This window comes from Desulfovibrio sp. ZJ746 (assembly GCF_011039155.1).
Taxonomy (GTDB): Bacteria; Desulfobacterota; Desulfovibrionia; order Desulfovibrionales; family Desulfovibrionaceae; genus Desulfovibrio.
Map to the genome: position 1 here is coordinate 275,636 of NZ_JAAKEK010000002.1, position 108,179 is coordinate 383,814.

The 108,179-nt window shown below is 64.7% G+C and carries 83 protein-coding genes, 2 tRNA genes and 1 pseudogene (1 of these 86 cut by a window edge); 46 read left to right on the forward strand and 40 right to left on the reverse strand.

What is annotated here, in order from left to right; genetic code table 11:
- The 7 genes from G7Y54_RS05605 to G7Y54_RS05635 form a co-directional block, all read right to left on the reverse strand.
- On the reverse strand, positions 1–269 hold the start of the coding sequence (locus tag G7Y54_RS05605; RefSeq protein ID WP_165078301.1) for an urease accessory protein UreD. It extends 679 nt beyond the left edge of the window; the window shows 269 of its 948 coding nt (coding positions 1–269); its start codon is at positions 267–269; its stop codon lies beyond the left edge, outside the window.
- A 5-nt stretch (positions 270–274) separates the two neighbouring features.
- The gene (gene ureG, locus G7Y54_RS05610) at positions 275–901 is read right to left on the reverse strand and encodes an urease accessory protein UreG (RefSeq protein ID WP_165078302.1); all 627 of its coding nucleotides are present in this window, start codon (positions 899–901) and stop codon (positions 275–277) included.
- A 30-nt stretch (positions 902–931) separates the two neighbouring features.
- Complete coding sequence (locus G7Y54_RS05615) at positions 932–1,744, reverse strand: urease accessory UreF family protein (protein ID WP_206214904.1); 813 nt, start codon at positions 1,742–1,744, stop codon at positions 932–934.
- Positions 1,668–2,300, reverse strand: a complete 633-nt coding sequence (locus G7Y54_RS05620) for an urease accessory protein UreE (protein WP_165078303.1) — start codon at positions 2,298–2,300, stop codon at positions 1,668–1,670. Before G7Y54_RS05620 ends, G7Y54_RS05615 begins: the two co-directional genes overlap by 77 nt.
- 97 nt (positions 2,301–2,397) lie before the next feature.
- Positions 2,398–4,116: an urease subunit alpha gene (locus G7Y54_RS05625; protein ID WP_165078304.1), complete on the reverse strand. Its 1,719-nt coding sequence runs from the start codon at positions 4,114–4,116 to the stop codon at positions 2,398–2,400.
- 3 nt (positions 4,117–4,119) lie between these two features.
- Positions 4,120–4,566, reverse strand: a complete 447-nt coding sequence (locus tag G7Y54_RS05630; RefSeq protein ID WP_346773630.1) for an urease subunit beta — start codon at positions 4,564–4,566, stop codon at positions 4,120–4,122.
- 122 nt (positions 4,567–4,688) lie between these two features.
- Positions 4,689–4,991, reverse strand: a complete 303-nt coding sequence (locus G7Y54_RS05635; RefSeq protein ID WP_165078305.1) for an urease subunit gamma — start codon at positions 4,989–4,991, stop codon at positions 4,689–4,691.
- 643 nt (positions 4,992–5,634) lie between these two features.
- Here G7Y54_RS05635 and G7Y54_RS05640 point away from each other — a divergent pair.
- The 10 genes from G7Y54_RS05640 (at position 5,635) to G7Y54_RS05685 (ending at position 17,975) form a co-directional block, all read left to right on the forward strand.
- Positions 5,635–7,050, forward strand: a complete 1,416-nt coding sequence (locus G7Y54_RS05640) for an amino acid permease (protein ID WP_165078306.1) — start codon at positions 5,635–5,637, stop codon at positions 7,048–7,050.
- 282 nt (positions 7,051–7,332) lie between these two features.
- A complete protein-coding gene (locus G7Y54_RS05645; RefSeq protein WP_165078307.1) occupies positions 7,333–7,926 on the forward strand; it encodes a pyruvoyl-dependent arginine decarboxylase in 594 nt (197 codons plus the stop codon).
- A gap of 189 nt (positions 7,927–8,115) precedes the next feature.
- Positions 8,116–9,570 (forward strand): amino acid permease, encoded by a 1,455-nt coding sequence (locus G7Y54_RS05650; RefSeq protein WP_165078308.1) that lies wholly within the window; start codon positions 8,116–8,118, stop codon positions 9,568–9,570.
- Between the two features lie 84 nt (positions 9,571–9,654).
- Positions 9,655–11,238, forward strand: a complete 1,584-nt coding sequence (locus G7Y54_RS05655) for an outer membrane homotrimeric porin (RefSeq protein WP_165078309.1) — start codon at positions 9,655–9,657, stop codon at positions 11,236–11,238.
- Between the two features lie 107 nt (positions 11,239–11,345).
- Positions 11,346–12,677 (forward strand): MATE family efflux transporter, encoded by a 1,332-nt coding sequence (locus tag G7Y54_RS05660; protein ID WP_165078310.1) that lies wholly within the window; start codon positions 11,346–11,348, stop codon positions 12,675–12,677.
- Between the two features lie 299 nt (positions 12,678–12,976).
- Positions 12,977–14,209: a dicarboxylate/amino acid:cation symporter gene (locus G7Y54_RS05665; RefSeq protein ID WP_165078311.1), complete on the forward strand. Its 1,233-nt coding sequence runs from the start codon at positions 12,977–12,979 to the stop codon at positions 14,207–14,209.
- Between the two features lie 14 nt (positions 14,210–14,223).
- Positions 14,224–14,934, forward strand: coding sequence for an amino acid racemase (locus tag G7Y54_RS05670; protein WP_165078312.1), 711 nt, complete (start codon positions 14,224–14,226; stop codon positions 14,932–14,934).
- A gap of 349 nt (positions 14,935–15,283) precedes the next feature.
- Complete coding sequence (locus G7Y54_RS05675; RefSeq protein WP_165078313.1) at positions 15,284–16,297, forward strand: D-cysteine desulfhydrase; 1,014 nt, start codon at positions 15,284–15,286, stop codon at positions 16,295–16,297.
- A gap of 52 nt (positions 16,298–16,349) precedes the next feature.
- Positions 16,350–17,009, forward strand: a complete 660-nt coding sequence (locus G7Y54_RS05680; protein ID WP_165078314.1) for a GntR family transcriptional regulator — start codon at positions 16,350–16,352, stop codon at positions 17,007–17,009.
- Positions 17,010–17,027: 18 nt separating this feature from the next.
- A complete protein-coding gene (locus G7Y54_RS05685) occupies positions 17,028–17,975 on the forward strand; it encodes a DMT family transporter (RefSeq protein ID WP_165078315.1) in 948 nt (315 codons plus the stop codon).
- Here the strand turns inward: G7Y54_RS05685 and G7Y54_RS05690 are convergent.
- From G7Y54_RS05690 to G7Y54_RS05715, 6 genes are all read right to left on the reverse strand, one after another.
- Positions 17,972–18,727: an SDR family oxidoreductase gene (locus G7Y54_RS05690; RefSeq protein WP_165078316.1), complete on the reverse strand. Its 756-nt coding sequence runs from the start codon at positions 18,725–18,727 to the stop codon at positions 17,972–17,974. The two genes, G7Y54_RS05685 and G7Y54_RS05690, sit on opposite strands and share 4 nt — an antisense overlap.
- 544 nt (positions 18,728–19,271) lie before the next feature.
- Positions 19,272–20,102 carry a sugar phosphate isomerase/epimerase family protein gene (locus G7Y54_RS05695; RefSeq protein ID WP_165078317.1) on the reverse strand — a complete coding sequence of 277 codons (831 nt, stop codon included), beginning with the start codon at positions 20,100–20,102 and terminating at the stop codon, positions 19,272–19,274.
- Between the two features lie 3 nt (positions 20,103–20,105).
- Positions 20,106–20,909: a DNA-3-methyladenine glycosylase 2 family protein gene (locus G7Y54_RS05700; RefSeq protein WP_165078318.1), complete on the reverse strand. Its 804-nt coding sequence runs from the start codon at positions 20,907–20,909 to the stop codon at positions 20,106–20,108.
- The gene (locus G7Y54_RS05705; protein ID WP_165078319.1) at positions 20,906–21,970 is read right to left on the reverse strand and encodes a DHH family phosphoesterase; all 1,065 of its coding nucleotides are present in this window, start codon (positions 21,968–21,970) and stop codon (positions 20,906–20,908) included. The genes G7Y54_RS05700 and G7Y54_RS05705 overlap by 4 nt, the downstream gene beginning before the upstream one ends.
- On the reverse strand, positions 21,967–22,728 hold the full coding sequence (cbiR, locus tag G7Y54_RS05710; RefSeq protein ID WP_206214906.1) for a cobamide remodeling phosphodiesterase CbiR: 762 nt from the start codon (positions 22,726–22,728) through the stop codon (positions 21,967–21,969). Before cbiR ends, G7Y54_RS05705 begins: the two co-directional genes overlap by 4 nt.
- Positions 22,729–22,742: 14 nt before the next feature.
- The gene (locus G7Y54_RS05715; RefSeq protein WP_165078320.1) at positions 22,743–25,685 is read right to left on the reverse strand and encodes an insulinase family protein; all 2,943 of its coding nucleotides are present in this window, start codon (positions 25,683–25,685) and stop codon (positions 22,743–22,745) included.
- Positions 25,686–25,887: 202 nt separating this feature from the next.
- On the opposite strand from G7Y54_RS05715, the gene aroC reads away from it, so the two are divergent.
- From aroC to G7Y54_RS05750, 7 genes are all read left to right on the forward strand, one after another.
- On the forward strand, positions 25,888–27,003 hold the full coding sequence (gene aroC, locus G7Y54_RS05720) for a chorismate synthase (protein WP_165078321.1): 1,116 nt from the start codon (positions 25,888–25,890) through the stop codon (positions 27,001–27,003).
- 28 nt (positions 27,004–27,031) lie between these two features.
- Positions 27,032–29,344, forward strand: a complete 2,313-nt coding sequence (locus G7Y54_RS05725) for an ATP-dependent RecD-like DNA helicase (protein ID WP_165078392.1) — start codon at positions 27,032–27,034, stop codon at positions 29,342–29,344.
- Between the two features lie 76 nt (positions 29,345–29,420).
- Positions 29,421–29,496: transfer RNA gene (locus G7Y54_RS05730), tRNA-Val, on the forward strand.
- Between the two features lie 162 nt (positions 29,497–29,658).
- Positions 29,659–30,867 (forward strand): integrase arm-type DNA-binding domain-containing protein, encoded by a 1,209-nt coding sequence (locus tag G7Y54_RS05735; RefSeq protein WP_165078322.1) that lies wholly within the window; start codon positions 29,659–29,661, stop codon positions 30,865–30,867.
- Positions 30,868–31,709: 842 nt separating this feature from the next.
- Positions 31,710–32,147, forward strand: a complete 438-nt coding sequence (locus G7Y54_RS05740; protein WP_165078323.1) for a very short patch repair endonuclease — start codon at positions 31,710–31,712, stop codon at positions 32,145–32,147.
- Positions 32,144–33,349, forward strand: coding sequence for a DNA cytosine methyltransferase (locus G7Y54_RS05745; RefSeq protein ID WP_165078324.1), 1,206 nt, complete (start codon positions 32,144–32,146; stop codon positions 33,347–33,349). The genes G7Y54_RS05740 and G7Y54_RS05745 overlap by 4 nt, the downstream gene beginning before the upstream one ends.
- Positions 33,349–33,954 carry an Eco29kI family restriction endonuclease gene (locus G7Y54_RS05750; RefSeq protein ID WP_165078325.1) on the forward strand — a complete coding sequence of 202 codons (606 nt, stop codon included), beginning with the start codon at positions 33,349–33,351 and terminating at the stop codon, positions 33,952–33,954. The genes G7Y54_RS05745 and G7Y54_RS05750 overlap by 1 nt, the downstream gene beginning before the upstream one ends.
- An 829-nt stretch (positions 33,955–34,783) precedes the next feature.
- On the opposite strand, the gene G7Y54_RS05755 is transcribed toward G7Y54_RS05750, so the two are convergent.
- Positions 34,784–35,125 carry a competence protein CoiA family protein gene (locus G7Y54_RS05755; RefSeq protein ID WP_165078326.1) on the reverse strand — a complete coding sequence of 114 codons (342 nt, stop codon included), beginning with the start codon at positions 35,123–35,125 and terminating at the stop codon, positions 34,784–34,786.
- A gap of 794 nt (positions 35,126–35,919) precedes the next feature.
- Between G7Y54_RS05755 and G7Y54_RS05760 the strand changes: the two genes are divergently transcribed.
- From G7Y54_RS05760 to G7Y54_RS05775, 4 genes are all read left to right on the forward strand, one after another.
- Positions 35,920–38,418, forward strand: coding sequence for a pyruvate formate lyase family protein (locus G7Y54_RS05760; protein ID WP_165078327.1), 2,499 nt, complete (start codon positions 35,920–35,922; stop codon positions 38,416–38,418).
- Positions 38,419–38,480: 62 nt separating this feature from the next.
- Complete coding sequence (locus G7Y54_RS05765) at positions 38,481–39,308, forward strand: amidohydrolase family protein (protein ID WP_165078328.1); 828 nt, start codon at positions 38,481–38,483, stop codon at positions 39,306–39,308.
- A gap of 7 nt (positions 39,309–39,315) precedes the next feature.
- The gene (locus G7Y54_RS05770) at positions 39,316–40,704 is read left to right on the forward strand and encodes an MATE family efflux transporter (protein WP_165080194.1); all 1,389 of its coding nucleotides are present in this window, start codon (positions 39,316–39,318) and stop codon (positions 40,702–40,704) included.
- The gene (locus tag G7Y54_RS05775; protein ID WP_165078330.1) at positions 40,701–41,642 is read left to right on the forward strand and encodes a glycyl-radical enzyme activating protein; all 942 of its coding nucleotides are present in this window, start codon (positions 40,701–40,703) and stop codon (positions 41,640–41,642) included. Before G7Y54_RS05770 ends, G7Y54_RS05775 begins: the two co-directional genes overlap by 4 nt.
- A 21-nt stretch (positions 41,643–41,663) precedes the next feature.
- Here the strand turns inward: G7Y54_RS05775 and G7Y54_RS05780 are convergent, their stop codons facing one another.
- Complete coding sequence (locus G7Y54_RS05780) at positions 41,664–43,619, reverse strand: sigma 54-interacting transcriptional regulator (protein WP_165078331.1); 1,956 nt, start codon at positions 43,617–43,619, stop codon at positions 41,664–41,666.
- Between the two features lie 502 nt (positions 43,620–44,121).
- On the opposite strand from G7Y54_RS05780, the gene G7Y54_RS05785 reads away from it, so the two are divergent.
- The 4 genes from G7Y54_RS05785 (at position 44,122) to G7Y54_RS05800 (ending at position 49,894) form a co-directional block, all read left to right on the forward strand.
- Complete coding sequence (locus G7Y54_RS05785; protein WP_165078332.1) at positions 44,122–45,114, forward strand: TRAP transporter substrate-binding protein; 993 nt, start codon at positions 44,122–44,124, stop codon at positions 45,112–45,114.
- A gap of 75 nt (positions 45,115–45,189) precedes the next feature.
- Complete coding sequence (locus G7Y54_RS05790; RefSeq protein WP_165078333.1) at positions 45,190–47,031, forward strand: TRAP transporter large permease subunit; 1,842 nt, start codon at positions 45,190–45,192, stop codon at positions 47,029–47,031.
- Positions 47,032–47,118: 87 nt separating this feature from the next.
- Positions 47,119–48,273 (forward strand): iron-containing alcohol dehydrogenase, encoded by a 1,155-nt coding sequence (locus G7Y54_RS05795; protein WP_165078334.1) that lies wholly within the window; start codon positions 47,119–47,121, stop codon positions 48,271–48,273.
- Positions 48,274–48,355: 82 nt separating this feature from the next.
- Complete coding sequence (locus G7Y54_RS05800; RefSeq protein ID WP_165078335.1) at positions 48,356–49,894, forward strand: outer membrane homotrimeric porin; 1,539 nt, start codon at positions 48,356–48,358, stop codon at positions 49,892–49,894.
- Positions 49,895–50,004: 110 nt separating this feature from the next.
- Here the strand turns inward: G7Y54_RS05800 and G7Y54_RS05805 are convergent, their stop codons facing one another.
- From G7Y54_RS05805 to G7Y54_RS05845, 9 genes are all read right to left on the reverse strand, one after another.
- Entirely contained in the window at positions 50,005–51,075 is a 1,071-nt protein-coding gene (locus tag G7Y54_RS05805) for a tellurite resistance/C4-dicarboxylate transporter family protein (protein ID WP_165078336.1), read from the reverse strand.
- Positions 51,062–51,727: a respiratory nitrate reductase subunit gamma gene (gene narI / locus G7Y54_RS05810; RefSeq protein ID WP_165078337.1), complete on the reverse strand. Its 666-nt coding sequence runs from the start codon at positions 51,725–51,727 to the stop codon at positions 51,062–51,064. The genes G7Y54_RS05805 and narI overlap by 14 nt, the downstream gene beginning before the upstream one ends.
- A gap of 24 nt (positions 51,728–51,751) precedes the next feature.
- A complete protein-coding gene (gene narJ, locus G7Y54_RS05815; RefSeq protein ID WP_165078338.1) occupies positions 51,752–52,381 on the reverse strand; it encodes a nitrate reductase molybdenum cofactor assembly chaperone in 630 nt (209 codons plus the stop codon).
- Positions 52,378–53,892, reverse strand: coding sequence for a nitrate reductase subunit beta (gene narH / locus G7Y54_RS05820; protein WP_165078339.1), 1,515 nt, complete (start codon positions 53,890–53,892; stop codon positions 52,378–52,380). The genes narJ and narH overlap by 4 nt, the downstream gene beginning before the upstream one ends.
- Positions 53,882–57,583 carry a nitrate reductase subunit alpha gene (locus G7Y54_RS05825; protein WP_165078340.1) on the reverse strand — a complete coding sequence of 1,234 codons (3,702 nt, stop codon included), beginning with the start codon at positions 57,581–57,583 and terminating at the stop codon, positions 53,882–53,884. Before G7Y54_RS05825 ends, narH begins: the two co-directional genes overlap by 11 nt.
- A gap of 52 nt (positions 57,584–57,635) precedes the next feature.
- On the reverse strand, positions 57,636–58,526 hold the full coding sequence (locus tag G7Y54_RS05830) for a polysulfide reductase NrfD (protein ID WP_165078341.1): 891 nt from the start codon (positions 58,524–58,526) through the stop codon (positions 57,636–57,638).
- A complete protein-coding gene (locus tag G7Y54_RS05835; protein WP_165078342.1) occupies positions 58,523–59,464 on the reverse strand; it encodes a 4Fe-4S dicluster domain-containing protein in 942 nt (313 codons plus the stop codon). Before G7Y54_RS05835 ends, G7Y54_RS05830 begins: the two co-directional genes overlap by 4 nt.
- A gap of 3 nt (positions 59,465–59,467) precedes the next feature.
- Entirely contained in the window at positions 59,468–62,653 is a 3,186-nt protein-coding gene (gene fdnG, locus G7Y54_RS05840) for a formate dehydrogenase-N subunit alpha (RefSeq protein WP_165078343.1), read from the reverse strand.
- Between the two features lie 111 nt (positions 62,654–62,764).
- Positions 62,765–64,429 (reverse strand): FmdE family protein, encoded by a 1,665-nt coding sequence (locus G7Y54_RS05845; protein ID WP_165078344.1) that lies wholly within the window; start codon positions 64,427–64,429, stop codon positions 62,765–62,767.
- 159 nt (positions 64,430–64,588) lie between these two features.
- Between G7Y54_RS05845 and G7Y54_RS05850 the strand changes: the two genes are divergently transcribed.
- The gene (locus G7Y54_RS05850) at positions 64,589–65,377 is read left to right on the forward strand and encodes a MogA/MoaB family molybdenum cofactor biosynthesis protein (RefSeq protein WP_165078345.1); all 789 of its coding nucleotides are present in this window, start codon (positions 64,589–64,591) and stop codon (positions 65,375–65,377) included.
- A 6-nt stretch (positions 65,378–65,383) separates the two neighbouring features.
- Here the strand turns inward: G7Y54_RS05850 and moaC are convergent, their stop codons facing one another.
- On the reverse strand, positions 65,384–65,911 hold the full coding sequence (gene moaC / locus G7Y54_RS05855; protein ID WP_165078346.1) for a cyclic pyranopterin monophosphate synthase MoaC: 528 nt from the start codon (positions 65,909–65,911) through the stop codon (positions 65,384–65,386).
- Positions 65,912–66,054: 143 nt separating this feature from the next.
- Between moaC and G7Y54_RS05860 the strand changes: the two genes are divergently transcribed.
- Both G7Y54_RS05860 and G7Y54_RS05865 read left to right on the forward strand, forming a co-directional pair.
- Positions 66,055–66,435 (forward strand): molybdenum cofactor biosynthesis protein MoaE, encoded by a 381-nt coding sequence (locus tag G7Y54_RS05860; RefSeq protein ID WP_165078347.1) that lies wholly within the window; start codon positions 66,055–66,057, stop codon positions 66,433–66,435.
- A gap of 221 nt (positions 66,436–66,656) precedes the next feature.
- A complete protein-coding gene (locus G7Y54_RS05865; protein ID WP_206214907.1) occupies positions 66,657–69,014 on the forward strand; it encodes a cbb3-type cytochrome c oxidase subunit I in 2,358 nt (785 codons plus the stop codon).
- A 157-nt stretch (positions 69,015–69,171) separates the two neighbouring features.
- Here G7Y54_RS05865 and moaA read toward each other — a convergent pair whose 3' ends face one another.
- From moaA to G7Y54_RS05880, 3 genes are all read right to left on the reverse strand, one after another.
- Positions 69,172–70,167, reverse strand: a complete 996-nt coding sequence (gene moaA, locus G7Y54_RS05870; RefSeq protein ID WP_165078348.1) for a GTP 3',8-cyclase MoaA — start codon at positions 70,165–70,167, stop codon at positions 69,172–69,174.
- Between the two features lie 99 nt (positions 70,168–70,266).
- Entirely contained in the window at positions 70,267–70,881 is a 615-nt protein-coding gene (locus G7Y54_RS05875; protein WP_165078349.1) for a molybdenum cofactor guanylyltransferase, read from the reverse strand.
- 20 nt (positions 70,882–70,901) lie between these two features.
- Complete coding sequence (locus G7Y54_RS05880; protein ID WP_165078350.1) at positions 70,902–71,972, reverse strand: TOBE domain-containing protein; 1,071 nt, start codon at positions 71,970–71,972, stop codon at positions 70,902–70,904.
- A gap of 136 nt (positions 71,973–72,108) precedes the next feature.
- Between G7Y54_RS05880 and modA the strand changes: the two genes are divergently transcribed.
- The 4 genes from modA to G7Y54_RS05900 all read left to right on the forward strand — a co-directional run bounded on the left by modA (position 72,109) and on the right by G7Y54_RS05900 (position 75,160).
- Entirely contained in the window at positions 72,109–72,867 is a 759-nt protein-coding gene (gene modA / locus G7Y54_RS05885) for a molybdate ABC transporter substrate-binding protein (protein WP_165078351.1), read from the forward strand.
- Positions 72,868–72,875: 8 nt separating this feature from the next.
- Positions 72,876–73,553, forward strand: coding sequence for a molybdate ABC transporter permease subunit (gene modB, locus G7Y54_RS05890; RefSeq protein WP_165078352.1), 678 nt, complete (start codon positions 72,876–72,878; stop codon positions 73,551–73,553).
- Positions 73,553–74,284, forward strand: coding sequence for an ATP-binding cassette domain-containing protein (locus tag G7Y54_RS05895; protein ID WP_165078353.1), 732 nt, complete (start codon positions 73,553–73,555; stop codon positions 74,282–74,284). Before modB ends, G7Y54_RS05895 begins: the two co-directional genes overlap by 1 nt.
- A 72-nt stretch (positions 74,285–74,356) precedes the next feature.
- Positions 74,357–75,160 carry a ZIP family metal transporter gene (locus G7Y54_RS05900; RefSeq protein ID WP_165078354.1) on the forward strand — a complete coding sequence of 268 codons (804 nt, stop codon included), beginning with the start codon at positions 74,357–74,359 and terminating at the stop codon, positions 75,158–75,160.
- 13 nt (positions 75,161–75,173) lie between these two features.
- Here the strand turns inward: G7Y54_RS05900 and msrA are convergent, their stop codons facing one another.
- The 7 genes from msrA to rfaD all read right to left on the reverse strand — a co-directional run bounded on the left by msrA (position 75,174) and on the right by rfaD (position 85,209).
- Positions 75,174–76,205: a peptide-methionine (S)-S-oxide reductase MsrA gene (gene msrA / locus G7Y54_RS05905; protein ID WP_241159386.1), complete on the reverse strand. Its 1,032-nt coding sequence runs from the start codon at positions 76,203–76,205 to the stop codon at positions 75,174–75,176.
- 73 nt (positions 76,206–76,278) lie between these two features.
- On the reverse strand, positions 76,279–76,743 hold the full coding sequence (locus tag G7Y54_RS05910; protein WP_206214908.1) for a cupin domain-containing protein: 465 nt from the start codon (positions 76,741–76,743) through the stop codon (positions 76,279–76,281).
- A 56-nt stretch (positions 76,744–76,799) separates the two neighbouring features.
- A complete protein-coding gene (locus tag G7Y54_RS05915) occupies positions 76,800–79,964 on the reverse strand; it encodes an autotransporter outer membrane beta-barrel domain-containing protein (RefSeq protein ID WP_165078355.1) in 3,165 nt (1,054 codons plus the stop codon).
- A gap of 691 nt (positions 79,965–80,655) precedes the next feature.
- Positions 80,656–80,731 (reverse strand) — tRNA-Ala (locus G7Y54_RS05920).
- Positions 80,732–80,850: 119 nt separating this feature from the next.
- Positions 80,851–81,489 carry a hypothetical protein gene (locus tag G7Y54_RS05925; RefSeq protein ID WP_241159387.1) on the reverse strand — a complete coding sequence of 213 codons (639 nt, stop codon included), beginning with the start codon at positions 81,487–81,489 and terminating at the stop codon, positions 80,851–80,853.
- 171 nt (positions 81,490–81,660) lie between these two features.
- Positions 81,661–83,775, reverse strand: a complete 2,115-nt coding sequence (locus G7Y54_RS05930) for a methyl-accepting chemotaxis protein (RefSeq protein WP_241159388.1) — start codon at positions 83,773–83,775, stop codon at positions 81,661–81,663.
- A 462-nt stretch (positions 83,776–84,237) separates the two neighbouring features.
- A complete protein-coding gene (rfaD, locus tag G7Y54_RS05935) occupies positions 84,238–85,209 on the reverse strand; it encodes an ADP-glyceromanno-heptose 6-epimerase (protein ID WP_165078356.1) in 972 nt (323 codons plus the stop codon).
- A gap of 230 nt (positions 85,210–85,439) precedes the next feature.
- On the opposite strand from rfaD, the gene G7Y54_RS05940 reads away from it, so the two are divergent.
- From G7Y54_RS05940 to G7Y54_RS05950, 3 genes are all read left to right on the forward strand, one after another.
- Positions 85,440–85,946 carry an EF-hand domain-containing protein gene (locus G7Y54_RS05940; protein ID WP_241159389.1) on the forward strand — a complete coding sequence of 169 codons (507 nt, stop codon included), beginning with the start codon at positions 85,440–85,442 and terminating at the stop codon, positions 85,944–85,946.
- A 76-nt stretch (positions 85,947–86,022) separates the two neighbouring features.
- The gene (locus G7Y54_RS05945) at positions 86,023–87,918 is read left to right on the forward strand and encodes a YgiQ family radical SAM protein (protein ID WP_165078398.1); all 1,896 of its coding nucleotides are present in this window, start codon (positions 86,023–86,025) and stop codon (positions 87,916–87,918) included.
- Entirely contained in the window at positions 87,905–88,174 is a 270-nt protein-coding gene (locus G7Y54_RS05950; RefSeq protein WP_165078357.1) for a SlyX family protein, read from the forward strand. Before G7Y54_RS05945 ends, G7Y54_RS05950 begins: the two co-directional genes overlap by 14 nt.
- A 72-nt stretch (positions 88,175–88,246) precedes the next feature.
- Here G7Y54_RS05950 and G7Y54_RS05955 read toward each other — a convergent pair whose 3' ends face one another.
- From G7Y54_RS05955 to G7Y54_RS05965, 3 genes are all read right to left on the reverse strand, one after another.
- On the reverse strand, positions 88,247–88,963 hold the full coding sequence (locus G7Y54_RS05955) for a hypothetical protein (RefSeq protein WP_165078358.1): 717 nt from the start codon (positions 88,961–88,963) through the stop codon (positions 88,247–88,249).
- Positions 88,964–89,013: 50 nt separating this feature from the next.
- On the reverse strand, positions 89,014–89,940 hold the full coding sequence (locus G7Y54_RS05960; protein WP_165078359.1) for a radical SAM protein: 927 nt from the start codon (positions 89,938–89,940) through the stop codon (positions 89,014–89,016).
- Between the two features lie 500 nt (positions 89,941–90,440).
- Positions 90,441–91,997, reverse strand: coding sequence for an outer membrane homotrimeric porin (locus G7Y54_RS05965; protein ID WP_165078360.1), 1,557 nt, complete (start codon positions 91,995–91,997; stop codon positions 90,441–90,443).
- Positions 91,998–92,408: 411 nt separating this feature from the next.
- Between G7Y54_RS05965 and frc the strand changes: the two genes are divergently transcribed.
- From frc to G7Y54_RS05980, 3 genes are all read left to right on the forward strand, one after another.
- The gene (gene frc, locus G7Y54_RS05970; RefSeq protein ID WP_165078361.1) at positions 92,409–93,707 is read left to right on the forward strand and encodes a formyl-CoA transferase; all 1,299 of its coding nucleotides are present in this window, start codon (positions 92,409–92,411) and stop codon (positions 93,705–93,707) included.
- A 156-nt stretch (positions 93,708–93,863) separates the two neighbouring features.
- Positions 93,864–95,597 (forward strand): oxalyl-CoA decarboxylase, encoded by a 1,734-nt coding sequence (gene oxc, locus G7Y54_RS05975; RefSeq protein ID WP_165078362.1) that lies wholly within the window; start codon positions 93,864–93,866, stop codon positions 95,595–95,597.
- A gap of 65 nt (positions 95,598–95,662) precedes the next feature.
- Complete coding sequence (locus G7Y54_RS05980; protein ID WP_165078363.1) at positions 95,663–96,640, forward strand: AEC family transporter; 978 nt, start codon at positions 95,663–95,665, stop codon at positions 96,638–96,640.
- 182 nt (positions 96,641–96,822) lie between these two features.
- Here the strand turns inward: G7Y54_RS05980 and G7Y54_RS05985 are convergent, their stop codons facing one another.
- The gene (locus G7Y54_RS05985; RefSeq protein WP_165078364.1) at positions 96,823–98,331 is read right to left on the reverse strand and encodes a glucosyltransferase domain-containing protein; all 1,509 of its coding nucleotides are present in this window, start codon (positions 98,329–98,331) and stop codon (positions 96,823–96,825) included.
- A 483-nt stretch (positions 98,332–98,814) separates the two neighbouring features.
- On the opposite strand from G7Y54_RS05985, the gene rpsB reads away from it, so the two are divergent.
- The gene (gene rpsB / locus G7Y54_RS05990) at positions 98,815–99,642 is read left to right on the forward strand and encodes a 30S ribosomal protein S2 (RefSeq protein ID WP_165078365.1); all 828 of its coding nucleotides are present in this window, start codon (positions 98,815–98,817) and stop codon (positions 99,640–99,642) included.
- A 95-nt stretch (positions 99,643–99,737) separates the two neighbouring features.
- Positions 99,738–100,595, forward strand: coding sequence for a translation elongation factor Ts (gene tsf / locus G7Y54_RS05995; RefSeq protein WP_165078366.1), 858 nt, complete (start codon positions 99,738–99,740; stop codon positions 100,593–100,595).
- A 96-nt stretch (positions 100,596–100,691) separates the two neighbouring features.
- Here tsf and G7Y54_RS06000 read toward each other — a convergent pair whose 3' ends face one another.
- The gene (locus G7Y54_RS06000) at positions 100,692–102,305 is read right to left on the reverse strand and encodes an outer membrane homotrimeric porin (RefSeq protein WP_241159390.1); all 1,614 of its coding nucleotides are present in this window, start codon (positions 102,303–102,305) and stop codon (positions 100,692–100,694) included.
- 387 nt (positions 102,306–102,692) lie between these two features.
- Between G7Y54_RS06000 and G7Y54_RS06005 the strand changes: the two genes are divergently transcribed.
- From G7Y54_RS06005 to G7Y54_RS06025, 6 genes and pseudogenes are all read left to right on the forward strand, one after another.
- Positions 102,693–103,652 carry an ADP-ribosylglycohydrolase family protein gene (locus tag G7Y54_RS06005; RefSeq protein WP_206214909.1) on the forward strand — a complete coding sequence of 320 codons (960 nt, stop codon included), beginning with the start codon at positions 102,693–102,695 and terminating at the stop codon, positions 103,650–103,652.
- Between the two features lie 334 nt (positions 103,653–103,986).
- A pseudogene (locus G7Y54_RS12600) lies at positions 103,987–104,106 on the forward strand (IS3 family transposase); the annotation flags it as partial.
- A gap of 233 nt (positions 104,107–104,339) precedes the next feature.
- Complete coding sequence (locus G7Y54_RS06010) at positions 104,340–105,092, forward strand: SDR family oxidoreductase (RefSeq protein WP_165078367.1); 753 nt, start codon at positions 104,340–104,342, stop codon at positions 105,090–105,092.
- Between the two features lie 29 nt (positions 105,093–105,121).
- Positions 105,122–105,922, forward strand: coding sequence for an aldo/keto reductase (locus G7Y54_RS06015; RefSeq protein WP_165078368.1), 801 nt, complete (start codon positions 105,122–105,124; stop codon positions 105,920–105,922).
- 39 nt (positions 105,923–105,961) lie between these two features.
- The gene (locus G7Y54_RS06020) at positions 105,962–107,146 is read left to right on the forward strand and encodes an iron-containing alcohol dehydrogenase (protein ID WP_165078369.1); all 1,185 of its coding nucleotides are present in this window, start codon (positions 105,962–105,964) and stop codon (positions 107,144–107,146) included.
- Between the two features lie 178 nt (positions 107,147–107,324).
- Entirely contained in the window at positions 107,325–107,972 is a 648-nt protein-coding gene (locus tag G7Y54_RS06025) for an SDR family NAD(P)-dependent oxidoreductase (protein ID WP_165078370.1), read from the forward strand.
- The last annotated feature ends 207 nt before the right edge of the window (positions 107,973–108,179 follow it).

A 108,179-nucleotide genomic window follows, 5' to 3' on the forward strand; every position in this document is an offset into this window, starting at 1 on the left:
GGCCCGCCCGAGGAGAGGATGTAGACGCAGGGCATCTCCGGGAGCTCTTCGTCGAAATACAACTCCCGCTGCACGATGAGCGGCGCCCGGCGGTCGAGCTCGCGCAGGATGGACCTGCCCTCGCTGTTTTTCTCAAAGCCCAGGTTGAGATAGCCGTGCTTGCCCGGGCAGCCCACATACATGGCCGTAGGCTGCTCGGTGAAGCCCGAAAGCTCCGGCATGGCGTCGAAGTCGACCTTGGGGGCGTCGGAATAGTGCAGTTGCGCCATGGGGCTCAGTTCCCCCCAACCTTGTCGAAGAGCGCCATCTTGAAGATGAGCGAGACGAGCTCGTCGATGCCCTCGCCGGTGAGCGAATTGGTGAACACAAAGGGCTTGCCCGGCCGCATGAGCTTGCTGTCGTGGTCCATGACATCCAGCGAGGCGCCGACGTAGGGCGCGAGATCCGTCTTGTTGATCACGAGGATGTCGCTCTGCGAGATGCCGGGGCCGTCCTTGCGCGGGATCTTGTCGCCCGCGGCCACGTCGATGACGTAGATGAAAAAGTCCACCAAGGCCGGGCTGAAGGTGAGGGTGAGGTTGTCCCCGCCGGACTCGATGAGCACCACGTCCGCATCCGGGAACTTGGCCTCCATCTCCTCCACGGCGGCGATGTTCATGGAGGGGTCCTCGCGCACGGCCGTGTGCGGGCAGGCGCCGGTCTCCACGCCGATGATGCGGTCTTCCATGAGGATGCCCTTGAGCGTCTTGCGCACGTGCTTGGCGTCCTCGGTGGTGACGATGTCGTTGGTGATGATGAGCACGTTCATGCCGCGCTCCATGAGGCGGGGGGTGATGGCCTCGATGAGCGCGGTCTTGCCGCTGCCCACCGGGCCGCCGACGCCGATCCTGCAGGTAGACATAGGGCCTCGCTAGCGTTTGTGCCGTCAGGCTCAGTTCATGAACATGCGCATGCTGCCCTTTTCGTGCAGGGAGGCAAGGATGTCCATCTCGGGAACAAAGGCGTTCATGTTCTCAAAGCCCATTGCGCGGGCTTTTTCATACATGGCTTCCACCTCGCCGCCGAGTTCCGAAAGAATTTTCTGCGTGTCGTAGTGCGAAACGCGCACAAGGCGCAGCGCCGCGGAGAGCACCATGTTGATGACGCCGTACTGGTGCGACACATAGAGCTCCTTTTCGCCCAGGCCGTCCAGCGCGAAGGCGATGCCCTGCGCCACCGGGAAGGTGCCGGGTGTCACGCCCGCCTCGATGTCGGCCAGCCAGCGCCCGAAGAGGCTCCCCTCGCCGTGGCGCCGGAGCCCGAGCTCCGCGAATTTCTTGCCCATGCGGCAGAGCATGAGCCTCGCCTCGTCGTTCATCTTGAAGAGCAAGAGCTGGCGGTCGGCCGCGCGGACGGCCTCATACTCCCCCTTGCGGGCGGCGCGGAAGGCGAGCAAGGCCGCCACGCCGTCGCTGAACGCGGCCTGCGTGGCCACCGAGCGCGCATAGTCCCGCAATGTCGAGGCGTCATGCACGAGGCCGAGGTGCGCCGCGGTCTCAAGGCCGTTGGAAAAGGAGAAAGTCCCCACCGGGAAGGCGGAGTCCGTCATCTGGATGAGCCGGAACAGGCCGGCCATGGAAGGCGCCCCGGCGGAAGGCGCGCCGGCTTCGGCGGGCACGGCTGGGGCCTCAGTGCTCATGGTGGTGCCCGTGGTGGTGGTCATGCCCATGTTCGTGGTGATGGTCATGCGGGTGGGCATGGTCATGCCCGTGCGCGTGTTCGTGGCTGCCGTGCGAGGCCCCGCCGAAGAGCCGGCGGATCTCGTGCGGCGCCATGTAGGGGATGACCTCCCGGCCGGGCTGAAATTCGTAGCTCACGCCCTCGAGGTGGTGGGTGTCCATGACCGAGAGCATGACCTTCTTGTCCACGGTCAGCGGCACATAGATTTTCGTGCCCTTGACCACGGCCGGCCAGTGCTGGTTGCCGATGGCGTGGCCGAGCTCGAGGCTGCGGCGGATGATGGTCTCGGGGCTTTCGCTGACGAGCGAGGAAAGGTCGAGCACGAGCACGGGGTTGAGGTCGAGCTTCAGCGCCGCCACATGGCCCTTGTCGGCGTCGTAAAACACGATGTCGCCGTCCACCACCTGCGACTGCCGCTTGAGCGCGATGGGATATTCGGTGCCCCGCTCGCTCACGGCGAGAAAGCGCGATTTCTGAGCCGTCCACTGGTCCAGCGGGATATATTCGATGTCGAGCCCGGATAGGCGCTCTTTCCACTCGGGGTCGTGCAGGTTGCCGAGGATGCTGGTGCAGATTTCCATGGGGTGTCGGGGTTCTACGGTTAAAGGGGGGCGGCAGGGCCGCCCCCCGTGGAGAATGCCGGGAGGCGCCCCTGCGGGCGCCTCCGCGGGATCTGGCCTAACTGAACCAGTAGAGCTGCGCAAGGGGCAGTTCCTTGGCCGGCGGCACATAGGCGAGGGTGCCGTTCACATAGACCTTGAAGGTCTCGGGATCGACCTCGATCTTCGGCATGGCGGTGTTGCGCACCATGTCCTGCTTGGTGACCTGGCGGGTCTTGCGCACCGGGTAGATGATATTGTCAATGCCAAAGCGGGCCACAGTGCCGGAATCCACGGCCGCCTGCGAGGTGAAGCGCACGCAGGTGCGGGGCAGGGCCTTGCCGAAGCTGCCGTACATGGGCCGCATGATCTTGGGCTGCGGCGTGGTCAGGGAGGCGTTGGGGTCGCCCATGTTGGCCCAGTTGATGAGGCCGCCCTTGATGACGAGCTTGGGCTTGGTGCCGAAGAAGGCCGGCTCCCAGAGCACGAGGTCGGCCATCTTGCCCACTTCGATGGAGCCCAGAATCTCGCTGATGCCGTAGGTGATGGCCGGGTTGATGGTCATCTGGGCGAGATAGCGCAGCACGCGGAAGTTGTCGTTGCTGTCGCTGTCTTCGGGGAGCTTGCCGCGCACCTGCTTCATGTAGGAGGCCATCTGGAAGGTGCGCATGAAGGATTCGCCCACGCGGCCCATGGCCTGCGAGTCCGACGACACCATGGAGATGATGCCGAGGTCATGGAAGACGTTTTCGGCGGACTGGGTCTCCGGGCGCACGCGGCTTTCGGCGAAGGCCACGTCCGAGGGGATGCCCGGGTTCAGGTTGTGGCAGACCATGATCATGTCAAAGAGCTCGGCCTGCGAATTGATGCCGAAGGGCAGGGTCGGGTTGGTGGAGGACGGAAGCACGTTGGCCAGGGAGGCCACTTTCAGGAGGTCGGGGGCATGGCCGCCGCCCGCGCCCTCGGTGTGGTAGCTGTGGATGGTCCTGCCGTCGATGGCGGCGATGGTGTCTTCCACATAGCCGTTTTCATTGAGCGTGTCCGCATGCAGGGCCACCTGCACGTCCATCTGGTCGGCCACTTCCATGCACTTGCGCAGGGCCGCGCAGGTGGTGCCCCAGTCCTCGTGGATCTTGAGGCCGCAGCAGCCGGCCACGATCTGCTCTTCCAGGGTCTCCTTGACGCTGGAATTGCCCTTGCCGAGGAAGCCGATATTGATCGGGATGCCCTCGCAGGCCTCGAACATTTTTTGCACGTTCCACACGCCGGAGGTGATGGTGGTGCCGTTGGAGCCGTCCGTGGGGCCCACACCGCCGCCGATGAGGGTGGTGATGCCGTTGGAGAGGCAGTTGTAGGCCTGCTGCGGGGCCACCATGTGCACATGGCCGTCGATGCCGGCGGCCGTCAAGATGCAGTGCTCGCCCGAGATGGCGTCCGTGGAGGGCCCGGTGCAGAGGTTGGGGGAGACGCCGTCCATGATGTTGGGGTTGCCGGCCTTGCCGATGCCCGCGATCTTGCCGTCCTTCACGCCCACGTCGGCCTTGATGACGCCGAGCACCGGGTCGAGGACGGTGACGTTGGTGATGACGAGGTCAAGGGAGCCGCCCTTGCTCGTGATGGTGTTGGCCGTGCCCATGCCGTCGCGCAGGGTCTTGCCGCCGCCGTAGACCGTTTCGTCGCCGTAGACGCGCAGGTCCTTCTCGATCTCCACATAGAGGTCGGTGTTGCCGAGGCGGATCTTGTCGCCCGTGGTGGGGCCGAAAAGGTCATTGTTCTGTTTTCTGGAAATGACTGCCATTGCTTACTTCCCCCCCTTGGCCTTGGCTGAAAGTTCGGCCTCGTTCACTTCGGCATCGGCCTCGGACTCGGAGACCGACTTGAAGCCCATGGCCGCCATCTTCTTGAACGCGCGGATTTTGACCGGGTAGTAGGTCGGATCGTCCTCAAGGCCCGCGTAGCCGTCGGTGAGGTCGTTGAAGCCGATGAGCCGGCGCTTGCCGCCGAAGGCCACGAGCTCCACTTCCTTCTCCTCGCCGGGCTCGAAGCGGATGGCCGTGGTGGCCGGGATGTTGAGATGCTTGCCGAAGGCCGCCGGCCGGTCGAACTCCAGATAGCGGTTCACTTCAAAGAAGTGGAAGTGGCTGCCCACCTGCACGGGGCGGTCGCCCGTGTTGTGCACCACCACCTTGGCGGTGCGGCGGTGGGCGTTGTAGGTGATGTCGCCGTCGGCAAGGATGACGCCGCCCACGGGGCACGGGGTCTTGGGGGTAAAGGCCGGCGTCTTGGGATAGTCGATGGGGGGCGTGCCTTCAAAGACGCCCTGCGGGGTCGAATACGTCTGGGTTTTGGAATCTGCCACGTCAACACCCTCTACTTGATCGGTTGATGGATGGAAACGAGCCTGGAGCCGTCGGTGAACACGGCCTCCACCTGGAGCAGGGTGATCATGTCGGCCACGCCTTCCATGACCTGTTCCTTCTTGAGCACCTGCGCGGAATCGTGCATGACCTGTTCAACGGTCTTGCCCTCGCGCGCGCCCTCGAGCGCGGCGGAGGTGATGTAGGCGACCGCCTCGGGGTAGTTGAGCTTCAGCCCTTTCTTGAGCCGGCGCTCGGCGATGATGCCCATGGAAAGCAGCAGGAGCTTGTCCTGCTCTTTGGGGGTCAAATGCATTGTGACTTCCTCCTTTCTGTTGGCAACAAAACGGGACGGAACACATGAGTGACCATGCCCTGACGCTGCCTGAAGGAAGAACGCGGGAGAGGAGGTAGTGTCAGGACAAAATCCTTGTAACGACTGTACAAGACTAAACCTTTTTTTTGAAAGTGGCAACCGTTTTTCCCCGGGCTCTCCCGAAGCGGCGCCGCGGGCCTTAAAGCACTACTTCTTCCGCGTCCGCCCTTTCTTTCATATGTGCAATCTTGCAACGCGCAGCGTGCACAGGCGGGGATACTTACCCCTGCCCGGCTGCGGGCAGTGCACGAGACAGCCCCCGCCCCCACGCCGAGCCTCCCCGTGCCGCGTGGGGTGGCCGCCGCATTCCCCCCATTCGGAGAAAGTACGTCCTGGTTACGTCCGCCCTTTCATCCCGAAGAAGGCCTGCGAGAATTTTCTCACTCAAAAGTCAGAAAAAACACGCCTTTACACATCTTCCCTAATCCTTTACTTAAAGAACTTCGCTTCCGGGCTCCATGGGGTTTTTCTGCAACGCGGCCTCAAAGCATATGGGCCGGGATGCAGGCGCCCGCGATACAGCACAAGACCCACGCCCCGGCCTGAGAGCGCGCCTCTCCTGAACCCTTCATGGGAGACTGTCATGGCAAACACAGCGGATGAACCCCAACGAATGGGCGTGGTCATGGCAACCTTTCTGGTCGCCGGCAACATGATAGGTTCCGGCGTGTTCCTGCTGCCCGCATCTCTCGCCCGGTTCGGTTCCGTCACCATCCTCACATGGCTCGTGACCACCTGCGGCGCCATCGCGCTGGCCCTGACCTTCTCCCGCCTGGCCAATGTGGACCCCGCCGCGGGCGGCCCCTATGCGTATGCGCGCAACGCCTTCGGATCCTTTATCGGCTACCAGACGAATCTGGTGTACTGGTTTGCCAATATCGTCGGCAATGTCACCATAGGCGTCGCCGCGGCGAGTTATATCGCGCATTTTTTCCCAGTAATTAATGCCAGGCTTCCGGGGCTGCTCCTGCAAATGGGTCTGATCTGGGCATTTGCGTATGCAAACATCCTGGGGCCGCGTTTCATCGGCTATATCCAGGCCGTCGCCACTTCGGTGAAGCTCGTGCCCATTCTCGGTGTCGGGCTCCTGGGCTGGTTCTGGTTCGATCCGCACATATTCCTTGATTCGTGGAAGGTCACGGAAGCACCGACCATAAGTGTCGTAGGCGCCACCCTGAACATGACCCTGTGGGCGTTCATCGGGGTGGAAAGCGCCGCCGTGGCAACGGCCGTGGTGCGCAACCCCAGGCGCAATGTGCCCATTGCCACCATATGCGGGGTCTTGCTTGCGGCGGGGTGCTATATCCTCAGTTCCTCCGTTATCATGGGCCTCATTCCCAATGCGGAGTTGCAGGCCTCCACAGCGCCTTTTGCGGATGCCGCAGCCAGGGCTTTCGGGCCGCTGGGGGCCAACATCGTCGCCGGTTGCGCGGCCATCGGCTGCCTGGGTTCGCTGGGCGGCTGGATGCTCCTCGTTTCGCAGAGCGCGGCCGCGGCAGCGCACGACGGCCTGTTCGGGGAGATATTTTCGCGTGTGAACCGGCGCGGGGTGCCCGTGGAAGGCATCGGCATCATCGCGGTGATCATGAGCTTTCTGGCCTTTGCCGGCTGCTTCTCAAAAGACAAGTCCCCTTTTGAGACGCTCCAGGCCTCGGCGGTCATCCTGACCCTGGTTCCCTACCTCTATTCGTGCATCGCCGTGCAAATACTCGCCCACGGCAGGGTGGAGCCCTGGCGCTATTCCGTGGCCGTGCTGACCGGGCTTGTGGGGTCCGTGTTCTGCATCCTCTCGCTGGCGAACTCCGAGGCGGCGCATGTGCGCTGGGCCTTTATTTTCCTTTTGTCGGCTGTCATCTTTTATTCGTTGGCCATCCTCCGCAAACATGAGCAGGCGCGCGACGAATGGGCACGCGCCAGACCCGCTCCGGCATGGATACGCCATGTTACCCTGTGGACGACGCTGCTGCTCCTGGCTGCCGCCTTCCTGTTTTCGGTATAACCGGGAGCATTTTCCGCCGTTCGCACACGCGGCACAGGGAAGCACCGACAACAGTTTTTCCTTCGGCTATGGGCACCAGTTCATTTCTTTAACTCTTGCTATTAAAGCAAACGATACGGTGTACTTAGCTTGTGAGCCGCCTTCACTTTCCGATTTTAAATCATTATTTCAAATAGTTATCATAAAAATATTTAATCATTGACTTTTTTCATCATCAGGTGTTTCATTTTCCCGTGGAGATTTTTTTCACAATCCATCAACCAGTTTCAAGGGAGGACGATCATGGAAGTTGGTACCCGCTATCCCACGCTTGCGTTCATCACCCAGGGCGTCGGCCAGGCCGACGAGGGCATCCCGCCGCAGCCTTTTGAGACCTTCTGCTATGACTCGGCCCTCCTTCAGGCCAAGATCCAGGACTTCAACGTCGTCCACTACACCTCCGTGCTGCCCAAGGCGCTCTACGGCAACATCGTGGACGTGAACAAGGTCACCAAGTACTTCACGCACGGCGCGGTGCTCGAAGTCATCATGGCCGGCGCCGGCGCCTCCCTTGACCAGCACAAGGCCATCGCCACCGGCCTCGGCGTGGTCTGGGGCCGCGACCCCAAGACGAAAGAGCTCATCGGCGGCTGGGCGGCCGAGTATGTCGAATACTTCGACACCAAGATCGACGACCAGATCGCCAAGAGCTGCGCCGAGATGTGGCTCACCAAGTCCATGAACCACGAGCTTTCCATCCGCGGCGTGGAAAAGCACAGCGAATTCCAGATGTGGCACACCTACATCAACCTGACCGAGCCCTTCGGCTACTGCCTGACGGCCATGGGCATGCTCAATTTCAAGACGGCCGACCCGGTCGACCCCAAGGCCCTGTAAACCAGATATGACGCTCCCGCCGGGGCGGCGCCGCACTTGCCGGCCCGCTCCGGGCCTGGGGCGCCCTTTCCGCCCGGTCCGTTGACAGACAGAGAGTCCAGCGGGCCGGGTTTTTTCCTATGGGCCACCCGCCCCCCGCTTTTCAGAGGGGGCTAATGACCGGCCTGAAGTCTTCAGGAGAACTGCCGTATGGCGCAAGAAACGAAAAAACTCGGCACCGTCGCGCTGGCCGCCGTCGTGGTGAGCTCCATGATCGGCGGCGGCATCTACAGCCTGCCCCAGAACATGGCCGCCGACGCCTCCCTGTGCGCGATCTTCATCGCCTGGGTCATCACGGGCGTGGGCATGTTCGGCATCGCCAATTCCTTCCGCATTCTCGCGGACGTGCGGCCCGACCTCTCCGCAGGCATCTACATGTACGCGCGGGTGGGCTTCGGGCCCTTTGTGGGCTTCCTCATCTGCTGGGCCTACTGGCTCTGCCAGATCTGCGGCAACGTGGGCTATGCCGTCATCACCATGGATGCCCTCAACTATTTCTTCCCGCCCTATTTCCAGGGGGGCAACAACATCCCCTCCATCATCGGGGGCTCGCTGCTCATCTGGGTGTTCAACTTCATCGTGCTGAGGGGCACCCGCCAGGCCGCCTTCATCAACACCATCGGCACGGTGGGCAAGATCATCCCGCTCTTCCTTTTCATCATCATCGTCGCCTTCTGCTTCCATATCGACAAGTTCGATTTCGACTTCTTCGGCAACATGCTCATCGACGGCAAGACGCTGGGCTCCATGGGCTCGCAGGTCAAGAGCACCATGCTCGTCACGCTCTGGTGCTTCATCGGCATCGAGGGCGCGGTGGTGCTTTCCGCGCGCGCCAAGAGCGCCAAGGTGGTGGGCAGCGCCACCATTTTGGGCTATCTCGGCTGCCTCGCGGTCTATGTGCTGCTTTCCGTGCTGCCCTTCGGCTTCATGACGCAGCATGAGCTCGCGGCCGTGCCCAATCCCTCCACCGCCGGCGTGCTCGAGCATGTGGTCGGCCCGTGGGGCGCGTGGCTCATGAACATCGGCCTGCTCATCGCCGTGCTCACGAGCTGGCTCGCCTGGACCATGATCACCGCCGAAATGCCCTTCGCCGCCGCCAAGAACGGCACCTTCCCCAAGATGTTCGCCAGCGAGAACAAGCACGGCTCCCCCAATGTCTCGCTGTGGATCACGAGCGGCTGCATGCAGCTCGGCATGCTGCTCGTCTACTTCTCCAACAATGCGTGGAACACCATGCTCAACATCACGGGCGTCATGGTGCTGCCCGCCTATGTGGTGTCCATGATGTACCTCTGGAAGATCTGCGAGGACGGCAAGTACCCGGGCAACGCCGCCACGGGCCGGGCGTCGGCGCTGATCAACAGCATCGTCGCCGTAGCCTTCGGCCTCTGGCTCATCTACGCGGCGGGTCTCAGCTACCTGCTCATGGCCACCATTATCGTGGCCTGCGGCATCCCCTTCTACATCTGGGCGCGCAAGCAGAACGCGGCCACGGACAAGGGCCCCATGTTCAGCGGGGCTGACTGGGCCATCCTGATCCTGCTGCTCATCGCGGCCGTGCTCGCCATCTACCTCATGGCGCGCGGCACCATCAGCGGCGCCTAGCGCTTCGCGCTCCCCGGGCCGGGGGTGCCCGGGGAGCCGCGTCTGTATCGGTTTCAGAGCATACGAGGAATGATTGGAGGGGACATGAAAAAACTTGCCATACTCGTCATGGCGGCATGGGCCGTCCACGCGCTTGCCGGCGCCGCGCTTGCCGTGGACTTCAAGATCAAGGGCCAGTGGATCATGAGCTTCGGCTACGGCGCCAACGGCAATTTCCAGGGCAGCTACAACGGCCACAACACCATCGGCTGGGGCGAAGGCCAGGACAATTTCGAGGCCGTGCAGCGCCTGCGCCTGCAACTGGACGCCGTGGCCTCGGAAAACCTGTCCGGCACGGTGACCTTTGAAATCGGCGAGACCTACTGGGGCCAGCAGTCCACAGGCGGCGCCCTCGGCGCTGACGGCCAGATCGTGGAGGTCAAGAACGCCTATCTGGACTGGACGCTCCCCGAGACGCCGGTGCAGGTGCGCATGGGCCTGCAGAACATCTCCACGCCGTCCATGGCCTCGGGCAACGCCGTGCTCGACGGGGACGTGGCCGGCATCACCGTGAGCGCGCAGGTGAACGACAATGTGGCGCTCACCGCCTTCTGGGCCCGGCCCTACAACGACAACTACCTCGGCTACAACGAAGCCTACAATGGCCGGCCCAAGGGCTATCACGCCAGCTTCATAGATAACCTCGACGTGGGCGGCCTCATGGTGCCGCTCACCTTCGACAACGTGAGCATTACCCCCTGGGGCATGTACGGCGCCATGGGGCCCAACACCTTCCGGGATGGCCGCAGCCTCGATCCGCTGGGCAACCTCAACGCCAACACCAGCGAGGACAGCTCCTACTTCATGGCCGGCATGTTCCCGGCCGGCGGCGCACGGCATCGGGACTTTTCCGAGGCGGGCAACGACCGCCATGTGGGCAGCTACGCCAACATGTGGTGGGCAGGCGTGACCGGGCAGGCCACCTGGGACAACTTCTCCGCGGCCTTTGATTTTGAATACGGCGCCGTCACCTGGGACGACGACGGCCGCCTCAACCGTTCGGGCTGGTTCGCGGCCCTGCTGCTCGAGTATTCGCTCGACTGGGGCGTGCCCGGCCTCTACGGCTGGTATGGCTCCGGCGATGACTCTAACCCCGCCAACGGCTCCGAGCGCCTGCCCGCGCTGGACCCCAACAACGCCAACAATTTCTCCTACTTCGCCTTTGACGGTGCGCCCTATATCGAGCGCTACGCGGTCATCGGCAACAACATGGCCGGCACCTGGGGCATCGGCGCCAGGCTCAACAACGTGAGCTTCGTGAAAGACCTCTCGCACATCTTCCGTGTGAACTACATCCGCGGCACCAACAGCCCGACCATGGCGAAAAAGATGTCCCTCGCCGGGCTGTGGTCCAACGGCACGGTGCTCACGCCCAACCTGGGCAGCCAGGGCGCGGCCCTCGGCATGCCGGGCATGTACCTGACGAGCCTTGACAGCGCGCTCGAACTGGGTTCCACCAATTCCTGGCAGGTGTACGAAAACATGTGCATCAACGTGGAGGCCGGCTATGTCTTCATGTTCCTGGATACGGGCAAGTCCGTGTGGGGCGCCCGCCACAGGAACAGCGAGTCCATCCCCGGCACCAGGGACGCCTGGAACGTGAACGCGAGCTTTGTGTATTCCTTCTAGTATCTCCGGGCGGCGAGCGGCGGGCTTCGGGCCTGCCGTTCACCGCCCAAAAACGCCGGCCCCCGGCATCGCCCCCCGCCGGGGAGCCGCCCGACCCGGATAGCGCCATGGCCGTGCGGCTGTCGGACCACTTCACCCCCCTGAGGCTCATCCGCTTCACCTGCCCCACCATGGGCATGCTGATCCTGACGAGCCTCTACACCATCGTCGACGGCTACTTCGTCTCCAACTACGTGGGCAAGACCGCCTTCGTGGCCGTGAACCTCATCTTCCCCTTCATCATGATCCCGGCCACCCTGGGCACCATGATCGGCACCGGCGGCAGCGCCCTTGTGGCCAAGACCCTCGGCCGCGGCAAGGTGGCGCTGGCGCGCAGCCGCTTTTCCCTGCTCGTGTATTTCGCCATTGTCACGGGCACGGCCCTGAGCTTCGTGTGGCTCGTGTTCCTCGAGCCCTGCGCCGTCCTGCTCGGCGCCGAGGGCGAGGTGCTGGAGGCCTGCAAGATCTACGGCTGGGTGCTCATCCCCGGGCTCACGCCCATGATCCTCCAGTTCATGTTCCAGAGCTTCTTCCCGCTGGCCGGGCGGCCGCAGCTCGGGCTCTGGGTGACCTTCGCGGCCGGCGTGACCAATATCCTCTTCGACTACCTGCTCATCCTCGTGTTCGGCTGGGGGCTGCTCGGCGCGGCCATCGCCACCGTGGGCGGCATGCTGGTGGGCGCGGTGCCGCCGCTGCTCTTTTTCGCCCTGTCCGAAACGAGCGAGCTGCGCATCGGGCGCGCGGCGCCGGAGTGGCGCGCCATCGTGAAGAGCTGCACCAACGGCGCCTCGGAATTCATGAGCAATGTCTCCATGTCGCTCATTTCCATCCTCTACAATTTCCTGCTCCTGAAAATGGCCGGCGAGAACGGCGTGGCCGTGTACGGCCTGCTCATGTACATCGGCTTCCTGTTCATCGCCATCTTCCTGGGCTTCGGCTTCGGCGCCATCCCGGTCATCGCCTACCACTACGGCGCCCGCAACACCCCGGAGCTGAAGAGCCTTTTGCGCTACAGCCTGGCCATCAACCTCGCCCTGGGCATCCTGCTCTCCGTGGCCGGCCTTGCGCTCTCTCCCTTCCTCGCGCGGCTCTTCCTCGGCTATGACCCGGAACTGGCGCGCATGGCCGAACACGCCTCGGTGATCTATTCCTTCTCCTTCATCTTCGCCGGGGTGAACATCTTTGTCTCCTCGTTTTACACCGCGCTCAACAACGGCCTCTTTTCCGCGGCCGTGTCCTTCGTGCGCACGCTGGCGCTGCAGGCCGTGGCCGTTGTGGCGCTGCCCTTCATCCTCGGGCTCAACGGCATCTGGGCCGCCACCCCCGTGGCCGAGGTGCTGACCCTCTTTTTCGCGCTGCCCTGCCTCTACTACACGCGCAAGGAATACGGCTATTTGTAGCCGGCCGCCGGCATGAGCGCGTGAGACATCCGGCCGGGCCGGGGCCGTACCCCGCGGCCGTATCCCGTTCCGCGCGCATCCTCCCCGCCGCGCCAGCTCCACCGGCGCTGCCCCCACAAACTCTCCTCTCCCCGGCTGCGCCCGCTTGACAGCGCTTGTGCTCAATGCCACAAAGAACCCAAGGGAGAATGTCAACATTTGACTCTTGACATTACGGCGTCAACGGCACAGGCCGCGGCCGGCAACGGGCCGCCAACCTTTCCCCGGGCCTTGCCCGGAAGGTGTGACAAGGAGGCTTTATGAGTGAGAAAAAACGCATGAGCCTGCCCGTACAGATGGGCATCGGCATGGTGCTCGGCGTCCTCGCCGGCGCGGTGGCCCCCGCCGTGGGCTTTGACGCCCAGTGGTTCCGGCCCTTCGGGCAGCTCTTCATCAACCTCGTGCGCATGGTGGTGGTGCCGCTCGTCTTCGCCACGCTCGTGGCCGGCGCGGCCAGCGTGGGCGACGTGGGGCGCCTCGGGCGCGTGGCCGTCAAGACGCTCATCTACTATTTCGCCACCACGGCCATCGCCATCATCATCGGCCTCATTCTCGCCAACCTGTTCCAGCCGGGCATGGGCCTCGACCTCTCCACGGCCAATCTCCAGGCCAAGGAGGCCACGCCGCCGCCGCTCGTGCAGGTGCTGCTCAACATCGTGCCCATCAATCCCATGGAGAGCCTCGCCAAGGGCACCATGCTCCAGATCATCTTCTTCGCCGTCCTGCTCGGCTTCTCCCTGAGCATCTGCGGCGAGAAGGTCAAGGTCGTCACGGAGTTCTTCAACGGCATGGGCGAGGTGATGATCCGCCTGACCACCATCGTCATGCTCTACGCGCCCATCGGCGTCTTCGCCCTCATGGCCTTCACCGTGGCCTCGCACGGGCTCGCGGTGCTCCTGCCGCTCATCAAGCTCGTGATCATCATGTATGTGGCCTGCCTCTGCCAGATCCTCATCGTGTATCTGCCCTGCGTGCGCTTCAGCGGCCTGAAGTCCGGGCAATTCCTCAAGGGCATCAGCGAACCCTTGCTCATCGCCTTCACCACCTGCTCGAGCGCGGCCGCCCTGTCCTCCAACCTCATCAGCGTGGAAAAGCTCGGCGCCTCGCGCAGCGTCTCCAGCTTCTCCATCCCGCTCGGCAACACCATCAACATGGACGGCGCCGCCATCTACATGGGCATCGTGGCCCTTTTCGCGGCCGAGGTGTACGGCATCCCCATGACGCTCGACAAGCAGCTCGTCATCCTGCTCATGGCGCTGCTCGCGTCCATCGGCTCCATGGGCGTGCCCGGGGCCGCGCTCATCATGAGCACCATGGTCTTCACCCAGGTGGGCATCCCGCTGGAGGCCATCGCGCTCGTGGCCGGCGTCGACCGCATCATGGACATGGCCCGCACCACCATCAACGTCATGGGCGACGCCACGGGCGCCATCTTCGTCTCCAAGCTCGAGAACGACATGGACCCGGCCCGCGGCGCGGCCATGAAGGTCTAGCGCGGGAGTGTGACATGCGAACCTGCGGCATCCTCGGCGGCATGGGCCCCGAGGCCACCATCGACCTCATGCGCCGCGTGGTGGCCCACACGAGGGCCAGCGACGACGCGGACCACGTGCACCTCATCGTGGACAACAATCCCCAGGTGCCCTCGCGCATCAAGGTGCTGCTGGAAGGCGGGGACGTTTCCCCGGGGCCCTGCCTCGCCGGCATGGCCCGCGGCCTCGAGGCCCAGGGGGCGGACTTTCTCTGCATCGCCTGCAACACCGCCCACAACTGGCGCGGGGAGGTGGCCCGGGCCGTGAAGGTGCCCGTGCTGGACATGGTGGCGCTGGCCTCGGCCGAGGCCGCGCGGCGTGCGCCCGGCGCCCGCGTGGGCCTTTTGGCCTCGCCGGCCGTGCGCCTCACGAGCCTGTATGAGGCGCCCCTGCGCGAGCTCGGGCTCACGCCCGTCTATGCGGACGAGGCCGAGGAGGCCGCCCTGCTTGCGGTCATCCGCGCCATCAAGGCCGGGGACACCGGGGCGGCCGTGCGCGCGAAGCTCGCCTCCGTGGTCGGCCACATGCTCGAAAAGGGCGCCCAGGTGCTCATCGCGGCCTGCACGGAGCTCGGCGTGGTGGGCATCGGCGCGCCCGTGCCCGTGGTGGACGCCGCGGACGCGCTCGCCCGCGCCATCGTGCGCGAGGGCGCGGGCCCGGAGGCGCTGAAAGAGCCGGAAGCCTGAGAACGTGAAAAAAGCGCTGTTGTACGCTGAGGAGATTCCCTATCCCGTCTGGAGCGAAGCGGAAGACGGGTGCTCGTGCCGGAAGGATCCTAAAAAATAAGATTTTTTGCTGCTTGCAAGGAAGAGAAAAATTTCCGAAGGGAGTGTACTTAAGTACTCGACCGAGGAAATTTTTCTCTGACGCAGCAAGCAGCAAAAAGGCTGTTTTTGACAGATGATTTCGGCATTAGTGAAGCAGGACAGCCGCACAGCGGTCTCAACGCGATAAACAGACCAAAAGCATCCCCAACGCGCGGGCCGTGCGGCACTTGTCACGGCCCGCGCAAGACTCCCCAAGGAGGAGCAGACAATGAACCTGGCACGTTTCCCCCGTCGCGGCTATGTGAAGGAACCCACGCCGCTGGAATTCCTTCCCGCGTTCAGCAAGGCGCTGGGCGACAAGATCCGGCTCTGGATCAAGCGCGACGACCTGCTGCCCGGCGCTGGCGGCGGCAACAAGACCCGCAAGCTCGACTTCACCATCGCCGACGCCCTTTCCAAGGGCGCGGACACCATCATCACCTGCGGGGCCGTCCAGTCCAACCACTGCCGCCTCACCCTGGCCTGGGCGGTGCACGAGGGGCTCGACTGCCACCTCGTGCTCGAGGAGCGCGTGCCCAAGAGCTACAAGCCCGAGGCCTCGGGCAACAACTTCCTTTACCAGCTGCTTGGCGTGAAGAGCATCACGGTCGTGCCCGGCGGCAGCAACATGATGGAAGAAATGGAAAAGGTGGCGGAGAAGCTCCGCGCCGAGGGCAAAAAGCCCTACATCGTGCCCGGCGGCGCCTCCAACGCGGTGGGCGCGCTCGGCTATGTCTCCTGCGCGCAGGAGCTCATGGAGCAGATGTTCGCGAAGCAGCTCGACTTCGACCACGTCGTGGTGCCGAGCGGCAGCGCGGGCACGCATGCGGGCTTCCTCTTCGGCATGCTCGGCTGCAACATGAACATCCCGGTGACGGGCATCGGCGTCAACCGCAAGAAGGCCGTGCAGGAGGAGGCCGTGTATTCGCTCATGGAAAAGATCGGCGACTACACGGGCGCGCACTTCGACATGCCGCGCGAAGCGGTCAAGGTCTTTGACGACTATGTGGGCCCCGGCTACTCCCTGCCCACGGACGCCATGGTGGAGGCCGTGACCATGCTCGCCCGCACCGAGAGCATCCTGCTCGACCCGGTGTATTCGGGCAAGGCCATGTCGGGGCTCATGGACCTCACGCGCAAGGGCTACTTCCCCGAAGGGGCCCGGGTGCTCTTCCTGCACACGGGCGGCTCGCCGGCGCTCTACGCCTATGAGGACACATTCCGCAAGGCCTGGAAGGCTTGACACGGCCCGGGGGCGGCGCTACCTCATTCCTTCCACCCGAGGAGCGCCGCCCTTGTCCCAGATCAAGACCTACGCCGAGCAGGCCACGGCCTATATCAAGCAATGCCTGCTGGACGGCACCCTCACTCCCGGCGCCCCCATCCGTGAAGGCGAGATCGCCCGGCACCTCGGCATCAGCCGCGGCCCGGTGCGCGAAGCGCTGCAAAGCCTGCTCCTTCAGGGGCTCGTCACGGGCGAGCCGCAGAAGACCCGCTGCATCCGCCACCTTACCCTGCGGGAGATCGAAGACAGCTATTGCCTCGGCGGCACCCTCGAGGGCGCCTGCATCGTGCAGTCGCTCGAGCGCTGGGACGACGCGGCCCTCGCCAAAGTGGCCGGCATCCTGGAGGAAATGGAGCGCCAGAGCAGGAGGGCCCCGGGCCTCGCGGCCCTGAGCCAGATCGACGAGGCCTTCCACGACGCGCTGCTCGCCCCCTGCCGCAACCGGCTCATGGCCGGCATCGCGCGCAATTCCTGCTCGCACATCTCCAAGTTTCTCTACTACAAGTGCTGGGACACCCTGTTCTCGCCAAGCGAGTTTTACGAGCGCCACGCCGTGCTCTACAAGGCCCTCGTGAGCCGTGACCCGCGCGTCATCGAGCGCGCCCTGCTCGACCACTATGCCGAATCCGGGCGCAGGCTCGGCCTCGTCTGCGGCAAGCAGGAAGGCTAGGCGGAGGCGAAGGCCCCCATGCCAGCCCCCGCGCCCCACACCACGCGAACCAGCGGCGCGCGCAGCGCCGGGAGCGCCGGGAATCTCTGGGGCTACGGCTTCGCCGCGCTGGCCGCCGCCTTTTACGGCACCAACCCGCTCTTCGCCGTGCCGCTCTATGCCAGCATGGACGCGGTCTCGGTACTGCTGTTCCGCTACCTGCTCGGCATCCCGCTGCTCGCGGCCATCATCGTGGGGCGCTCGCAAAGACTGTTGCCCCTGAGGCGGGAGCTCATGCCGCTGGCCGTTTCCGGCATTGTCATGGGCATCTCCTCGCTGGCGCTCTACGAGGCCTACCGCTTCATGAACGCGGGTGTCGCCTCCACCCTGCTCTTCATGTACCCGGTGTTGACCTCGCTGCTCATGACCCTGTTTTTCCACGAGAAATTCCGGCTCGTCACCGGCGTGTGCCTCGGGCTCACCGCGGCCGGGCTGTGCCTGCTCATGCAGCCGGGCGAGGGCGCGGACATCAATGTGACGGGCTTTGTGCTCATCTTCCTCTCGTCGCTGACCTACGCCGTCTATCTCGTCATGGTGAAGGTCTCGCGGGTGCTGGCGCTCGTGCCGCCGCTGCGCGCCCTGCTCTGGCAGCTCCTTTTCGGGGGGCTCGTGTTCGTGGCCGCGCTCCCGTTCGCCGGCGGCTTCCATACGCCGCAGACGCTCCTCGCGTGGACCAACCTCGCCTGCCTCGCCCTCTTCCCCACCGTGCTCTCGCTGCTCTTCACCCTCAGGGCCATCGCCCTTATCGGCCCCACGGCCACGGCCATCTTCGGCGCGCTGGAGCCGGTCACGGCGGTGAGCCTCTCCCTGCTCTTCCTGGGCGAGAGCATCAGCGGCCGCGAGATCTTCGGCGGCTGCCTCATCGTGGCCGCGACCCTGCTGGTGGTGGCCGGCGGGCGGGACAGGGCGGCGCGGGGCGGCTCCTAGAGCGAGGCCATGAAGCCCCCGTCCACAAAGAGCACCTGTCCGGTGATGAAATCGGCCGCCGGCGAGGCCAGGAAGGCGGCGGCGCTCCCAACCTCCTCCACCTCTCCCCAGCGCTTCGCCGGCGTGTGGCGCATGATGTAGGCGTTGAGCTCCGCGTCTTCCATGAGCGGCCTGTTCATGTCCGTGGCGATGAAGCCGGGTGCCACGCCGTTGACCTGGATATTGTACTGCGCCCATTCCGTGGCCAGCGCGCGCGTGAGCTGGCGCACGGCCCCCTTGGCCGCGGCATAGGGGGCGATGCCGGGCCGGGCGATCTCGCTCATGAGCGAGCAGAGATTGATGACCTTGCCCCCCTGCGCCCTGAGCAGGGGGAGGGCCGCGCGCGACACCCGGAAGACGCCGGTCACGTCCGTATCGAGCATGCGCTGCCAGAGCTCGTCCGGCATGTCCTCCACGGGCGCGCGCAGGTTGATGCCCGCGTTGTTGACGAGGATGTGGAGCGGCCCGGCGGCGCCGATGGTGGCGAGCGCCATGTCCACGCTCTCCTGCTTCGCCACGTCGCAGAGGACGCCGTTGACCCGGCGCTCGGGGAAATCGCGGCGCAAGGCCTCCACGGCGGCGTCGAGCCCCTCGCGGTGCACGCCCGAGAGCCAGATGTCCGCGCCCTGCCGGGCGAGGGCGCGCGCGATGCCGTGGCCGATGCCGCGGCTTGAGCCGGTGATGAAAGCGGTCTTGCCGTTCAGGGAAAACATGCGGCCTCCTTGTTCCCAAGACTCTTCCAAGTTTACCAAGCCGAAAGAAATCTTCCTCAAGTCCGTCTGGAGCGAAGCGGAAGACGGGTGCTGGTGCCGGAAGAATCCTAAAAAATAAGATTCTTAGGTTCCGGCGCGCTAGCCGTTGGCGAGTCTGCGAGCCTTGCGCCAGCCGTCGGCGAGCTTGCGAGCCATACGGATGGCGACAGCGGTTGTGTTGACTGGCTTTTGGGGTACCTAAGTGCTGTTTCCATCCGTAGCTTCCTGCGTCGCAACGGCTGGAGCACGGATAGCGACAGCGGCTGCGTTGTCTGGCTTTTAGGTAACTAATTGCTGTCTCCATCCGTAGCTTCCTTCGTCGCAACGGCTGGAGCAAGGAAGAAAAACAATTTCCGATGGGAGTGTACTTAAGTACTCGACCGAGGAAATTTTTTTCTGACGCAGCCGGAACCTAAGAGGCTGTTTTTGACGGATAATTTCGGCATTACACAGGGCGCACAGCCACGCAACCAACTCGCAGGCTGAGCAAACTTCTCTCCGGCCTCTACTCCCCGCGCAGGGCGGCCCGCGACAGCAGGGCGCGCAGCGTGGCGAGGCCGGCGCGGGCCTCGGCCTCGGGGTCGGGCCCGGGCACGGCCTCCATGCCGAGAAAGCCGTCATAGCCCGCCACCCCAAGGCACTCGGCGAGGCCCCCGAGCGCAAGGCAGCCGAGGCCCGGCACGGCGCGGGTATTGTCCACAAAATGCACATGGCCGATATGCCCGGCGGCGCGCGCGATGGCCGCGGCAAGGGACGATTCCTCGATGTGCATGTGGAACACGTCCGGCAGGATGCCGAGGTTCGCCGGGGCGCCGGCCCGTTCCCGCAAGGCGAGCGCCTCGGCGACCGTATGGATGGAGTCCATCTCATACCTGTTGATGGGCTCGAGGAGCACGCCCACGCCGAAAGTTTCGGCAAGGCCGCAATAGGCGGCGAGGCCCTCGGCCATGCACTTCAGGCTCTCCTCCCTGCCGCCCGGCACGTCCTTGTGCTGCCCGCGGAAAAAACCCACGATGGTTTTCGCGCCCAGCTCCGCGCACATGGCGAGGTGCCGGCGCGACAATTCCAGCAGGCGCGGGAGCTTACCGGGCCGGTTGAGAAAGAGCCCGGCGACCATGAGGTCGCCCTGCGCCGAGAGCATGGCCGCCTTGAGGCCGCTTTCGGCAAGGGCCTTGCGCGCCGCCGCCACGTCCGCCTCGGGCGGCTCGGGGAAGAAGAGGTCGATGCCGTCGAAGCCCAGGGCCGCGAGCTTCGCGCAGATGGGGCCGAGCGGCCCCGCGAACATGATCTGCGGCATCCTGCCCGGCCGGTCGGCCACGGAAATGCTTATGTTCATCCTTCACCCTTTGCGTTGTTGTGTCTTCGCGTTCCTGCCGCGGCTGTGCGCCTCACCCTTCCGCGCCCGGGCTTTCGCGGGCTTTTTCTTTTGCGCCGGGTCGCTGTAGTCCGGGCCGCCCGCGCCCCCGGCCAGCGCCCAGAGATAGAGGCTCGCCGCCGAGGCGCAGGGCGAATAGCGCTTCTTGCAGCGCGCCAGGAAGGCCGGCGTGAGCTCGCGCTTGTTATAGAGCATGCGCAGGCCCGTGCGGATGCCGAAATCGCCCACGCTCAGCACGTCCTTGCGGCCGAGGCAGAAGATCATGAGCATTTCCGCCGTCCACAGGCCCACCCCCGGGAGTTCGCACAGGGCCGCGCACAGGGATTCATCGTCGAGCGCGGCGAGCCCGGCGAGGTCCAGCTCGCCGCAGGCCGCGCGCCGCGCTATCTCGCGGATATAGCCGGCCTTGCGCCCGGAAAGGCCGCAGGCCCGTAAGGCTTCCGGCGGGGCGCAGGCGAGCCTTTCCGGCGTGAAACAGGGGAAGGCGTCGAGAAGGCGCCCCCAGACCGTCGCATGCGCGGCGCCTGAGATCTGCTGGCCGGCGATGGCATGGGCCAGCGCCATGAAGGGGTCGGGCAGGCGCTCCCGCTGAAGCGGCCCCAAAGCCGCCATGAGGCGACCGAGCGCGGGGTCGCGTTCGGCGAGATGGGCCCTGTCGGCCTCGGTGGGGCAAAAAACGCAGGCACCGGCAGCTTCGGCCGGGGCTTCCGAAACGGGCAGGGGTTCAGGCGCGGCAGGCGGGGTGACCGCTCCTCGCCGCCCCGTCATGCGCCGTCGCCCACAGGGCCGGGCCGCGCGGGGACGAGAGTGGCCGGCAGCGGGATGGGCGCGGTGCAGCGCGGGCGCACCTTGCGGGTCATGAGCCGCTTGAAGACGAAATCCGCGGGCTTCACGCCGTCGGGCACGGCGGCGAGGGGAAATTCGGCCCGGCCCATGTTGCGGTGGCCGCCGGCCGTGCCCACGTCATAGAAGCAGGCGTCGGCAAAGCGGCCGATGTCGCGGCTGCCGTCGCCGCGGAAGACCACGATGACCGTCTTGCCCACGATGCCGCTCACGGCGATCCACTTGAGGCCGTGGACGCGCGTGAAGAAATCCGCCACCGACACGAGCAGGTCCGCGCTCTTGATCTCGCCCAGCGCGGCATAGGCGCCGCCGCCCCGGCAATCGGTGAGGCTGCGGAAGGCGCGCGAGAAAAAGGGCAGCCACGCGCGCAAATATTCGCTGCGGCTGATGCGCCTCAGCAAATTGGCGTCCGCATGGTGGGAGAGCCACTGGTAGGCGCGCAGGTCCTCCTCGCCGCCCGAGCGCTCGAAGGCGCCGGTATCGGTGCGGATGCCGTAGAGCAGCGCCGTGGCGAGCAGCGGCCCGGGCCTGAGGCGCACGGCCTGGAGAAAGCGGGTCATCATGCTGCTGGTGGCGCCCACGCCGGGCCGGATGTCGCAAAAGGCGTCGGGCGTGAGCAGGCCGGCGAGGTCGGTCAGCGGGTGATGGTCGATGATCAGGCTGTAGATGAAGCCGGCGAAGGCCGGATGATGCGCGGGCTGCGAGTCCACCATGGCGAAACGGTCGAAGGAGGCCGCGCGCTCGGGCTGCCACGGCTTCACCGGGATGCGCAGGTAGCGCACCATGGCGAGATTGTCCGGCCGCGTGACCTCGTTCACGCGCATGATGTCGACGGAGTGCGTCTTGCGGTGCATGATGCGCTTGAGGGCCAGCGCCGAGGCCAGCGCGTCCGGGTCGGCATTGATGAGGACGCACCAGCGCTCTTCCTTGCACAGGGCTTGCCGCCACTGCCTGAAGCCCAGGATATGTTCGGGTATGGCTGTCATGCGCCCTCCTTCAGTGGCGCCGCGGGCCCCCGCGCGCTGGCCGCGGCCTCCCCGAGCCAGCGGAGGGAGGCGGCCGCGCCCTCCCAGTGGAAGACCTCGGCGAGGTGCACGGCCCCGGGCGAAAAACGCCGGAGCAGGCCGAGCGCCACGGCCCGCTGCGCCCGCGTGAACGCGGGAAGCGGCAGGTGCCTGTCCTCCCCGGGGGCCGGGCCCGGCGCGCTCCAGTGGACGAGCCGCGCCCGTTCGGGAAGCTCCGACGCGAGGAGCCGGCCCTGAACATATCCCAGCAGGTGCCCAACGTCCAGACAGACGCCAAGCCCCTCCCCGTCCAGAAACTCACCGCCGAGCTCGGTGAGCTCACAGCCGCGGATATTCTCGAGCAGCAGGGGGGGCGCGCCGGCGGCATGCCAGGGCGCGGCAAAGGCCGCGAGCAGCGCCCGAGCCTCCCGCACGTGCATGCCGACCGGGGGATGCAGCACGGCGAGATGCGGCGCGAGATACGCCAGGCGCGCAAGAACGGCCAGCGCGACTTCAGCGGCGGCGGCGCCGCCCCGCGCCCACGGGAGGTCAGCCGGGAGGTGCAGGTGCCAGCGCAAGGGGAGCGCCGCGAGCTCCGGCGGCAGGTCTGTGGCGGTATAGGCGAGGGTGCCGGCTGTTTCAAAGCAGCAGAGACCCACCTCCTCCACCCGGCCGGCGAGGAAGCGCGCGTTCTCCGCCACCGTTCCCGGGAGCACGAAGGACGGCGCGGCGAGCTTCATGGAACCGGGCCGCCCTAGAGCACCTGGCGGGTCATCCAGCCGGCCTCCTGGGCGGCGTTTTCCGCCTTCTGGCCGCCGAGCACGCAAATCTCGCCGGCTTCGGCCGCGGCTTCCAGCGTGTCGGCGAAGCGCACGAAATCCTCGGCCGTGGTGGCCAGCATCTCCTCGCGGGTGCGCTGGCGCAGCTCCTCGGTGTTGCCGGCGAGCCACGTGCCGAGGGCGCGGGCGCCGCGCGCGTCGGGCAAAAGGTAGGTGTCGAGGTCGCCCACGGCGCCCACGATGGCCTGGGTGAGTCGCCCGGAATCCGGCGCCGAGGCGCGCAAAAAGTCGGCGAGGCCGTCATAGGCCGTGAGGGTGCGCTCCACATTGGGGTCGCGGTAGGAGGCGCAGACGAGGGTGCCCCCCACGCGGTCGAGATTGCAGAAAACGCCGTAGGCGCCGCCGCGCACGCGCACCTCGTCCCACAGGCGCCCCATGCGCAGGTAGCGCAGGATGACGCTCGCCGAGCCGTGCCACTCATAGCCGAGGTCGTAGAGGTTGGCCGCCTTGCCCACATAGTTGACCTGCGCCGGCGTCAGCAGGGCCTCGGCCTGGGGCAGGCCCGTCATGGGCGCGAGGTGGCGGATGTCCATGATGTCCGGGTCGTCCGCGCTTTCCGCGGGCGCCCCGGGGAGGCGCGCGAGCAAGGGCGCGGCGGAGCGCTCGGCGAGGGCGAGGCCCTGGGCCTCGGCCGTGCAGTCGAAGATGACGCCCGCGCCGGTGACGATGCGCCGGCGCAGCTCCTCAAGGTCGGCGAGCACAGTTTCCGGCGCCTCCTCGAGGCGCCTGAGCAGCGCCCGCACGGACTCCAGATAGGTGAGGCCGGCGAGCTGCTCGGAAAGCGCGCCCTCGCCGGTGTAGCGGGCGCGCAGCCGCGCCCCCACCGTGGCGTGCCCGGCGGCCTGGATGCCGTATTCCAGCCGCGCCTTTTCCTCGAGCAGCATCTGCCCCAGGCGCTCGCGCAGCATGGCCGGGTCGCGCGCGGGCTCGAGCAGGATTTCCTCCATGATGGCGAAAAGGTCGGGTATCTTGTCGTACACGGCCTTGCCGGAGAGCGCCACATGGCAGAAGGTCTCGCGGCTGCCGAGCCGGAGGCCCGTGAGCGGCGTGGCGCCGACGCCGCCGGTCTTGGCGGCCATGTGCGCGCCCAGCGCGGCCATGTCGCGCCGGGCCGTGCCCGTCTCGGTGAGGGCGCGGCAGAAGAGCGGCAGGAGCGGCAGGAGCCGCTCGGGGAGCCGCGTCACCGGCAAGAGCAGGCTCGCATAGGCGATGCCCGAGGTGGGGAGCTCGTGGCTGAGCGCCGTCTGGGGGATGTGCCGCTCCGCAAGGGGGAGGGGCATGTTGCGGGGCGGCAGGTCGGAAAGGCCCAGGGCCGGGATGGTGGCCAGCGCCTCGGGGCTGTCCGGCGCGGCCTGGGCTTCCTCAAGATGGCGCGTCTCCGCCTCCAGGCGCTCGCGGGCCTCGGGCGAGGACGCGGCGCGCAGGGCCTCGAGGCGGGCGGCCTCGGCCGCCAGGCGCTCGTCACCGAGGCTGGTGTCCGGCAGGAGCACCACATGCGCGCGGTGCGGATTGTCGAGGAAATTGCGGCGCAGGGCCTCCTCGAAGACCGGCTCGCCCGCGGCGATGCGGGCCTTGATGGCTTGAAGCGGCACCTCCCAGGCGAGCGGCGCCAAGGGGTCGCCGTCATAGAGCCATGTGGAGAGCGACTGGATCATGGCGGCCAGCCCGCGCGGGAAGCGGCCGGAATTGTTCTCCCGGTAGGCGAATTCCACGCTATTGACCGCGGCGTCCACGGCCTCCCGCGGGATGCCGTTTTCGGCGAGCCCGCGCAGGGTGTCGAGGATGAGGGCCTCGGCGCGGGGCACGTCCTCCAGCGCCACGCCCTTGAGGCCCGTGGAGTAATACATCTGGCGCAGGTCGGTCTCGAGGCCGCAGCCCGTGGTGTCCTCCCCGAGGCCCGAGCTGATGAGCGCGAGGCGGAGCGGCGAGCCGGGCAGGCCCTCGAGGATGTGCTCCAGCATCTCCATGAGCAGGGCTTCGTGAACGTCCCCGCGCTCGCCCAGGAGCCAGTTGATGGTGAAGAGCGCGCGCGTCTCGCCCGGGCCGGCCGCATAGGGCACTTCCACCCGGCGCGGCGCCGCAAGGCGCTTTTGCAGGGGCACGGCCTCGTCAGCCGGCTCGGGGCGGCGGCTCGCAAGGCGCTTGAGCTCCGCGTCGATGCGCGCAAGGCGCGCGTCCTCCGGGTCGTCGCCCCAGAAAAAGAAACGCGCGTTGCCCGGCTGGTAGTGGCGGCGGTGGAATTCCTTGAAGGCGGCATACGCGAGGTCCGGGATGCGTTCCGGGTCGCCGCCGGAGTCGAGGCTGTAGAGCGTGTCGGGAAAGACCGCCTGCTGGCTCTTTTCGGCGAGCACGGAATCGGGCGAGGAATAGGCGCCCTTCATCTCGTTGTAGACCACGCCCTTGTATGTCCAGGGCGCGTCGCCCGGGGCGGCCTCCACGTGCCAGCCCTCTTGGCGGAAGATGTCCTCGCTGATGCGTGGATGGAACACCGCGTCGAGGTAGACGTCGATGAGGTTGTAAAAATCCCGCAAGTTGGCGCTGGCCACCGGGTAGCAGGTCTTGTCCGGGAAGGTGAAGGCGTTGAGGAAGGTCTGGAGCGAGCCCTTGAGCAGCTCCACGAAGGGCTCCTTCACCGGGTAGCGCTCCGAGCCGCAGAGCACGGAATGCTCGAGGATGTGGGCCACGCCCGTGGAATCCGCGGGCGGCGTGCGGAAGCTGACCCCGAAGCACTTGTTCTCGTCCTTATTGACGATGGAGAGCAGTTCGGCCCCCGTGGCGTCGTGCCGCCAGAGCCGCGCCGTGCCTCCCACTTCGGGGAGCTCCCTTTCCTCCGCCAGGCTGAAACCGTGCCGCTCCATGGGCCGTCCTCCCGCTTGCATGCGCCGCCGGAACGCCCCGGCGCCAAGGCAGACTATAGGCATCGGGCGGCCTTTTGCAAGTGCCGGCGCCCTCCGGGCCGGGACGGCTTGTCAGGGGGCGCCCCCCTCTTCTATACTCGGGGCGCCGCAGCCCCGGCAGGTGAGGGGCGCGGCCCCCACTCCTCCAGACAGGACGTGTGCCATGGCGGGCAACACTTTCGGGCGCGTGCTGCGCCTGACCACCTTCGGCGAATCCCACGGCCCGGGCCTCGGCGGCGTGCTCGACGGCTGCCCGGCCGGGCTTGCCTTGAGCGAGGCCGACCTCCAGGCCGAGCTCGACCTTCGGCGCCCCGGGCAGGGGCCGGCCTCCACCAAGAGGAAGGAGCCGGACACCGTGCGCCTGCTCTCCGGCGTCTTCGAGGGGCGGACCACGGGTACGCCCATCGCCTTCTACATCGCCAACGAGGACCAGCGCTCGCGCGATTATGGCAACCTCGCCACGCTTTTCCGGCCCGGCCATGCGGACTGGAGCTATCACCAGAAATATGGCGGCATCCGCGACTATCGGGGCGGCGGGCGATCCTCGGGGCGCGAAACAGCGGCGCGCGTGGCCGGCGGCGCCATCGCCCGCAAGCTGCTGGCCGTGGCCTGCGGCACGGTCATCCGGGCTGCCTGCGTGGAGCTTGGCGGCATCGCCGTGCCCGAGGCCGAGATCGACATGAAGGACGCGGTGGCCAGGCCCTATTTCGCGGCCTCCGAGAGGGCGCCCGCGCTCTGGGACGCGGCCGTGGCCGAGGCCCGCGCGGGGGGCGACACCCTGGGCGGCATCGTGCGCATCGTGGCCGAGCAGGTGCCCGCGGGCCTCGGCGAGCCGGTCTTCGACCGGCTGGACGCCACGCTCGCCCATGCGCTCATGAGCGTGGGCGCGGTCAAGGGCGTGGAGGTGGGCGACGGCTTCGCCGCGGCCCGAAAGCGCGGCTCGGCCAACAACGACGCCCTCTTCCCGGCGGAAGGCCCGGGCGCCTGCGGGCACGCACCCCGCGCCCGCTTCGGCAGCAACCACGCGGGCGGCATCCTGGGCGGCATTTCCAGCGGGCAGGACATCATCCTCCAGGCGGCGGTCAAGCCCATCGCCTCCATCGCGCGGGAGCAGGCCACCGTGGACAGGGAGGGCCGGGCGACAAGCGTCACCGTGGGCGGCCGCCACGACCTCGCCGCCATCCCGCGCATCGTGCCCGTGCTCGCGGCCATGACCGCCCTCGCCCTTGCGGACGCATACCTGCTCCAGCGGCGCATGGCGGCCGGGGAGCGGCTGTGAGCCCGCGCCCCTCCCCGGAGCGCGCTTGATGTCCGCCGGCCGGGAACTCCCCCTCTTGCGCGACGCCGACGCCGTGGAGCTTTCCGGCACGGTGGAGCGCATCGTCTTTCATAACGAAGACAACGGCTTCACCGTGCTCAGGCTCATGCCGGACGCGGACGCGGGGGGGGAGGCCGGAGCCTCCCGCCGGCCGGTGCCCCGCAGCCAGCGCGAGCCCGTGGCCTTGGTGGGCCACATGACCCTGCCCAAGGCCGGGAGCCGCCTGCGCGTGCGCGGCCGCTGGACCACCAATCCGCGCTTCGGGCGCCAGGTGGAGTTCACCGACGTGGAGGAATTGTTGCCGGCCACGGCCGAGGGCATCCGCCTCTACCTGTCCTCCGGGCTCATCAAGGGCGTGGGCGAGGAGATGGCCGGCCGCATCGTGGACAAGTTCGGCACCGAGGCCCTGCGCGTTCTGGACGAGGAGCCGCAGCGCCTGCTCGGCGTGCGCGGCCTCGGCCCCAAGACGCTGCAGCGCATCCGCGAATCCTGGACGCGGCACCGGGGCGTGCGCGACCTTTTGCTCTTCCTCCAGCCGCACGGCATCACGCCGGCCATGGGCATCCGCATCCACCGCGCCTATGGCGAGCACGCGCTCGAGATCGTGCGCGAAAATCCCTACCGCCTCGCCATGGACATCCACGGCGTGGGCTTCCTCACGGCCGACGCCATCGCCGCCAAGCTCGGCTTCGCGCCGGACAGCCCACTGCGCGTGCAGGCGGCCTGCCTCTATACCCTGCAAAAAGCCGCGGAGGAGGGCCACGTCTATTTGCCCGAGGCGCGCCTCGCCGAGGAGGTGGCGAAGCAGGTGGGGGCCCCGCCCGAGGCCGTGCTGGACGCGCTGGAGGCGCTGGAGCGCGACGAGCGCCTGGTGCGCGAGGATTTTTCGCAGGAGGAAGGCGCGCCCGGCGAGGCGCAGGACGCCGCGGAAACAGGCACGGGCGAGAATGTGGGCGTCTATCTCGGCCGCTACCACCATTGCGAGGCCAAGACCGCCTACTATCTGCAGCGGCTGCTGCATTCGCCCAAGGCCGTGCGCCTGCCCGAGCCCGAGGCGCAGGCGGCGCGCGTTGCCTCGGAGCTCCCCATCGAGCTCGCGCCCGAGCAGCTCGCCGCCGTCACCGCCGCGGCCAGGAGCAAGGTGCTCGTCATCACCGGCGGCCCGGGCACCGGCAAGACCACCATCATCAACGCCATCATCAAGCTCTTCGAGACCGCACGGGCGCGCATCCTCCTCGCCGCGCCCACGGGCCGCGCGGCCAAGCGCATGGCCGAGACCTCGGGCCGCGAGGCCAAGACCATCCACCGCCTGCTGGAATACAGCCCGCGCGAGGACGGCTTCGCCCGCAACGAGGACAATCCCCTCGCCTGCGGACTGCTCGTGGTGGACGAGGCCTCCATGATGGACTGCCTGCTCTTCTACCACCTGCTCAAGGCCGTGCCGCTGGGCGCCACGCTCGTGCTGGTGGGCGATGTGCACCAGCTCCCCTCCGTGGGGCCGGGCAATGTGCTCGGCGATGTCATCGCCTCGCGGGCCGCGCCCGTGGCCGAACTCACCGAGATCTTCCGCCAGTCGGCCGAGAGCGAGATCATCTTGAACGCGCACAGCATCAACCGCGGCGAGGTGCCCCTTTTGGAGTCGAGCCGCGAGCGGCTGTCGGATTTCTACTTCATCCGCCAGGACGACCCGGAGCGCGCGGCGGCCCTCATGGTGGAGCTGGTCACGCGCCACATCCCGCGCCGCTTCGGGCTCGACCCGGTGGACGACGTGCAGGTGCTGACGCCCATGCACAAGGGAGCCGTGGGCGCGGGCCGCATGAACGCCCTCTTGCAGGAGGCGCTCAACCCCAACGGCCTCGAGGTGCGCCGCGGCGACCGCGCTTTCAGGCTACATGACAAGGTCATGCAGGTGCGCAACAACTATGAGAAGGACGTGTTCAACGGCGACATGGGCCGCATCACCCACATGGACCCGCGCGAGCGCACCCTGGGCGTCACCTTTGACGGCCGCGTGGTGCCCTATGACTTCGACGAGCTGGACGAGCTCGCGCCGGCCTACGCCATCTCCATCCACAAGTCGCAGGGCTCGGAATACCCGGCCGTGGTCATCCCGCTCATGATGCAGCACTATGTGCTCCTGCAGCGCAACCTCGTCTATACGGGCGTCACGCGCGGCAAAAAGCTCGTCATCCTCGTGGGCGAACCGCGCGCGCTGCATATGGCCGTCAAGAACAACAAGACCCACCGGCGCTTCACGCGCCTCGCCCAGCGCCTCGCCGGGGCCGACGGCCCCGCGCATTGACACGGCCCCGCCTCCCGCATAGGCTCCCGCATGCGGTTTCCGACCCGCCGCTGCCCGCGGCGGCCGGCGACTTTCCGGGCAGTTAGCTCAGCTGGCGGAGCATCGCCCTTACAAGGCGAGGGCCACAGGTTCAAATCCTGTACTGCCCACCAAGTTTTGAAACGAAGAAGTCCCGCAAGGTGTGAGAAGCCTTGCGGGACTTTGATTTTTTCAGGATGTGTCGTCCAACGAGGTCGCTTGGTGTGGGTTGACATCCACCACTTTCGGGGGCAATTCTGGGGGCAATATGACCTTTCAACGAAGAGGTTGCCCCCATGCCGCTCACCGATACCGCCATCCGTACAGCCAAGCCGCAAACCAAGACCGTCAGGATGTTTGACGGCGGCGGTCTGTATTTGGAACTTGCCCCCAGCGGCGGGAAGTGGTGGCGGTTAAAGTACCGGGTGGAGGGTAAGGAGAAGCGCATCTCCCTCGGCACCTATCCCACCATTGGTCTGAAAGAAGCCCGGCTGCGACGGGACGACGCCAAGAGGCTGCTCGCCAACGGCATCGACCCCAGCGCCCAACGGCAGGCCACGAAGGCCAGTATCCAGAGCAAGCGGGCCGACTCCTTTGAAGCCGTTAGCCGCGAATGGTTCGCCAAACATGTGAACCAGCTTGCGCCAAGCTATGGAAAAAAAGTCCGCTCGCTGTTTGAAAAAAAGGTTTTCCCCGTCTTTGGCGGCAAGCACATTGCCGAGGTCGAACCGTCCGACATTCTCATGGCGGCGCGTCATGTGGAGGAAAGCGGGGCCTTGGAAACCGCGCACAGGCTCGTCCAGTTGTGCGGCCAGCTCCTGCGCTATGGCATCGCCACCGGGCGCTGCAAGTATGACATCACTCAGGGTTTGCATGGCGCGCTCCCGAAGGTGAGCGTCCGGCACATGTCGACAATTACCGACAGAAAGCGCGTCGGCGAGCTGCTTCGGGCCATTGACGCCTATGGCGGTTTTTTGCCCGTCAAGTCAGCGCTACGGCTGGCGCCGCTGCTCTTCGTGCGGCCGGGTGAGCTGCGCGCGGCCGAGTGGTCGGAAATCGACTTTGATAACGCGGAGTGGCGGATCCCAGCTTCCAAGATGAAGATGAAGCAGCGTCATATCGTGCCGCTGGCGCGCCAGAGCCTGGCGATCCTGAACGAGCTTTCCGTCTATACCGGGCACGGGCGCTTCCTCTTTCCCTCCATGCGTACCGACACAAAGCCTATCTCTCTGGAGTCCCTCGTGGTGGCCCTGCGCGCCATGGGCTTCGGCAAGGAGGAAATCGTGCCCCACGGCTTTCGGAGCATGGCTTCGACTCTGCTGAACGAACTGGGCTATAATCGGGACTGGATAGAACGCCAGCTTGCCCACGCGGAAAGGAATCACGTCCGCGCGGCATATAATCACGCCGAGTTTCTGCCAGAGCGCCGCCGCATGATGCAGGAATGGGCCGACTTTTTGGACGAGGTACGCGGCAATGTTTCTATGGCTTTGCCGCGTAGCTAACAGCACTTCCGCATAGCGGGCCTCCAGGTTCTCCCCTATGCGCCCCCCCCCTTCTTCCCGAAAAATATGAGGGCTTTTTCTCGCTGAGCTACCGGCGATTCTGACCAACCGTTTTGGAAAGTTCTTTGACCATTTTGGGCGTTTCTTCGATTCAGCAACGGGAGATTTCTTCCGCCTCATCCCACGCTTCCTGAGCCACACGCTTCAGCTTTTCTTATTGACAAAGGGCAGCGTTTCCCAGACACACCAGCCCCCATTCCGCCATATGAAATTCCACATTTCCCCAAGAATATCCCAAGGTTTTCTCGGAAGATTCCCCTCATTTTGAGGGACGTGCGCTCCCACTTTTTGACCCGCCCTCGGTGCCGGTTACGTTGGGGGTTCTTCGTGGCAAGATGACACAAGTGCTACTTGTGTCATCTTGCCAAAGGGGCAAAGCCCCTCTGGACACCCCCAGGCTGCTCGGCGCTTCGCTTCTCGCACCAGAAACGACAGGAGCCCTTGAATCGATATAGCAACCGGCATTAACTGGTCACAAACTCGTCCCGGTTGTGTCTGGGGCATTCGTGGGATCAGGGGCTGCCGTGCAGTGTGCCAAACCTAAAACACTGGAAGAGGATGGAATTTGCCGATGGGGTCAACTGTCATCTCGGCTTACTGAAAATCGTTAAATCGTTAAGGAAAAAAGCGGGATTCCTTGGTGGCATTCACTTATTCGAAGATTCTCAAAAAAAATTCAGCCGGAATTTCAAATGGTTATAAGCAATTCCCATTGAAAGTGTGAATCTCCCCCGAAATTAGGTATATTGTGGCGAGTTCCAGTTCGGTGTATAAATTTTGGGATGGATTCAATCAGTCAAGAAAAGCGCAGTTGGGTTATGGCCCAAGTAAAAGGGCGGGACACAAAGCCTGAAAAAGTTGTGCGTTCTCTTCTGCATAGTATGGGCTGCCGGTTTAGGCTCCAGAGGAAAGACCTTCCGGGTAAACCCGACATTGTGTTACCAAAATATCGGACCGCGATTTTCGTACATGGATGCTATTGGCATCGACACAACTGCCCCAATGGCCAACGGTGTCCCAAATCGCGGCTTGATTTTTGGCTTCCAAAACTTGAAGGGAACCGAGAGCGCGACATAAAGAATCAAGCTTTATTGCGTGCGCAGGGTTGGAATGTACTGGTTATTTGGGAATGTCAACTCGGGGATATAAACGCATTACAAGAGAATGTCCGCGCCTTCTTAAACGATGTTGCACGGGATAACCACGGGATACACCGATGAAATCTGTGGAGCTGTTTGCCGGAGCCGGAGGATTGGCTTTAGGGGTATCCCTTGCCGGATTTATACCCGATGTAGTGATAGAATGGGATAAGTGGGCGTGTGATACAATTCGCGAGAATCAGAGACGGCAAAACCCACTGGTGGATGATTGGTCATTACACGAACAGGACGTGCGCCTGTTTAATTTTTCCACCATCAAGGGCGTTGACCTTGTGGCCGGTGGGCCACCTTGCCAGCCATTTTCCCTTGGCGGCAAGCATAAAGCTTATTCTGATAAACGGGATATGTTTCCCACTGCTATTGCTACTGTTCGCAAACTGCAACCAAGGGCGTTTCTTTTTGAAAATGTTAAAGGTCTTACTCGATCAACTTTTACGAACTATCTGCAATATACCATCCTACAGTTGACTTATCCAGAACTTATTCGCTCTCCTACAGAAAGTTGGTTGGAACATCTTGCGCGACTAGAAAAAGAAAAGACATCAGGAAAAATCCAAGGGCTCACTTATGATGTGGTCTGCCGTGTGGTAAATGCCGCTGATTATGGTATTCCCCAACGGCGAGAGCGAGTATTCATCGTAGGCTTCCGGCACGACTTGAACGTTCGCTGGTCCTTCCCTAAAGCTACGCATTCATTGGACGCATTGCTTCATGCCCAATGGGTAAGCGGTGAATACTGGGAGCGCCACGAAGTAAGCCGTAAAATGAGTAGCGCCATGGATGCCAAAAGTAAGTATCGCCTTGACAGGTTGCGCGGCATGGATGCCACCGCCGTGGATAAGCCTTGGCTTACGGTGCGCGATGCTTTGCAAGGTTTGCCCGACCCTCAAGATAGAAAAGCCGCCTCGTTACACAGCAATCATAGTTTTCAACCCGGGGCTCGTGTTTATGCGGGGCATACCGGGAGTCCACTAGATTTACCCGCAAAAACGCTCAAAGCCGGTGACCACGGTGTACCAGGCGGCGAAAATATGCTTGTGAAGCCTACCGGAGAAGTTCGCTATTTTACGGTTCGAGAGTCCGCTCGCTTGCAAACATTTCCCGATACTTACGTTTTTCACGGATCTTGGACCGAAACCATGCGCCAGCTTGGCAATGCGGTTCCCGTCGCTTTGGCCCGAATCATGGCTGGTAGCATCGCGGAAAAGTTGATTGAGGCCGAAACAAAACAACTCATAGCCAAAATGAAGCGTATCGCCTGATGGATATAAAACCATACAATCCCCTGGATAAAATGAACCTTGGCGGCAGCGTTGCGGACGCCATGTTGGAAAGCCCTGTTCACCCGTTGGGCGGACTGGAGTTTTTTAATGGTGCCGGTATCTACGCCATTTACTATACAGGTGACTTCGAAGCGTATAGGCCCTTGGTCGCAAAGAATATAGACGGCAAGTTCCAAGCCCCCATCTATGTGGGCAAAGCTGTGCCACCTGGTGCCCGAAAGGGAAATTTCGGCTTAGATTCCACACCAAGCCCCGCTTTATACAAGCGTTTGCAGGAACATGCCGAAAGTGTACAGGCAGCCGAGAACTTAAAAATAGAGGATTTTTATTGTCGTTTTTTGGTTGTGGATGATATTTGGATTCCTTTGGGTGAATCTTTGCTCATTGCCAAATTTGCGCCAATCTGGAATAAACTTATTGACGGCTTTGGTAATCATGATCCCGGAAGCGGTCGTTACCAGCAGATGCGGTCAAAGTGGGATACCCTACATCCTGGTAGAGTATGGGCAACAAAATGTATGTCGCGAAACGACACTGATGTCCAAATTTGTACTGAGCTGAAATCCTACTTAAAAACATGTTAAGTCTTTTTCCGATGATTATATCTGGTGGTCAATGACGAAAAGCCATCTATTCTTTTTACTGTCCATCCTACGCTGAGGGAACATTAATGGTTAGGACATATATATCTGCGTAATTTTCTGGAACGAATGACACAATGCGAGATATTTTTATCTTTCCAATAAGCAAATAGGATGCATCGGACCGTTTTCCAGGTTCGCATGGCATTTCGGAGAACCGGTGACACCTGAATACTCAACGACACCATGCACGCCATCAGGTATCGTTTTCGATGGCCAGAATATGCTCCTTACATAACCTTCCATATATGGAGAATGTTTGGGCTAGCTTCAGTAAAGTAAACAGATATGTAAAGTAATCAAGTAATGTATTTATATTTTACCACCACCTCCTACAAGAATCTTGCCATAGTAGACATCGTGGGAGTGTATAATGTTTTGTGCTGAATGGTACCCTTAGCTTCTGATTAAAGTCATTAGCAATATTAATAAGTCCGTGAGGATATTTAACTATTTCCTTTCTATCTTTGAGTCTTTTATTATATCCACCAACCGTCATATACTCCCCATAACAATTATAAAACTCATCATAATGAATATGCCGCAACACCTTTTCAAAATGGATTGGAATGACACTCGCACCGTTTCCCGACCAAACATATAATCGGCCAAAAGATAACGCATGGAAAAATTCCATCCATTTTGGAATCCTAGCTACTTCTTTACCACCATCCGAAAAAATTTTTAATTTTTCTAATGAAGGGATAATCCTTAAAACGCTTAGTCCATTTCTATATCGCTCAATTGTTCTATCAGCTACATATTTGAGCGTTCAGTTACTTTTTTGAATTTCAATAGCTACTTGATATTCATTAATAACAGCATATACATCGGAGATAATATTATTTATTTTCTTTTCCAGCTCACAATATGTACAGTTTTCATTCCTAATGAGAGATTCATATATTTCTTTTTTAGCTCTATAATGAAGTTCCGACTCTCCCCGACCGTCTTGACAAGTCACCGGTGGTCGGTGGGCAAAGTGGTGTGCTCGAATCGGACCCTTTCTAAGTACTACTTCTTTCATGCAGCCTTTGCAAAAAAATGGGCCTTCATTTTTCTCTGTAACCCATGCATAACAATTTATGCCAGTTAGAGATAATGCGGTTAGCATTTTTTCCTTCCCAATTATTGATATTCAAACCTATCATGCATAGGTTCCATTAATTCCTCTTTTAATTTCCTTCGTTAATATAATATTCTTTATCGATTGACAATATTAAATAATTTTTTCCATGAGACACCTATGATTTATTGCCACAAAGCTAAGATCATGACAATTTGACTTTATCAACCATTTTTTAGACATTTCCCAGTGTGGAAGCAATTGGGCAAAATATCGGGGCAAATTTGTGGGCAGCCATTGTCGATAAAAAATTTTTAATAATTCATTCCAGTATATTAAAGTATATATTCAAGCCCTGTACTGCCACCAGGTTTGAAAACAAGGAAGTCCCGCAAGGTGTGAAAAGCCTTGCGGGACTTTGCTGTTTCCCGTGAGCCTATCTCTGGCGCTACTGTTTCAGAGTGCGTGACGGCCATGTGGGACTTCGGGCCGGGGGAGAAAGCCCTGCCCCGCCGATGCCACCTGGGGTGCCCCGCTCCGGCCCTGCGCGGGGCGGCCGCCGGGTCGGCAAGCCCGGCGGCCGCCTGGCGTGGCGGACGGCACCGGGCGCCACCTCTGCCCCCAGTGAGGCGCGGGCCTCCCCTTGGCATAAACAAAATTGTCCTGAATCCGTACACTTTTGTTTTTTATTCGTCACTTTTTGCGGAGGAGCCGTACAAAACCATTATAACACATTGAAATTCAATGGCAACAGTCGTGGCATGGTCTTTGTAATATGCGGGGGAAAATTGCCAATGCCGGGGCGCGTCCCCGGGCATCCATACTCGCAAAGGAGGTACGCCATGCTTGACGCAGGTTGTTGCTGCACCCCGCAGGAAGAATGGATCGAGAACGCGGCCAAGGGAAAGCCCAGCCCGTTCAAGGAATCGCAGCCCCGTGTCATCGGCATGCTGGAGGAATTCGACTGCACGCCGCCGGTCATTGACGTGGAGCGCGCGCGCTATTTCACCGAATCCATGCGCGAGACCGAGGGCGAGCACCTCACCCTGCGCTGGGGCAAGGCGCTTCTGCATGTGGCCCAAAACATCCCGGTCTATATCGAGGACAAGCAGCTCATCGTCGGCCGCCTCGGGCGCGACAATTGCCGCTACGGCATCCTCTACCCCGAGCTGGACGGCGATTTTTACGAGACCGTCCTGGACGACTTCTCCAAGCGCGAGAACCCGCCCATCAAGGTCATGAAGGAGGACTTCGACGTCATCCTCAATGACATCGGCTCCTACTGGAACGGCAAGACCTATCACCACGGCCTGTTCACCGCCATGCCCGACCGCTGCCGCCACCTCTCCTACAGCGACCGCGAGGGCCTGAAGCCGCGCTATGTGGTGGCCGAGTCCTCCTCGCTGCGTTCGAGCCTCCAGTGGGTGCTCGATTTCGACAAGGTGCTGAAAAAGGGCTTCCGCGCCATCCAGGACGAGGCGAAAGAGCAGCTCGCCGCTCTCGACCCCAACGACCCGGACAATATCCTCAACAAGATCCCCTTCCTTGAGGGCGTCATCCTGGCCTTGGAGGGCGTCATCACCTTTGCCAGGCGCCACGCGCAGCTCGCGCGCGAAAAGGCCGCCACGGAGAAGGACCCCGCGCGCAAGGCCGAGCTTCTCGCCATCGCCGAGCGCTGCGAACGCGTGCCGGAATTTCCGGCGCGCAACTTCCACGAGGCCGTGCAGGCGCACTGGTTCGCCCAGGCCTTCTCGCGCCTCGAGCAGCGCACGGGCTGCATCATCTCCAACGGCCGCATGGACCAGCAGCTCATCGACTTCTACCGCAAGGACATGGCCGACGGCACCCTCACCGAGGAAAAGGCCCTCGAGCTCCTGGGCTGCCTGTGGTGCCAGATGGCCCAGTTCATCGAGCTGCCGCTCTCGCCCGGCGTCATGGACACCCAGGCCGGCTTCGCCCACTGGGAGGCCGTGACCATCGGCGGCCAGACCCCGGACGGCCAGGACGCCACCAACGAGCTCACCTACCTTATGCTGCGCTCCAAGCGGGAATTCCCCACCCATTACCCGGATCTCGCCGCGCGCGTGCACACCCGCTCGCCCAAGCGCTATCTCTGGGACATCGCCGAGACCATCAAGCAGGGCCAGGGCTATCCCAAGGTGGTCAACGACGAGGAGCTCATCCCCCGCCTGCTCGCCAAGGGCGCGCCCGTGAGCGACGTGTACGACTATGTGGTGAGCGGCTGCAACGAGACGCGGCTCATCAACCGCGAGACCTACATGAGCCCCGGCACCCAGGTGAACCTCTGCGCCGCGCTGGAGCTCACCCTGCGCAACGGGCGCCTCAAGAAGTTCGGCGACGAGGTGTTCACCTTCGAGAGCGGCGACCCGCTGAAGTTCGCCACCTTTGAGGAGTTCTACAAGGCCTTCGAGGCCCAGTTGCAGAACCTCATCGTGGGCGCCTTCCTGCTGCAGGACACCATCCACCACACGCGGGCCAAGTATTTCGCGAGCCCGCTGGCCTCGGGCCTGCACGACCTGTGCATGAAGTCCTGCCTCGACCTCAACAGCGACCAGTCGCCCGAGGGCGCCTTTGACCTCGCCTTCTTCGACGCCATCGGCTTCGGCACCCTCGTCGACTCGCTCTCGGTCATCAAGAAACTCGTCTACGAGGATAAGAGCATCCTCATGAGCGAGCTCATCAAGGCCATGGACGACAATTTCGAGCACAGCGCGCCGCTGCAGGCCATACTCTCACGCGCGCCCCGTTTCGGCAACGGCGACGACTATGCCGACAACCTCTACAAGCGGGTGGAGAAGAGCATCCTCGACTTCACGGCCCGCTATGCGGACAAGAACGGCGTGCAGCCCATCGAGGTGCGCACCACCTCGGTCACGGCCAACGTGCCGCACGGCAAGTTCGTGAGCGCCATGCCCAACGGCCGCAAGGACTGGATGCCCCTTTCCGACGGCAGCTCGCCCTCGCACGGCTCGGACGTGAGCGGCCCCACGGCCGTGCTGCTCTCGCAGTACAAGAGCACCAACTGGAACGCGCCCAACCGCGCCTGCCGCCTCCTGAACATGAAGCTCGCCCCCAAGACCGTGGAGGGCGACGAGGGCACGCAAAAGCTGGTGGATCTTTTGCGCAGCTTCATCGACCTGCGCGTGTGGCACCTGCAGATGAACATCATCAACCGCGAGACCATGATCGCCGCCCAGAAGGACCCGCACAAGTACCGCAACCTCGTGGTCCGCATCGCGGGCTACAGCGCCTACTTCGTGGACCTGAACACCGATTTGCAGAACGACCTCATCGACCGCACCGAGCAGGCCAGCTGCTGAGCGGCAGGCATCCCGGGGGCGCCCATGGGCGCCCCCGCACATAAAAAACCAGCGAGAGTGCCATGAAATTCATTGATTTCCGCTTCCGCCCCTGCGTCAAGGCCGTCATCGACTCCATCGTCAACAACCCGGCCTTCAGCGGCTTTGTGGCCGAAACGGGCTTCGGCAAGGGCCCGGCGCCCACCCTCGAGCAGGAGGTGGAGAGCTTCCGCAAGCTCGGCGGGGTCAAGTTCGTCATGAACGGGCGCGACTGCGAGACCGTCTCGCGCGCGGCGTCCTCAAACCCCGGCGTGCTCGAGGCCATGAAGGCCTATCCCGACACGGTCATCGGCTTTTACGGCGTGGACCCCTACAAGGGCATGCCCGGCCTCAGGGAGTTCCGCAAGGCCGTGGAGAAGGACGGCTTCGCCGGCGCCTCCATCGACGCGGACATCTGCCGCCTGCCGCTGGACGACGCCCGCTTCTACCCGCTCTACACCGTCTGCTGCGAGCTTGACGTGCCCATCATCATGACCACGGGCCCGGCGCCCATGCCGCGCATCCCCATGTGCAACACGCGGCCCATGCTGGTGGACCGCGTGGCCGCGGACTTCCCCGAGCTGCGCATCGTCATGAGCCACGCAGCCTGGAACTTCCCCTACGAGGCGCTGGCCACGGTGTTCCGCAACGAGAACGTGTACATGGACATCTCGGACATGACCATGAACATGTGGATGGAACTCTACGTGCCTGTGATCAACGCGCGCCTCGCGGACAAGATCTTCTTCGGCAGCGCCCATCCCTTCACGCCCGTGGCCGAGGCGCTGGATGTCATCCAGCACCTGGGCTTCAGCGAGGATGTGCTGGAAAAGATCCTCTATTCCAATGCCAAAGCCTTCCTCAAGCTGTAAACACCCCGTGGACAGCCTGACGCCGGGCGCGGCGCCCGGGGAGAGCCCCCTCGCCGCCGCGCCGCTGCCCGGCCTCATCCTCTCGCTGGCCGTTCCGGCCGTGCTCTCCCAGCTTATCACGCTGGGCTACACCATCGTCGACCGCATCTACCTCGGCCACACCGTGGAGGGCGTTGCCGCCATCACCGCGGTGGGCGTGTGCGTGCCCGTGACCCTGCTTTTGCTCGCGCTCGTCAACCTTTTCGCGCGCGGGGGCGCGCCGCTGGCCAGCATCCGCCTCGGCGCCGGCGAGCCGGAAAACGCGGAGCGCCTGCTCGGCGTCTCGCTTTTCTGGCTCATGGCGGCGGCGATTGCCTCCGCCGCGGTCATCCTCGCCTGGGCCGAGCCGCTTCTGGGCGCCTTCGGCGCGGAGGCGCGCACGCTTGGGCCCGCGGCCTGCTATCTGCGCATCTACTCTCTCGGCAATCTCTTCATGATGTGCGGGCTTGGGCTCAATATCTTCATCAACGCCCAGGGCTTCACGCGCGTGGGCATGATGACGCCGCTCATCGGCTGCACGGCCAACATCCTGCTCGACCCGCTCTTCATCTTCACCCTGGGCATGGGCGTGGCCGGCGCGGCCGTGGCCACGGTCATCTCGCAGTTGCTTTCGCTGCTCTGGGTGTTCCGCTTTTTCCGGGGGCCGCGCTCCCTCCTCCGCATCCGCCGGCGCTTCCTCGCGCCCGGGGGCGCCCTCGCCGGGCGCATCCTGATGCTGGGCTCCGCACCGGCCTTCATGGTGGGCAGCGAGGGGCTGCTCCTGCTCTGCTTCAACCTCCAGATGGGCAGGTTCGGCGGCGTGGAGGCCATCGCCTCCATGACCATCCTGGGCTCGCTCTTCCAGCTTTTGCTACTGCCCATGGTGGGCCTCTACCAGGGCGCGCAGCCGGTGGTGAGCTTCAATTACGGCGCGGGCAACTTCGGGCGCGTGCGCCGCGCCATCCTGCTCGCCGGGGCGGCGCTCTGCGTCTATTCCGCCGCCATGAGCGGGGCCATGACCGCCTTTCCCGCGGCGTTCGCCCGGCTGTTCACCGATAACGCGGAACTCGTGGCCGCCACGGCGCCGCTTCTGCGCGTCTATATCTGCGGCGGCTTCCTGCTCGGCGTCACCGTGGTCAGCCAGGACAGCTACAACGCGCTCGGCGACGGCAGGCTGGCGCTGTTTTTCGCCGTGCTGCGCAAGGGCATCCTGCTCATCCCGCTCATCTACGCGCTCCCCGCAGTCCTGGGCGGGGGCGTGCGCTCCGTGGTGCTCGCCGAGGCGGTGAGCGACACGGCGGCCGCGCTGTGCAGCGGGGCGTATTTCATCATCTTTCTCAAGAAAAAATTTTCGAGGCCACAAGGGGAGGGCATATGAACGACAGGGACGTGACCGGGCTCGTGTTCAGCACCCAGAGGTTCAGCATCCACGACGGCGGCGGCATCCGCACCCTGGTTTTCCTCAAGGGCTGCCCGCTGCGCTGCCGCTGGTGCAGCAATCCCGAATCGCAAAAGGCCGTGCCCGAGCACGCCTTCAACCCCAACCGCTGCCTCGGGGCCGCCCAGTGCGGCCGCTGCCTCGCCGTATGCCCTTCGGGGGCGCTCTCGAAAGACCCTGAGGGCCGCATCCGCTATGACGCCACCCTGTGCGCCAGTTGCGGCGCGTGCGCGGCCGTCTGCCCCACGGGCGCGCAGACCCTCTACGGCGAGCGGCGCACCGTGGCCGACATCCTGCGCAAGGTCGAGGAGGACGATGTCTTTTACCAGCGCTCCGGGGGCGGGCTCACGCTTTCCGGCGGCGAGGCCATGGCCCAGCCGCGCTTTGTGCTGGCCCTGCTGCGGGAAGCGCGCAAGGCGCGCATCCACACCATGATGGAGACCTGCGGCCACTACCGCACCGACCGCTTCCACGAGGCCTGCGCCCTGCTGGACGGCCTCATCTTTGACGTGAAGAGCCTCGACAGCGCGAAGCACAAGGAGTTCACGGGCCGGGGCAACGAGCAGATCCTCGCCAACCTCAACCATGCGTTCACGAATTTTCCCGACCTGCCCGTGACCGTGCGCACGCCCGTGATCCCGGGCTTCAACGACGACCCGGAGATGATCCGCGCCATCCGGGCGAGCCTGCCACGGCGCCCGAACGTCCGCTACGAGGTGCTGACCTATCACCGGCTCGGCATGCCCAAGTACGGCTATCTCGGGCGCGCCTGGCTCATGGGCGACGTGGTGGCAGACGAGGCCCTCATGGCCTCGCTGCGCGGTGAGCTCGCCCGGGAGGCGCCAACAGGGGAGGCGGAAGCGGCGCAGGGCGCCTGAACCCCGCACGGGCCGCCCCCCTCACTTGCGCTGCGGCCTGAAGGAGCGGTGGTCGATGCCGAAGCGCGCGAGCTTGCTGTACAGCGCGCTCCTGGCGATGCCCAGCTCCTCCGCGGCCACGCTCATGTTGCCGTTGAAGCGCGCCAGCACCTCCACGATGGCGTTGCGCTCGAGCTGGTAGAGGGTTGGGGCCTCGGCCGCCTGGGGCGCCTGCGCCGCGGGCTGCGGCCTGAGGCCGCCGCCGCCCCCCGAGAGCGTCACCGGCAGGTCGCCGGCCTGGATATAGGGCCCGGTGCAGATGTTGACCGCATATTCCACCACGTTTTCCAGCTCGCGGATATTGCCCGGCCAGGCGTAGCGCAAGAGCATCTGCATGGCCTCGTGGGTGAAGCCGCGGATGCGCCGGCCGAGGCGGCTCACGTAGCGCTCGAGAAAGTGCTCGGCGAGCACGCCGATGTCCGTGGGCCGGCTGCGCAGGCTCGGCACGTTGATGGCGAAGACGCAGAGCCGGTAATAGAGGTCGGAGCGGAAAGCCCCGGATTCCATGGCCGTCTGGAGATTCCTGTTGGTGGCCGCGATGATGCGCACGTCCACGGTCTTGGAGGCCGTGGAGCCGAGTCGGCTGACCTCCCGGTTCTGGATGAGCCTGAGCAGGTTGGTCTGGGCGTCGAAGGGCATTTCGCCGATCTCGTCGAGGAAGATGGTGCCCTTGTCGGCCAGCTCGAACTTGCCCGCCTTGCCGTTTTTCACGGCGCCCGTGAAGGCGCCGGCCTCATAGCCGAACAGCTCGCTCTGGATGAGCTCGCGCGGCAGCGCCCCGCAATTGATGGTGATGAAGGGCCCGCGCCTGCGGGAGCTGCCGTTATGCACCGCATGCGCGAAAAGCTCCTTGCCGGTGCCGCTCTCGCCGAGCAGGAGTGTGGTGATGTCGCTCTGCGCGGCCATGCGCGCGAGGTCCACGGCGTGCACGATGGCGTCCGAAGTGCCGATGATGTCGGTGAAGCGGTAGACGGCCTTGCCGCCCGTGGTGCGCGCGGCCAGGCGTTCCACGCGCTCCATTTCCGTAAGGGTGCAGACGATGCCCTTGCCCTCGGGGATGAACTCGGCCGAGAGCAGCACGCGCCTTGGCTCGCCGCCGATGTCCAGCGTGCATTCCCGGTCTTCCACGCGGCGCCCGTTTTCGATGATCTCCTTGAAGGGCGCCCCGTCGCGCACGAAGTTGGCGATGGGCCCGAGCGCGATCTTTTCCTCGCTGCCGATATTGAGCAGGCGGCGCGCGTGCGCGTTGGCCGCCTTGATGTGGCCGGAATTGTTCAGGATGAGGACGCTGTCATTGAGCAGTTCCAGCGTGGTCTCCTGGTCCTTGAGCAGGTCGTTGATGTGGTGCTGGTGATTGATGTTGGCCGCGAGCGAGGTGAGCAGGGCCGCGCAGGCCGGGCTCCAGCGCTCCAGGGGGAAGACGGCGGCGAAGACACCGATGAAGCGGAACTTGCCGCCGCTCAGGGGCGCGGCGCACGCGGCAAGGCCGCCGAGGGCCCGCGCATAGTGCTCGGCCCCGACGACGCAGCAGGGCTCGCGCGTCTCAAGGCACAGGCCCACGGCGCCGGTGCCGATGCCGCTTTCCGAAAGATCCGTGCCCGGCTCAAGGCCGAGGTGTGCCGCAAGCTCCGTCGCGCCGGCCGTGGCAAGGAGCCGACCCTCGGGGTCGACAAGCAGGAGCAGGCCCCCGGCTTCGGCCGCAAAGGCCCGGTATTCGTCCATGACCGGGGAGGCGGTGGCGACGAGCGCCGCCGCGAGGGCATGGGGCTGCGCGCGCCCGGGCGCGCCGTGCCCGGGCTCGGCGCCGGCCCAGCGCTTGCGGCAGCGCTGCCATGAAGCGAAGACCTCCGGCCGCGGCGCCTGCGGGGCGGCCGCGCCGCCAGCCTTGAAGCGCGCGAGCGCCTCGGCGAGAGCTTCTTGCTGGTGTTCGTGTTTCATCCCCTCTCCCCAACACTTCTGTCCTGAATGTGGACACATTTGCGGCAATTGTCCAGATTACGACAGGCCAGCGGACACTTTTCCGCAGCTTTTTGTCCTTTTTGCGCCACTCCGCGCGCGGCGCGCCCGAGGCCGTGCAAAAATCTCTTGTGAAATCAGGAGCGCGGGAATTTTCACTGCAATTCCCGTATATTCCCCGCATTCCAGCGGCTGCCGGCCCCGGAAGCCCCGCGCTTTTGCCCGGTCTCGCCGGCCGGGGCCTCCCGCACCCTTTCGGCGCCCGCGGCCTGGCGGCTGATCCCACCCCGGGAGCTCATCGCCGGAGCCACAGAAAAACAACTGGAATACCAAGCCGATAGCCGCATACCGTTGCCCTCTCGCGCTTGCGGCCATGACCGCGCCGGCGGCGCCGGGCGCGCGCCTGTGGCATGGCTTGTGCAAAATAGGTGCAAACTTTTTTTTCGCGCAGGCGCACTAACTTCTACCGCAAGAAGGGACTCTCATGGGCAAGCTCTCACGGCTCCTCGTCCTGGCTCTGGTCATCCTGTTCCCCTCCACCATCTTCGCCGCTGGCTACACGCTGCGCTTCGCGCATGACGGCGCGCCGGACAGCGTCTATGCCCAGACCTACCGCAAGTTCGCGGAACTGGCCGACAAATACACCGACGGCAAGGCCAAGGTGAAACTCTTTGAAAACGCCGTGCTCGGCGGCGACCGCGAAGTGACCGAATCCACCCAGCGCGGCGACCTCCAGATGGGCGGCTGCGGCACCTCCATCCTGAGCACCTTCTGGCCCTCGGCCGCGGCCTTCGACCTGCCCTTCATCATCGAGCCGGAAAAGAAGGCGGCGCTCTATGAGGCGCTGAACAACGGCGAGCTCGGCAAGTATGTCAACGACGAGCTCGGCAAGGTGGGCCTCGTGGCGCTGGTCTATGCCGACACGCCGCTGCGCAACTATGTGACCAACAAGAAGCCCATCCCGGATCTCAAGTCCCTCAAGGGCGTCAAGATGCGCACCACGGCCTCGCCCGTGGACAACGCCACCGCCGAGGCGCTCAAGATGACGCCGTCGCCCATGGGCTTCGCCGAGGTGTATACCGCGCTCCAGCAGGGCACCATCGACGGCGAGCTTTTGAGCTTCGGCGACTACTATTCCTCGCGCCGCGGCGATGTGGTCCACCACGCGCTGCCCACGCAGCACAGCTTCACGAGCATGGTGGGCGTCATCAACAAGCAGTATTTCGACTCGCTGCCGCCCGAGATCCAGGCCGGCCTCAAGAAGGCCGCCGTGGAGGCGAGCCTCTGGGGCCAGCAGCTCGTGGACCAGGTGGAGCAGGAAGGCCGCGCCGAGGGCGAGAAGAACAAGCTCGTCGTCTATCCCTTCCCGCCGGAGGAGCGCGCGCTCTTCGTCGAGGCCGTGCAGCCCGTGTATGAGAAGTATGTGCCCAACATCGACCCCAAGTTCCTTGAACTCCTGAAGGCCACCCAGAAGTAGCGGCATGACACGGGGCGGGGTTCGGAGCTGTTCCGGGCCCCGCTTTTCGCGGCACAACCCACAGGCGGAAGAACCATGAATGCTCTCGTGACCTGGCTGGATGACAACCTGGAAAAGCCCTTCCTTGTCATCGGGCTGCTCACGGCCATCGCGCTCATCACCTGGCAGGTCCTGTTCCGCTATGTCTTTTCGGGCATCTTCGGCATGGAGGGCAACACCGCCTGGGCCGAGGAACTCTCGCTCATGTGCTTCATCTGGTGCTCGTATCTCGCCGTGCCCATCGCCATCAAGAAGCGCGACAACCTCGCGGTGACGGCCCTCGTGGAGCGTTTCGGCGAGCGCGGCAAGGGGATTTTCTGGATCATCGACGAGGGCGCATTCCTCGTGCTGTGCGTGGTGGTCATCTGGCTCGCTATAGAAACCATCGCCATGCAGATGCGCTACCCGCAGTACACCGCCGCCATCCACCTGCCCTTCTGGGTGTGTTATCTCTCGCTGCCCATCAGCTTCGGCCTCATGGCCCTGCGCCTGCTCCAGAACCTTTGGCGCCAGATGCGGCAATGCGGCGCGCTCGACACGCTCATCGGCTTCGGCGTGCTCGGCCTGCTCGCGGTGCCCATCTTCCTCGGGCTGGACGTGAACACGGCCATCGTGCTCATGGTGAGCCTCGTCATCTTTCTCATGCTCGGCATCCCCATCGCGGTGTGCCTCGCGCTCGCCGGCATCACGGCCATCGCCTTTTCCGGGGACCTGCCCTGGGGCACGGTGGCGCAGGTGGCGTATTCCTCGCTCAACTCCTTCCCCTTCCTCGCCATCTACTTCTTCATCGCCGCGGGCATCATGATGGGCGTTGGGGGCATCAGCAAGCAGCTGTTCGAGCTGGCCGACGAGATCGTGGGCGGCATGTACGGCGGCATCGCCATCGCCACCATCCTGACCTGCATGTTCTTCGCGGCCATCAGCGGCTCCGGGCCGGCCACGGTGGCGGCCATCGGCATGCTCACCATCCCGGCCATGGTGGAGCGCGGCTACGGCAAGGTCTTTTCGGCCACCATCGTGGCCTGTGCGGGCATCATCGGCGTGCTCATCCCGCCGAGCAATCCCTTCATCGTGTACGGCGTGCTCGCCAAGGTCTCCATCGGCAAGCTCTTCATGGCCGGCATCCTGCCGGGCGTGCTCACCGGCGGCGCGCTCATGGTCTACAGCTATTTCTACTGCCGCAAGAAGGGCTGGCGCGGCACCGGGCGCCCCTTCAGCTGGCGCCGGCTTCTGGCCTGCATCAACAACGCCAAGTGGGGCCTGATGGTGCCGGTCATCATTCTCGGCGGCATCTACGGCGGCGTGATGACCCCCACGGAATCGGCCGCCATCGCCGCGGCCTACGGCCTCATCGTCGGCATCTTCGTCTACAAGGGCATCAACCGCAAGAACTTCATCCCGCTCATGGTGGACTGCGGCGTCACGAGCGCCGTGGTCATCATGCTCCAGGCCATGGCCGGCATTTTCGGCTATGTGGTCGCCATCGAGTCCATCCCGCAGCAGATCGCCCACCTCATGCTCGGCATCTCGGACAACATGTGGGTCATCCTGGTCATCATCAACCTCTTCCTGCTCTTCATCGGCACCTTCATGGAGCCGGCGCCGGCCACCATCATCCTCACGCCCATCCTCGTGCCCATCATGGTGGGCCTCGGCATGGACCCCATCCACTTCGGCGTCATCATGACCCTCAACCTGGCCATCGCCTTCGTGACGCCGCCCGTCGGGCCCAACCTCTTCGTGGCGAGCAGCGTGAGCGGCTGCGGCCTCGGGCCCATGAGCCGCGAGGTGGTGCCCATGCTCCTCGTATTGCTCGTCGTGCTCGTGCTTGTCTGCCTGTTCCCGTCCATCAGCCTCGTGCTGACACAGAACATGTAGCTTCGATCCACACGCGGGCGCTCCCGGCCAGCGGGGGCGCCCTTTGACCTGGGCGCGCCCTTGCGCGTCCCGCCCGGGGAGACCGCGATGAATTTCACCTTCATGCAGAAAGTCAGGATCTGGGAAGAACCGGGCGCCCTCGACAGGCTCGGCGAACTCATGCGCGAGCTCGGCTACGCCAAGGCCCTGCTCGTGTGCGACCCGGGCATCGTGAGCCTGGGCATGGCCGACCGGGCGCTTGCCGCCATCGGCAAGGAAGGCCTGGGCGCCGTGCTCTATGACAAGGTGCGCCCCGACCCAGCGGCGGACATCATCGACGCCGGCGCGGAACTCTGCCGCGCCGAGGCGTGCGACTGCGTCATCGCCGTGGGCGGGGGCAGCTCCATCGACGTGGGCAAGGGCGTGAACATCCTGCGCTCGAACCCGGGGCATATCCTCGACTACGCCACGGCAAGCCGGGCCATGGCGCCCTCGCCGGGCCTTGTGGCCGTGCCCACCACGGCCGGCACGGGCAGCGAGCTCTCCAACGGGCTCATTGTCACCGACCCGGCGAGCGGCGTGAAGGTGCCCATCCTCGCGGTCAACGGCATGGCCGAATACGCCGTGCTGGACGCGGCGCTCACCCTCGGGCTGCCCCCGTCCATCACCGCGCTCACCGGCCTCGACGTGTTCTCGCATGTCTGCGAGTCCTACATGTCGCGCTTCGCCTGCGAGCTCACCGACATCGTGTGCGAAAAGGCCATGGCCGACGTGGTGGCCTATCTTCCCCCGGCTGTGGCCGACGGCCGGGACATGGAGGTGCGCAGGCGCATGCTTGCGCTTGCCAGCATCGGCGGCTGGATGCTGGCCTGCGCCTCGGCGCACATCGGCCATTCCTTCGCCCATGTGCTCGGCGCCAAGCATCACCTGCCGCACGGGCTCGCCTGCGCATGGAGCCTGCCTGTGGTGTTCGACTTCCTCGCCGAGGCGGAGCCCGCCAAGATCCGCCGGGTGGGCGAGATCCTGGGCGCGCGCTTCGACGGGCGCGAAAGCGCCCTGGCCGTGGCGGAAAAGACCGGGGCGGCCTACCGCGCCTTCTGCGCGGGCCTCGGCGTGACGCCGCCGTCGCTTGGGCCGCTCACCGAGGCCGACCTCCTCGCCACGGCGGAAGCCATCGCCGGCGAGCCGCTGGCCGCCATCTGCCCGCGCGTGGCAAAGGCGCGGGACATCCATCCGCTCCTGGCGCGCCTGTACGGCCTGTGAGCCGTTGTTCCGGGGAATTTGGGGGACTTCAACCAACTGGCCAGGCCAGCTGGCCAAACCACCTGAGGAGGGAGAGGGAGGCATGAAAAAACTCTGCACACTGCTGCTCGCCGCGGGCATCCTGCTCGGCGCCGCGGGGGCTGCGCGGGCGGTGGACTTCACGGCCCAGGGCACCTGGTTCTTCGGCTTCACCACCTGGGAGCCGAGCCTCGTCCACAAGACGCGCGACGGCAACAAGGTGACGAAGGACCTGCGCGACAAGTTCGAGGCCAAGCAGCGCATCCGCCTGCAACTGGAGGCCGCGGTTTCCGAGGCCCTTTCCGGCACCTTGCAGATCCAGATCGGCAACAATTCCTGGGGCAAGGCCGACGAGCCGCAGGGCGGCGCGGCCCTCGGCGCGGACGGCAAGATCATCAAGGTGCGCCGCGCCTTCATCGACTGGACGCCGCCGGACTTCGACCTCAAGGTGCGCATGGGGCTCTTGCCCGTGTCGCTGCCCAACAAGGCGGGCGGCACGGCCATCATGGAGACCCAGGTGGCGGGCGTTTCGGCCGCATACCAGTTCACCGAGAATGTGGGCCTCACCGCCATGTGGATGCGCCCCTTCAATGACAACTTCAAGGGCGGCCACGAGGGCAGCCGGGACAACTATCTCGACAACATGGACCTCTTCACCCTCATCCTGCCGCTGACCTTCGACGGCTTCGAGGTCACGCCGTGGGTGATGTACGGCATGAAGGGCAAGAACACCCTCTTCCCGGACAAGGAGGCCGACCTCACCACCTACGGCGACGACGGCAACATGCCGTACACGCTCTATCCCTCGCCGGGCATCAACAACTTCCTCGGCACCTACCGCGACGGCAGCACGGGCAAGGCCTACGGCAGCGTGTTCTGGGCCGGCCTGCCCTTCCAGATAACGGCCTTTGACCCGCTGAACATCGAGGTCGACCTCAACTACGGCTATATCGAGGCCATGGGCCGTTACGACGCCATCAAGTACGACGGCGCCACGCCCGTCGCCAGGCGCTCGAGCACGGAGCGCCTGGGCTGGCTCGCCAAGGCCCTTGTGGAATACAAGATGGACTGGGGCGTGCCCGGCATCTTCGGCTGGTACGGCTCCGGCGACGACGGCAACCCGAAGAACGGCTCCGAGCGGCTGCCCACCATCGTGGGCTATGGTAACTTCACCTCCTTCATGGGCGACGGCAACACGGCCTGGGCCTGGCAGGACTATGACACCACCTATTCCGGCACCTGGGGCGTGGGCCTGCAGGTGCGCGACGTGAGCTTCGTGGAAGACCTCACCCACACGCTGCGCGTGGCGTGGTGGGGCGGCACCAACAGCCCCAGCATGGTCAAGTACATGGATACCGCCTACGCCTGGAAAGACGGCGTGCGCGAGTTCGAGGGGCCCTACCTCACCACCGAGGACGGCCTCCTGGAAGTGAACTTCATCAACAACTACAAGATGTACGACAACTTCAACATCAACCTCGAGCTCGGCTACATCGCCAACTTCATGGACAACGACACATGGAAGAAGGCGGGCAGGAAGGACAGCTCCTTCGAAAAGCAGGACGCCTGGAAGGCCCAGCTCGTCTTCGCCTACACCTTCTAGGCAGGGACACGCCTCCCGGGCGCGGAGGCCCCGAAAGGCGGTGAGGCGCCAGAAAAAAGAAGGGGGAAAAACTCCCCCTTCTCTGCTTTCGTTGCGTTCGCGGCCGCCGCTTACGACTGCCTTGGCCCCACAAGCAGGAGCCGCGCCCGGGAAACGAGCATGCCCAGAAAGGTGGCCCCCCACGCGATGAGGGCCACATAGAGGAACCAGCGCGGGATGACCATGAGCCAGCCGAAGTGGAGCGCCTCGGAGAAGGTGGCCGTGCAGGCGGTGTACATGCCCATGGGGAAGACCATGCCCCAGAAGGCCGGCACATAGCTGAAGGGATAGCAGCGCACCGCATGCCGCCAGAGGCCGAGCAGGAGCAGCATGGGCACCCACCAGGAGGCCGTGGCCCAGGTGAGCAGGGTCGTGCCCTTGATGTAGGGCATGAAGTGGTCGAGCATGGGGCAGGCGCCGTTCTTCAGGATAAGCGTCGCCCCGGCGAGGGTGGAGATGGCCACGGCGCCGGCATTGATCCAGTAGGTGGGGTCGAGCTCGGCCGGCTCCATCGTGGCGAAGCAGAAGCGGAAAAAGATGACCGTGATGACGAAGATGTAGAGCATCACGCCCAGGAGAAAGAGCGCGCAGAGAAGGAAAAACGCGATGTCGAGGTCCCAGCCCACCTTGTCGGCGATGGTCGCGCCGAGGATGACGATGGACTGGGTCGACACGGTGGCCACCAGCCAGGCGCCGTTGATGCCCTTGGCAAGCGGCGGCTTCTCCTCCACGGTGAAGATGGCGTAGAACACGCCCCAGAGGATGAACACCCAGCAGCCGACGCCGAGCCAGAAAAGCGCGTGCGCGTACTCGATATTCTGCGCGAGCACCGCATACTGGTTGCCGAGGATGCAGGTGCCGGCCACGATGGTCAGGAAGCCCGGGCCCGAGGCGTGGCCGCGGAAATCGGCCACCATGCGCCGCGGAAAGCGCACGAGCTTGAGGAGGTAGAGCGGCCAGAGCGTAACGAACATGGCGATGTTGATCCAGAACAGGGCCGTGGCCCCGTCCGGGAAGCCCAAGAGGTGCAGCGCCACGGAAACGATGCCCGTGGACATGACCATGGCGAAGTTGGCCGAGGCCAGGTTTTCGTTGAGCGACCAGAAACGGCCGCCGAAAGTGCCGGCATCAGAGGTTTTCATAGCGCCTCCGGTAGACGATGAAGGGCCGGGCGAACCACGTCACAGGCAGGCTGAAGAAGTGGACGAGCCTGCTGAACGGCGCCATGGCGAAGATGGCGAGGCCGCTTATGACATGCAGCTGCATGAACCACGGCACTTCGCGCATCAGGGCCGGGTCGGGCTGGCAGGTGATGACGCCGCGCGCCCAGGCGCCGATGATGGGCAGCACGTTTTCGTGCGCCGTATAGTCCTGGTAGCCGCCGGTGCAGGCCTGGAGCAGGATGAACAGCAGCACCACAATGTCCATGGGCACGGTGCTCGCCCGGACATTGCGATTGCAAAGGCGCCGCAACAGCAGGATGCCGCCCCCGGCGAAGACGCAGGGCGCGAGGATCTTGCCGAAAAAGGTCGCCACCTCAAAATGCACCTGCCCGGCGAAGCCCACCATGCGCAAGAGCGCCACCGGCAAAAGCAGCCCCACCACATGGCCGAAAAAGGTGAAGATGATGGCGTAATGGAAGAGGAAGGAGCCGGCCACGAGGGACTTCTTGGCAAAAAGGTTGCTCGAGCGCGCGTTCCATTCGCCCGGGGTCGCCACATAGCGGAAGATGAGCCCGGCAGTGAACAGCGTCAGGCACACATAGGGGTAGACGCCGAAAAGCAGGAGATCCATGGTATATGCTCCTTTATGATCGCTCTAGACAAATCGTTCCGTATCCATGGCCGGATGCGTTGCCGGGTTGAACTCCGGCTCCGGCGCGGCCATGGGCCGGCGCGTGGGGTCATGCGCGCGCGGCTTGAAGCGCTCCGGCCAGTCGCGGCGCAGGCCCTTGAGCGCGAGCCCCACCAGCGGCGCCTGCGCGCAGTCGAGCTCGGCAAGCCGCTTCTCGAGGGCCGCGAGCTCGGGCCCGAAACCGTCGAGCAGGGCTTCCGCCGCCCAGTCCTCGCACGCGGAGAGGAATTCCAGCACGCGCGGCAGATAGTCCGGGAAGCTCCCGGGCAGCGGCTCGAAGCCGGCCGTGCGGTAAAGCCCGTTCAGCGCGGCCATGGCCCTCCCCTGCCCGCGGTCATTGCCGTAACGGTGCCAGGCGAGATAGAGGCTCGCTGACGGGTCATGGTCGAAGACGCGCACGTATTCCTCCTGCGCGCCCTGCGGCCCCAGCGCCTCCAGCCTGTCCAGGAAGGCGCCGATCTCCGCCGCCTCCCCGCCCCCGAGACTGGCCCGGATGTCCGCGCGCATCTTAGGGATGGCCGCGAAAAACGCCGCATCCGGGTATTCGAGCAGGCGCGAGATGCGCAAAAGCGCCGCGCGCTCCCCTGCCGTCATGAGATCTCCTCCGGGAAGCCCACTGAGCCCTTGAAGGCCTGGAGGTCGCCCCCGCCAATCTCGCGGCGCACCGAGGGCACCACGAAGCGGTCCTCGAAGCGGGCGATGGCGAGCAGGCGGTACATGGCGCGCGCGTCGCCCGGCGTGAGGCCCAAGGCAGCCAGCGCGTCCGTGGCCGCGTTGGGGCGCCCCGGGTCGTCCGCCACGAAGGGGTTTTCCGCAAAGTCGTCCTCGGTGCCGGGCTCGTTGCCCGTTTCACCGGCGGCCGCGTTTTTCGCAAAGCGCTCCTCGCGCATGAAGTCGCGCATGGCGAGCAGCTTCTGCAATGCCTCGCGCACCGGCTTCTCGTCGCCGGCGGCGAGCAGGTTGGCGAGATAGCGCAGCGGGATGCGCATGTTGTCGAGGTCGCTTGCCGCGGCCACCCCGCCCGCGACCAGCGGGCTCAGCGGCGGGATATACCACACCATGGGCAGCGTGCGGAACTCCGGGTGCAGCGGCAGCGCGAGGCGCCACTGGCTCACGAGCTTGCGGATGGGCGAGCGCCTGGCCGCGTCCACGAACTGGTACGGGATGCCGTCCGCGAGGGCCTGCTTTTCCATCTCCGGGTCGTCCGGGTCCACAAAGACGGCGAGCTGCGCCTCGTAGACCTTTGCCGGGTCGGCGCAGGCCGCCGCCTCGCGCACCTTGTCAGCGTCGTAGAGCATCACGCCCACATAGCGGATGCGCCCCGGGCAGGACTGGGCGCAGAGGGTGGGTTCGCCCGCCTCGATGCGCGGATAGCAGAAGATGCACTTTTCCGAGTGGTGGGTCTTCCAGTTGAGGTAGACCTTCTTGTAGGGGCAGGCCGTCATGCACATGCGCCAGCTGCGGCAGCGGCTCTGGTCCGCAAGCACGATGCCGTCCTCGTCGCGCTTGTAGAGCGCGCCCGAGGGGCACGAGGCCACGCAGGCCGGGTGCAGGCAGTGCTCGCAGATGCGCGGCAAATGGAACATGAAGACGCTCTGGTACTGGAGCCAGGCTTTCGCCTCCATGCCCTTGAAGTTCACGTCCTCGAGGCCGGTCACGTTGGCCCCGGCGAGGTCGTCCTCCCAGTTGGGGCCCCATTCCACCTTCATGGGTTCGCCGGTGATGGCCGAGCGCGGCCCCACCGCGGGCTGCACCTTGGAGGCCGGCGCCGTGGTGAGGTAGCGGTAATTGTAGTTCCAGGGCTCGTAATAGTCCTTGATGTCCGGGAGGTCCGGCTGGGCGAAGAGGCTCAGGAACTTCTTCATCTTGCCGCCGGCCCTGAGCTCGGGCTTGCCGTTCTTCACCGTCCAGCCGCCGTGGTAGCGCTCCTGGTTTTCCCACTGCGTGGGGTAGCCGATGCCGGGCTTGGTCTCCACATTGTTGAACCAGATGTATTCCGAGCCCGCAGGAGTGGTCCACGCGTTCTTGCAGGGGATGGTGCAGGTGTGGCAGGCGAGGCACTTGTCGAGGTTCATCACCATCGCCATCTGGGCTTTAATTTTCATCGAACACCACCTTTTCAGCCTTGCGGACGACGATCATCTCGTCGCGCTGGCAGCCCGTGGGCCCGTAATAGTTAAAGGAGTAGCTGAACTGCCCGTAGCCGCCGATCATCTGCGCCGGGTTGACGAGGGCGCGGGTGAGCGAGTTGTGCGTGCCGCCGCGGTTGCCCGTCACGGAAGACATGGGCACGTTGATCAAGCGCTCCTGGGCATGGTGGATGAAGGTCTTGCCGCGCGGCAGGCGGTGGGTGACGACCGCCCGGCCCACAAAGGCGCCGTTGGCGTTGTAGCATTCGAGCCAGTCGTTGTCCTTGATGCCCACGGAGGCCGCGTCCTCGTCGTTGAGCCACACCTCGCCGCCGCCGCGCGAGAGCACGCGCATGAGGTGCACGTCGGAATACGAGGAGTGGATGGACCACTTGCTGTGCACGGAGAGGAAGTTGAGCACCAGATCCTGCTTGCCGCGCGGGATGAGCTTGCCGCTCGTCTCGCCGATCTGGGCCAGCGGCAGCGGCGGCTGGTATGCGGGGAGGGCCTCGCCGAGCGCCCGCATCCAGGCGTGGTCGAGGTAGAAGTGCTGCCGGCCGCTCAGGGTGCGGAAGGGCACGAGGCGCTCCACATTGATCTGGAAGGGCGTATACGTGCGGCCGTCCGCCTCGATGCCGCTCCATTCCGGCGCGGTGAAGCCCTTGCGCGGCCGCTTGGACACGGCCTGGAAGGTAAGGTGCACGCCCTCAATGGGCTTGGACATGTCGGCGAGCTCCCGACCCGTCTTCTCCTCAAGGCCGCCCCAGGAGCGCACGCTGACCCGTCCGTTGGATTCCGGCGAGAGTGTGAGCACCACCTCGCAGGCGTCCTTGCCGCAGGTGATGCGCGGCATGCCGTGGCTTACGCCCGGCTCGTCCACCACGCCCAGGATGCGCTTCAGCACCTCGTATTCCGTGGCGCAGCACCATTTAACGCCCTTGGTGCCCACGCCGTCGGGCTTTTGCACATTGGGCCCCAGCGCGGAATACATCTTGAACATGTCCGCGTAGTTGCGCTCCACAACGCGCAGGTTGAACATGGTCTTGCCGGGCACGGGCGCGGTCTCGCCCTTGGTCCAGTCCTTCACCTCGCCCATGGGCTGCGCCACCTCGTTGGGCGAGTCGTGCTCGAGCGCCGAGGCCACGAGATCCTTGCGCACGCCGAGGTGGGTGGCGGCCATGGCGGAGAACTTCCGCGCCAGAAGGGCGAACATGGACCAGTTGTCGCGCGCCTCCCACGGCGGGTCCACCGCCTCGGTGAAAGGATGGATGAAGGGGTGCAGGTCCGTGGTGGAGAGGTCGTTGTATTCGTACCAGTGCGCCGAGGGCAGCACGATGTCGGAATAGACGGCCGAGGTGTTCATGCGTATCTCGGCCGTGACCATGAGGTCGAGCTTGCCCTGCCGCATGGCCTCTCCGGCGTGAAATTCCGTTGGCTTCCTCTCCGATTCTTCCGAGAGGGCCGAGGCCTTCGTGCCGAGCAGGTAGCGCAGGAAGTATTCATGCCCCTTGACGTTGGAGCCCAGCGGATTGGCGCGCCAGAACATCATGAAGCGGGGCACGTTCTCCTCGCTGTCCGGGTTCTCGATGGCCATCTGGATGCGGCCGTCCTGAAGACCCTTGACCGCGTAGTCCACGATCTCCTCGTCCGTGGAAGCGCCGGCCCTGGCGGCGTCCTCGCAGATCTGGATGGGGTTCTGCCGGAACTGCGGATAATAGGGCATCCAGCCGAGGCGCGCGGCGATGGCGAAGCAGTCCGCCGGGTGCTCCGGCATTTCGCCCTTGTGTGTCGCCGGGCAGGCGCCCGCGATGTTGAGGAGCTCATGCCGCCAGGAATCGGTGGCGAAATAATAGAAGGTCGTGCCCTGGCTGCGGCGCGGCGCGGGGAACCAGTCCGTCCCGGTGGTCAGCGTGGCCCAGCCGGCCTGCGGCCGCACCTTCTCCTGCCCCACATAGTGGGCCCAGCCGCCGCCGGCCACGCCCTGGCAGCCGCAGAGGCTCGTCAGGTTGAGGATGGCGCGGTAATTGATGTCGTTATGGTACCAGTGGTTGATGCCCGCGCCCATGATGATGAGCGAGCGGCCCCTGGTTTTTTCCGCATTGTCCGCGAACTCGCGCGCCACCTTGATGACATCGGCCGCCGGCACGCCGGTGACGCCCTCCTGCCAGGCCGGGGTGGGGTAGACGCCATCCTCGTAGAAGCGGGCCACGTCGCCCCCGTGGCCGCGGTCCACGGCAAGGCTGGCCGCGAGGATGTCGAACACGGTGGTGACTTTTTTCCTCGCCCCGCCGATTTCCATCTCCACCACGGGCACCGCGCCCTTGCGCAGGGTGGGGGCGGTTTCGGAAAATACCGGGAAGTCCACGAGCTCCCAGCTCGCGCCCGCGCGCTCCTCCATGCTCAGGGCCGGCGCGAGGTCCTTGCCGTCGTAGCAGTCGCGCATCTCGAGGTTCCAGGTGCCCTTTTCGCCCCAGCGCGAGCCGATGGAGCCCATGGGCACGGCCGGCGCCCCGCGCCGCGTGTCGAACACCACGAGCTTCCACTCCGGGTTGTTGCCGCCGTGGCCGAAGTCCGAGGCGCGGAGGTAGCGGCCGGGCACGAGCGCGCCATTCTTCTCCTCCAGCTCGAGGAGGAAGGGGAGGTCGGTGAAGCGGCGCACATAGTCCTGGAAATACGGCACTTGGCGCTCGATGAAGAACTCGCGCATGATCACATGGGTCATGGCCATGGCGAGCGCGCCGTCCGTGCCCGCGCGCACGGGCAGCCACGTGTCGGCGAACTTGGTGAAGTCCGCGTAATCCGGCGAAACGGCCGCGATCTTCGTGCCCTGGTAGCGGGCCTCGGTGTAGAAATGGGCGTCGGGCGTGCGCGTCTGCGGCAGGTTGGAGCCCCAGGAGATGATGTAGCCAGCGTTGTACCAGTCCGCGCTCTCGCAAACGTCCGTCTGCTCGCCCCACACCTGCGGCGAGGCGGGCGGCAGGTCGCAGTACCAGTCATAGAAGCTGATCATGCTTGCGCCGAGCATGGAGAAGAAGCGCGCGCCCGAGGCGAAGCTCACCATGCTCATGGCCGGCAGCGGCGTGAAGCCGAAGATGCGGTCGGGCCCGTAGCGGCGGATGGTGTAAATGAGCGAGGCCGAAATGAGCGTCAGCGCCTCGTCCCACGAAAAGCGCACGAAGCCGCCCATGCCGCGCGCCTTCTGGTAGGCGCCGCGGCGCCCGGGGTCGTTCTGGATGTCCTCCCAGGCGGCCACGGGGTCGCCCTTTTCTTTGAGGGCCTGGCGCCAGAGGTTGAGCAATTCGCCGCGGATATAGGGATAGCGCACCCGGAGGGGGCTGTACACATACCACGAGGCCGAGGCCCCGCGCGGGCAGCCGCGCGGCTCGTAGTCGGGGAAATCCGCGTGCGGGGTGGGGTAGTCCGCCGCCTGCGCCTCCCAGACGATGATGCCGTCCTTCACATAGACGTTCCAGCGGCAGGAGCCCGTGCAGTTGACGCCGTGCGTGGAAGGCGAGATGCGGTCATGCCCCCAGCGGCCGTGATAGTATTTCTCCCAGCTGCGGCAGCCCCGGTGGACGGTGTAGCCCTTGTGGTCGCGCATATCCGAGAAAAGGTCCCCGGTGCGCAGCTTGAAATGCCGCAGGGTTTTGGAATCGTAGTGTTCCATGGTTCCCCCCGCGTCCCGTGCGGGACGTGCGGTTGTTGAGGTTCCGCCCCGCTCAGAGGGGCCGCGTGAGCCCGATGATCCAGCCGCGCTCGCAAAGCCCGGTCAAGAGCACCAGCACCCCGGCGGCGAGGATGCCCGGCTGCCCGCCCTTGCAGGCGAGCGCCGCGGCGATGATGCCGCCAACGATATAGACCATGATGAAGATAAAGGCGTTTGACCTGTGCATCCTGCGGGCGCGCGGGGCCACGTCGAGCCAGAGCAGCCAGAAGGTGCCGAAGCGGATGAGCAGCAGGATATGGAAGGGCACCATGAGCCACGCGTTGGCAATGCCCGCGCCCAGGAACACGGCGAGGCACATGTAGAGCCCGCAGCCCATGAGCAGGGAATCGCTGACCATGAAGGCCGTGAGCCAGCGCGCGTTCTTCACGCCCGGCTGCGAGGTGCAGCTGAACACGACACCCTTGTAACAGATGACCGCGGCCGCGCAGAGGGCCGCGAGCGTCGTGAACATGCGCGAGGCCATGGCCATGTGCAGCCCCACGGCGTGCGGCACGCCAAACAGCGCGGGCACCCATGTGGTGAGGATGGCGAGGAAGAGGCAGATGGCGTAGCCCGTGAGCGCCCACACGCCCACGGAGAGCGGCGAGGTGGGCCGGAACACCCGAAGCGAATGGAGGAAGCGCCACGGGTCGCCCAGGTCGGCCACCAGCAGCACGAGGTCCACCGCGAGGATGAGGAAGGCCAGGATGAGCGCGTATGGCAAAAGCCAGCCGAACACGCGCGCGGTGCCAAGCGCGGTCAGGGCGATGATGACCATGAGGCCCGAGGTCAGGTTGTTGAAGAAGGCGTCCCAGACGATGAGGCCGCGCCAGTCCGGGAAGTGCGTGAGGTCATGCAGCTCGTAGGACGAGGGCTGCCCCTTGATCCAGGTCATGTCTTTCATAGGATCGTCCCCATGAGGCAGGCCGCGACCGCGGCGCCGCACACCACGAGGGTGGCGATGCCGCGCAGATAGTCGCCGGGCATGAAGGTGGTGGGGGTCACGGGCCCGGCGGGCAGGCCGTACACCTCGGGCTTGTCCATGATGAGGTAGAAGGAATTGAGCCCGGAATACTCGGCGAAGCCGTCCGCCCCGTAGAGCCGGGCCTCGGGGTGGCCGTGCTCGTGCAAAAAGCGCATGCGCGCCCGCGCCTTTTCCAGCATGGTCTCGCGCGGGCCGAACTCGATGGCGCCTGTGGGGCAGGCCAGCTGGCAGGCAGGGGTGAGGCCGTCGCGCAGGCGGTCATAGCACTCGGCGCACTTCATGGAATGCCCGGTCTCGGGGCTCACCTCGGGCACGCCGAAGGGGCAGGCCGCCATGCACATCCGGCAGCCCATGCAGATGTCGGTCTGGTAGTACACGCCGCCGAACTCGTTGCGCATGATGGCCCCGGTGGGGCAGGCCTCATGGCAGGGCGAGGTCTGGCAATGCTTGCACTGGTCGCTCATGAAGAGCCACTGGCCGGCCTTCTCCTCCCTGAGCAGACCGTCGATGGTTCTGGGCGCGGGCCGGTTGGCGGGGTTCTCTTCGGGGAAGCGCTCGATAAACTTCACATGCCGCCAGTTTTTCGCGGAGAGGTCAAAGGTGTTGTCATAGCTGTCCCCGGACCAGCGGATGGGTTCGCTCTGGATTTGATTCCACTGCTTGCAGGCCATCTCGCAGGACTTGCAGCCGCTGCAGAGGGAAGTGTCGGTAAAATAGGCGAGCTCCTGTTCCGCGGGCCTGGGCTGGTAGCGCCGGAACAGCGCGTACACGGGGTCGAGGCGCCCGTTGGGCGCGGGCTCGCCGCCCGGATACGCGCGCTTCACAACTGCGAAGATGCGTTCTTTCAGCGAACTCATGCCTCAGCTCCTCCCTTCCGGTTGGGCCGGCCACGGGGTGTCAGGCACCGGCTTGGTCATGGATTCGGGATATTTCACGGGCTCCGGCGAGAAGTCTTCGGCAGCGGCCTCGCTCCCGGCCGTAACGCGCACCGCAAAGCCCTTGGAGGCCGGGATCAGGCCGTCCGGGGCCATGATGGCCGGGCTCAGGTCATTGGTGACGGGGTCGCAGACCACCCCCTTGTAGCCGGAATTGACGAAACCGCCGACCACGGTGGCCTCCCTGCCCTCCACCTTGCCGATGCGCAGGCGCGGGGTGATGAGCGCGCGCATCTGGAGCACCGTCCGCGCGCTCGCCACGGCGATGAGCGCCCCGGGCTGCACGCCGGCGCTTTTCGCCTGCTCCGGCGACATCTCGACAAAGCTCTGGGGCTGGAGCTGGACGAGCCACGGGATGTGGCGCGTCATGGAGCCGGAGAGCCAGTGCTCCACCATGTGGTAGGTGGTCATCACCGTGGGGAAGGCGCCGTCGCCGGGCGTGGCGATGGGGTTTTTCGGGTCGTCGATGATGTGCACGCCCGGGTCGCGGTCCTGCTTCCAGAGGGGGTTCACATAGGGCGATTCCACGGGCTCGTAATGGGCGGGGAAGGGGCCTTCCTTGATGCCATAGGGCACGAAGAGCCACGCCCGGCCGTCGGAATGCACGGTGAAGGGGTCCGCCCCGCCGAGGGCCGCGCCGCCTTTGGCGCCGGGCGCGGGCTCATAGTCGGGCGGCTTGGTCTCGTCGAATTGCGGCTTGTCGTAGCCCACCCAGCGGGCCTTGTCCGCATCCCACCAGATGAGGCGCTTCTTCTCCGACCACGGGCAGCCGTCGGGCCTCGCCGAGCAGCGGTTGTAGAGGATGCGGCTGTTGGTCGGCCAGGCGAAGCGGTAGTCAAGGTCGATCTCGTGATCCACCTCGCCCGCCTCCTCGCGCTTCATGAGGTTGTTGCCTTTGGCGTCGATGAAGCCGGAGAGCAGCCGGCAGCCGCAGGCCGTGGTGCCGTCCGCCCGCAGGTCCCCGGAACCCTGGCAGGGGGCGCCCGTGGCGATGGTGTAGCCGTTCATCTCGAAGGCCACCTTGTCCATGTCGAGGTCGTCGGGGACCGGGGGCAGCCCTGCGGCATTCACCTTGCCGGGCCCGGGGTCATAGTCCCACGTAAGGGCGCGCAGGCCCGCGTCCCGCTCCTCGCCGGAGCGCTGCGCGAGCTTCTTGAAGGCCTTGCCGAGCTGGTAGACCCACCAGCCGTCCGACCGGCACAAGCCCGGGGCCGGCTTGCAGCGCTCGTGCCACTGCATGAGGCGCTCGGTATTGGTGACGGAGCCGTCCGTCTCGAGCACCGTGGCGGCCGGCAGCAGGAAGACCTCGGTCTCGCAGTCGCTCGCCGCGTCCGGGGCCGTGGGGTCGGCGTACCAGGCGGAGGCCGTCTCGTTTTCAAAGAGGTCGCAAACCACAAGCCACTTGAGCTTGCGCACGGCGTCGCGGCTCCAGCCGGTGTTGGGATTGGTGACGGCGATGTTCTGGCCGAACACGAAGAGCCCTTCCACCTCGCCCTTGAGCATGCGCTCCATGGTCACGGTGAGCGAGTCATTGCCGGTGAGCTTCGGCATCCACTGGTAGCCGTATTCGTTCTCTTCCGTGGCGCCCTCGCCGTACCAGGCCTTGAGCAGGCTCACCATGTAGTTCGGGAGCGCCGCCCAGGAGCCGCGCTCGGCCTCCAGCTTCCACATGCCGTCCTTCTTGTCGCGCGCGGCGCTGAAGCCGTGGCCGTTAGCGAGATAGTCGGCGAGCGTGGCGTTGCCGGGCCTGGCCTCGGGCATGGGGATGTAATTGGGCAGCGCCCCGAACAGGGTGGGGATGTCCGTGGCGCCCTGCACGTTGGAGTGCCCGCGCAGGGCCAGGATGCCGCCGCCGGGGCGCCCGATGTTGCCGAGGAGCAGCTGGAGGATGGCCACGGTGCGGATGATCTGGGTGCCCGTGGAGTGCTGGGTGAAGCCCGTGGCGTAGCAGAAGGCCGTGGTCTTGTCCGGCCCGGAGTTGCGGCCCATGAACTCGGCCACCTTGATGACATCGGCCGGGCGGCAGCCACAGATGTCCGCCACGATCTCGGGCGTGTATTTCGCCACCTGATGCTTCAGGAGCTGGAACACGCAGTGCGGATCCTGCAGGGTGGGGTCGCGCTTGGGCTTTCCCCGGCTGCCGTCCGGGTTCATCTCATACTGGTAGTCCCAGGAATCGGGCTCGAGGGAATAGCTGCGCGTTTGCGGGTCCCAGCCGTTGAAGAGGCCGGCCACATCGTCAAAATGGAATCGCTCGTCAATGAGCGTGGAGGCGTTGGTGTACGCGAGCACATAGTCGCGGAACCAGAGGTCGTTCTCGAGGATGTAGCGGATGACCCCGGAAAGGAAGGCGATGTCCGTGGCCGGCCGGATGGGCACATGGTGGTCGCAGGCAGCGCTCGTGCGGGTATAGCGCGGGTCGATGTGGATGGTCGTGGCGCCCTTCTTCTTGGCCTGCATGGGCCAGTAAAAGGCCACGGGATGGGCCTCGGCCATGTTGGAGCCCATGATGACGATGCAGTCGCTGTTGAGCAGATCGCGCGGAGGGTTGGTACAGGCGCCGAAGCCGAAGGTGGGCGCGAGCGCGGCCACCGTGGTGGAGTGGCAGTAGCGGGCCGTGTTTTCCACGGGCAGGATGCCGAGGCCCCCGGTCATGAGCTTGCGAAAGAGGTAGCACTCCTCGTTGTCGTTGGCCGAGCCGCCCACAAAGCCCATGTTGTGAACGCGGTTGATGGTCATGCCCTTGTCGTCCCTGGCCACGAAGCCGCGTTCGCGCGTTGCCCAGGCGCGCTGGGCGATGGTCTCGATCATCCAGTCAAGGCTGACTTCCTTCCACTCTTTCGCGCCGGGCGCGCGGTAGAGGGGCCTGGTCGCGCGGTAGGGATTGTCGTTCAGGGCGAAGATGGTGGCGCCCTTGGGGCACTGGCGCCCCTCGTTCACCGGGCTTCTGGGGTCGCCCTCCACATCTATGAGAACGTCATCCTTGAGAAAGGCGAGCTGCGAACAGCCCACGGCGCAGTACTGGCACACCGACGAACCCACCCGTGCGCCCCTGAGGCGGCTGCACTTGAAGTGGGTGCGGGCGCTCGCCACATCCTGGATGTCGGCCATGAAGCACTCCTTGTTTGGGGCCGGGGCCCCGTTGCATATGACGTGCGTACTCTATGTCCTCGCAACAACTTGGAATACAAAAACCGTTTACAGTGCCGGCATGGCCCCCCGCTATTTGCCGAAGGGGCACTTGGGCCACGTGCAGACCTTGCAGCCCATGCAATAGCCCCCCTCGCCCATGCGCGCGGCCTCGGCGCGCGTGAAGCCGCGCCCGGCCAGCAGCCGCGGCAGCACGAGGTCAAGGAAGGTCGTCTTGGCAAACAGCGCGCAGGCCGGCACGCCCACCACCTGCATGCCGCCTTGCGCGCCCCCGGGTGTGGCGGGGATGCGCCCCACGAGGCTCATGGCCCCGGGTAGCACGGGCACGCCGTGCACGGCGTCGGTGAGGCCGGCCGCGAGCAGCACCTCGCGCGTCACGTCGTCCGGGTCCACGGACATGCCGCCCGTGGTGAGCAAAAGGTCCACGCCGGCCTCGCGCATGGCGGAAACGGCCTCGAGCATCCTTTCGCGGTCGTCGGGCACGATGTCCGTGCGCACGATGTCGCAGCCGAGGCCGGCGAGCTTGGCGGAGATGACCGGGATGAAGCGGTCCTCGATGAGGCCCTGGAAAACCTCGGTGCCGGTCACGAGGATGCCGGCTTTGGCCCGCCGCATGGGGAGCACCCGGAAGAGCGGGCCGCCTTCCAGCGCGGCGAGGGCCAGGGCAAAATTGGCGCGGGAGAGGAAGAGCGGGATGGCCCGCGTGCCCGCCACGCCCCTGCCCGCCTCCACCCTGGCCCCGTCATGGCGCGACGCGGCCATGACCTCGGGCACGAGGTTGAAGCGCAAAAGGCGCGCGGTATCCACGCAAAAAACACCGTCGATCTCGGCCTTGAAGTCGACCTTGCCCTCTTTGGGCGGGAGCTGGTAGGTGACGCCGGGGCCGGCCATGCGCCGGGCGAAGGCCTCGGCCGCCGTGTTCTCGTGGACGGCCTCCCCGGTTTCGGGGCTGTCCGTCCCCTCCTCCACCACGGCCACGCGGAAGCGGCCCATCTTCTGCAAGCGGCACACATCGCCCGCGTCGATGCGCTGGCCGGCGCGAAATTCCGGCCCCTTGAACTGCCCGGGCACGATGCGCGTCATGTCGTGGGCCGCCGTCTTGCCCACGGCCTCCTCCACGGGCACGATGCGGACGCCCCCGGGCGACGCATGCCGGGGCGCCACGCCGGCGAGGGTCTCATAGGGGGCCTCGCCCTGGCAGCCACGGCAGATGGGGCCGTCCTCCTTGGGATAGGCCTCGCCGCAGAGCGGGCAACGGACGATGCCTTCCGCGTGGCGGCGCCCCAGGAAGCGCGGCTGGATGCGCACCTTTTCAACTTTGCAGATGCTGTCGGCCGCGGCGCGGATTTCCGCCTCGAGCCGGGCGGAATCCTGCTCGCGCTTGGGTTTTTCCTTGAAGAACCAGGCGTGGAGCTCGGGCCACGCGGCCATCTTGTCCGGGTCGAGGCTCACGCGCACGCCCTCGCCCGTGTGCTTGTCGAACAGTGTCACCGCATAGCGGCCGAGGTCGAACACCTTGAGGCGCTGGTTGCCCGTGCTGCACGCCGTCAAGAGCTGCACCGCGTCCGGCAGGCACTTGGCGGACTCCGCCACGGCCTCGAAGAGCGTACCCTCGGGGAGATGGCGCTTCGCGAGCTCCACCATGTAGGCGCCCACGAGAACGCCGGGAGCGGCGTAGCCGTGAAAATTCTCGGCCAGCGAGCGGAATTCCTCAAAGGTGTAGGCGCCAATATTCACAAGCGAACTCCTTATGGGGCAAAGAGCGCACATGGCGGAACCTTGTTTCAGCAATGCGGAATGCTGTGCGGAAGATTGTAATCCATTTCGGAGAAGATTACAACAGGCTCTCTTCCTTATATGGAAAGGGTGCATTCCTGTAACGTCAGGGGGTGTGGCATGGAAATCAGGTGCAGTCCCTGCGACTGCCGGCAGGGGGAAGTCCTTGCTCTCGTGGCCGGTGAAGACGGGGCCCGGGACATCCATAGAATAGCGACGGCCTCCCTCGGGGCGCAAAAGCTCGCCGCCGGCTGGACGCTGGCCGACCCCGAAACCCCGGCAACGGCGCTTTTCCGGGTGGTGGGCCGCGCGTGGCGGGAGGACGCGGGGGGATGCGCGCGCTCGTGCCCCCTGCTTGAGGCGCTCGCGCCCGTGCGGGAGGGCGCCCCGCGCACCTTTCTCGCCGAAAAACGCGGCTTCGCCGCGGCCTGGGTCACCTTGTCGGACAAGGGGGCGGCCGGCGAACGCAAGGACGAGGCCGGCCCGCTCATAGGCGCCATGCTCGGCGAGGCCCTCCCCCTCGCCCTCTGCCGCGGCTTCCTCCTGCCGGACGAACCCGCGCTGTTGCGCGCCCTGCTTTCCGACCTCGCATTGCACCAGGGCTATGACCTCGTCTGCACCACAGGGGGCACCGGGCTTTCCCCGCGCGACAGGACGCCCGAAGCCACCGAAAAGGTGCTCGACTACCTTGTGCCCGGCATGGCGCAGGCCATGATGGCGGTGAGCCTCGCGGCCACGCCGCGCGCCGTGCTTTCGCGGGCCGTGGCCGGGGTGGCGGGGCGCTGCCTCATTCTCAACCTGCCGGGTTCGCCGCGTGCCGTGCGGGAGAACCTCGGCGCGGTGCTGCCCGCGCTTGCGCATGCGCTCGCCAAGCTCGGCGGCGATGCGGCCGACTGCGGTGAGGGGTGAACAACCTCACTCCATCGCCCGCTCAAAGCCCGGGGCGCGGAATTCGCCGCTCCTGCCGCCGTTTTTGTAGAGCAGCCGCACGCTCGTGATCACGATGTCGCGCTGCACGGCCTTGCACATGTCATAAATCACCGCCGCCGCCGTCTGCGCGGCCACGATGGCCTCCATTTCCACGCCGGTGCGCCCGGTGCAGCGGGCTTCGGCCTCGATGCGCACCCGGGGCGGCGTGTCGCCAAGCTCGAAGCGCGCGTCCACGCTGTCGAGCGGCAGGGTGTGGCAGAGCGGGATGAGCGTGGCCGTGTTCTTGGCCGCGAGGATGGCCGCAATTTTCGCGCAGGCCAGCGCGTCCCCCTTGGGGAGGGCCTTTTCCCGGAGCAACTCGAGCGTGCGGGCGGAAAGTTCCACCACGGCCTCGGCCACGGCCACGCGGCTCGTCACGGGCTTTGCGCCCACGTCCACCATGCGCGCTCGGCACCCGGCGTCAAGATGGGTGAAGCCGGCCTGTCCGCGCTCTTCCTTTTTCTTCTCCTCCATGGTCCCCCCGAAATGTCACGGTGCCTCAGTGGGCGCCGCAAGCGGCGCTGCGGCGAAAATCCGCCAGATTGCCTTCCGCGTCAAGGCGGCATACCAAGGGAAAAAGCGTGTTTTCCGAAGACCGCGCAAGAGGAGGAAAAATCATGAACGTCGATGCGATGCTTGCGGAAATCAAGGCACGCCCCGGCTTTGCCGAGCATGTGGGCATGCTGCTCGTGCATAACGGCGTGGTGCGCGGCTGGTCGCGCGCCGGGCACGAGGCGGTCTCGTCCGTCTCCATAAGGCTTGACCGCGATAAACTCGAGGCCATCCGCCGCGAAGTTGAGGGCCGGCCGGGCATCTTCGCCGCCGAGGCGCAAGGCCGCGAGGGCACGTTCCAGCCCGGGGACGACATCCTGCTGCTGGTGGTGGCCGGCGACGTGCGCGAAAACGTCCGGGCGGCCATGGAGGAATTTCTGGAGCGCGCCAAGGGCGAGGCCGTGAGCAAGCAGGAGCACCTTGCCGAGGAGCTCCCTGCGGAATAGCCGCGAAGCGCGGTCACGGCAGCCTTTCGGCCCGGCTTTGGCCCCCCGCTGGGAAGTTTTTTTGTGATAAACCCCGGTTTCGGGCGCCCCGCCTCTGTGCCAGCGCCAGGCGCTCCTGTTCCACGCCCCTCACAAGGCACTTGCAAGAGTGGGCGCAGAGGTTTATGCGGATGCCTGCCCGCTCACACGGGAAATTTTTGGAACCTGAGGGGGAAATTCTGATGTCGGCTCAGACAGGCGGCCAGTTCGGCCAGGTATTGCGTTCGCAGGAGGGCGCGGCGGGCATCTCCCGCTGGTGGATCTTCTGCCTCGCGGTGATCATGATTTTCGGCTTTACCATCCTGCTCACCATCACAGGCCTCGCCTTTGTGGAAAAACCGCCCATCCCGGCCCAGGTGACGGCGCCGGACGGCCGGCCGCTCTTCACCGCCAAGGAAATCAGGGAAGGGCAGGAGGTCTTTCTCGCCAAGGGCCTCATGAGCAACGGCACGGTGTGGGGGCACGGCTCCTATCTCGGGCCCGACTTCCCGGCGCTTACCCTGCACCGCGTGGGCGAGGTCCAGGCCGACCTGCTGGCGCGCTCCATCCACGGCAAGCCCTTTGACAGCCTCACCGAGGAGCAGCGCGACGAAATCACGGCGCTGGTGCCCGGCAAGCTGCGCGTGAACCGCTATGACGCCAAGAGCGGCACCCTCACCTTCACGCCGGCCGAGGCCATCATTTTCGAGATGAGCCCGGCGCTCTGGCGCGAATACCTGGCGAGCCCGGTGAACAACGGCGGCCTCAAGGCCAACCTCATCACCGACCCGGAGGAGCTGCGCAAGCTCTCGGCCTATTTCTCGTGGATGGCCTGGGCCAGCGTGGCGCCGCGCCCCGGCTCGGATGTGTCCTACACCAACAATTTCCCCTATGACCCGCTGGTGGGCAACCACACGCCGACGCTGGCCTTTATCTGGAGCGCCGCGAGCCTGCTCTTCCTTTTGGGCGGCATCGGCCTGGCGCTCTTCGTGCTCGGGCGCAACCCCTCGTGGGACTGGACGCCGGCGGCGCAAAAGCTGCTCCCGGCGGTGCCGGATCACCTCGTTTCCCCGAGCCAGGGGGCGCTCGTCAAGTTCGTCGTCGTGGTGGCGCTGCTTTTGCTCACGCAGACGCTCGTCGGCGGCGGCGTGGCCCACTTCAGGGCCGACCCGGGCAACTTCTACGGCTTTGACCTGAGCGTCATCTTCCCGAGCTCGCTGTTGCGCACCTGGCATTTGCAGCTCATGATCTTCTGGCTGGCCACGGGCTTCGTGGTGGGCGGGCTCTTTCTCTCGCGCGTGCTCGGCGGCAAGGAATACGACGGCGAGAAAAACCTCACCAACCTGCTCTTCGCGGCCTTCGCGGTGGTGATTTTCGGCAGCCTCCTCTGCGACTGGGGCGGCATGGTCGGCTTCTGGCCCAAGCTCACCTTCTGGCTCGGCAGTCAGGGCTGGGAATATCTCGAGATCGGCCGCTTCTGGCAGTTCCTGCTCATCGCCGGGCTGCTCGGCTGGCTCGTGCTCGTGGTGCGCAACGCGTGGCCCAGCCTGGAGAACCAGGCCACCCGGGCGCTGACCATCATGTTCCTCATCTCGGCCTTCACCATCCCCTTCTTCTACCTGCCCGCCATCTTCTATACCGGCCAGACGCACTACACCATCGTCGACACCTGGCGCTTCTGGATCATCCACCTCTGGGTGGAGGGCTTCTTCGAGCTCTTCGCCACGGCCATGGTGGCGCTCATCTTCATCGAGCTCGGCCTCGTGACCAAGCAGATGGGCCTTCGGATGATCTTCCTCGACGGCATCCTCGTGCTCACGGGCGGCATCATCGGCACCGGCCATCACTGGTACTTCTCGGGCATGGGCTCCTTCAACATGACCATGTCCGGCTGCTTCTCGGCGCTCGAGCTCGTGCCGCTGGTGCTGCTCTGCATGGAGGCCGGCCGCTTCATCAAGACCACGGAGAACCCCTACGCGAAGGCCATGGCCCTGCGCTACCGCTGGCCCCTGCGCTTCATCATGAGCGTGGGCTTTTGGAACTTCGTGGGCGCGGGCGTGTTCGGCTTCCTCATCAACATGCCGGTGGTGAGCTATTTCGAGATCGGCACCTACCTGACGCCCAACCACGGGCACGCGGCCATGTTCGGCGTGTTCGGGCTGCTCTCGCTCTCGCTCTGCCTGCTCGTGCTGCGCCAGGCCAACAGCGACGAAAGCTGGGCCCATGTGGAAAAATATGTGCGCGTCTCCTTCTGGGGCTTCAACGTGGGCCTCTTGCTGATGCTCGTGCTCTCGCTGTTGCCGGCCGGCTTCCTCCAGCTCGGCGACGTGTTCGCCAACGGCTACTGGCACGCGCGCTCGCCCGAGTTCACGCAGAGCCCGCTCATGGCCTTCATCGGCTGGCTCAGGATGCCCGCGGACCTCATCTTCATCATCTTCGGCGCCATCCCCTTCTTCATCGCGGCCCTGAAGACGTGGTCGTTCTACATCCGTGAGGGCGCGCCCAAGGATGCGGAACCCGCGGCGGAAAGCGCCGGGGAGATTGCGGAGGAAGCGAAGTAGAGGAGAGAAGAAACTGCTGCGGGCAAGGGCGCCTGCCGGCGCCCGCAGCGGAAAAACCCATAAAGCAGCGCGCATGGGGCAATCCAAGGTTGTCCCCATGCGCGCTGCTTTTTGCGAAAAAAGCGGAGTTTGCGGAGTTTATCGCCGGCGCACGGCCCTAGCCTCCGAGGGCGTTCATGGGGCGCGTGCCGCGTGGCGGGACTGCGCCGGCCTTCAGGAGCGTTTCGCCCAGGGGCCGGTCGAGGCAGGCCCGGTTGAGAACGCGGGCGATGTGTTCGTCCCCGAGGGCGCCCTTGTGCCGCAGCAGCCCGGCGAGCCGGTATTCCCGCCCGGAAAAGAGGCAGGTGCGCAGCGCCCCGTCGCTCGTGAGGCGCAGGCGGTTGCAGCGGCCGCAGGCATGGTCGCTGGCGGCGGCGATGAAGCCGATGCGTCCCTGCCCGTTCTCAAGGGCGAACATCCGCGCGGGCCCGGGGAAGGCCCCGGCCGGGGCTTCCGGCACGGGGAGAAGGCGCGCCCGGCTTTCCACAGCGGCCCGCACCTCCCCGATGGACCAGAAGAGCTCTTCACCCACCTGCCCCCCGAGCGGCATGAGCTCGATGAAGCGCACGTCCACGGGCATGGTCCTGGCCGCATGGATGAAGTCGTCCAGCTGGCCTCCGGTCACGCCGCGCAGGGCCACGGCGTTGATTTTAACACGCAGTCCGGCCCGCAGCAGCCCCTCCAGCGCGGCGAGCACCTGCGGCGCTTCGTCGCGACCCGTGATGCGGGCGAAGACCTCGCGGTCAAAGGCGTCCAGCGAGAGGTTGACCGAAGCGACGCCAAGCGCGCGCAAGAGCGGGATATGCGGCGCAAGGAGGCTGCCGTTGCTCGTGACGGCAAGTTGGAGGCCCGGGAAGCGCTTGCGCAGCATGGCAAGGAAGGCGTCGCAATCCTTGCGCATGAAGGGCTCGCCGCCGGTGACGCGCACCTTGCCGATGCCGCCCGTAACCGCGATGCCCACCACCCGCAGGATCTCCTCGTAGCGCAGGATGCGCTCGTGCGAGAGCGGGCGCTCCCTGTCGGGCTGCCGGCAATAGCTGCACTGGAAATTGCAGCGATCAGTCACGGAAACGCGCAAATAGCGCGCGGTGCGTCCGTGTCTGTCGAGAAGCATGACTTTTCCCCGGGCTCTTGCGTTGGCAAGAAAAAGCAAAAATGCGCCGGGACAGTCATAAGAGATTTTTGCGCTTTGGAAAAGGTGCGGAAATGGCGTTTATTCCCCGCACTCCAAGCCACGCAACCGCGCAAGGTCGGCCTCGGTGTTGCAGTTGAGGAAATGGGGCGCGGCTGAAGGCGGGTAGAGCACCCTCTGGAGCCGCTCCGGGGGAATCAGGCGAAAGAGGGAGCGCTCCCCGGCGGCGAGGCCGCCCTGGAGATACGGCAGCGCCGCCACCGCGTAGACGCCCACGAGCATTTCCGCCCTGCCCGTGGCCGCGCTCGCATAGACGGTGGCGAGGGCCCCGGGCGTCGCCCGGGGCGCCAGCAGGGCGGCCAGAAGCTCCCGCGTCATGAGGGGCAGGTCGCAGGCGAGGATGAGGACGCGCCGGGCCCCGTGACCTTGCGCCGCATGAAGCGCCGCCGCCACGCCGCGGGCAGGCCCCTCCCCTTCCATTTCATCCACAAGGCACGGATAGCCGGGCCGGGGGCGCCCGGGAGCACAGCACACCCAGGCCGGCGCCACGAGGCCGGCCACGAGCCGCCACGCGCGGGCGAGCAAAGTCTCGCCGGAAAGGGCGATTGCCGCCTTGTCCGTGCCCATGCGCGTGGAGCGGCCGCCGGCGAGCACGGCCCCGGCTGTTTTGGGCCACGCGCTCTCCACGATTTCCACACGTTCTCCTGAGAGGCGCCCTAGCCGGCCGCCAGAATGACCGCCGCCGGGCTGAAGACGATCGCGACTTTTTGCCCCGGCTCCCCGAGCCAGTCCACTTCGCCCGCGGGGCGCACGGCGCAGGCGAGGAGGCCGCCGTCAAGGCTGATGAGGATTTCGGCAAAGCCGTCCTCCCGGCGGAGCGAATCCACGGTTCCCGGGAGGCGGTTGAGCTCTTCGTCCGCGCCACCCGCGTTGTCCGCCGGGCGCACCTCGATCCACAAGGCCTTGACCGCCCCGCTCACGATGACGCCCGGGGCGAGCCCCATGGCGCGGAGGCTGCGGCTCGTGATGCGCGCCCGCACTTCCAGCCCCGAAGCGGTGGCAAAGGCCACGTCGGCCAAAAGCCCCATGGGCCGCACCCGGGTGATGCGGCCGCGAAAATGGTTGCGCGCGCTCGAGCGCGCGCGCCCCTGAATGCGCTCGCGCAGCAGCGCTTGCGCCGCGTCCGCGTCAAAGCGCACGAGGCTCTTCTTTTCCGCGGCCTCCCGGCCGAGGAACATGTCCACCAGAGCGGGCTGCAGGCCGGCGGCCACGAGCTCGAGGCCACGGTGGCGGCGCAGCTCGCGCGCGGTGAAAAGCTCTGGCGCGAGGCCGCAGGCCCGGGCGCACTGGGCGAGGCCGCGGCGCACGCGGCTCGCGTCGCAGAGGAAGGGCAGGGGCAGCTCCCGGCCCTCCCACGATGCCCACAGGCTGCCGAGCTTCCGGGCCACTGCCGGCGGGAGCGGCACTTCCCGCGCCGTGCCTGTCCCACTGCCGGGCACCCGCAGCAGGCCGCGCCCGAAGTCCAGAGAGCCCCCGCGAAGCCGGAAAATTTCCACCAGCCTGAGGCCCGCGTGGCGCAGCAGCATGAAGATGAACCACAGCCGCACGCGGGGATGCCGGAGCCTCGGCTGCGCCCTGGCATAGAGCCTTTCCTCGAGCCAGAGCTCGGCGGCCGCAAGCTGGGCCTCGGTGAGCCCAGCCGAGGGCACGGCGCCCGGCTGGGCCCTGGGTGGATTTGGCGCGGGCGCGGGCGCCTCCACGCCGGAGGGGGCCTCCCGCGTATCCATCCTTCCCCCTTCCCCGTCATGGTTCATGCGCTCCCCCCGCCGCATGGGCGCGTTTTGGTCAAAAGTGTGCCCATGTTGCGCGGGCGCCGCAACAGGATACTCTCTGGAAAAAGTATTTTCCAGCAAGGAGGGAGCCATGAAAAAACCTGTGGGGCGTTTTTTGCGCGTCGCGGCGGGGGTGCTGCTCGCCGCCAGCGTGGCCGCCAACGCCCAGGCGGCGGAGATGACGGTCTCGGCAGCGGCCAGTCTCACCGACGCCTTTGGCGAGATGAAGGCCCTCTTTGAAAAGACGCATCCGGGGCTTCACGTCAACACCAACTTTGCCGCCTCAAACCCGCTGCTCAAGCAGCTTGAGGAAGGGGCGCCCGCCGATGTCTTCGCCTCGGCCGACCAGCAGACCATGGACAAGGCCGTGGCGGCCAAGGTGGTGGACCCGGCCACGCGGCGCGACTTCGCCCTCAATGACCTTGTACTCATCGTGCCCAAGGGCGCCAAAAAGCCCGCGAGCCTTGAAGACCTGAAAGGCATGAAGCGCATCGCCATCGGCAACCCGGATTCCGTGCCCGCCGGCCGCTACACGCGCGACGCCCTCACGGCCGCCGGCCTGTGGGAGGCGCTACTTCCCGAATGCGTCCTGGCGGCCAGCGTGCGCCAGGCGCTCGGCTATGTGGCGCGCGGCGAGGCCGACGCCGGCTTCGTCTACCGCACCGACGCCCAGCAGATGGGCGACAAGGTGGACATCGCCCTGGTGGTCGGCGACCATGTGCCCGTGCTCTATCCCATAGCCGTGGCGACCCCGGGCGCCAACCCCAAGGCCGGGCAGGAATTCATCGATTTCGTGCTCTCGCCCGAGGGCCAGCAGGTGCTCGCCCGCTACGGCTTCTCCAAGCCTTAAGGGCCAGAATGAACGATCCCCTTTCCAGTCTTGTGGTGGTCCCGCTCGGCATCTCCCTGCGCGTGGCGGGGCTGGCGACCCTGATCGGCTTCGTGGTCGCCATCCTCGCCGCCTGGGCCCTGGCGCGGCGGCGTGGGCCGCTGCCCGCCGTGCTGGACGCCCTCTGCACCCTGCCGCTCGTGCTGCCGCCCACGGTGCTTGGCTATTACATCATCCTGCTGGTGGGCCGGCGCGGGCTCTTCGGGCAGGCTCTGGCCGACATGGGCATCCAGCTCATGTTCTCCTGGCAGGGGGCCGTGGTGGCGGCCACGGTGGTCATTTTTCCGCTCATCTACAAATCCGCGCGCGCCGCGCTGGAGAGCGTGGACGCGCGCTATGAGGACGCGGCCCGCACCCTCGGCGCCGGCGAGGTGCGCGTTTTCCTGAGCGTTTCCCTGCCGCTCGCCTGGCGCGGCGTCTTCGCCGGGGTGATGCTGGCCTTTGCCCGCGGCATGGGCGAGTTCGGTGCCACCCTGATGATCGCCGGCAACATCCCCGGCAAGACCCAGACCCTCGCGCTCGCCATCTATTCGGCCTTCCAGGCCGGGGAGGACGTGCGCGCGGCCCTGCTCGCCCTCGTGACCTCGGCGCTCTGCGTGGCCCTTTTGGCCGGGGCTGAACTCTTGCTCAAATGGCGTTTGCGCTGATGCTTGCCGTCGACATCATAAAGCAGGTTTCGCGCGGGCCCGCGCCCTTCCGGCTCACGGCCCGCTTCGCCTTGCCGGAGGGCTGCCGCAACGCCGTGTTTTTCGGGCCGTCGGGCTCGGGCAAGACCGTGGCCATGCAATGCATCGCCGGCCTCATGATGCCGGACAGCGGCCGCATCGCCGTGGGGGAGACGGTCTTTTTCGACAGCCGTGAGGGCGTGCGCCTGCCGGCGCGCAAGCGCGGGCTTGGCTATGTGCCGCAGGACTACGCCCTCTTCCCGCATCTCACCGTGCTCCAGAACGTGGCCTATGCCCACACAGGGCCCTTCGCCCGCCATGTGGGCAAGCGGGCGCGGGAGGAGGCCCGCGAGGTGCTCGGGCGCTTCCGCATTGACCACCTCGCCGGGCGCTTTCCGCACGAGCTTTCCGGCGGCCAGCGCCAGCGGGCGGCGCTCGCGCGGGCGCTCAACGCGGCGCCGCGCCTTTTGCTCATGGACGAGCCCTTCTCCGCGCTGGACGTGCCCCTGCGCGAGGCCCTGCGCCGGGAGATTCGCGACCTCCTGGGCGCGCTCGCCATCCCCTCCGTCATCATCACCCACGATCCCGCGGACGCCGAAGCCTTCGGCGGGGCGCTCGTGGTCTTCGAGGGCGGGCGCGCGTCCCTCGGCCGGGAGGACGCTCAGGACGAAGCCGGGACGCCCCCACTGGTCAAAAGCGCCGCAAACCATTAATCTTCCGCAAGCGCCCGGCACCGCCCCCGCTTGCGGAAACCAATGCGGCGCGCCAGACCTTGAGGAAGCGGCATGCTTGACTTCATCCACCAGTCGCCGGCCCTGGCCGGCCTCGGCGCCGGCCTCGTCACGTGGCTCTTCACCAGCCTCGGGGCCGGGGCCGTTTTCCTGAAGCAGGAATTTTCACGCAAGACGCTGGACATTTTGCTCGGCTTCGCGGGCGGCGTGATGCTGGCCGCGAGCGTGTGGTCCCTGCTCGACCCGGCGCTGGAGCTCGCCGCCGAAAGCTGGGGCAACTGGAAGTTCCTGCCGCCGGCTGCGGGCTTCTTCCTGGGGGCGCTCATGCTCAGGCTCTTCGACTATGCGACGCCCCACTTCCACATGATGCTCGCCAGGCCCGACGGCCCCAAAAGCGAGCTCCCGCGCAGCTTCCTGCTCGTGCTCGCCATCACGCTGCACAATATCCCCGAGGCGCTGGCCGTGGGCGTGGCCTTTGGCGCGGCCGCCCTCGACCCGGCCATCGGCGTGGCCGGCGCCGTCATCCTGATGTTCGGCATGGGCTTGCAGAACATCCCCGAAGGCATGGCCGTTTCCCTGCCGCTCTTGCGCGAGGGCATGAGCCGCCGCAAAGCCTTCTTCATCGGCCAGCTCTCCGGCGCGGTGGAGCCCGTGGCGGCTGTGCTCGGGGCGGCGCTCACCGCCATTGCCCTCCCCGTGCTCCCCTGGGCGCTCGGCTTCGCCGCCGGGGCCATGATCTTCGTGACCGTGGAGGAGGTCATCCCCGAGGCCCATGCCTCGGGCAACGGCGACGCCGCCACCCTCGGGCTCATCGCGGGCTTTGTCGCCATGATGTGCCTGGACGTGATGTTCGGCTAGGGCTGCGCCCGCGTCACCTGGCCGGCTGGCGCGGCTCTTGGAGCAAGTAGCCGTAGCCCTCTTTCTCCATGTCGTTCAGGGGGATGAAGCGCAGGGCCGCGTCGTTGATGCAGTAGCGCAGGCCCGTGGGCCCGTCGGGGAAGATGTGCCCGAGGTGCGAATCCCCCTCCCCGGAGCGCGCCTCGATGCGCCGCATGCCGTGGCTCTCGTCGAGGCGGCCGGTGATGTGGCCCTTGCCGATGGGCCGCGTGAAGCTGGCCCAGCCCGTGCCGGAATCGAACTTGGCGGAAGAGGCGAAAAGCGGCTCGCCCGTCACCACATCCACATAGATGCCCGGCTCGTGGCGGTTCCAGTGCTCGCCCGTGAAGGCGGGCTCGGTGACGCCCTCCTGCGTGACCGCGTATTGCAGGGGCGTGAGCTTCTCACGCAAGGCCCCGTCCGCGGGCTTTGGCCACGCCCGCGCCTCGAGGGCCACGGGGAGCGGCGGCTTTTTCGTAAGGTCGATGTGGCAGTAGCCGCCGGGATTCTTCTTGAGATAGTCTTGGTGATAGTCCTCCGCCGGGTAAAAATTCCGCAAGGGCATAAGCTCCACGGCGAGCGGCGCCCCGGCGAGGCCCTGCATGAAGGAAAGGAGCTTTTTCAGCCGCGCCCCCTCCTCCTCGCTGTCATAATAGATGCCCGTCCTGTACTGGGGGCCCACGTCATTGCCCTGGCGGTTGACGGAAAAGGGGTCGATGATGCTGAACAGGCAGTCCACCAGGTAGTCGAGCGAGATCTTCTCCGGGTCATAGACCACTTCCACCGCCTCAACGGCGCCGGTGGCGCCGCCGCACACGGTCTTGTAGTCCGGATCGGGGACACTGGAATTGGCATAGCCCGTCTTGGTGGCGAGCACGCCGGGCAGGCGCGAAAAATACTCCTGCACGCCCCAGAAACAGCCGCCGCCGAACCATACTTTCTTGTCCATGCAAGCCCCCGTGCCTGTCCCGGCCAGAAAAAAGAAGAGCGCGCCCAGCGCGAGCGCCAGCCAGTGCTTCACCATCATGCCGCCAGCCTTTCAGGTGCGGGAAAGATCCCGGGAAGAGGCGGGCCGGGCTGCCCCGGCCCGCGCGTTCCGTTCAGTCCTTCTTTTCCGGGAAGACGACAACGAGCAGCATCTTGAAATCGTCGAGCGCGCTCACCGCATGCGGGTGCCCGGCGGGCATGACGATGCACTGGCCCTGCTCAAGCACGAAAGTGGCGTCGTCGATGGTGACCTGGCCGCGGCCTTCCAGCGCGGTCACGAAGGCATCGCCCGTGGACTTGTGGGCGCTGATGCCCTCGCCCTTGGCCATGGCGAAGAGGGTCACGCCCACGGCCGGGTTCTGCACGAGGGTCTTGCTCGTCACCTGGCCCTCGGCGTAGTCCACCTGCCCGGCGAGGTCCACGGGCTTCGCGTAGGCGATGTTCTTCAGGTGCTTCACCGTGCCCTGCGGCAACAAAAGTTCCTGTTCCGGCTCCCGCTGGAGCAGGATGGGCGTGGGCGGCACGGTCTGCGCCGGGTCGTTTTTCACCGCGGCGGGGATGCCGTCTTTCTCGCTCATGGTCTCGATCCTTTGCTGATGTGATTTTGGCGCCCGGCCCCATGCCGGCTCGCGCCCTAAAATTCATAGCGCACGACGCCGAAGAGCCCCTGGTTGGCCGTGTGTTCGCCGAACTGGCCGATATAGTTGAGCCCGGCGGAGAAATCCCCGGCGCGCAGCTCCACGCCCGCGCGGCCGCCCCAGGTGATGGCGTCCATGACCTGGCTCTCGAAATCCTGGTCCTTGTGCGAGCCCGCGTAGCGCACCGAAGTTTTGGCATAGGTGTCGCCCAGGGCCGGGATGGCCTTGAGATTGACAAGTGGCGTGATCTCCCAGCCGTTTTCCAGCTTGAAGGGCTTGGTGAACACGAGGCCGAAGGGCATGGTCCAGACATTCTGGTGGGTGCGGTGCCCGCGCAGCACGTCCTCGCCGTTGAGGGTGGCGTCAAAGGGCTCGGACACCATGTGCAGGTAGCGCACGCCGAGGTGCGGCCTAAGGTTCACATACCGGGTGTCGATCTCATACTCCGCGCGCAGGCTCATGCCGAGCGACCAGGCCGGGATGTCGGCCTTGATGGCGGAGCCGCCCAGGTCCACGGGCAGGTCCTGCCGGATCTTGTTGTACACCGAGGTAAAGTCCACCTCGCCGTCAAAGCTGAGCGCGCCCGGCTTCCACACGCCATAGGCGCCCACGCCCCAGAAGGTGGCGCTGTTCTCGGTGGTGGCCATGTCGCCCGTGCTTTTCACATAGCCGGCGCCCATGTTGAGGCTCAGGCCGGTGCGCAGGGTATTGCCCCAGGTGTAGTCGCCCCCGATGGCGAGGCCGCCGATGCCCCCGCGAAAGCCGTAGGTCGCCGTGCCGCCGTCGAGCCCGAAATGGTCGATGGATTCGTAGAGCGGCAGCGCCCAGAGCGCGAAGCTGTGCCGGTAGAGATCCTCCTGCCCGAGCTTGATGCGCGAATAGATGGCCGATTCCATGGATTCGCTCGCGGCCTGCGAAAGCCGGGGCACGCCGCTGGCCACACCGATGCTCTTGGTGTGGGGCGCCTTTTCCGTCACCGAGAACTGCCCCTCCATGCCGTTGCCGAGGCGCGTGAGCTCAAGCAGCGGGTTGCTGGAGAGGAGGTTGGCGCCGCTCCAGGCCGTGGCGTCCGCATAGTGGGTGGCGATGTTGCGCCCGAGGGCCACATAGGTGTGCCCCGGGGTGACGTGGTCGATGTAGATCTTGGCTCCCGGGGCCACGCTGGCCTGCGTGGGCGAGGCGGCGCTGAGGGCGCCGGGCACGGACGCGGGGAGCGCCCGGGTGGGAACGGCCGGGTTGGCGTAGTTGACGCCGCTCTTGCCGCCGTCGATGACGAGCAGCGAATTGCCGGAAAAGCTCACCGGCCCCGCGGCGGCACGCGCCGGGCCCGCGGCAGCGCGGCCCATGGCCCGGGCCGCCCCGACGGAGGCCGCGTGATCCACAGCAAGGGAGGAGCCGAGCACCATGGGCGAAAAGACGCCCAGGACAGCGCTCGAAGGCGCCATGCCCACCGTGGCGGTAACGGCCTCCAATGCCCCGTTGCTGCCCGTGCCCAGGGCGAGCCGGCCGTTGTGGCCCACGGTGATGGCGCCGTCCGTGAGGTTGCCGGCGCCGGCGGCGGTGACGAAATTCCCCACCGCGCCATAGGCCTGGCCTCCGCCCGCGCCCACAAGCAACTCATGGCCGTTGAGCCTGAGGTTGGCGATGCCGGCCCTTGTGGCCGCGGCCGTGTCCGCCGCGGCGCCGATCTGCATGTTGCCCTGCCGCACGCTCACGGCGTCGATGGCCGCGTCGATGCCGTTGTGCAGGGTGACGGAGGCCGCGCCCAGCGAGCCGCCGCTGAGGCTGCCCCCGCCGATGCGGGCCGCGCCTTTTACGCCCACAGTGGTGAAGCTGCTCGCGCCGTTGTTGTTCACGTCGAGCCTGCCGCCCACCCAGGCGGCTTCATTGTGGGAGATGATGGCCCCGCCCGCGCCGTATTCGGCGTTGCCCACGGCCGACGTGCCGGTGATGCGGAAGGAGCCGTTGCGGAGAGTGAAATTGCCCGTGCTGCCGTCGGCATCCGCGACCACCATCATGCGCCCGGCCTCGACGCGCGAGGGCGTGGACGCGCCGGCGATGTCCCGCACTTCGCCCGCGGCGATGAGCCCGGCCTTGATGGTGGTGCCGGTGAGGGTCTTGTTGGGCGTAAGGCTGAAGGGGCCGTCCACCCTGATTTCGGCCGGCGAGCTGATGTCCGTGCCGGCCACGATGGTGCCGCGGGCGCTGATGCTGTCTGCCGTGATGGTGCGGCCGCCGATGCTGCCGCCGGCCTCGATGGTTAGGTGGCCGCTCCCCTGCATGATGTCGTAGGAGCGGTAGTTGTTGCCATAGGTGCCGATATTGGCGCCCGCGCGGATGGTGCCCGAGGCCTCGCGGATGCCCCCCTCACCGGTACGGTGCGGGTCGAGGAAGTAGATGTTGGCCCCTGCGGTGAGCAGCGAGCCGGGCCGCATGCGGTTTTCCGTGCTGCCGATGACGCCGTTGATGTGGATCTCCGTATCGCCCCGCACGGTCGCGCCGTTGTAGAGGTCGAGGTCGCGGATGACGAGCCTTGCCTGGGAGAAGAGCTCATTGCCGCTCGCCACGCGCACGGTCTCCACCTGGTGCTGCCCGGAGCCTTGCGTCAGGCGGATATTGCCGTTGAGCGCGGAGAGGAGCCCGATATAATGGCTGTCGCCCACGCCGCCGGTGATGACGAGATTGGCGCCCGTGGTGCGCACGTGCGAGAAGCCGTCGTTGGAGCCCATGAGGCTCCCGTTGATTGTCACCGTGGGCCGGTTGGCGGTGGCGCCGGCACCGACGAGCAGGGTGCTGGAATAATTGTTGCCGCCGAGCGCGATGGAGCCCCCGAAGGTGCCCTTTTGCAGCACCAGGGTGACATCGCCGCTGTCCGACGAGAGGGTGAAACGCGGATTGCGCGAGTTGGTGACGAGCAGCACGCCGCCATTGTTGCCCGTGAGGGTGAGCGTGCCGTTGCGCAAGGTGAAGTTGCTGCCCGTGGGCTGCACCTGCGCATAGGTATTGGTGCCGGTAAGCGAGGCGCCCCTGAAGGTGCCGTTGGGGTCATTGGCGGCATGGGCGGTGGCGGCGCCGAGGGCCGTGGCGAGCAGCAGGGTGAGGACGGGAAGGGCGCGGGTGACGGCCCTGGAGAGGGAAGAGGCATGCACGGCAAAAGTCATGGGGCACCTCTGCGTGGGCATTGGGGTCGGGCTGAAGGGTGGCCTGGGCCGCACATCCGGGCCGGCATGTAGGTTTCGCCACGGGCGCCGGCAGGGGCGCAACGCCAACGGCAAAAAGGCGCCGCTTCGGCAGGGCGCCCGCGCCCATGTGGGGCATTTTCCTTGTGCCGGTCTGTCTGTGGCATAGTCCCAAACTGGAGAAATGTCCATTTTTGGGACGGTGCGCAGCGCATTGCATAAAAAAATTTCGCAACTCCGGCGGCTTGCTTGGCATATCCATGCCGGGCCCGGAGCCGTACAGAGCTGTGACGCAAAGCCGGCCCGCAGAACAGTGGCTCTCCCGCCGGATTTTCTGAAGGATATTCGCATACATGCGCGGGAGCAGTCCCCCGGGGCGCCGGCCCGAGGGAGGAACGCCCCGGGGGTGGCCCCACTTGCCCACCCAAACCTAAAACTCCCCGGCAGGGGCACACATTTCGGTCAACAAAAACCGCTGGGGGCGCCCTCACGACAACGCGGGATTTTTATGGGGCTTCGCTGTCTCTGCGGCGGCGGCGCCAGTGCCGACCGTGCATGCTCTTGAGATGCCGGAGGCCGCACCACTCCCGGTGCGGCGTTCTGACTGATGCCAGGGATGAAAAAATCTTTGCAACGAAAAAGGGCCCGCGCTCTCGCGCAAGCCCTCGAAAAGTGGTGGAGCTGAGGAGAATTGAACTCCTGACCTCTTGAATGCCATTCAAGCGCTCTCCCAACTGAGCTACAGCCCCATGGCCTGAAGAAGATAGCCGGCGCGGCATGCGCTGTCAAATACTTTTTCCACTTTTTTGCGGCTGACGGGGGGCGGAGGCGGCCCGCGAACGCCCCTGCTTCGGCCTCCGCGCCGGCCCTAGTCAGGCGCGCTTTGGCGGGCGCTCACGCGCTTTTCAAAGCCCTTGCCCGTCCACTGGTAGGAAACCTCGTTGGCCAGCGGCACGTCCACCCTTCCCTTGCTGTTCCAGAAGACCGGCTCGGCCTTGAGGCCGCCGAGGCCGAGGCAAATGAGCACCGTGGGCATGACGTTCCCGGGGAGCTTCTGGCCCTTGCCGAGAAATTCGCGCGCGTCCGGCTCCGGCGGGGTGTCCACGGGCACGATGCGGCCCGAGGTATCCTGGCGCCAAAGCTCGACCGTGCAGATGGGCTCGCCGAGCGTGCCCACGGCCACGTCGGTGGAGCCGTCGCTGGTATTGCGGAAGAGCCGGAGGCCCACGGCCCGGTCGCGCAGGGGCAGGCTCGCAAAGACGAGCACGTCCGGGGTTTCACCGCTGATCTCCCAGAATTCCGTGCGCCCCTCGGTGAGCAGTTGCTGCTTGTCGGCTTCGGAAAGGCCCTCGGCCGTGGTCTCAAAAATGCTCGTGGGGAGGCTGGTGAACAGGCCCCGGGCCGTGGCGCCATCGTCTTCCGCGCGGGGCGCGCCGGCCACGAGGGGCACGAGCAGCGCAAGCGCGGCCATGAGGCGCAGGGGGGCCAGCAACACTGAAAGACGCATGCGATCCTCCACCCCGGGCGTCTTTTGCCAGGGCGCCGCGGGCATTCGGGCTCTCACGGGCAAGCCGGGAATGTGTATGCCATCCCCGGGCGGCTGTCCACGCGGGGGCGCTCCAGCAAAAGGGGCGCGCCCTTGCGGACGCGCCCCCTGCTTCTGCGCCCTTGCCACTGGCTAGGCGTTCTTCATCTCCTGGATGAGGTCGGTCAGCTTGTGGGCCTGGTTGGCGAGGTCGGACACGGCCTGGGTGGCTTCGGCCATGGCCTCGGCGGTCAGGCGGGACATGTCGTTGACCTCGATGATGGAGCGGTTGATCTCCTCGCTGGCCGCGGACTGCTCCTCGCTGGCGGCGGCGATGGCCTGCACCTGGTCGGAGGTGGCCTCCACCGTGGCGACGATCTCCTCCAGCGCCGTGCCGGACTGGTTGGCCAGGTTGGTGGCTTCGCTTATACGCTGCACCGCGTTGTCCACGGCGCCCATGCTCTTGTCCGTGCTCTCCTGGATGGCGCGGATGGCGTTGCTGACGTCCAGGGTGGAGGTCATGGTCTTTTCAGCGAGCTTGCGCACTTCGTCGGCCACCACCGCGAACCCGCGGCCGGCCTCGCCCGCGCGGGCCGCTTCGATGGCCGCGTTGAGGGCGAGCAGGTTGGTCTGGTCGGCGATGTCGGAGATGACGCCCATGATGCGGTTGATGTCCTGCGCGCGCTCGTTGAGCTGGGCCATGTCTTCCTTGAGCTGGAGCGACACTTCGTGCACTTCGCCGATGCTCTGCACGACCTGCTGGACCACGTGCTCGCCGGCCTCGGCCTTGGCCTTGGTGTCATTGGAGGCACCCGAGGCGGAACCGGCATTGCGGGCCACTTCCTGCACGGTGGCGTTCATCTCGTTCATGGCCGTGGCGGCTTCCTGCAGGCGCTGGGCCGATTCGGAGGCGCCGCGGTCGGACTGCTCGATCTGGGCGGAGAGCTCGGTGGAGGCGGAGGAGATGATCTCGACCATGCCCTCGAGCTGGTTGGCCGCGGCCAGCATACCCTCGCGCTTGGCGCTCTCGGCCTTGCGGGCGGCCTCTTCGGCGCGGGCCATGGCGGCCTTGGCCTCTTCGGTGGCCTTCTCGGCCTGGGTGGACTTCTCGTGCGCCTCGGCGATGTTCTTCTTCAGCGCGGCCACCATGGCGCGCAGGGCGTCGGCGAGCTTGCCGGTCTCGTCCGTGGTGTGGACGTCCAGCTCCTTGTCCATGTGGCCGGCGGCCACTTCCTGGGCGAAGACCTGGGTGGTGGAGAGCGGCTTCACGATCATGCGGGTGATGATGACGGCGATGATAATGCCGAGCACCAGCACCACGAGCAGCATGATGGTCACCACCGTTGTGGAGGCCGAAAGGCTGCTGGCCGCGCCCATGACGGTCTGCTCGGTGTTCTTGGTGGTGAGCTCGACCATGGCGGAAGCATCCGCGCTCATGGCCTGGAGCTGCTCGTAGCGCTGCGTGGCGCTGGCGGCGAGCTCGCGCATGCGGGCGGCCACTTCGTCGGCGTCGCGCGCGAACTCGTTGTATTCCTTCATGGTCTCGTTGAAGAGCTCGCGGCCTTCCTCACGCTGGAGGTTGGCGGACATGGACTGGGCCTGCTTGCTGATGGTGCCCAGGCGCTCCTCGATCTTGGTGAACTGGGCCACGTCGCTGTGGCGTTCGGCGTTCATGAGGTCCTTGAGCACGCCGGAGACGCTCGCGTACATGTCTGCCGCGGCGGACATGTTCTTGGAATACTGGATGGCGGCGCTGAGGTTGCCGGCGCTGATGGAGGCCATCTGGCCGTCGCTCATGACCTTGATGAGCTGGTCGATCTTGGCGAGCGCCTCGTCGGCCGAGGTCATCATCTTGCCCATCACTTCCTGGGCCTGCTTGAAGACCACCTGGTTCTTGCGGACGAGGTCTTCATAGATGACGATGTCCTTTTCCGCCTTGGCGATGGCCTTGCCCGTGTTTTCGTAATAGGTGACGGTGTTGACCTGCTTGATCTGCGCGAGCTCTTCCCGGTAGAGCTTCAAGTGCTCGAACGCCTGATTGATCTGGGCCTCGTCGCCCGTCTCGAAATAGGCCCGCGAGCAGTAGGCCGCGTTCAAGAGATTGTTCTGGAGCTCGCTCCAGTTGATGAGCCGGGGCATGCGGTCATGCGCGATGCTCTCCGAAACGTCGGTGCCTTCGTTCATGGCGCGAATGGCCACAAAGCCCAGAACGAGCGTCAAAAAGATGATGGCGCAGAAGCCGCCGCCGATTTTCTTGCCAATGCTCATTACCAGCCTCCCATGCCTTCCTTTCTTGCCGCCCCGGCAATCGGGCAGCGTTGATGCCAGTTTCCGCGCGGTGCTGCCGGGTCTGCCCCGGCAGACCTGCCATGCAAACGCAGCCCGCCGGGCTCCTTTGCCTGCTCTATCGGCCGCGGCGCCTGAAAGATTAGGCCGCCGCCCGTGCCGATGCTGAGGAAAGCCTGTTGTGCTCGTGGGTTGATGGGGTGGGCCAGCTTCCTGCTGCACGCCAATGCCGAAATTATCCGTCAAAAACAGCCTTTTCGGTGCTGGCTGCGTCAGAGAAAAATTTTCTTGGTCGAGTACTTAAGTACACTCCCTACGAAAATTTTTATCTTCCTTGCCAGCCCCGAAAAATCTTATTTTTTAGGATTCTTCCGGCACCAGCACCCGTCTTCCGCTACGCTCCAGACGGGATAGCGGAAGTCCATCCTCCCATTGCAAGCCAATCTATAAAAACCTGTCCTCCGCCTCGAGATGCGCGCGCACATAGTCCGCCACACCCTCTTCCAGCGGCGTGAAGCGCACCGGGCACGACACTTCCGCAAGCCACGCCATGTCCGCCTTGGTGAATGCCTGGTACTTGCCTCGCAGGGCCACGGGCATGTCCACATAGTCGATGGCCGGCTCGCGCCCCATGGCCGCGAAGACCGCGCGGGTCAAGTCGTTGAAGCTGCGCGCCTCGCCCGTGCCCACGTTGCGGATGCCGTTGACCCGCGGGTTCTCCAGAAGCCAGGCCATGAGCCGCGCGCAGTCCTTGGCGTAGACGAAATCGCGCTTCTGCTCGCCGTGGGCCACGGCCGGGTCGTCCGAACGGAAGAGCGCCATACGGCCCGTCTCGCGGATGCGGGCATGCGCCTTCATGACCACGCTCGCCATGTCGCCCTTGTGGTACTCGTTGGGGCCGTAGACATTGAAAAACTTGAGGCTCGCCACCGCGTCCGCCAGCCCCTCGCGCAGAAGCCAGAGATCGAAGAGCTGCTTGGAATAGCCGTACATGTTGAGCGGCCGCAAGCGCGGCACGAGCGCGGCATCGTCGCTGAAGCCCTGGCTGCCGTCGCCGTAGGTGGCCGCGGAGCTCGCGTTGATGACGCGCGCGCCCTTGTCGAGCGCATAGCGGCAGACATCGCGGCTGTAATGGAAATTGTTTTCCATGAGGAAGTCGGCGTCGGCCTCCGTGGTGGAGGAGCAGGCGCCGAGGTGAACGAGGGCGTCCACCTTGAATGGCAGCGCGTCGCGGCGCACGAGGTCGAGGAAGCGGTCCTTGTGGAGAAAGTCCGCGTAGCGGCGCTTGACGAGATTGCCCCACTTGGGGCCGGCGCCGAGATGGTCCACGACGATGATGTCGGTGAGACCCAGGCTGTTGAGCTGCCAGAGGAGCACGCTCCCCAGAAAGCCGGCGCCGCCGGTGATCACATACATGCGCGCCTCCGCGGGGCGGGCGCGTGCCGCTCCGGCCCCCGCCCCCGTACTGATCGGGCGCGAAGATGCTACCGCAAAGCCACGCGGCCCTCAAGCCCCATGCGCGCAGTCCGGCACACCCGGGCCGCGCTGGACAAGGCACGCGTTTTGCAGCATAGTGGACACGGGGCGGAAGACCCCCCCGCCGCCGGTGCCCCTCCCGGGCGCGGCACACAACCAAGGAGCCCCCCATGCAACGCACATATACCACCCACAGCTCTGGCCACAGCTCGGGCCCCGGCCTCCTGCAGCGGCTGGGCGCCTTCACGCGCCTCACGGCCCTCGGCATCCTGGCCGGTTTCATGCTCTTCTTCCACACGGGCGAAGGCATGGCCGCCCCCGGCGCCCACAAGGCCGGCCACGCGGCCCACGCCCCCGCCCATACCGGGGGGGCTGACCGCTTCGCCGCCATGGACAGGAACGGCGACGGCAAGGTGGTCATCGAGGAATTCCAGTCGGCTTCGCCCGGCATGTCCGAACGCGCGTTTGCTGTCATTGACAGCAATGGCGACGGCGCCATCGAGCGCGTGGAGTGGGATGCCTTCATGAAGGGCCACGCCGCGGGCGTGCCGCCGCAGGGCATGGCCATGCCCCAGCCAGAGACGGCCCCGCGCCTGAACAATATCCCCGGCGATCCGCTTATCCCGCCGCCGGACAGCGCGGACCTCCCCCTCATGCGGCCGCCGAGTGGCAACTGATTTCCCCGCTTTTCCCGAACTCCCCGCGCCGTCAGAGGGCGGCGCGGGGAGCCTTGCGCAGCCCGCCTTCCTGCCCATGAGCGCCGCCGACCTGGCCCGGCTGGGCTGGGACGGCATCGACGTGCTGCTCGTGAGCGGCGACGCCTATGTGGATCACCCGGCCTTCGGCTGCGCGCTCTTGGGCCGCTGGCTCATCCGCCACGGCTTCCGCGTCGGCCTCGTCTGCCAGCCGCGCTGGGACAGACCCGACGACCTCCTCGCCATGGGGCGCCCGCGCCTTTTCGCGGGCATCAGCGCGGGCGCGCTGGATTCCCTGCTCGCCCATTACACGGCCTTTCGCAAAAAACGCCATGACGACGCCTATACGCCGGGCGGCGTGGCGGGGAAACGCCCCAACCGCGCCTCGCTCGTCTACGCCAACCTGGCGCGCCGAGCCTTCCCGGGGCTGCCGCTGGTGCTCGGCGGCATCGAGGCCTCCCTGCGCCGGGCCACGCACTACGATTTCTGGACCGACGCCCTGCGCCGCCCCCTGCTCATGGACGCCAAGGCCGACCTCATCGTCTGGGGCATGGGCGAGCGCGCCACCCTCGCCTGCGCGCAAAGGCTGGCCGCAGCAGCCCGTGGCGACATGGATGCCGCGTCGGCGCTGCGCGGCATCCCCGGTACGGCGTGGCTGGAAAAGCTGGACGCGGAAGGCCATCCAGCGCCGCAAGACGGCGCCCTGCGCGAAAAGCTGGCGGCAGGGCCGCTGGTGCGTTTTCCCTCGCATGCGGAGATCGAAGCCGAGCCCGTGGAGCTTTTGCGCCTTGCGCAGGCCATGGAAGCCCATGTGCACGCCGGCGACGCCTGGGCCTATCAGCCGGTGGACTCGCGCTGCGTGGTCTTTACGCCCCCGGCCACGCCGCTCAGCGGGGAGGAGATGGACGCGCTCTACAGCCTGCCCTTCCGGCGCGCGGCCCACCCCTCCTACACCGAGCCCATCCCGGCGGCGGAGATGCTGGCCACGAGCCTCACCAGCCACCGGGGCTGCGGGGGCGGCTGCGCCTTCTGCTCCATCGCGCTGCACCAGGGGCGGCGCGTGAGCTCGCGCTCGGCCGCGTCCATCCTTGAGGAAGCCGCAGGACTGGCCCGGGCGCATGCGGGTGGCAAACACCGGCGCGGCGCCCGGGGCGTTGCCATTTCGGATATCGGCGGCCCCACGGCCAACATGTGGCAGGCGCGTTGCGCGCTTGCCCCTTCGGGCAAGGGCGGCAAGCCGGGCGGCTGCAAGCGCAAGAGCTGCTGCTTTCCCGCGCCCTGCCCGCACTTCGCGACGCCGCAAAGGGAGCATGTGGAGCTGTTGCGCGCCGCGGCGGCGCAGCCCGGCGTCTCCTCGGTGCGGGTGGCGAGCGGTGTGCGGCCCGACATCGCGCTCAGGGAGCCTGCCGCGCTGGCCGCCTATGCGCGCGAGTTCACGGGCGGCCAGCTCAAGGTGGCGCCCGAGCACAGCGAGCCCGGGGTGCTCAGCCGCATGCGCAAGCCGGGCACGGCCACGCTCGACGCCTTTCTCGAGGCTTTCGCGCGCGAAAGCCGGGCCGCCGGGCGCGAGCAGTATGTCATCCCCTACCTCATGAGCGCCTATCCCGGCTGCACGGACGACGACATGCGGGCGCTCGCCCGCTGGCTCAAGCGCCGGGGCTGGAACCCGCGCCAGACACAATGTTTCATCCCCACGCCGGGCACGGTGGCCACGGCCATGTTCTATTGCGGCCGGGACGAGGCCGGGGAAAAGATATATGTGGCCCGCAGCGACGCCGAGCGCCTGCGGCAGCACGGCATCCTCATGGGGCGGGCGGAAGGGGCAAGAAAAAGAAAGGAAGACGGCCCGCGCCGCCAGAAACAGAAACCCGGCAGTCCCGCGCGACGGAGCGTGGAAAATCCGGGCCGCAGAAAAGCCCCGCGCACACCAAGGAGCACACATGTCCAGCACTGAGCACACCGGGGGCGCCCCGCTCGCCGCGGCCGTGGAGGCCCTTGAGGGACGCATCGCGCGCCTCGAGGAGACCGCCTTTTTTCAGGAAGAACGCCTCAAGGAGCTGGACAGCGCGCTCACGGCCCAGCAGGCCCAGCTCGACGCCATTGAGCGCCAGCTCGCCGACCTGGGCGCCTTGGCCCGTTCCCTGCGCGACAAGCTCGCGGACGCGCCGGAAAACGCGCTGCCCCCGCATTCCCTGCCCGAGCGGTACTGAAAAGGCCGGAGCCGCCCCGGGGTGCGGCAGGGCAGGCTCCGGCCCATGGGAGGCCCGGATTTCTCCGTGGGCCTAGGCCCGTTTCCGGCTTTTGCCGGCCGAGCAGTCCTCCGCAAAGGAGCAGCCCTCATGTTCGGCCGGCTCGATGTGCATGTCGCGCATGACATCCGCAAGGCGGGAGGAAGCCGTCTCGTAGCGGACAAAGCCCCGCGTCACGGCGTAAATGTCGTTCTCTTTGGCGAGAAAGACGCTCGGATACGAGCCCACCTCGCCCAGCAGCCGCTCCGCCTCGGCAAGGTTGCGCCGCGTGTCGGCGAGCGCCGCCTCGGTGTCCAGGGCGTTTTCCAGCCTGGCCGCGGGGATGCCCCAGTGCGCGGCGGTCTCCTCCAGCGCTTCCGGCGCGAACATGTCAACGCCCTTGAGGTAGAACAGGTCTTCCAGCCAGAGGAGCTGGTCCAGCTCCCGCCCCATGGCCAGGCGCTTCAGGGTGACGAGGATCTCGTCCGCGCCGGGGGAATACATGCGCACTTCCCTGCCCGCCTGCGCCGCCTCGATGGCCCCGGTGAGCGGGCGCCCCACGGTCTTTTCCACGTCGCGCCAGAAGTCCACGAGGTCAGGGTTGGCGGCCATGTCCTCCGCGAGCGTCATGGGCCGCGAAACGAGGTTGCCCCCAACGACCTTTACGGGGATCTCCGGGTGCTGTGCCGCGAGTTGTTTCATGATCGGGCCGAAGCCGTAACACCAGGGGCAGAACACATCTGCCAGGTAGATAAAATGCGTCCCTTCCATGCGTGCTTCTCCTTTCAGGAATACCCGGCCAGGCCCGGTATTCCCGCCGTTCAGTTTTGCGGTTGCGCGGGCTTGCAGTCCTCTTCCATTTGCCGGCGGTTGATGGCCGCTTCCAGCTCGCTTTCCGAATATCGGGCGAGGATGGCGTCGATGTCGGTGAGGATCTTTTTCTTCGCCGCCGCGTCCGAGGTCTGGAAGCGGTAGTGCAGGGGGTTGAGGTAGTGGATGCCGTCATAGAAGGTATCCACGGTGAGCTCCTGCAAAAAAAGCCGCAATTCCTCGATCTTTTCCCGCTCCGGGGCCTGGACGAAAAGGCCTTCTTCCTGGAGTTTCGCCGCGCCCGTGCCTTCGGTCACGGTCATGCCGGTGGAGACGATGCGCACGGGCTTGAGCCGATTGAACAACGCGGCGGTCTCGCGGGCCGATTTTTCGCCCGCGCCCTTGCCGCCCATGCCGATGATGTAAAAGACGGTGTAGTCGATGCCCGCGGCGTCGAGGCGCTTCAACTGCTTCAGGGATTCCGCCGCGTTGTGGCCCTTGTTCATGAGCTCAAGGGCGTCGTCATTGCCGTTTTCCGTGCCCACATAGAGCTGGCGCACGCCCAGCTCCCGCAGCTCCGTAAGGTCCGCGTCCGACTTGTCGGCGATGGCGTCGACCCTGCTGAACATGGAGACCTTGCCCGTCTTGGAGGAATTTTGGGGGTAATATTTGCGGATGACGGCGAAAAATTCGCGGAATTTTCTGACAGGCAGCACAAAAGTATTCGAGCCCACGAGGAAGATGTCCGTATTCGGCGGATAAAAGGCCCTCTGGCTCAGGATCTCCTGCTCAAGGTCGTCCGGCGTGGTGACGAGAAAGGGGTAGTCCTTCAGCCTGTAGCAGAAATTGCACTTGTTCCAGTTGCAGCTCTGGGTCACGGGCAGAAGCAGCGAATTGGCCTCCATGGGCGGGCGGTAGACGGGCTCCGCGAACTTCATCCTCTTCTCCTTATTTTTATAACAATCGACATAAATTTTGATGTAGAAAAACCAGGGCCGGCTGTCAAGCCTCCAAAGGGGCTTGCGGGCTGCCGGGCCGGGCAGCCTTGCGCCGGGGAAAGAGAGAGGCGGGGATGCGGGAGGGGGTGCGCCGCACGTTTGCCGGAGGGTATGTTATAGAACGCAATTGATAGAAATTCCTTAATTCCGTCTGGCGCGGAGCGACAGACGGATGCGAGTGCCGGAAAAATCCTAAAAAATAAGATTTTTAGGTTCCGGCAAGGAAGATAAAAATTTTCGCAGGGAGTGTACTTAAGTACTCGACCAAGAAAATTTTTCTCGGACGCAGCCGGAACCTAAAAGGCTGTTTTTGACGGATAATTTCGGCGTCATGAAGGCAGCAAAGGCGCAACGTCAACTCGGGAGTATAACAAAGCCTTACCGGAACCAGGCTGCGGTACTTTCCGGGGGGCCGCGCTCCGCCGTCCCCGCATTTGCCCTCAGAACGACGCGATGAAGCTCAGGTTCACGTTCCAGGCGTTGGCCGTGGCGGGGACGGCCTCGCCGCGCGTATGGCGCGCGCCCCAGGCGCCCGTGCCCTTGTCCTGCGAAAGGCCGATCCAGCCGGCGCTGTAAAAGAGCGTCAGCCCCTCGCTGAGTCGCCAGCGGCCCGTGCCGGCGATTTCCACCGCGAAGTCGCCTTGGGTGAGGTAAAGATTGGGCATGCCGAGGTCGGCGCCGGGGCCCGGCTGCGCCCCGGAAAGCGCCATGCCGTTGGCCCACAGCCCAGCAAGTGACATCTTGCGGGCCATGGCCCGGCTGTTGGTGCCGCGGATATAGTTGAAATAAAAGGTCTGCGACACGTTTTCCCACAGGTGCAGGTGCGCGGCCCTGACGCCAACGCCCAGGGTGCCGGCGAGATTGTTGCCGATGAGCGCGTTGCGCTCGATATAGTGCGAGCCGTCATAGGCCAGCGGCGAATAATTGATGGAATTGCCCGGGTCCAGCGCGGGCAGGCGCTCCGAGCCGTTGGCCGGGTTGGCGTCGTCGCCGCTCCCGTACCAGGCGTAGACGCCGGGCATGCCCCAGTCATACTCCGAATCCACGCAGAGCGTGGCGAACCAGCCGCGCCGGTCGAGGCGTCGGTCGTCCTGCCAGCTCGTTTCGCCGTATTCCGCGTCAAAGCTCACCCGAAGGTGCGCGAGCAGGTCGGCCTTGCCCGTGAGGCCGGCCCAGAAGGCCGTGGCGCGCGAGCGCACGGCGCGGGCGCCGTTGGCGTCCGAAAAGTCGCGGTGGCGGCTGCCCCCAGCCGGGAACATGCCCTCGCGGAAATTGCCCGCGTCGCCGCCCATGGCGGTGAAATTGCCGAAGGGATAGGCCGCATCCCCGGCGCGCGCGGCATGCGGCTCGATGACGGCCATGACCGCCCAGGGGATGAGGCCCGCCTTTTCCAGTTGCAGCGGCACGAGCAGGCCGAAGGCGTCCACATTGTCGCCGAACACTGGGACGCTCCGGCCCCGGCCATTATCGTTATAGGGCCGGGCCCAGGCGCCGGTGACGCTCAGGCACTCCGAAAAGGCCCAGTTGGCCACCACCGCGGCCACGCTGCCATTAAAAATGGAATTGCCCGAGGCGTAGGCCGGCGTCTTGATGCCCTGGATGCCCATGCGCACGCGCAAGGGGGCCGTGGGCAGCGACCAGTCGATGAACGCGTTGCCCACCTTGACCATGTTGCCGTCCGCGCCGAGCGCGCCGCCGCTCTCCCGCTGGCCCCAGATGATGTCGCCGATGTCGAGATACAGGCTCCCCGAAAGCGTGCGCGAGACCTCGGCGTCCAGTTGCAGGGCCACCTTCTCGCGGGCGTTGAAATTGTCCTGCCCGGGGCTGAAGCCGGTGAAGCGCGCGTCCTTCACGAACTTGCCGTTCATGCCGTAGCCGAAGCTCGCTATCCACTGGCCGCGGGGCTTGAAATCCACGGCCGGGGCGGCTTGCGCCCACAGAACGCCGGGCAGCAGGAGGAGCAGGGCGAGGAGGCAAAAGGCGCGGCGTCGCTTCATCGGGCTTTCCGGGCAACGGGCAAGAGCCGGAGGAGGAGCGGCCGGAAGGGCCGCCGGTATCGCCCGGCGATTTTGGCATTTTTGTGGACAGCTCCTTGTACAAAAAAATTTTTGCAACGTAAACCTTCAGGATATGGCACCTTTTTTGGGCTCCCGCGCCCGGCCGCGAGCTTGCCGACCTTTCGCTGCCCTTTCGCGGAGTTGGCGCTGGTTGATTTTTAGACAGGTGCGCAATTTTTTTACAGGTAAGGGGGCCGGGGGTGCCTGAAAATTGTGCAAGGCCCACCTGGGCGCTGCTTCTCCTTCTGGCCGCAAATCCTTGCCCGCAGCAAAATCCCTCATTTGGCAAGGTTTATGCTCAAGCAGGGGAAACGTACCTTTCTCTTCACCCTTACCCCAGTGAGACACCCCATGAACACCGCTCCTTTGCAAGGCATCAAAATCGTCGATTTCACCGCCGTCCAGTCCGGCCCCTCCTGCACCCAGCTGCTCGCCTGGCTCGGCGCCGATGTCATCAAGATCGAGCGCCCCGGCCACGGCGACGCCACGCGTAAAGAACTCCAGTTCGACCCGGACTGCCCGAGCTATTACTTCCTTCAGCTCAACTCCAACAAAAAATCCCTGAGCCTCGACGCGGCCACGCCCGACGGCAAGGAGATCCTGACGCGCCTCATCAAGGAAGCCGACATCTTTGTGGAAAACCTCCATCCCGGCGCCATGGACAAGCTGGGCTTCTCCTGGGAAGTGGTCCACAAGCTGAACCCCCGGTGCATCTATGGCACCCTCAAGGGCTTCCCGCTGTCCTCGCGCTTCGCGCACCTGAAGGCCTATGAGCCCGTGGCGCAGGTGACGGCCGGCGCCGCCTCCACCACCGGCTGGTGGGAAGGCCCGGACAATATCCCGACCCAGAGCGGCGCGGCCCTCGGCGACTCCAACACCGGCATGCACCTCGCCATCGGCCTTTTGGCCGCGCTCGTGCAGCGCGAGCACACCGGCGAAGGCTGCCTCGTGTACCAGTCCATGCACAATGCCTGCCTCAACCTCTGCCGCATCAAGACGCGCGACCAGCTCACGCTCGACCGCATCGGCTATCTGACCCAGTTCCCGCAGTATCCCGACCAGAAGTTCGGCGACTATGTGCCGCGCTCCGGCAACCAGGAAGGCTCCGGCGTGCTCGGCTGGACCTACAAGTGCAAGAACTTCGCGAAAGACCCCAACGACTGCGTGTACATCATCATCCAGCGCGACGCCAAGAGCTTTGAGAAGTTCTGCGAAGGCATGGGCTTCCAGGATTGGCTCACCAACCCCGATTTCAACACCGCCGACGCGCGCGACAAGCACAAGCAGGCCATCTACAAGCGCATCGGCGAATGGGCTGCCACGCGCGACAAGTACGAAGTGACCGAGCACCTCGCCAAGTATGCCGTGCCCGTGGGCCCGGTGCTCAACACCAAGGAGATTATGACCGACGAGAGCCTCTATGACGGCAACACCCTCGTCAAGATCAACCAGCCCGGCTACGGCGGCAAGGTCGGCACCTTCGTCACCGTGGGCGTGCCCTTCACCCTGAGCAACTTCCAGCCCACCTACGGCCCCTGCCCGACCCTGGGCGGCAACAACGACGAAGTTCTCAAGAGCATCGGCTTCACCGACGCGGACATCGCCAAGTTCGCGGCCAACGGCACCACCGAGCCTCTCAAGAAGGCGTAGCGAAAAAAAGGCCCGGAAGCGGGAGCCTCCACCCCCGCTTCCGGGCCTCCACGCAAGGGCGGCCGCCCCGGCACGAGCCGCCGCCACATCGAGTTTTCCGCCGGCACTTTTTCACCCTGACTTTGTAAATCTTTCGCACCCAGAGGGGCATAAAACATGACGACGCAAGCAAGTTCCGCGGCCGCTCCGCACTTCCCGGACCAGATCACGGGTATGTATATCCTCGCCAAGGCGCTGAAAAACGCCGGGCTCGACACCATGTACGGCCTTGTGGGCATCCCGGTGACGGATTTCGCCTATCTCTGCCAGCAGCAGGGCATCAAGTTCGTGGGCTTCCGCTTCGAGCAGCAGGCGGGCATGGCCGCGGCCACGCACGGCTACCTCACCGGCAAGCCGGGCCTGCTCCTCACGGTGAGCTCGCTGGGCTTCCTCAACGGCCTCACGGCCACCATCAACGCCACGGTCAACTGCTATCCCATGATCCAGATCTCCGGCTCCAGCGACCGCGAGCCCGTGGACATGGGCCAGGGCGGCTATGAAGACCTTGACCAGCTCAACGTGGCCAAGGGCCTCGTGAAGGCCGCCTTCCGCGTCAACGACCCCAAGGACATCCCCACGGCCGTGGCCCGCGCCTACCGCGCGGCGGTTTCCGGCCGGCCCGGCGGCGTCTATCTTGACATCACCACCCCCTGCCTCGGGCAGATCGTGGACGCCAAGACGGCCGAGCCCTGGTATTTCACGCCGGTTGACCCGTGCCCGAAGATGATCCCCGCGCCCGACTCCGTCGACCGCGCGCTCAAGCTCCTGGCCTCGGCCAAGCGCCCGGCCATCCTGCTCGGCAAGGGCGCGGCCTATGCCCAGATCGACGACAAGATCAAGGCGCTCGTGGAAAAGACCGGCATCCCCTTCTACCCCATGTCCATGGCCAAGGGCCTCATGCCGGACAACCACCCGCTGAGCGCGCTGGCCTGCCGCTCCACCATCATGGAAAAGGCCGACGTGGTCATGCTCGTGGGCGCGCGACTCAACTGGCTGCTCTCGCGCGGCCACGGCAAGTGGAACCCGGAAGGCAAGTTCATCCAGCTTGACATCGACCCGGACGAGATGGACTGCAACCGGCCCATCGCCGCGCCCGTGGTGGGCGACCTCGACAGCTCGGTCTCGGCCATCCTCGAGAAGCTCGGCAACTACAAGATGAGCATGGACCCCTCGTGGGTGAGCGGGCTCCAGGCCGAGACCAAGGAAAAGAACGCCAAGTTCGCCGAGCGCCTGGCCTCGCACGCCAAGGACATGCCCATGACCCACTGGGCGGCGCTCAACGCCATCAAGCCCATCATCGAGGGCAACCCGGACGTGATCCTCGTCAACGAGGGCGCCAACACCCTGGACGACACCCGCGACACCATCGACATGTTCAAGCCCCGCCACCGCGTTGACTGCGCCACCTGGGCCATCATGGGCATGGGCATGGGCTCCGTGGTCGGCGCGGCCGTTGCCACCGGCAAGAGCGTGGTCGCCATTGAGGGCGACTCGGCCTTCGGCTTCTCCGGCATGGAAGTGGCCACCATCTGCCGCTTCAAGCTGCCCTGCACGGTGGTGGTGTTCAACAACGGCGGCATCTATAACGGCATCGGCGTCAACATGGCGCACAACGGCGACCCGGCGCCCACCACGCTGGACATCAACGCCCGTTACGAAAAGATCGGCGAGGCCTTCGGCGCCAAGGGCTACTACGTGACCACGCCCGACGAGCTCAAGGCCGCGCTCACCGAGTCCATCGCCTCCAGAAAGCCCTGCATCATCAACGTGCAGCTTGCCGCGGACTCCGGCAAGGAAAGCGGCCACATCGGCTATCTCAACCCTGAAGCGCTCCAGCATCCCATCGCCTAGCGCAAACGGGGCCGGGTCCGAGCCCGGCCCCTCCACCTCACCCGCATCCCCAAGGGGAAGGACCCATGTCACATATCATCCTGTACGCCATCGTGCCGATCGTGGTAGTCATGCTCGCCGGCTACATCTCCGGCAAGAAGGGCATCTTCAACGGCGAGGACTCCAAGAAGTTCAACAAGGTCGTCCTTGACTACGCCCTGCCCGCGGCGCTGTTCGTCTCCATCGCCCAGGCCAGCCGCGACATGCTCTACAAGGACCTCAAGCTCTCCCTGGTCTCGCTTGTGGTCATCATGGCCTGCTTCATGGCCGTATATTACATCTACAAGTACTGCTTCAAGAACAACACCGGCGCCGACGCGGCCGTTTCCGCACTGATCAGCGGTTCGCCCACCATCGGCTTCCTCGGGTTCGCCGTGCTGGAGCCGATCTTCGGCGCCACGCCGGCCGTGGCCCTGGTGGTCGCCATCGTGGGCATCGTGGTCAACGCAGTGGGCATCCCGGTGGGCCTCTCCCTGCTCAACGCCTCGCTGGAAAAGGAAAAGGGCCCCAAGGGCGGCAAGAAGGAAAGCGCCTGGGTGCCGGTCATCCACGCCCTCGAACAGCCCGTGGCCTGGTCGCCCATCCTGGCGGTGATCTGGGTGCTCGTGGGCATTCCGTGGCCTGAATGGGCGAGCCCGTCCTTTGACCTCATCGCCAAGGCCAACGCCTCCATGGCGGTGTTCTCCGCCGGCATCACGCTGTCGTCCATCAAGGTGGTCATCAACTGGCAGGCCATCCTGGGCTCCATCCTGAAGCTCATCGTCATGCCGGGCCTCGCCCTTCTCGGCGGCGTGCTCTGCGCCATGGACCCGCTGAACATCAAGATGCTGGTCGTGGCCTGCGCCCTGCCCCCGGCCTTCTCCGGCATCATCATCGCCGACGAGTACGACACCTATGTGGCCACGGGCACCTCGTCCCTGACCCTGAGCGTCATCCTCTTCATCGGCTTCTGCCCGCTCTGGATCTGGATCACCGACCTCGTTCTCAGCGGCAAGCTGTTCTAGCTGGACAGCGCTGAGCGCGACGGCGCGTAAAGAAAAACCCCCGGCATAGCCGGGGGTTTTTCTTGTTTTGGGAAGCTTGCGCCGCCCGGGGCGCCGCCCACGCGGGGCTTCCGGGGCTTCCGCCCTGTTGCAGAATTCACGGACGCTTTTTGCCCGGGCCGAAACTCCTTGCGCCCCGGCAGTCACTTGGCCTCGTCCGCCAGCTTGATGACAAGAACATCATCCACCATCCTGATGAAGCCCCTTGCGGGATATGCCGGCATGTCCCGCACCATGGCCAGTGAGGTGATCTTCTCCGCCCTAGGGCTGCCATTGATGGAGGGAGGCAGCTTCACCCCAAAAATTTTTAGATAATGGTATATTCGTTGCGGCTCACTGTTCCATGAAAAGAAAGAAGCCCCGTATATCTCCCGATCCCCATTACTGATATTAGGTAATATACCTTCCAGCTTAAATTTTCCTATTATAATAAGGCTCCGTTTTGCATTTTTTAATGATTGCGGCGCTTCAACGCATAACTCATTATAAATTCGCGAAGCAATAAGTTGATCACGTTTCTCAGAAAAATTATCAAGAAGTGAGGACCTCGCGTTGATGGATGAATTGAAGCACACTATCCATATGGAGAAGATAAAGAAAAGTATCCTGAATTTATGAGGGGCCTGGAGACAGGCAGCTAAAAACAGCGCCGCATAGATAAAGGGCGCAAAAAACCATGAGCGTATGGGCAAGGCAAGCCCAAGCCCCAAATAAGGAAAAAAGAAATAGCCGATAACAAGACAGAGCGAAAATGCATACCGCAAGCGCGGCTTCGCACAGAGAAGTATCAGCGCTATCGGAATGGGCAAAAACCAAAAAGGCGAGAGCAAGGTGCTATCAAATTTAGATTTTAACTCCTTACACAGGATTTTAAAAGCTTTAACGAAAGAGTTATGCAAATATACGGCTACGCTTTCGCCGTACTGGCTTTGGGGAATGCCGGTAATTAAATGTAAAAGCTGGCTGATGCTCACATAGCAGAGGAGAGAAATGCCACAGAGAAAAATGATCCTGCAAAATATCCTGAAAGACGATTTTTTGGCAATATCAAATTTGCCCAAGAGGCAATCTATAAAAAATAATCCCGGAAATATATAGAGCAAAGATTGATAGGTAAAGGTGGCGAAGGTGCATAAAATTATGGGGAGCACCCACTTTGTCACCAAGGTGTTTCCATTTATGGTGAAAAGATATGCCACGACGACCAAGGCAGCCGAACAGCTCACCTGGGCGACCATAAAACTAAACTCGAACATCGCCCCAAATGTGGGAAGAGAGATGGCGATGCCACAAAAAAGCAGCTTTTGCGAAAATGTCAGTGATTGATGATTGGAGATAAACAGGCAATAGGCAAGAGAAATAAAAAACAGCGCCAGGATATTTCCTATAAATGGATAGAACACACCGGGCAACAAGGCATAATAATATGCGAACATTGCCCATCTATTGATCGTCGCATGACCAGTAATAAAATTTTTTGCGCCCCAGCCAAATGCTGAGTCTTCGTCAATCCCGAAATTAAAATTAAATACCGCAAAACCATAGGAAAAGATACCAATCAGGAATACCGAGACAAGGAGTTTAGAGTTCTCCCCCCACCACCTGTGGATAGAGGGGGTATATGTTGTAGTGCACTCACCACTGTCCTTCACACTGCACCCCTTTCATTCGCACGGGTTCGGGCAACTGCCGCAAACAGCCCCCGCGTCTCATGAAAATGCTTTCCGTTGCCCTCGCGTGGCTGTTTGGGTGCGCCAGAAAGCGTACCTGGCGCGGCTTTCCGCAGGATGGCGGCCCTCATCCCCGGTGCCACGCGGGTCTTGACGGTCGCGGGCATGGCACCCCGCTGGGCAAGGATTATCCCGCGGGCAACCGAGAGCTGCCACCATCTCACTGAAATCATTGATAACAAGATAAGTATATATAAAATACGATTTAGGCGCAAGCATGCCGCCCACTGGGCGCCCGGCGCAGAACGCTTGCCAGCCGCCCTATTTTGGGCTATGAGACTCGTTCCCATTCCGCACACTCCGGCGGCTTTCCGGGGTCCCCGGGCGGATGCGCGGCGCATCCGGCCACCCCGGGGTGGAAGGCTCCAAAGGCCGGGGTGGAGGCATAACCCATTTGGAGGAATCATGGCTTACGTCAGCATGAAGCAGATGCTGGAGACCGGGGTCCACTTCGGGCACCAGACCCGGCGCTGGAACCCCAAGATGCGCCCCTACATCTTCGGCGCGCGCAACGGCATCCACATCATCGACCTGCAGCAGACGGTCAAGCTGTTCCGCGACGCCTATGACAAGATGGCCGACACCGTGGCCAAGGGCGGCAAGGTGCTCTTCATCGGCACCAAGCGCCAGGCCCAGGAGGCCGTGGCCGCCGAGGCCTCGCGCGCGCACCAGTTCTATGTGACCAACCGCTGGATGGGCGGCACGCTCACCAACTTCGTCACCATCCAGAAGAGCATCGAGCGCCTGAAGAAGCTGGAATCCATGTTCGCGGACGGCTCCATCAACCGCTACCAGAAAAAGGAAGTGCTCCTCCTGGAGCGCGAGATGCGCAAGCTCGAGGAATCCCTCGGCGGCATCAAGAACATGGACCGCCTGCCCCAGCTCGCCTTCATCATCGATCCCAACCGGGAAGACATCGCCGTCAAGGAGTGCCGCAAGCTTGGCATCCCCATCGTGGCCGTGACCGACACCAACTGCGACCCGGACAATATCGACTTCATCATCCCCGGCAATGACGACGCCATCCGCGCCATCAAGCTCTTCGTGACCGCCTTCGCCGAAGCCTGCCTCGAAGGCGAGGCCATGATGAAGGACAACCGCAACGTCGCCCAGGCCGAGGAGGTCATGGCGGACGCGGCGCTCGCCGAGGACGCGGCCGCCGCAGCCGTGGCCGCCACCGAAGAGAGGGAAGTGGCCGATGCCGTGGCCGCCGAGGTGAACGCGGCCCTCTAGCAGCGGGGGCGCAAGGTACGGCCGCGCCCGCGCGGCCCTGAAACAGCAATCTTTCCGGCGCGGGGCCTCTCGCGCCGGAGTTTGGGAGAAACCCCATGGCGATCAGCGCTCAAATGGTCAAGGAACTGCGCGAAAAAACCGGCGCAGGCATGATGGATTGCAAGAAAGCCCTCGTTGAAGTGAACGGCGACATGGAAAAGGCCGTGGACTGGCTGCGCCAGAAGGGCATGGCCAAGGCCGCCAAGAAGTCGGACCGCGCCACCTGCGAGGGCCTCGTCACCTCCGCCGTGAGCGCGGACGGCAAGCACGTGGCCATGTCCTCGCTCATGTGCGAGACGGATTTTGTCGCCCGCGGCGACCAGTTCCAGAACATGGCCAGGCGCGTGGCCGAGGCCGTGCTGGAGCATGACCCGGCCGACGCCGCCGGCCTTGACGGCATCGTGGGCGACGAGGTGAAGCAGCTCATCGCCTCGGTGGGCGAAAACATGCGCCTCGGCAAGTTCGCGCGGCACAGCAAGGCGGGCGACAACGAGGTCGTGGGCCAGTATATCCACGCCAATGGCAAGATCGGCGTGCTGGTCTTCCTCACCTGCGGCAAGGCCGCCACCGTGGACACCCAGGAAGTGAAGGACCTGGCCAAGAACCTCGCCATGCAGGTGGCGGCCACCAATCCCATGGCCCTTGACGCCTCGAGCCTCGACGCGGCGGCCGTGGAGCGCGAGCGCGAGGTCTACCGCCAGAAGGCTCTTGAAGAGGGCAAGCCCGCCAATATCGTGGACAAGATCGCCGAGGGCGCGGTCAAGAAGTTCCAGAAGGAAGTCTGCCTCATGGAGCAGCCCTATATCCGCGACGACAAGAAGACCGTGGCCGACGTGGTGCGCGAGGCGGCCAAGGCCGTGAACGACACCATCACGGTGACGGGCTTCGAGCGCATCCAGCTCGCGGCGGAATAACAGCGGTTCGCGGTGCCGCCGGCCTTTGGCCGGAGCGTACAGAAAGGCCGCGGGGCTTTCCCCGCGGCCTTTGGCATTTTCCTTTCCGCCTCGCGCCTAGAACGAATACGCGAAGGTCAGCTGGGCCTTCCAGGCGTCCTGTTTCTCAAAGCTGCCATTGCCCGTGCCGCCGTAATAGCCGGCCTTCTGCCACGTGTCCTGGTCCATCATGTTGACGATATAGCCGAGCTCCAGATTGAGCTCGAGGTTTTCATACACCTGCCACTGGTTGACGAGGTTGAATTCCAGGAGCCCGTCGTTGGTGGTGTGGTAGGGGCCGTCGCCGCCATAGCCCTCGCGCCACGAAGAGGCGCTTTCCATATACTTGACCATGGACGGGCTGTTGGTCCCGCCCCAGTACGCCACGCGGAAGGTGTGCGTCAGGTCTTCGATGAAGGTGATGTCGCGCAGTTGCAGGCCCACGCCCCAGGTGCCGGAATAGGTCATGGCCCAGTCGCAGCTGTCGTCAAAGGAGCCCCAGGCGAGGTTGCCGTCGCCGATGAAGGAGGTGAAGTTGCCCGCGCCGGCGATGGAGGGCAGGCGCTCCGAGCCGTTCTTCACATTGCCGTCGTCGCCCGAGGCGTACCAGCCGAAGATGCCGGGCACGCCCCATTCGAGCTTGTATTCCACAAGGGCCTTGGCGAGCCAGCCCTGGCGCTGGGTGCTCCCGCGCACGATGTCGCCCTCGTTGCCGCGCTTGATGATGTCGAATCGGCCCATCTCCTCCACGAAGCCGTAATTGAGGTCGATCTCGATGTTCAGCGGGTCGAGCACGGAGATGACGATGGGAAGCCCCGCCCAGAACATGCTGCCGTAGGTCTTGCTGGTGCTCGCGGTGGTGAGCGGCGAGCCGTGGGCGAAGTTGAAGCCCGGCGTCAGGCCCGGCACGGTGAGGCCGAGGATGCCGTCCGAGGTCTCCCAGGGCTCGGCCTCGTTCACGGAGGCCAACCCGCGCAGCGAGTTGCGCCCCAGCATGCCGTACATGACCCAGGGCGTGACCTCGTAGCCGTCAAGGGCGATGGGCAGCGACACGGCGAAAAGGTCCATGTTGTCGAGGTAGCCCGCGCGGTCGCTCGTCTTGTCAAAATAGCCGCCCGTGAAGTTGTCGTTGACCGGCCGCATCCACAGGGCGGTGAGGCTCACGGCGTCCGTGAACTTGTAGCTCGCCACGATGCCGGCCACGTCGGCGTCCATGATGGCCGAGCCGCCGGCCGCATTGGGCAGCGCCAGGCCCTGGATGCCCATGCGGAAGGAAAGGTCGGTGGCGGGGACCGCCCAGTCGATATAGGCGTTCTTGAGCTTGATGACATTGGTGCCGTCCGCGCCGAGCGCGCCGCCCTGCTCCGCCATGCCCCAGCGCTGGTCGCCGATCTCGATGCCCACAGTGCCCGAGAGCGACTCGGAGGCAACGGCGTCCAGCTGGAGGCGGACGCGCTGGTTGGCCTCAAAGGTGTCGTTGGTATTGGTGCGCGTCTTGGGGCCGTGGCCCGGCTCCCGGTACTTGCTGTAGAGCTCGCCCGTGCCCGCGCCGAAGCCCACCAGCCATTCGCCGCTCACCTTGAAGTCCACGGCCTCAGCCGGCGCGTGCCCACCGAGCAGCAGCGCCGCCGCCAAAAACAGGGTGCAGAGCAGGTTTTTCCCCCTCATCTTCCCCTCTCGCCTCGTCTTCATGCTCCCTCCTCAGGGATTTTCGCCGGCCACGTTTTGCGGCCGGACGCTCGTGCGCACACGGGACATGACACGGGCGAAAACCCGTGTCTCGAAGAAAAAACGCGGCATCGCGTTTTCCTCAGGTACGCTGAGGAGGATGGCACAGGGCGTTGGGGCTGTCAATAAAATTGAAATTCATTTTCAATATGGAATATTTTTGCCTGTCCCCCAACTGTTTCCAGCCCGCTTTCCCACCACCCCTCTCCTGCACGGCCTTGCCCGCGCGCGACCGCGCAAAAGCGGAGTGTGGGCTCCCCTCCTCCTTGCCAGCAGCGGGATGTGGGAGCATACAGAAAGGAGGGCAGGGCGAGCGTAGCGCCACTTTCGGGGCCTCATCAGGGGGCAGGCATGGACGGGAAAAGAATGACGGCGGACCAACAGGCCGAACATATCCGCACGCTCTTGCTGGGCGTGGCCGTGGGCGACGCCCTCGGCGTGCCCGTGGAGTTCCGGCCGCGCGGCAGCTTCCATGTGGACGGGATGCGCGGCCACGGCACCCATGACCAGCCCGCGGGCACCTGGTCGGACGACACCTCGCTCACGCTGGCGCTGGCGGACGCGGTGGAGGACGGGGCCGTCTCGCTGCCGCGCCTCGCCCGCAACCTCATCGCCTGGCACGACAAAGGCGCCTTCACGCCGCATGGCGAGGTCTTCGACATGGGCAACGCCACGGCCCGGGCCATCGCCCGCCTCAAGCGCGGCGTGCCCCCGGAGCGGGCCGGCGGCACGGAAGAGCGGGACAACGGCAACGGCAGCCTCATGCGCGTGGCGCCCTTGGTCTTCCTGCTGGCCGGCCGCAGCGCCGAGGAGCGCTTCCGGCTCGTAAAAGCCGTCTCGTCCGTCACCCACGGCCATGCCTGGTCCGTGACGGCCTGCTTTCTCTTTCTAGAAGTGCTGCGCAAGCTGCTCGCCGGCACCGCCAAGGACGAGGCATATGCGGAGCTGCGCGCGGAACTGGCCGCGCCGCCGCCATTTCTTAATGCGGCAGCACTGGAAAAATTCCGCCGCATTCTCAAGCAGGACATCCGGGACATGCAGGAAACGGAGATCCGCAGCAGCGGCTTTGTGGTCGATACCCTCGAGGCCGCGCTCTGGTGCTTCCTGACAACAGACACTTACAAAGACGCCGTGCTGAAAGCCGTGAACCTCGGCGACGATTCAGATACCACCGGCGCTGTCACGGGCGCCCTGGCGGCCATGGCGTACGGCCTTGAGGCCATCCCGGCGGAATGGATCGCGCAGTTGCAAGGGCGCGACCAGATCCTGCGCATCGCTGACAGCATGGCCCACGCTCTCGTCCCGGACTGAGCGGGGGCGCCTCGACAGCGCATTCGGATAAAGATCCCCTCGATTTTTTCGCCAAAACGCGAAAAGGGCCAGGAGAACGGCATCTCCTGGCCCTTGAAATTTCTGGAGGAAACGGGATTAATAATTCAAAATTAATTATATGAGATAATTTGACATAAATTTTTAAAGATTTTTAAATACCCCCTGAAATACCCCTGCATTTTATAGCTCTCCGCGCACAATATTGGATTATGCAAGGGGGCCTGTAGTATGTCCAGACGACCTGCAGGACTTCCCAGCGGCGCCACTGTGCGATACTTGCCGTCAACCGCAGCCCGGGGCGTCATCCTCCTCAGACAGGGATGCGGACCTGCGCCGACGCCTGCGAGAACTGGCAGAGGAACTGCGGCGCTTCGGCGTCCAGCGGCTGCATATCTTGTTACGACGCGAGGGGCTTGTGGTGAATCACAAGCGGGCGGAACGGCAGTACCATGTGGTATAGGGCTTTTCTGTATTTAACAGACGCTAATTGGCATTAAGTTATGCTTAATGTTGCATTAACTTTTTTCGCACTTCCTCATATCGCTTCAAACGAATATAGTTTGAGATGCTTGTTCCGGGCCAATTGGCGCCCCGATAAACTACGCCGCAGATTCCAAAGCTATTTGCAAAAATGACCTCGCACAAGGTTCCAAGGAGGAGAGAAAGATGGATCTGAAGCTCGATGACAAAAAGGTTTTGGTCACGGGAGCTGGTTCGGGTATCGGCAGGGAAATTGCCCGGCAATTTGCCATAGAGGGCGCTGATGTTCTTATCGTGGCACGCACGGAAGAAGCTCTGCGCGAAACGGCGGCTCTCAATTCCCGCATATCGTGGCTTGCCGCTGACCTGACTACCGCTGATGGTGTTGAGCGCGTTGTCAATGAAATCGCTTCCCGCTTCGGCAGCCTTGATGTTCTGGTCAATAACGCTGGCTGGTCCCCTGTCCATCCCTTTGAGGCCGAAACGATGGATGAGATCATGAAAGCCTTTGACGTGAATGTGAACACCGTCTGCCGCCTTGTCCTGAAGACGCTCCCTTTGCTCAAAAACAGTCGCGGCAATATTATCAATATCAGCTCTGCCGCCATCCGCAACCACTTGATCCAAATGTCCGTCTATAGCGCAGCAAAGGCTGCCGTGGACATGTTCACAAAGATATGGGCCAAGGAATTTGCCCCCTATGGCGTGAGGGTCAATTCCGTTTCTCCCGGCCCCATCGAATCGCCGATATACGACAAGCTCGGGATTTCCGGTGCTGAAAAAGAAGCGCACATGGCCCGCGTGACGGCGGGGGTGCCGCTGGGACGCTTCGGAAAGGTTGAGGAAGTGGCCCCCATTGTCCTCTTCCTCGCTTCAGAGGCGACGGCCAGTTACATCACTGGAGCGGACTATCTCGTTGACGGCGGGTATGGCGATTAGGACAGTCTGCCGACTCCCGGGGATCTGGCATGAAAGATACACTCACATTGAACAATGGCGTGGAGATTCCGCGTATCGGGTATGGCGTGTACCAGATACCGCCAGCGCACACCGTTTCTTGTGTAAGCGCAGCGCTGGAAGTTGGCTACCGTTCCATAGATACCGCGCAGGTTTACGACAATGAGGCGGAGGTGGGCATCGCCGTGCGCAACTCCGGCCTGGCGCGGAGCGACGTTTTCGTCACCACCAAAATATGGGGTTCCGGCGGCTATGAGGACACCCGACGTTCCATCTCGGCCTCCATAAAACGCCTGGGGCTCGGATATGTTGATTTGTTCCTGATTCACGAGCCTGTGGGAAAATATGAGGAAACGTACCGCGCGATGGAGGATGCGCTGGCGGCCGGTGAAGTGCGCGCTATTGGTGTCGCCAACTTCCTCGGAACCACCTTTGAGGGGCTCCTGCGGCATTGCAAGGTGAAGCCCGCTGTAAACCAGATTGAAACCCACCCTTTCAGGCAGCAGCGGGAAATGCACACCCTTTGCCAAAAGAACGGCATAGCACTGGAGGCATGGTCGCCCCTGGCCTGTGGCAAAAATCACATCTTCACCAACGCCATCCTGACTGGGATAGCGGCAACACATGGCAAAACAGTGGCACAGGTGGTACTTCGCTGGCTGTATCAGCGCGGTATCATTGTCATCCCCAAGAGCGTTCACCGGGAGAGGATGATCGAAAACCTCGCCATCCTGGATTTTTCACTCACACAAGATGACATGCAAAAGATCAGTACTTTGGACCACGGTACAAGTCTTTTCAACTGGTGGTAAAAAGCGCGAACCCAATCTCTACATTAAGGGAGAGAAACTATGCTTGGCAATTTTACTTATTACTGCCCCACACGAATGTATTTTGGCGATAAAGCTCAGGAGCAGTTGCCGAATGCCATGAAGGACTACGGAAAGAACGTACTCATGGTATATGGCGGCGGCTCCATAAAACGGAACGGCATTTATGACGATGTCATGAACGGCCTTCAGTCTTCCGGCAAGACGGTGATCGAGCTGCCTGGCGTCATGTCAAATCCAACGCTTGAGAAACTTAATGAAGGTATCCGCGTCGCTCAAGAAAATGCCATCGATGTCATTCTTGCTGTGGGCGGCGGTTCAATTATTGACTACTCGAAGGCGCTGAGTGTCGCCGCGGGTTATGCCGGCAATGCATGGAAACACTTCTTTTTGGATCAGGCGGATGTGGAGGAGAGCCAGAACGTCATTCCTGTGGGAGCCGTTCTGACCATGGCGGGTACGGGATCTGAAACCAATGGTACTGCCGTGATTACTGACCCCGCTGTTCCCATCAAGATGGGCAAAATGTTCGGCGCGCGCGTGGCGCCACGTTTTGCCATCATGAATCCCCGGTACACGTTCTCTGTGTCCCGAGCGCAGATGGCGGCTGGAATCTTCGACACCATGAGCCATGTCATGGAGCAGTATTTTTCAGGTGATAACGATTGCACAACCGATTATCTCGCTGAAGGGCTCATGCGCAATATCGTTGAATCCGGGCGAAAAGCTGCAAAAAATCCTGAGGATTACGAGGCACGCAGCAATCTCATGTGGGACGCTACCTGGGCTCTCAACCCACTGCTGGGAGTTGGCAAAACCGCCGACTGGATGGCTCATATGCTGAGTCACGCCGTGGGTGCCTTTTCCCATGCCACGCATGGAATGATCCTGTCCGCAACGGCGGTCCCCTATTACCAGTACATATTGCCCTACGGATTGAAGCGGTTCGCCCGTTTTGCACGCGTCGTCTGGAACGTGGACGCCCGGGGAAAGATGGAAGAAGATGTCGCCCGAGCGGGCCTTGAGGCATTACATCAATGGATACTGGACATCGGGGCGGAAACATCCCTCGCCAAGCAGGGCGTGACGGAAGACATGCTCGATGGGATTGTCTCATTGACACTTTCGTCAATGAACGTGAAACCCCAAGGCTACAAACTGCTGGACCGCGATGAAATCAAAGCCATCCTCCAGAAAAGTATGTAGAACGCCTGCCTCTTGAGGCGAAGCTCAAGGGTATATGGCGCTGGGATGTTCACAGCTTGATTATCCAGCGTCCATCATGTACACATGGGCGTACATCACAGTTGCGCACAGGGGCTTAACCGCATGCGCGAACCTGATATATCCTTGGTCTCATGCGTGAACTGACGAGGAGAAGAAAATGAAAGGTGCAATCCTTTGCATTGGCGTCGGCCCCGGAATAGGTTTCAATACAGCCATGCGTTTTGCGCTCGAAGGATATACTCCCATTCTTGCCGCCCGGAACACGGATAAGCTGAAAGAGTTTGCGGCAGCGATTTCAGAAAAAACAGGAAGGAAATGTCAGACTGAGAGTATGGACGCGGGCCACGCCTCCAGCGTGGCCGCTCTCATCGAAAAATATGGGAGCGAAACGGAAATCCTTTTTTACAATGCGGCCATTCTGCGCCCGCAATCGATTTTCGAGGCGACTGACGCATCACTGGAGAATGATGTGGCCGTTGACCTTACGGGGGCGATGATCTCAATCAGGAACATCTTGCCGTTTATGCGGGAAAAAGGACATGGGAGCATATTTTTAACCGGGGGCGTCCTCGCGCTCTTTCCATCGCCGGAATATCTTGTCCTGAGCGCGGGAAAGGCGGGAATCCGCAGCCTTTGCCAAGCGTTGTTCGACAACTTGCGAGAGCTCAATATCCATATCGGGTCGATCCAGGTCAGGAAGGAGGTGCAGGCTGCGGAGCGTGATCCGCAGAAAATTGCCGAACTGTTCTGGAAAATGTTTTCCCAGCCCAAAGAAAAGTGGACTTGGGAGGAAACGTACGGCTAGTTGCCGTAACCGCTCCATAAAGTGGCGTCTGCCGAAATGGGGTGTGCCCCTCTTTGCAAAAACTTGGATCATGTGTAGTAGTTTAGACTTGATCTGACAGGTTTCTCCGTCTTGGTGGTTTTCCCTGTCCGATTAGTTCATCTGTCCGACCTTTTCCTCCCAGAGCCTTTTCCCGTCAAGCAGGGTTTGCATAGGCGTTCGGCCGCA

Coding starts and splice junctions, on each gene's coding strand:
- ureG (WP_165078302.1), bottom strand. CDS start 901: ATGTCTACCTGCAGGATCGGCGTCGGCGGCCCGGTGGGCAGCGGCAAG.
- G7Y54_RS05615 (WP_206214904.1), bottom strand. CDS start 1,744: ATGACCATGCCCACCCGCATGACCATCACCACGAACATGGGCATGACC.
- G7Y54_RS05620 (WP_165078303.1), bottom strand. CDS start 2,300: ATGGAAATCTGCACCAGCATCCTCGGCAACCTGCACGACCCCGAGTGG.
- G7Y54_RS05625 (WP_165078304.1), bottom strand. CDS start 4,116: ATGGCAGTCATTTCCAGAAAACAGAACAATGACCTTTTCGGCCCCACC.
- G7Y54_RS05635 (WP_165078305.1), bottom strand. CDS start 4,991: ATGCATTTGACCCCCAAAGAGCAGGACAAGCTCCTGCTGCTTTCCATG.
- G7Y54_RS05640 (WP_165078306.1), top strand. CDS start 5,635: ATGGCAAACACAGCGGATGAACCCCAACGAATGGGCGTGGTCATGGCA.
- G7Y54_RS05645 (WP_165078307.1), top strand. CDS start 7,333: ATGGAAGTTGGTACCCGCTATCCCACGCTTGCGTTCATCACCCAGGGC.
- G7Y54_RS05650 (WP_165078308.1), top strand. CDS start 8,116: ATGGCGCAAGAAACGAAAAAACTCGGCACCGTCGCGCTGGCCGCCGTC.
- G7Y54_RS05655 (WP_165078309.1), top strand. CDS start 9,655: ATGAAAAAACTTGCCATACTCGTCATGGCGGCATGGGCCGTCCACGCG.
- G7Y54_RS05660 (WP_165078310.1), top strand. CDS start 11,346: ATGGCCGTGCGGCTGTCGGACCACTTCACCCCCCTGAGGCTCATCCGC.
- G7Y54_RS05665 (WP_165078311.1), top strand. CDS start 12,977: ATGAGTGAGAAAAAACGCATGAGCCTGCCCGTACAGATGGGCATCGGC.
- G7Y54_RS05670 (WP_165078312.1), top strand. CDS start 14,224: ATGCGAACCTGCGGCATCCTCGGCGGCATGGGCCCCGAGGCCACCATC.
- G7Y54_RS05675 (WP_165078313.1), top strand. CDS start 15,284: ATGAACCTGGCACGTTTCCCCCGTCGCGGCTATGTGAAGGAACCCACG.
- G7Y54_RS05685 (WP_165078315.1), top strand. CDS start 17,028: ATGCCAGCCCCCGCGCCCCACACCACGCGAACCAGCGGCGCGCGCAGC.
- G7Y54_RS05690 (WP_165078316.1), bottom strand. CDS start 18,727: ATGTTTTCCCTGAACGGCAAGACCGCTTTCATCACCGGCTCAAGCCGC.
- G7Y54_RS05695 (WP_165078317.1), bottom strand. CDS start 20,102: ATGAACATAAGCATTTCCGTGGCCGACCGGCCGGGCAGGATGCCGCAG.
- G7Y54_RS05700 (WP_165078318.1), bottom strand. CDS start 20,909: ATGACGGGGCGGCGAGGAGCGGTCACCCCGCCTGCCGCGCCTGAACCC.
- G7Y54_RS05705 (WP_165078319.1), bottom strand. CDS start 21,970: ATGACAGCCATACCCGAACATATCCTGGGCTTCAGGCAGTGGCGGCAA.
- cbiR (WP_206214906.1), bottom strand. CDS start 22,728: ATGAAGCTCGCCGCGCCGTCCTTCGTGCTCCCGGGAACGGTGGCGGAG.
- G7Y54_RS05715 (WP_165078320.1), bottom strand. CDS start 25,685: ATGGAGCGGCACGGTTTCAGCCTGGCGGAGGAAAGGGAGCTCCCCGAA.
- aroC (WP_165078321.1), top strand. CDS start 25,888: ATGGCGGGCAACACTTTCGGGCGCGTGCTGCGCCTGACCACCTTCGGC.
- G7Y54_RS05725 (WP_165078392.1), top strand. CDS start 27,032: ATGTCCGCCGGCCGGGAACTCCCCCTCTTGCGCGACGCCGACGCCGTG.
- G7Y54_RS05735 (WP_165078322.1), top strand. CDS start 29,659: ATGCCGCTCACCGATACCGCCATCCGTACAGCCAAGCCGCAAACCAAG.
- G7Y54_RS05740 (WP_165078323.1), top strand. CDS start 31,710: ATGGATTCAATCAGTCAAGAAAAGCGCAGTTGGGTTATGGCCCAAGTA.
- G7Y54_RS05745 (WP_165078324.1), top strand. CDS start 32,144: ATGAAATCTGTGGAGCTGTTTGCCGGAGCCGGAGGATTGGCTTTAGGG.
- G7Y54_RS05750 (WP_165078325.1), top strand. CDS start 33,349: ATGGATATAAAACCATACAATCCCCTGGATAAAATGAACCTTGGCGGC.
- G7Y54_RS05755 (WP_165078326.1), bottom strand. CDS start 35,125: ATGCTAACCGCATTATCTCTAACTGGCATAAATTGTTATGCATGGGTT.
- G7Y54_RS05760 (WP_165078327.1), top strand. CDS start 35,920: ATGCTTGACGCAGGTTGTTGCTGCACCCCGCAGGAAGAATGGATCGAG.
- G7Y54_RS05765 (WP_165078328.1), top strand. CDS start 38,481: ATGAAATTCATTGATTTCCGCTTCCGCCCCTGCGTCAAGGCCGTCATC.
- G7Y54_RS05775 (WP_165078330.1), top strand. CDS start 40,701: ATGAACGACAGGGACGTGACCGGGCTCGTGTTCAGCACCCAGAGGTTC.
- G7Y54_RS05780 (WP_165078331.1), bottom strand. CDS start 43,619: ATGAAACACGAACACCAGCAAGAAGCTCTCGCCGAGGCGCTCGCGCGC.
- G7Y54_RS05785 (WP_165078332.1), top strand. CDS start 44,122: ATGGGCAAGCTCTCACGGCTCCTCGTCCTGGCTCTGGTCATCCTGTTC.
- G7Y54_RS05790 (WP_165078333.1), top strand. CDS start 45,190: ATGAATGCTCTCGTGACCTGGCTGGATGACAACCTGGAAAAGCCCTTC.
- G7Y54_RS05795 (WP_165078334.1), top strand. CDS start 47,119: ATGAATTTCACCTTCATGCAGAAAGTCAGGATCTGGGAAGAACCGGGC.
- G7Y54_RS05800 (WP_165078335.1), top strand. CDS start 48,356: ATGAAAAAACTCTGCACACTGCTGCTCGCCGCGGGCATCCTGCTCGGC.
- G7Y54_RS05805 (WP_165078336.1), bottom strand. CDS start 51,075: ATGAAAACCTCTGATGCCGGCACTTTCGGCGGCCGTTTCTGGTCGCTC.
- narI (WP_165078337.1), bottom strand. CDS start 51,727: ATGGATCTCCTGCTTTTCGGCGTCTACCCCTATGTGTGCCTGACGCTG.
- narJ (WP_165078338.1), bottom strand. CDS start 52,381: ATGACGGCAGGGGAGCGCGCGGCGCTTTTGCGCATCTCGCGCCTGCTC.
- narH (WP_165078339.1), bottom strand. CDS start 53,892: ATGAAAATTAAAGCCCAGATGGCGATGGTGATGAACCTCGACAAGTGC.
- G7Y54_RS05825 (WP_165078340.1), bottom strand. CDS start 57,583: ATGGAACACTACGATTCCAAAACCCTGCGGCATTTCAAGCTGCGCACC.
- G7Y54_RS05830 (WP_165078341.1), bottom strand. CDS start 58,526: ATGAAAGACATGACCTGGATCAAGGGGCAGCCCTCGTCCTACGAGCTG.
- G7Y54_RS05835 (WP_165078342.1), bottom strand. CDS start 59,464: ATGAGTTCGCTGAAAGAACGCATCTTCGCAGTTGTGAAGCGCGCGTAT.
- fdnG (WP_165078343.1), bottom strand. CDS start 62,653: ATGGCCGACATCCAGGATGTGGCGAGCGCCCGCACCCACTTCAAGTGC.
- G7Y54_RS05850 (WP_165078345.1), top strand. CDS start 64,589: ATGGAAATCAGGTGCAGTCCCTGCGACTGCCGGCAGGGGGAAGTCCTT.
- moaC (WP_165078346.1), bottom strand. CDS start 65,911: ATGGAGGAGAAGAAAAAGGAAGAGCGCGGACAGGCCGGCTTCACCCAT.
- G7Y54_RS05860 (WP_165078347.1), top strand. CDS start 66,055: ATGAACGTCGATGCGATGCTTGCGGAAATCAAGGCACGCCCCGGCTTT.
- G7Y54_RS05865 (WP_206214907.1), top strand. CDS start 66,657: ATGTCGGCTCAGACAGGCGGCCAGTTCGGCCAGGTATTGCGTTCGCAG.
- moaA (WP_165078348.1), bottom strand. CDS start 70,167: ATGCTTCTCGACAGACACGGACGCACCGCGCGCTATTTGCGCGTTTCC.
- G7Y54_RS05880 (WP_165078350.1), bottom strand. CDS start 71,972: ATGGATACGCGGGAGGCCCCCTCCGGCGTGGAGGCGCCCGCGCCCGCG.
- modA (WP_165078351.1), top strand. CDS start 72,109: ATGAAAAAACCTGTGGGGCGTTTTTTGCGCGTCGCGGCGGGGGTGCTG.
- modB (WP_165078352.1), top strand. CDS start 72,876: ATGAACGATCCCCTTTCCAGTCTTGTGGTGGTCCCGCTCGGCATCTCC.
- G7Y54_RS05895 (WP_165078353.1), top strand. CDS start 73,553: ATGCTTGCCGTCGACATCATAAAGCAGGTTTCGCGCGGGCCCGCGCCC.
- G7Y54_RS05900 (WP_165078354.1), top strand. CDS start 74,357: ATGCTTGACTTCATCCACCAGTCGCCGGCCCTGGCCGGCCTCGGCGCC.
- msrA (WP_241159386.1), bottom strand. CDS start 76,205: ATGATGGTGAAGCACTGGCTGGCGCTCGCGCTGGGCGCGCTCTTCTTT.
- G7Y54_RS05910 (WP_206214908.1), bottom strand. CDS start 76,743: ATGAGCGAGAAAGACGGCATCCCCGCCGCGGTGAAAAACGACCCGGCG.
- G7Y54_RS05915 (WP_165078355.1), bottom strand. CDS start 79,964: ATGACTTTTGCCGTGCATGCCTCTTCCCTCTCCAGGGCCGTCACCCGC.
- G7Y54_RS05925 (WP_241159387.1), bottom strand. CDS start 81,489: ATGCGTCTTTCAGTGTTGCTGGCCCCCCTGCGCCTCATGGCCGCGCTT.
- G7Y54_RS05930 (WP_241159388.1), bottom strand. CDS start 83,775: ATGAGCATTGGCAAGAAAATCGGCGGCGGCTTCTGCGCCATCATCTTT.
- rfaD (WP_165078356.1), bottom strand. CDS start 85,209: ATGTATGTGATCACCGGCGGCGCCGGCTTTCTGGGGAGCGTGCTCCTC.
- G7Y54_RS05940 (WP_241159389.1), top strand. CDS start 85,440: ATGCAACGCACATATACCACCCACAGCTCTGGCCACAGCTCGGGCCCC.
- G7Y54_RS05945 (WP_165078398.1), top strand. CDS start 86,023: ATGAGCGCCGCCGACCTGGCCCGGCTGGGCTGGGACGGCATCGACGTG.
- G7Y54_RS05950 (WP_165078357.1), top strand. CDS start 87,905: ATGTCCAGCACTGAGCACACCGGGGGCGCCCCGCTCGCCGCGGCCGTG.
- G7Y54_RS05955 (WP_165078358.1), bottom strand. CDS start 88,963: ATGGAAGGGACGCATTTTATCTACCTGGCAGATGTGTTCTGCCCCTGG.
- G7Y54_RS05960 (WP_165078359.1), bottom strand. CDS start 89,940: ATGAAGTTCGCGGAGCCCGTCTACCGCCCGCCCATGGAGGCCAATTCG.
- G7Y54_RS05965 (WP_165078360.1), bottom strand. CDS start 91,997: ATGAAGCGACGCCGCGCCTTTTGCCTCCTCGCCCTGCTCCTCCTGCTG.
- frc (WP_165078361.1), top strand. CDS start 92,409: ATGAACACCGCTCCTTTGCAAGGCATCAAAATCGTCGATTTCACCGCC.
- oxc (WP_165078362.1), top strand. CDS start 93,864: ATGACGACGCAAGCAAGTTCCGCGGCCGCTCCGCACTTCCCGGACCAG.
- G7Y54_RS05980 (WP_165078363.1), top strand. CDS start 95,663: ATGTCACATATCATCCTGTACGCCATCGTGCCGATCGTGGTAGTCATG.
- rpsB (WP_165078365.1), top strand. CDS start 98,815: ATGGCTTACGTCAGCATGAAGCAGATGCTGGAGACCGGGGTCCACTTC.
- tsf (WP_165078366.1), top strand. CDS start 99,738: ATGGCGATCAGCGCTCAAATGGTCAAGGAACTGCGCGAAAAAACCGGC.
- G7Y54_RS06000 (WP_241159390.1), bottom strand. CDS start 102,305: ATGAAGACGAGGCGAGAGGGGAAGATGAGGGGGAAAAACCTGCTCTGC.
- G7Y54_RS06005 (WP_206214909.1), top strand. CDS start 102,693: ATGGACGGGAAAAGAATGACGGCGGACCAACAGGCCGAACATATCCGC.
- G7Y54_RS06010 (WP_165078367.1), top strand. CDS start 104,340: ATGGATCTGAAGCTCGATGACAAAAAGGTTTTGGTCACGGGAGCTGGT.
- G7Y54_RS06015 (WP_165078368.1), top strand. CDS start 105,122: ATGAAAGATACACTCACATTGAACAATGGCGTGGAGATTCCGCGTATC.
- G7Y54_RS06020 (WP_165078369.1), top strand. CDS start 105,962: ATGCTTGGCAATTTTACTTATTACTGCCCCACACGAATGTATTTTGGC.
- G7Y54_RS06025 (WP_165078370.1), top strand. CDS start 107,325: ATGAAAGGTGCAATCCTTTGCATTGGCGTCGGCCCCGGAATAGGTTTC.